This window comes from Azospirillum sp. TSH20 (genome assembly GCF_003115935.1).
In the GTDB taxonomy this organism is placed as follows: domain Bacteria; phylum Pseudomonadota; class Alphaproteobacteria; order Azospirillales; family Azospirillaceae; genus Azospirillum.
Genome location: NZ_LGQU01000096.1, coordinates 1 through 115343, shown reverse-complemented (window position 1 = coordinate 115343; position 115343 = coordinate 1). Strand labels below are relative to the sequence as shown.

Genomic DNA, 115343 nt, shown 5'->3' with positions numbered 1-115343 from the left:
CTCGCCGCGCTTGGCATCGGGCAGGGTGACGGCGGCATGCGTGGCGTCAGGATCGGCGAGGCACGCCAATTCTTCGACGAGGCCGAGCGGGATCATCTCGCCCGCCACCTTGGCGAAGCGCTTGACCCGGCCGACGATGCGGATGAAGCCGTCGGCGTCGATCTCGACGATGTCGCCGGTGTCGTGCCAGCCATCGGCCGGCGGCTGGATCACGCCCGGACGGTCGGCATGCAGGTAGCCCTTCATCACGTTCGGCCCGCGCACCCGCAACCGCCCGCCGGCGTCGACGCCGGGCACCGGCACCAGTTCGGTCTCGATGCCGGGCAGGGCTTGTCCGACGCTGCCGGAGCGGAAGCGGGCCGGGGTGTTGACGGCGATCACCGGCGCGGTCTCGGTGGTGCCGTAGCCTTCCAGCAGATGGACGCGCAGCCGTTCGGTGTAGACGCGCCGCGTCTCGTCCTGCAGCCGCTCGGCCCCGGCGAAGACGAGGCGCAGCGAGCGGTAGTCGTAGGGGTCGGCGGACCGCGCCCAGGCGTTCAGGAAAAAGTCGGTGCCGAACAGGACGGTGGCGTTGGTCTGGTAGACCAGTTCCGGGATCAGCCGAACATGGCGCGGGTTGGGGTAGAGCACCGTCTTCACGCCGTTCAGGATCGGCAGCAGCATGCCGCCGGTCAGGCCGAACGAGTGGAAGACCGGCAGGCAGTTGAACACCACATCCTGACGGTTGAAGTCCACCACCGACGCCACCTGCGCCATGTTGGCGAGCAGGTTGCCATGGCTGAGGGCCACGCCCTTCGGCGGTCCCTCCGACCCGGAGGTGAACAGGATGGCGGCGATGTCGTCGCCGCTGCCCTGCGGCGGCAGCAGCCGTTCCGGCGCGACCAGTGCCGCCAGGGCGCGCAGCTTGTCGTCCAGCCGCAGCCCGCGCTTGACCTCTTCCAGATGGATGATGGCGTGGTCGGCGGCCAGCGCCTCGACCAGCGCGCCGAGGCGGGCCTTCTCGATGAATTGGGCGGAGGTGACGATCCGGCGCACCCCGGCGGCGCGGCAGGCGGCCTTCACCGCATCTGGACCGGCGGTGAAGTTCAGCATGGCGGCCGGCCGGCCATGGGCGGCGAGGCCGAAGAACACCGCCGCCGTCGGCGAGGCAGTCGGTAGCAGCACGCCCACCGGCTCATCCGCCTGCGTACCGCGCGTCAGGATGCGGCCGAGCACCAGGGCGCGGGCTGCCAGCGCACGATAGGACAGGGTGGAGAAATCGCCGTCCTGGACGGCATCCTCCCGTGCCCCGGACTTGCGGCGGGCGTCGAGCAGGGCCAGCATCAGCGTTTCCTGCCGCGGGCGGGCGGCGAAGACGCTCTCCGTCATCACGCGGGACAGCCAGGACTTCAGGGCGGCACGCCGCTTCTTACCGACCAGACCGTCAACCTCGGGAGTCATGACCGGCGGCAGAACGGTGATGGTGATGCGCGGGAACAGGCCGAGCCGCAGCCGGCCCTTCATCCGCGACAGGACCGAGCGCTGGGCGCCCTCGATGCAGACCGGCACCACCGGGCAGCGGGCCTTGTCGGCCATCATGCCGGGGCCGCCGTTGATCTTCATCAGCGACCCGGTGACGGTGATCCGCCCTTCCGGAAAGACGCAGACCTTGTCGCCGTCGGCAAGCGCACGGGCCAGGATTCGGGTGCCGAGCGGGTTGGTCGGGTCGATCGTGACATGGTCGGCGATCGCCAGGAACGGCTTGACCAGCGGATGCTTGGCGATGTGGGTGTCGACCGCGAAGCGCATGCCCGGCAGGAAGGCGGCGAGCAGAGCGCCGTCCAAGAAGGACTGGTGGTTCGGCGTCACCACGGCGGCGCCGTCGAGACCGTCCAGATGCTCCGCCCCGCGGACCTCGACACGGAAGGCCAGCCGGAACAGGCCGCGGAAGACCACGCGCATCAGCGCCTGCGCATCGACGGCGAGCGTCATCACCACGGCGACCACCATGCTGGCGCCGCCCACCGACGCGACCGTCAGCGGCGAGACACCCAGCGCCAGCATCCCGGCGGCGACGGCCGAGCCGGCCACCATGTAGAGCGCGTTGACCACATTGGCGGTAGCGATGACGCGGGCGCGGGTTCCCGCCGCCGCCCGGTACTGGATCAGCGCATAGAGCGGAACGGCAAAGGCCCCGCCGGCGGCGGCGATGACGAACAGGTCGGCCAGCAGCGGCAACGCCCAGGGCTGGGCCAGCAGCGCCAGCGGCGTAAGCGGCTCCGCCGCCGGGGCGACCGGTGTCAACAGAGGTAGGACGGCGCCTGCCATGGCGGCGACCAGACCGGCCAGCGCGGCGTGGCCAGCGTCGGCGGTGGACGGCGTGCGGTGGCTAAGGCCGGCGAACACCGAGCCGGCGGCCACACCGATGGCGAACACCGCCAGCAGCAGGGTTGCGCCACCGCTGTCGGTTCCCAGCGTCTCGCGGGCGATGGACGGGAATTGCGCCATCACCACCGCGCCGACGCCCCAGAACACCGAGATGCCGTGGATCGCCCGCATTGACGCCCTGTCGCCGGCGACTGAGCGCAGCACCCGCACCGTCACCGACAGCGGGTTGAGGCCGACATGCACCGCCGGGTCGGCATTGCCGGCGCGCGGGATGAACAGCGACGCGGCCAGACCCAGCACCGCGGAAGCGCCCAGCATACCCGGCACCGCCCAGGGGTGGAGCAGGGCCAGCGAGCCGCCGGCGATGGTGCCCAGCAAGATGGCGACGAAGGTTCCGGCTTCGACCAGACCGTTGGCGGCGGTCAGTTCGGACGGCTCGAGCAGGTCGGGCAGCAGGCCGTATTTGACCGGCCCGAACAGCGTCGAATGGGCACCCATGCCGACCAGCGCGATGATCAGGACCGGCAGGTCGGCGGCGACGATGCCCCAGGAGGCCATCGCCATCAGCCCGATTTCCGCCAGCTTGACGATGCGGGCGATCAGCGTCCGGTCGTAGCGGTCGGCCAGCTGGCCGGCGGTGGCGGACAGCAGCAGGAAGGGCAGGGTGAAGGCGCCCGCCGCCAGGGTCGAAATCATCGCCCCGCTCAGCGCGCCCTCGCCGGACACGCCATACACCGCCAGCACCGCGATGGCGCCGCGCAGGACATTGTCGCCGAAGGCGCCGAGGAACTGTGCCAGGAACAGCGGCAGGAAGCGCCGCGACGCGAGAAGGGATGACGCGTTCATTGTCCGGCTCCGGTCCTGGCGGTGGGGGTTGCGATGCCGGTGAGGATCGCGTCGGCAATCGGGTCGGCGAGGCTGGAGAGCGGTGCCGTCTGCCGGCCGTAGACCTGCGACTGCACGTTCAGCACGATGGCGCCGATGACGATGTGGGACAGCGCATCACGGTCGGCCGGCACGATGCTGCCCTCCGCGATCCCATCGGCGACGATGCCGCAGATCACGTCGACCGGCGTCTCCTGGCCCCTGGGCACCAGGGGCAGCGATTCATGCTGCGACAGCAGGAGAAAACGGGTGCGGTCGGGAGCCGCCTCCGCCAGATGGAAAGCGTGGCGGATGACCCGCCGCAGCCGCTCCGGCGCCGGACCTTGGCCCGCCGCGTCCCGCAGGCTTTGCGACATGGCCGTGTATTCCGCCGCGAACAGGTCGGCCGCCAGCTCCTCCTTGCTCGGCCAATGGCGGTAGAGCGCTCCCTCCGACACCCCGGCGGAACGGGCGATGTCGCGGACCGTCGTCGCCTTCACCCCTTTCTGGGCGAACAGCGCGATGGCGGCATCGCGGACCTTGTGGCGAACATCGGTGGACATGACGCCTCCATGTGAATGAATGTTCACTCACAAGGTGACGACGCCATTTTACGGGCGCAATGACGAAAAAGTATAGGTCGCGGCGCGCCGGTCCTAGCCCATGGATATACCGCTTATGAGCCGCAGCGCTCTGCCCCCCGCCATCCCGATCCGTCCTTGTCGAACGCCCAGGAACGATGCAACGCTAGGGGGTGGCGATGCAACGTTGGATGAAGGTATGACGCCAATTCTCCAGTCTCTGACAACCCTTCCGTCATATTTGCTCTTCGCTGTCGTGATGCTGGGGTTCCTGCTGCTGTTCATCCTGGCTTACACCGCCGTCACCCCCTATCGCGATCTGGCCCTGGTCCGTCAGGGGAATACGACCGCGGCCCTGACCCTGGGCGGCGCCATGATCGGCTTCGCCCTGCCGTTGACGAGCGTCGCCTCCCACACCACCAGCATCGTCGATCTGGCGGTGTGGGGTGTGATCGCGCTGGTGTCGCAGCTTCTGGTCTACGTCACCGGTTCGCGCGTGCTGCTGCCGGATTTCCGGGCCGGTGTCGAAGCCGACCGCACCGCTTACGGTATCTTGCTTGCCAGCCTGTCCATAGCGGTCGGGCTGCTGAACTACGGCTCGCTGACCTATTGATCCGAGGAAAGGCTTTCCGATGAAGCGCTCGCGCACCGTGGCGGCCCTGCTGCTGGGCGGCATCAGCCCGGTCTTGTTCGCTTGCGGCGATGACGGCCCTGAAGAGGCGACCGTCTATCCCTCCGTCGAAGCCTGCACTGCCGAGAAGCCGGCAAGCGACTGTGCCGAGGCCTTTGCCGCTGCGCGCGAAGAGCATCTGGCGGGCGCACCCCGTTTCTCCAGCCGGGAGGCCTGCGAAGCGGAGATGGGCGATGGTGCCTGCACTCCGGCAAATGAAGGCGTGGGAAGCGGCACGGGGAACGTCTTCGTTCCGGCACTGGTCGGCTTCATGATCGGCCGCAGCCTGACCGGCGGTTACGCCCAGCCGGTCTATTTCGACCGTCAGGGTTACGCCCGCAGCGGCAACACCCGGATCGCCGAGACACCGCTCCCGCCGCAGCGCCGGGACGAGATTCGCCAGGGCAGCGGGGGCGTGGCTTCCAGTTCCGGTTCCTACTACCGGCCGGGTTCGGGCAACGCGGGCAAGTCCTTCTCGGTCACCACGAGCGGGCGCAGCGCCGGGTTCGGCTCAACCGGTTCGTCGCGCGGCTTTTCGGGGAGCTGAGGCTATGGAGCGCGTCCCGACAGCCCCCCGCCCGCAGTGGCAGACCAAGCTCGACGAGATCGGCTTTCCCTTCCACACCGATGCCGACGGCACGGCCTACTGGGACGAAAGCGCTTACTGGCGCTTCTCCCTCGCCGAAATCGAGACGCTGGAGGCCGCCGCCGAGGAGGTTTACCGGCTGTGCGAGGACGCGGTCGGCCATGTCGTGACGCGCGGTCTTTACGAGGCGGTCGGACTTCCCCCTTGGGCGGCTCCCGCCATCGAGGCAAGCTGGGCGGAGCGCGGGGGGCGGGACATGGCGCTCTACGCCCGTTTCGACTTCGCCTGGGACGGCAAGGGCGGGGCGCCGAAGGCGCTGGAGTTGAATGCGGAAACGCCGACTTCGCTTTATGAGACCGCCGTCGCCCAATGGTGCTGGCTTCAGGACGTCCATCCGGACGCCGACCAGTTCAACAGCCTGGAGGAGGCCCTGGTCGAGCGCTGGCAGGCGCGGATGCAGGTGTTTCCCGCCCTGGCATCTCCCACTATGGCATCGCAGGCCGAGGCGGTGCATTTCGCCTGCCTGATGCCGCATCCGGAGGACGAGGCGACCATCGCCTATCTCCAGACCCTGGCGCTGCGCGCCGGCATGACCACCAAGGCGATGCCGATCCAGGCGATCCGCTACGACGACGCCTCCGGCTGTTTTCTGGATGAGGCCGGTCTGCCGATCCGGCACCTGATGAAGCTGTATCCCTGGGACTGGATGATCCGGGAGACGACCGGCCGTGAACTGGTGACCGCCGCCGCTCAAGGGCGGATCCGGATGATCGAGCCGGCCTGGAAGATGTTGATGGCGTCGAAGGGGCTGTTCGCCCTGCTGTGGGAACTGAACCCTGGCCACCCTAACCTGTTGCCGACGGCCCTCGACCGCACCGGCTTTCCGGCTGGGAGCATGGTGGTGGCGAAGCCGCTGCTCGGCCGCGAGGGCAGCAACGTCAGCATCGCCACCCTCGACGCCGCCGGCTTCCCGGTCGGCCAGCCGATTGCGCAGACCGAAGGGCCCTATGTCGACGAGGGCTGGGTCTATCAGGCCTTCACGCCGCTGGCGGAGGCCGATGGCAACCATGCCGTCCTCGGCGTGTGGATGGCCGGCGACAAGGCCTGCGGTCTGGGAATCCGCGAGGACCGCGCCCTGATCACCGGCAACACCAGCCGCTTCGTCCCGCACATGATCGCGCCGACCTGACGGCGCTTGCGGTCACGCGCCGCGGAAGACAAGCTCGTCGGCGATGATGGCGCCGCTCGCCTGCATCAGATACAGCCCGATGTGGTGGGCGACCGCCTGCGGGTGGGCCGCGGTGTCGGGCAGGCCGAGGCTGCGGGTGGTGGCGAGCGGCAGATCGTAGGTGGCGCATCCCGGCTCATACACGACGATCTCGCGCAGCGGTCCGGTCATGCCGTGGTTGCGCGCCGACAGCAGAGCCTGCACCGCCTGAAGCACGCAGATGTCGGTGCAGATGCCGTCCACAACAAGCGTCTCGATGCCGTTGGCGGCGATCCAGTCGAACAGCCGGTTCCGCCCGCTCGAGAGGTCGGTCGTCCCGACCACGCCATTGATGCAGTCCTTGCGCATCAGCGTGACGCCGGGGGCGCCGTCCAGCCAGGACAACGCCTCGACCAGATTCTCCTCACCGGTGCCGGCCTCGCAGTGGGGCGGGTAGGGGTATTCGGGTTTGCCCGATTCATGGGTGTCGAGGAACACCGCGATGGGATAGCCTGCCGAGAGGAACAGCCGGTCGGTGCGGTCGATCTCGGCGATCATGCGGCTGACCTGGGCATTGGCGACCGGCGGCGCCAGATTGCCGCCGCCGATGGCGGCGAACCCGTTCACCGGATCGACGTCGAGCTTCCCAACCCGTTTGCCGGCCAGCGAAACGCTGGTGCTTCGCACCGGCAGGGCGGCGGCGACGGCCTCCAGAGCGGCGCCGGGGCCAATGGCGGGGCTGATAATGGACTCGGTCATGGCTTCTCTCCTCCGGTTCAGACCAGCACCGGGACGTTGGCGACGCCCTCGGTGCCGAAGATGGCACGATAGCGGGCGACTTCGGAGGCCGGCCCGGTGGCCTTCTCGTAATTGTCGCTGAGCTTCACGGCTCCCTTCCAGGCGCCATCGACCTCGACCGCGGTCACCTTGCAGACGAGGCTCAGCGGATCGAGCCCCTGGCCGTTGCGCGGGTGGCAGTTCCGGAAATCCGAGGTCAGCAGGGTGCCCCAGCCATAACCGTCGCGGATGCGGCCACCGAAGGTTTGGTGAAGCTTCACGATATCCTCGACATCCAGCCCGTCGCTGAACAGGACGCGCTTCTCGCGGGGATCGCGGCCGTGCCGTTCGAGCCAGGCGATGTATTCCTCGCCCGCCGTCACCGGCTCCTTGCTATCCACCCGCATTCCGGTCCAGTCCGCCACCCAGTCCGGCGCGTCCTTCAGGAACTGGGTCGATCCGAAGGTATCCGGCAGGAAAACCAGCATCGCGCCGCCATAGGTCTCCTGCCACAGCCGCAGCACATCGTACTGCGCCACCTGCAGGTCGTCGTCGTTCCGCGCCAGTGCCGCAACCGTCGTCGGCAACTCGTGGGCGTTGGTGCCGATGGCCTCCAGATCGTGCTTCATGGCGAGATGGGTGTTGGAGGTGCCGATGAAGCGCGGGCCGAGTTCGGCCGCCATCGTCTCCACGACATATTCCTGCCAGAGGAAGCTGTGCCGCCGCCGCGTGCCGAAATCGGAAAGGCTGAGGTCCTCGAGCGGGCGCAACCGCTCGATCTTGTCCCACAGGCGCACCTTGGCGCGGGCGTAGAGGATGTCGAGTTCGGTCTCGGTCATGCTGGCGAGCGCGGCGCGCGTCTTCAACTCGTTGATGACGCTGAGGGCGTAGATCTCCCACATCGTCGTCATTGCCCACGACCCTTCGAAATCCAGGCGCCACTGGCCGTCCTCCTCCGACAGCCGGTAGTCGGGCAGGGCGAAGTCGTCGGCGAGCCAAGCGACGAACTCGGGCCGGAAGATCCCGCGCTGCCCATAGAAGGTGTTGCCTTGCAGCCAGACCGCCTCGGACCGCTTCAGGCGCAGCGAGCGCACATTGTCGAGCTGGCGGCGCAGTTCGGCCTCGTCAATGATCCGGGCCAACTTCACCGAGCGGGTGCGGTTGATCAGGCTGAAGCGGACCTTCACGTCGCGGAAATGCCGCCAGATGAATTGCAGCATCGCCAGCTTGTACCAGTCGGTGTCGAGCAGAGACCGGACGATGAAGTCGGTGGCGAAATTGTGGTTGTGGGCGCGGCTGCTGAAATTGACGAGCATGGCTGAAACCTCCTGTTCTCGCTGACCGGGTCACAGCCCGTAATGGTTGGTGACCGGCAGACGCCAGCCCGGCCCATAGGTCCGTTCGGTGACGACGACGCCCGGAGGGCTCTGGTCGCGCTTGTACTGCGCACGCGCCGTCATGCGGGCGATGCGCTCGGCATAGGCGGTGGAAATCGGCTGGCCGACGGCAGCGCTCGCCAGTTCGGCGGCACGGTCCGCCCCATTCAGACCCTCGACCATGGTCGCGAGCACCGCGTCAAGATGCTCGTAGGCGCCCAGCGCCTGCTCGTCTGTCTGCCCCTCGCGCAGTTCGGCGCTCGGCGGCTTGGCGATGATGCGGTCCGGCATCACGGCCCCTTGCGGGCCGAGCAGGCCTTCGGCGCGGTGCGTGTTGCGCCAGCGTGCCAGACGGAAGACGACCGTCTTGTAGACGTCCTTCAGCACCGAATAGCCGCCGCACATGTCGCCGTAGAGGGTCGCATAGCCCACACTCATCTCGCTCTTGTTGCCGGTGCTCAGCACCATCAGCCCAAGCCGGTTGGACAGGGCCATCAGGGTCATGCCGCGCGCCCTCGCCTGGACATTCTCCAACGTGGTGTCCGCCACCGGCACCGGCAGGTCATTGAAGACCGGAGCGAGCATGCCGTCGAAGGCGGCCATCGCCGGCGCGATCGGCACGGTGAGCAGGCGGGTGCCGAGCAGGGTGGCGGCCCGTTCGGCATCCTCCATGCTCTCCGCCGAGGTATAGGGCGACGGCATGCGCACCGGCAGCACGCGCCCGGCGCCAAGCGCGTCCACCGCGACGGCGGCCGACAAAGCACTGTCGATGCCGCCCGACATGCCGAGCACCACACCGGGAAAACCGTTCTTGTTCACATAGTCGCGCAAGCCCAGCACCAACGCCTGGTACATGGCCTCGGTCTCCTCGGGGTAACCGTTCGGCAGCATGCCGAGCACGTCGCCGCGCCGCAGAGCGACGGCTCCGTCCTCGCCGCGCTCCAGCGTGATGTCGAACTCGCATTCCCGGAAGCCGGCCTGGGCGATCACCAGCCCGGCCCGGTCCATCACATAGCTTCCCCCATCGAACACCAGGCTGTCCTGTCCGCCGATCTGATTGACGTAGAGGACGGCCAAGCCGGTGGCCTTGACCGTGCGCCGGCCGATGGCGAGCCGCACCGCCTGCTTTCCGGTCCTGAAATGCGAGCCGTTCGGTACGATCAGCACCTCTGCCCCTTCGGCCGCCAGGGACTGGGCGACCTTGCCGTGCCAGAAATCCTCGCAGATGGCGATGCCCAAGCGGAAGCCGCGGAAATCGACGGGCGAGGGCAGCGGGCCGGGGGCGAAAACCCGCTTCTCGTCATAGACCTCGTCGTTTGGAAGCGTGTGCTTGAGCACGATCTTCATCGAACCGTCGGTCTCGATGAGAAAGGCTGCGTTGTGGGGCAGGGCGGCGCCGTCGAGCGGACCGCCGACCAGCACCGCCGGTCCGCCGTCGCCCCGCATCTCGCCGGCCAGCGCGTCGAGCGCCGTGCGGAAATCGCGCCGAAAGCCCGGACGCAGCACCAGATCCTGAAGCGGATAGCCGGTGCCGAAACATTCGCTGAACACCAGCAGGTCGGCCTTGCCGCGGTACTGCTCGCGGCGGCGGCGGATGATGGCGAAGTTATCCTGGAGGGCGCCGACCGTGGGGTTGGCCTGGACGCAGACGATGCGCAGAGTGGTGGACGGAGTGGTTGACATGGCAAAGCTCCTTTGCCGAATGCCGCCGGTCTGTCCGGCGGGCTTGGTCGTCATGCTGGATTGCAGCGCCGGATGGACACCGCACTCAGTTGTTGGACAACGCGATCAGTGTTTGGATGATATGGAAGTGATCCTCGAACATCTGTTCGGGATCGATTTCCGCGATCGGCATCCAGCGGGCCGATTTGGCGTCGTCACCGCCACGCACCTTGGGAAAGCCTTCGTCGGTGGGCTTGAGCTGGATGAGGAAGGCTTGAGTCACCGTGCGCCCGCGCGTCGAGCGGTAGGGGTGATCGAAGATCTGGCTGGCGCGGATGCCGCCCTCCAGAAAGCCCGCTGGAATTTTGAGCTTCGTCTCCTCTCGCAACTCGCGGATCATGGCGTCCTTGATCCGCTCATGCTGGCCGACGAAGCCTCCGGGCAGTGCCAGCAAACCGCGTCCCGGCAGGCCCCGGCGTTCGACCAGCAGAACGTGACCGGACAGGACCACCACGGCATCGGCGGTCAGAAAGGTCGGAGGGTAAGGTGCGTTGGCCCAGCCTGCCTTATATTTGGCGATATAGGCGCTTTCCTCGGCCAGCCGCTTGTACTCGTCGGTGCGTGCGAACTCCGCCATGAAGGCGGTGACATTCGCGGGCAATGCCTCTTTCCATGCCTCCAGCGCCGCCGCCGCGTCGGCGAAATAGGCGTCGCGGATGGGCGTGGCCGAAATCCCCCGGCAGTTCATGCATTCCACGGCGCCCCATTGCGGGAACATGCGCAGATAGTAGCTGCTGTGGTCCTTCGAATGACCGATCAGGCCAACCCTTGGGGTGGAGCCATCGGCAGGCCGGTGATGCTGCACGACGACACCATGCACCGCGGCCTGGACATCGCGGATCCATTCCAGGTCGTTGTAGCGGTCGATGAGGGGAAGCACCGTGATGCGCTCGCACTCTTCCGGTGTGAAGGCGTCTGCTATGCAGGAGCGCACCTCTTCGAAGCGGAAGGGATTCCGGTGGCTGCGCGCCTGACGCGACGATCCGACCAGCACGATCAGATGGCGCCCCAGCGACAAAGCCCGCTGCATGACGGTGAGATGGCCGATATGGAACGGGCGGAAGCGGCCGACGAAAATTAGAAAATCGTATGCCAAGGCGCTATCCGCTCTGGTGGCCAGGGCGCCTTGGGCATTGGGAACCGCGGTCTTCCTCGGCAACGACAGGGTGCCGGACTCGCGTCCGGTGCTGTTGGTAGAAACCATGCTCAGCAAGCTCCTTGCTGAAAGAACGCCGCAGTCTATCTGCGGCACAAGAACGATACGGTCATGGCGGAGGTTTCTCAAGATCCTCGTGCGTGCTCTTTTGGAGCAATGCCTTCGGCAGCGTTTGGCTGGAGATGGTGCACGGGGCCGGGATTCCCGAGGCTCCCGATTCTTGAGAGATGACGTCATCAGACGAAAAGCGGCACCGCCCAAATACGTTCTTCACCGGCGACGGCCAGCATCGGAACCTGAGCTTTGGCGGCCGGTTCTGCCGGACTTTCGCATTGCGGGCGAAAACGGCCACCTTGGCACCTTCGATCAAGCCGCCTTGCGCGATTCGTCACGGTGATCCGCATCGGCGGCCGGCCGGCCGGCCAGCGTATCGGCGAAGCCGTGGTTCACGTCGCGATGGTTGGCCTCGTCATTGCGGACGGCGAGCACGACATCGCGCAGGGTGGCGGTTTCCGGAAGCTGCCAGTAATCGATGGCAAGGCGCGGGGCCGGCGGGTTCGCATGTCGGCCGGCGTCGATTTCAGCGAGGTAGCCGGTGTAGCTGATGACCGCTTCCTCTTCGAAATAGCCGACCACCCGGTGGGCCGTCTGCGGCGAGATCAGGTACAGCAGGAAGAAAGCGTTGTAGAAAGCCCCCTGGGTCAGCAGGATCAGGACGCGTTCCAGCCAGTTCGGCTTCGCCACCTCGATGAAGGTCATCAGGTGCATGCGTTCATTCTCGGCCTCGTCGAGCAAGGTGTGAATCCAGCCCTGGTCATGCTGCATGCGGCGCAGGCAGCGCAGATGCTGCAGTGTGGCGCCGACCATGCCCGGAACCGCCGCCACCGTTTCCAGGACGATGGCGCGATGTCCATAGCGCTTGGCGAAGAAGGTGTCGGCCAGCAGGCGCAGCACCTTGGTGAAGCCCAGCGCAATGCGGTCACTGACGTTGCGAGGCGTATGATGCGTGGTGAGGATGAAGGTATTCATGATCTGAGCTCCTCGGCTCCAGTGCGCCGGTACGCTCTGTCGGCGGTTGTCGACGGCGTCCACAGCGTGACGTGTCAGGTGCATTGAGCGTGTCGCCGTTGGCGCCGGCCGCTTGATGCTGTGGATATAATATGCTCAAAAAATATATCTTTAAGAGCGGACAGATTGTCGCACTTGGCGTCGGGAGCTGGATGGATATCCAGAATGCGCGGTTGAATGGAGCGAAGTGCTGCAGCCGTCAATGAGGCTTGTGAGCAGGTCGCACGGCAACGTGATGGCCGGCGATATAAATCATTCATATCCTATGAATGTTATGGTCGTTATCTCAGTCCCGACGCCGCATCCAAGCTCAATGTCCGATGCTCTGCGTCCCGCCTGGGGATGACGGACGATTCATTTGGATCGCGACGTGCGTGTCGAGGTCCGGGCATTGAACCGGTCCTGCATCCAGTGTGCAATTTTGTCGGAGAATTCCGCCGGTGCCTTTAGGCTGAATGTATTGGCGACACTGGCAAGTGTCTCCTTGGCCAATTCCGCCCGCATCGCCTTTTCCGCGCGCAGCATCACCGCATGCACCGCACAGACACCGGATGTCGCCCAGGAGGGCGGTCGCTCCCCGAACACGGCGCAGCGACCGCGGATTTCCTGGCAATCGAAAAGCGGCTTGTCGCCTTCGATCGCATCGACGATGTCCAGAAAGGTGATGTCCTCCGGCGCTTTGGCCAGCCGATAGCCGCCGCGCACGCCTTCGCTGGCCATGACGAGTCCGGCCTTTTCGAGCTTCGGGAAAATCTTGGCCAGAAAGGACGACGAGATGCCCTGCAGTTCGGCCAGGTCACGGCTGCTCAGTGGCTGGTTGCCCGATGAGACCAGCCAGAGAAGGCAGTGAATGCCGTACTCGACGCTGACGGTGAGATGTGCCATGGCCGGTTCCGATAGAAAATGGGGAACAGGGACACTAATAATCCGCGTTTAAAAGCGCAAGCCATCCCTGTTCCGCAACTTCCCCGTCACTTATTGTCCAGCGTGGTCAGCTCCGTGTCGGCGGTGTCCACCACGAAGACCGCAAGGAGCTTCGCCGGCTTGGTGTCGCTGGCGTTGGCGCTGACCCCATGATGGTCGCCCGGCAGTTCGGTGAAGTTCTCGCCCACCCGATAGGTTTTGGTCGGGCCGTCATTGACCTTGCTGCGGATCGCCCCTTCCAGCACGGTGGCGTAGATGAGCGCCGACTTCGCATGGGTATGGGCAGGCGAATAGCCGCCCGGACCATATTCGACCAGCACGCCCTTGACGCTCTTGCCAGGCACGTCGGGCAGTGCGTGTTCGTAGACCAAGGTCACCTTGGCATTTTTCGACTGGGGGGTATCGGCGAGCGCCGTGGCGAACGGCAGGGTCACGAACAAGAGGGGGGCGATAAAGCGCTTCATGGGTCTGCTCCTTCAGCAATCGAGGGGTTTTGATTGGACGCCGGGTAGCGACGCCTTGGGCCGGAAAGTCGATCAGGCGCCGGCCTTGGACCGTTCGAACCAGTCGGTCAGGCTGATCCGGCCGAGGCGGGCCGGGCCGGTGGGGACCAGGGAAAATTCGGTGACGCTGCCGCCGAAATAGCGAGCTGCCGGATCGCCGACGGCGTTGCGGCGGTCGCCCACTGCCTTGAGATAACGGCCGATGATGTCGGCGAAGGGACCGCGGTCCGGACCGGCGATGTCGATGCGTCCGTTGAGCGGCTGCGCCAGGGCGGTCTCGGCCAGAATGGTGGCCACATCGTCCGCGGCAATCGGCTGGAACTGCACCGGCGCCAGCCGCACCGTGTCGCCATCGGCATGGCCATCGGCGATGCCGGCGAGGAATTCCAGGAACTGGGTGGCGCGGACGATGGTGTAGGGGATGCCGGACTGCGCGATCAGCCGTTCCTGTTCCACCTTGGCACGGAAATAGCCGAGGTCGGCGACGCTGTCGGTGCCGACGATCGACAGGGTGACATGGTGGCGGACACCGGCCTTCGCTTCGGCCGCGGCCAGATTGCCGCCGGAGGTCCGGAAGAAGTCAGTTACGACCTTTTCGTCGAAGGACGGGGCATTGGACACGTCGACGACGGCCGCAGCGCCGGCCAGCGCCTCGGCCAGTCCCTCGCCGGTGACGGTGTTCACGCCCTTGCTGGGCGAGGCGGCCACGACCTCATGGCCGCTGGCGCTCAGGATGGCGACAAGCTTGGAACCGATCAGCCCCGTTCCACCGATGACGACGATTTTCATGAGTCCCTCTCCTGTCCGACGGGCATCCGGTGCCCGATTGAAAAGCCGGAAATGGCGGCGGGCGTTCGAAGCTTGCGGATCACCGCGATCCGGCTGCCCATCCAATAACGCAGACAGTATCAGTCCGCGTTTCTCCGCACAAGCGGAAAACGAAGACTATCTTTGTCCGCGTTTAGGCGACCGAGTGGCGAAGCCGCCTGTGGGACCGTTCAGTCCTGGTGCGGGGGCAATCCGTCGGGTCCGGCTCCCGACCGCGCGGAGGAGGGGTCGAAGGGGTTCAGCCATTCGCGATGCCGGGCGAAATGCACGGCCAGCAGGTCGATGAAGGTTCTCACCTTGGTGGACAGGTGATCGCGGTGCGGATAGATGGCGTTGATGGCGAACTCCACCGGCCGGTGGTCCGGCAGCAGCCGGCATAGGGCTCCGCTGCGCAAAGCGTCCAGTACGATAAAGCTGGGCAGCAGCAGCAGACCCTCGCCGCTCAAGGCGACCAGCAGCAGGGTTTCCGCGCTGTTGGTCACCAGATTGCCCGACACCCGAGCCGACAGGTCCGACTGGTCCGGGCCGGTGAAACGCCACTCATTGCCGAATGGGTAATGGCTGTAGCGCAGGCAATTATGGTTCGCCAGATCCTCCAGGCTTTCGGGAGCGCCGTGCTTTTCGAGATAGGCCGGCGCCGCGCACAGCACATGCCGCCAGGGCGTCAGCCGCCGGCAGATCAGGCTGGTGTTCTGCGGCTGCAACGGGTGCACCGCCAGGTCAAATCCTTCGTCCACGATGTCCACCGAAGCCTCGCCGATGGTCAACTCCACCGAAATCGCCGGGTAGCGCGTGACGAAGTCGCCAATCACCGGCGCGATGAAGCGGGCGAGGTGCGTGCCGATGTGAAGGCGCAGGGTGCCCCGTGGCGTCGCGTTCAGCGCCACGGCCAGCTCGTCGGCGGCCTCCAGCTCGGCGAGGATGGTGATGCAGCGGTCGTAATAAGCCCGACCGGCATCGGTCAGGCTGACCCGCCGCGTGGTCCGGTTCAGCAGGCGGACCGCCAGCCGGTCCTCAAGCGCCTGGACATGGTTGCTCACCATGGTGACGGACAGGTTCAGCCGCCGCGCCGCCGCGGAAAAGCCGCCGCACTCCACCACCCGCACAAAGGCCGTCAAGCTCGTCAGCCGGTCCATGCGCACCCCCGCCGCCTTGGTTCGCCGCGATTATCAACTCACGCCGGATAATCTTTCCAGCCTTTCCCAAATTCTCAACCGGCATCCCCGCACCCATCCTGACATCGCGGTCCGGGACGGCCACGGCTCCCGGAAATACCTCGGAAAAGGATGGGTGCCATGGTTGAACTCACTCACGGCAAAGAGGCCGGAGCGGCGCCTGCCGCGCTCGGCACGGGCAAGGCGTTTAAGCGCATGGCGCTGGCGCTGGTTCTCCTCGGTGGCGTCGCCGCGGCCGGCAACATCGGCTATCGCTACTGGACCATTGGGCGGCATCTGGAAAGCACCGACGACGCCTATGTCAAAGCCGATCATACAGTGATCGCGCCCAAGGTGTCCGGCTATGTCGCCGAAGTGCTGGTGCAGGACAACCAGAGTGTTGTTGCCGGCCAGCCGCTCGCGCGGATCGACGACCGTGATTTCCGCGTCGCACTGGACCAGGCACGGGCGGACCTGGAGACGACGGAGGCGGCGATCCGCAACCTGGACGCCCAGATCGTGCTGCAGCGGTCGCTGATCGAGCAGGAGAAGGCCGACGTGGCGGCGAGCGAGGTCGCCCTTGCTTTCGCGCAGAAGGAAAACGCACGCTACAGCAACCTGATGCGGACCGGCTACGGCACGACCCAGCGGGCGCAGCAGGCGGAATCGACCCTGGGTCAAGCGCGGGCCAAGGTGAACGGCGACCGCGCCGCTCTGGCCGCCGCCGAAAACAAGATCGCGGTGCTGGTCACCGAGCGCGGCAAGGCCGTGGCACAGCGCGACCGCAGCCACAGCGCGCTGGAGCAGGCGCGGCTGAACCTGTCCTACACGGTCATCGCCGCCCCGATCTCCGGTACGGTCGGCGCCCGCTCGCTGCGGGTCGGGCAGTATGTGCAGAGCGGCACGCAGTTGATGGCCGTGGTGCCGCTGCAGGCGGTCTATGTCGTCGCGAACTTCAAGGAAACTCAGCTGACCCACGTCCATGCCGGGCAGCCGGTGGAGATCGCGGTGGACGGCTTTCCCGGTGTCGAGCTGAAGGGCCATGTCGACAGCCTGTCCCCGGCCAGCGGGCTGGAATTCGCCCTGCTGCCGCCGGACAACGCAACCGGGAACTTCACCAAGATCGTGCAGCGCATCCCCGTGAGGATCGTCCTGGATCCCGGCCCGCTGTCGGGTCTGCTGCGCCCCGGCATGTCGGTCGAGCCGACCATCGACACCCGCGAAGCGGCGACGCCTGCAGGCTGAGCCCCCCTCTGGGCAAAGGATCAAGACCATGTCCACTCTTGCCGCATCCGGCCCGGTCGGTGCCGCCACCACCCGGAACTGGCTTGCCGTGACCGGCTCGACACTGGGCGCGTTCATGGCGGTGCTTAACATCCAGATCGTCAACGCCTCGCTCGCCGACATCCAGGGCGCCATCGGCGCCGGCATCGACGACGGAGGCTGGATCTCCACCGCCTATCTGGTGGCCGAGATCATCGTGATCCCCTTGAGCGGCTGGCTGGCGCAGGTCTTCTCCGTCCGCCGCTACCTGCTGACCAACGCGGTGCTGTTTCTCGTCTTCTCCGTCCTCTGCGCCTTTGCCGCGAACCTGGAGCAGATGATCATCCTGCGCGCGATCCAGGGATTCAGCGGCGGCGTCCTGATCCCGATGGCCTTCACCATCATCATCACGCTTCTGCCCAAGGCGCAGCAGTCGATCGGGCTCGCCCTGTTCGCCCTGTCGGCGACCTTCGCCCCGGCGATCGGACCGACCATCGGCGGCTATCTGACGGAAAACTGGGGCTGGCAGTACATCTTCTATGTCAATCTGATCCCCGGAGCCGTGATGGTCGGCCTGCTGGCCTTGTCGCTTGACCCCGCGCCCATGAAGCTCGACCTGCTGAAGACGGGCGACTGGCCTGGAATAATCACGATGGCGGTGGGGCTTGGCACATTGCAGACTGTGCTGGAGGAGGGCAACAAGGAGGATTGGTTCGGCTCCCCCTTCATCCTGCGGCTGAGCATCGTGGCGGCGGTCTCGCTGGGGCTGTTCCTGTGGATCGAGCTGCGCAGCGCCCGGCCGCTGCTGAACCTTCGGCTGCTGGTGCGTCGCAATTTCGGCTTCGGCATCCTGGCGAATTTCATGCTGGGCGTGGCGCTCTACGGGTCGGTCTTCGTGCTGCCCGTCTACCTGTCGCGCATCCAGGGCTACAACGCCGAACAGATCGGCGGCGTGCTGGCCTGGACCGGGCTGCCGCAGCTTCTGCTGATCCCGCTGGTTCCGCGCCTGATGAAGCGGTTCGATGCGCGGCTGCTGATCGCCGTCGGCTTTGCGCTCTTCGCCGGCAGCGCCTTCATGAACATCGCCATGACCGTCTCTTACGCCGCAGACCAACTGCTGGTCCCCAACATCGTGCGCGCCGTCGGGCAGGCGCTGGTCTTCGCGCCGTTGTCCGCGGTGGCGACCGCCGGGATTGAGAAGGAGAACGCAGGCTCGGCCTCCGGCCTGTTCAACATGATGCGGAACCTGGGAGGCGCCGTCGGCATCGCCTTGCTGCAGACCTTCCTGACGAAACGCGAGCAGTTCCATTCCAACATCCTGTCGCACGCGGTTTCGCTGTTCGAGCCGGCGACCGTCGCCCGCATCGAGCAGTTGACCCGGTACTTCCAGTCGCATGGCATCACCGACCCGCTCGACGCCGGGCGCCGTGCCTATGTCGCCATCGGCGCCGTGGTGCGCAAACAGGCTTTCGTCATGGCGTTCAGTGATGCATTTTTCCTGCTGGGCGCCGCCCTGCTGGTCGCCTTGTTCGCGACCCTGCTCCTGAAGAAGCCCGACCATTTGGGCGGGGGCGGTGCCCATTGAACCGCGGCTTCTGCCGGCGTTCCGTCCCGACGGACTGGGACGGTCGATTGCAGGTTTTAAGAAGCACGACTATATTGATGTAGAATTTATACAGGTTTGGTCGGCGATGCGCTTGTCGAGCTATACGGATTATGCGCTGCGCCTGCTCATGTACCTCGCGGTCCGGCAGGAGGGGTTGCCGACCATCAGCGAGGTTGCGCAGGTGTATGGCATTTCAAAAAACCACCTGATGAAGGTGGCGAACGATCTCGGGCGTGGCGGCTATATCGAAACCGTGAGGGGACGGAACGGCGGGCTGCGCCTCGGTCGTCCGGCCGAGCAGATCCGGATCGGCGACGTTGTCCGTTACACCGAAGAGGACATGGCCATCGTCGACTGCATGGGCGCGCTTCAGGACCCGCCTCTTTGTCGACTGAGTCCGGCCTGCAACTTGCGCAGCGCTCTGCATGAGGCATTGCAGGCCTTCCTGGCTGTCCTGGACGACTATAGCTTGGCCGACATCGTCCGCCATCGCCGCAGCATGGCATCCATGCTCGGCCTGCCGCAGCCCCCTGTCCTCCATACCCTCGGGCAGGGGGCCGCGAAGCAAGAGTCGTGACCATCAGGCGGCTTCGGGCTCTTGGCCAGCGTCGGCTGCGAACTCATGGGCATCCGCATTATCGACATCCAGCCGGGAAGGCCCGTGCCACTTCTGCGGTCAAGCCCTGGTCAGGCTTTGCCGATGTCCACCACGGCCTGGGCGAAGGCCAGTGGCGCCTCCTGCGGCAGGTTGTGGCCGATGCCGCCGGTGATCAGCCGATGCTCGTACCGGCCGGTGAACTTCGCACGGTACATGTCCGGTGAGGGGTGCGGCGCGCCGTTGGCGCCGCCTTCCATGGTGATCGTCGGAACCTTGATGGTCGGGAAGGCCGCCAGCGCCCGTTCAAGTGCGTCATACTGCGCCTCCCCCTCCGCAAGGCCGAGCCGCCAGCGGTAGTTGTGGATACTGATGTCGACATGGTCCGGGTTGTCGAGGGAGGCCGCGGAGCGTTCGAACGTGGCGTCGTCGAACGCCCAGTTCGGGGAGGCCAGTTGCCAGATGAGCCGGGCGAAGTCATGCGTATACTTCGCATAACCGGCGCGGCCGCGGTCGGTGGCGAAGTAATACTGATACCACCATTGCAACTCCGCCTTGGGAGGCAGAGGCGCCCGGTTGAGGTCCTGGCTGCCGATCAGATAGCCGCTGACCGACACCATGGCATTGCAGCGCTCCGGCCAGAGTGCGGCCATGATGTTCGCCGTCCTGGCCCCCCAATCGTAGCCGGCGAGGATTGCGGTCTTTATCTTCAGTGCATCCATCAGGGCGATCATGTCGGCGGCGATGGCCGCCTGCTGGCCGTTGCGCGGCGTTGCGGCGGACAGGAAGCGCGTCGTGCCATAGCCGCGCAGGTGGGGGATGATGACGCGGTAGCCGGCCGCCGCCAGGATGGGTGCCACATCCACATAGCTGTGGATGTCGTAGGGCCAGCCGTGCAGGAGGAGGACCACCGGTCCATCGGCGGGACCATCCTCGGCATAGCCGATGTTGAGCGGTCCGGCATCGATCTGCTTCAAGGATTTAAAGCCTGTGGGCGAGGAAGAGCCCGCCGTCGGCCGGGCCGCGGGTGGTTCCGCTGCCTGCGCCCGCCCCATCCCCAGTCCGAGGCCGGCCGCCGCCGCTGCAAGGGTTGCCGTGCCGATGAAGCGCCGCCGCCCGTGGTCGACCAGGGCCGTGCCGGCGGTTTCCGTCTCCAGTTTCCGTGCCATCTATCTCTCCCGAGATGCGTTCATTCGTGGCCGCAACATGAGATGCCGATGTATCCCCCGCATGTCCGGCCATGGGGCATGGTGAAAGCGTCTGTACCGTTCGGCCCATCGGATACAGTGGGATACAAAGTCCCGATGGAGGTGAACGTCCCGACCCTGTCGCGGATCGGTCATGCCGGCAGAGGCTATGGGCCGTCGCCTTCCGCTGAGCCGAGTCTCAACCGCCGTTCGATGCCGATGTTGGCCATGAAGGTCTCGTCATGGCTGACCAGCAGGATGGCGCCGTCGTAGGATCTCAGTCCCGCCTCCATGGCTTCGACAGAGTCAACGTCCAAGTGGTTGGTCGGCTCGTCCAGGATCAGCAGCGCCGGTGGCCGCGGCCCGCCCAGCGCGCAGGCGAGGCCGGCGCGCAGCATCTGGCCGCCGCTCAGCGTTCTCACCTGTTGCAGGGCCGCGTCCGCCCGGAACAGGAAGCGTGCGAGTGCCGCCCGGCAGGCATTGTCGGTTGCGCCGGGATTGAGGCGCCGGAAGTTGTCAAGGATCGACGCATCGGGATCGAGGATGCCGACGCGCTGGTCCAGCATGGCGAAGTCGACGGCGACCGAAACCGTCCCCCGCATCGGCCCGATCCCGCCGGCGATCAGCGTCACCAGCGTCGTCTTGCCCGAACCGTTCGGTCCGACGATGGCGACCCGTTCCGGCCCCTCCATGGTGAAGGACAGATCGCGGATGATCGGATTCTCTGGGTCGTGGCCGGTGGTGACACCGTCCAGCCGCAGGACGGTCCTGTTGGCCGGAACGCCGGTGGGCGGCAGCGCAACCGAGAGGTCCTGCATGATCTCGATGCGGGACCGCGCCGAGGCGAGTGCGGCCTGGGCCTCCGCCCGCTGGCGGTCGGCCAGTTTGGCGCCGGCACCCCGGCTTGCCTCGGCATTGCTCTTGCGTCCGCCCAGCAGGATGCGGGGCATGTCGCCTTGCGCCGCCTTCCGTGACCCGGCCGCATCGCGCCGGTCCTGCCGTTCCGCCGCGCGTTGCGCTTTGCGCCGGACCTCGGCCGCCTGCTTTTCCGCGTGGGCCAGATCCTGTTGAGCGGCTTCCAGTTCCGTCGCCTTGCGCTCGCGATAGCGCGTCCAGTTGCCGCCATAACGGGCGGCACCCAGCGAGGTCAGTTCGACGATGGCGTCCATCCGGTCGAGTAGCTCGCGGTCATGGCTGACCACGATCGCTCCGGTCCGCCAGCCGGCGAGGAGGGCAATCACCGCCTCGCGGCCGGAGCGGTCGAGGTTGTTGGTTGGCTCGTCGAGCAGCAGGAAATCCGGTGCGGCGAAGATCGCCGCAGCGAGGCTGGCGCGGGTCCGCTGGCCGCCAGAGAGTTCCGTCAGCCGGGTCTCGGGACCGGCATCAAGCCCGACGCGGGCCAGGGCGGCGGCGATGCGCTCTGCCAGCGTCCAGTCGGCGTCCGCCAGTTCCTCCACGCTTGCGGCCCCAGCCTCGGCGCGGCGCAGGAGGGCGAGCGCCCCGGTCACGCCGAACAGAGCAGCCACCGTTTCCCGTTCGCCGGGTCGGACCGTCTGTTTCAGCAGGCCGAGCGTGCCGGTGACCCGGACGGTGCCGGCGAGCGGCTGAAGTTCTCCCGTGATGAGTTTCAGGAGGGTCGATTTGCCGACACCGTTCCGTCCGATGAGGCCGGTGCGCTCTTGCCCGAAATTCAGCTCGACACCGGTCAGGACGCTGTGCCCGTCGGGCGTGGCCCAACTGATCCGGGATAGGGAGATTGATGCCATGCGTCGCCCCTTGTTGGAGTCAGGATATCGGCACGCAGCCGTGCTGATACCAGATGGCGATGGAAAACGCAACGGACCTGTGCTGTTTTGCTGGCGGATGGAGAGCTGAAGGGATGTGAACGTGGACACCGGCGGACGCAAGCCAGGAGGAAGGCCGACCAGGGAGCAGGCTGCGGCCATCGATGCGCGCATCCTTGATGGCGCCAGGGCCGTCTTCTGTCGCAAAGGCGTCGCCAACAGCGGTTTGGAAGAGATTGCGGCCGAACTCGGTGTGTCCAAGCACACGCTTTATCGCCGTTACCCCAACAAAGCCGCCCTTCTTGAAGCCGTGGTCGGACGTGACGTCGGGCGGTTCCGCGATGCCCTGCTGTCTGCCGCCGCTGGCAAGGAGGGAGAGGGGGCGCTCGACGCGTTGCGCCGCGCCGCGTTCCGTTATGTCGAGATCGGGTCGTCGCGCGACTACGCCGCCTTCTATCTCTCCGTCAGCGCCGAGGCTGCGGTCTCGCCGGTTTTCCGGGAGCGGTTGGCATCCTGGTCACGCGATGCCCTGGAACCGCTGGTCGGGCTCGTTTCGACTGCGCAAGCGGCGGGTGAATTGCGACCCGGCGATCCGGGTTCGGTCTGCGGGATCCTGGTCGACCTGCTGGAGGGCGTCAACAACCGGCTGCGGCTCGGCGAAGACGCAGTGGTGGAGGTGCCGTCCCTCTTGCGGCTGTTCGAGGAGCGCTGGGCGGTCTTCACCACTGCCTTCGGAAACGGTTAGCCCCCCGTCAGCCGAGCGTCACCTCGGCACAAAGGCCGCCGGTGCGCCGGTTCCGCAGCGTCAGCGACCCGCCGATCGCCAGCGCCAGCTGGTGGGCGATGGCCAGCCCCAGTCCGGTTCCTCCGGAGTCACGGTTGCGGGACTGTTCGAGCCGGTAGAAGGGCTGGAGGACGGCGGTGAGCTGATGCTCGGGAATGCCGGGACCGGTGTCGCGGACGGCGATGCCGATCCGGCCGGTGCCGTCCCGGGTCACCGTGATCTCGGCCTCTCCGGCGAATTTCAGGGCATTGTCGATCAGGTTGGTCAGAATGCGGCGCAGCGCGTGCGGTCGGGTGGTCAGGACCGCGCCGGAGAGCCCGCGGACGGTCACTGGCTTGTCCATGTCCTGATAGTCGAAGGCGAGGCTTTCGACGAAGGATCCGACATCGATGCGGGCCGGCGTCTCGACATCGCCATGGGCGCTACGCGCATAGGCCACCCCTTCGCGCACCAGCCGTTCGATCTGCGACAAATCCCGGAGCAGCCGCTCCTTCTCCGGGCTGTCCTCCGCCATCTCGACCCGCAGCGTCATGCGGGTGATCGGCGTCTGCAGGTCGTGGGAGATGGCGGCGAGGATCCGCACGCGCTCCTCCAGGTAATGGGCGATCCTGTCCCGCATGGCGTTGAAGGCGGTCGCGGCATGGGCGACCTCGCTTGGGCCGTCCTCCTCCAGCCGCGCCGACTTCCCGCCGGGATCGAGCGTCTCGGCAGCCTTGGCGAAGCGCGCCAGCGGCCGGATCGCCTGCCGCACGGCAAGCCAGGTGCAGAGGACCAGCAACATGAGCTGGCCGGCCAGCAGGAGGGGGAGCCAGGCGGCGAGCGGTATGAGCGCCGGTGTCACATCGATTGTCACCGGCGAGCCGTCGCGAAGAGTGACATGGGCCTGGAGATGCGGGCGGTCGCCCGGAATGGTCTCGACCGCCACCGGGAAGCCGGGGCCGACACCGCCGTTGATGGCGCGGGCGATCTCCGCACCACGGCTGCCAAGGTCCGGCACACCCGGCAGGCCGGGGCCAAGTTCGTAACGATAGGTGCGCCGCTCCAGCACCGCCAGCCAGCGGCCGCGCTCCTCCGGCGGCAGGCGGTCGAGCAGGGCGACCGAGGTCGCCACATCCTGCTCCAGCGTGCCGAGCATCATCGCCTTGGCGGCACTGGTGCGCTCCAGGAGCAGCGCGCCGAAGGACAGTCCGTGCGCCAGAACAAGCCCGGTCAGGAGGATGAGGAACAGTCGCCAGCGCAAGGTGCGGGGCGGATGCAGGAAGCGGTGGAACCGGCGGATCGCGCCCTTCATGACCGTGCCCTCATGATCTCCACCGGCATCGCCAGGACGTAGCCTTCGTTGCGCACCGTCTTGATGTGGCTGGGCTCGCGCGCATCGTCGCGCAGCCGCTGCCGAAGCCGGCTGACCAGCAGGTCGATCGACCGCTCGAACAGTTCCGCTTCGCGCCCCTGCGTCAGGTTGAGGAGCTGGTCGCGCGACAGGACCCGTTGTGGGTGGTCGAGGAAGACGCGCAGCAGCCGGTATTCCGCGCCACTCAGTGCAACGGCCGTGCCGTCCTGGTCGAGCAGATGGCGGGCGACGGTGTCGAGTTGCCACGTGCCGAAGCTCAGCAACTGTCCGGCCTCGCTGATCTGGAGGTTGGGCGGCAGCATGCGCGCCCGGCGCAGGATCGCCTTGATGCGTGCCAGCAGCTCGCGTGCGGCGAACGGCTTCGCCAGATAATCATCGGCCCCCATCTCCAGGCCGAGGATCCGGTCCATCTCGTCGTTGCGCGCGGTCAGCATCAGAACTGGTGTCGTGGCATGCCGGCCGGCACGAAGCTCCCGGCACAGAACCAGCCCGTCATCCCCCGGCATCATGATGTCGAGCACGATGAGGTCCACCCGGTCGCGCTCCAGGAACGACCGCATCTGCCGTCCGTCCGCGGCGAGGGTCACGCGCAGGCCGTTCCTTTTCAAATATCCGGACACCAACTCCCGGATGTCGCGGTCGTCATCGACGATCAGGACGTGGTCGATGTGATCCATTCGGTCGAACCCCGCTGCTGTTCGGCGGTCCTAAGACGGGTGGGGTCCTGCCCGCGTCCGGCGGTTTGTGTCGGTCTGTATCCGCCCCGTCGGCTGATACCTACCGGTACAAAAATCCCCCCGCCGCATGCCGGCATCCGCATCGTTCCGTCTGGACAGACCGCCTTCCGTCAATGTATTTATCAAAATAATCATTATGACGCAAATTACATGAGGAGATACCTCCATGCTCCGGTGCAAGTTTCCGCCTGCCCTGTTCGGTCTGGCTTTGTCGCTGGCCGCTCCCTGGTCGCCGGCCGCCGCCGCCCCGGTGAAGTCCGTGGTCATCGTGCATGGCGCTTTCGCCGACGGCTCAGGCTGGCGCAAGGTGTCCGACATCCTGACCGCCAAGGGCTATGCCGTGTCGATCGTCCAGCAGCCGCTGACCTCGCTTGGCGACGATGTCGCGGCCACCCGCCGCGTCCTCTCCCTTCAGACGGGCCCGGCCGTCCTGGTCGGCCACAGCTATGGCGGTATGGTGATCAGCGAGGCCGGGAACGACAGCCATGTCGCGGCCCTGGTCTATGTCGCCGCTTTCGAACCCGACAAGGGCGAGAGCCTCGCCAAACTGGCCGAGAGCAAGCCGGTGTCGGGTGCTGAGCCGGGGGCCGTCAAGGCCACCGCCGACGGCTACCTCTATCTCGACCCGCCGGCTTTCGCCGGTGCCTTCGCCGCGGACCTTCCGGCGGCGGATGCGGCCTTCCTCGCCCATTCTCAGGTGTTCGCGGCGAAGGACGCCTTCACGGTGCCGGCCGGCGAACCGGCATGGAAATCCAAACCGAGTTGGGCGCTGGTGGCGACCGCCGACCGGTCGATCAACCCGGAGCTGGAACTGGAGATGGCCCGCCGGGCCGGCAGCCATGTCCGGTCGGTCGAGGCCAGCCACGCCGTCTACGCCGCCAAGCCCGAGGCCGTCGCCGCCCTGATCGTCGAGGCGGCCGAGGCGGTCTCGCAGTGATCTTCCAATGATCTTCGGGGCGGGCGCGAAGCCGCACCCGGCCCTCGAAAGGTTCAGTCATGATCCTCCTTCTCGTCTCCTTCCTGGCGGGCGCCCTGACCATCGTCAGCCCCTGCATCCTGCCGGTCGTGCCCTTCGTCTTTTCCCGGACGGGGCAGCCGCTGTTCCGCAGCGTCCTGCCGATGCTGTTCGGCATGGTGGTCAGCTTCGCCGGGGTCGCCACGCTGTCCGCCGTCGGTGGAGGTTGGGCGGTGGAGGCGAATGGCGCCGGGCGGGCCGCCGCCATCGCGCTGATGGCGGTGTTCGGATGGACGCTCCTGTCGCCCCGCGCCGCGGCGGTGCTCAGCCGACCGCTGGTCGCCGCCGGCAACCGGCTGTCCGGTCGGGCCGGTGTCGCCGGATCGCTTCTGCTGGGTGTCGCCACCGGTCTGCTGTGGACGCCATGCGCCGGGCCGATCCTCGGGCTGGTCCTGACCGGTGCTGCGCTTCATGGCGCCAGCCTGCAAACCACGCTGCTGCTGACGGCCTATGCGGCGGGTGCCGCGACATCCCTGACCTTCGCCCTTCTTGCCGGCGGCCGGCTGCTGGCGGCGATGAAGCGGTCGCTCGGTGTTGGGGAGCGTCTGCGCCAGGGACTCGGCATCGCCGTCCTTGCCGGTGTCGGCGTCATCGCCCTGGGGCTCGACACCGGGCTGCTGGCCCGCCTGTCCTATGCCGGCACAACGGGGGTCGAACAATTGCTGATCGACAGGTTTGCCCCTGCCGTTCCGTCTGCCACTGCCGCAACGTCGGGTGCGCCGGAGACGTCCGGGACGGGTCTGGTGCTCGCCGATGCCCGGCGGGTCTACCGCAGCAGCCTGCCGGTCGAGGGTGTTCTTCCCTCCCTGGACGGCGCGACGGACTGGCTGAACTCAAAGTCGCTCACCACGGAGGAGCTGCGCGGAAAGGTCGTGCTGATCGACTTCTGGACCTATTCCTGCATCAACTGCATCCGCACGCTGCCGTACCTGCGGGCATGGGCGGAGAAGTACCGGGACCAGGGGCTGGTGGTGGTCGGTGTCCATGCCCCGGAGTTCGCCTTCGAAAAGCGGATCGGGAACGTGCAGAAGGCGTTGCGGGATTTCGCCATCACCTACCCGGTGGCGATCGACAATGACTTCCGCATCTGGCGGGCGTTCGGCAACAGCTATTGGCCAGCCTTCTACATCGCCGACGCCACGGGACGGATCCGCCATCATCAGTTCGGCGAGGGCGGATACGAACAGACCGAACGGGTCATCCAGGATTTGTTGGCAGAGGCCGCCGGACGTCGGGACGAGGATGGGAGGCTCGTCAGCCCGGCGGGGCAGGGCGCGCAGGCACCCGCCGACCTCGACGACATTCGCTCTGGCGAAACCTATGTCGGCTATCGGCAGGCTGCGAACTTCGCATCGCCGGAACGGGACGGCATCGACCATCCGCAGGACTACACGGTCGGTGCGCTGCGGCTCAACCGCTGGGGGCTTTCCGGCAACTGGACGGTTGGGGCCGAGCAGGCCCGGCTGAACCGGGCGGGCGGGGCGATCGTCTACCGCTTCCGGGCGCGCGACCTGCACCTCATCCTCGGTCCGGCCCAGGACGGCAAGCCCGTGCGTTTCCAGGTCACCATCGACGGCATGGCGCCCGGGCCGGATCACGGAACGGATACGGATGCCGAGGGCTATGGCACCGTTTCGGAAACCAGGCTCTACCAACTGGTGCGGCAGGCGGGCGCGGTGCGGGAGCGGACGTTCGAGGTGCGTTTCCTCGATCCCGGCGTCGACGCCTACGCCTTCACCTTCGGTTGAGGAGAAGCCCGCATGGCCCCGGACCTCCGCATCCACTCTCTTTCACTTGCTGGCATCCCGGAGGTTGTCGCGCAATCGGGCGACCGCTCTCTGGAGGGCGCGGAACTCGTCGGGCGGAAGTCCGGAAGCCTTCACCGTCAACTCACCGAAGCCCAAGCCCTTCTCGCGAAGCTGGCGCCCCGCCTCGGTCAGAGAGACGCGTACGCTGCGTTCGTCCTCGTCGTCGCGCATCCGCGTGACATAGCCCATCGCCTCCAGCCGCTGGAGCATCGGCGTCATGGTGCTGGGCTCCAGGAACAGCTTTTCGCTGAGGCTCTTGACGGTCTGCCGATCCTCCTCCCACAGGGCGATGATGGTGATGTACTGGGGATAGGTGACGCCAAGCTGCTCCAGCACCGGCTTGTAGACCCGCGAATAGGCAAGGTTGGCCGAATAGATCGTGAAGCACATGAAATCCGCCAGCCTGGCGGTTTGCGACCTCCCGCCCGGTTCAGCGGCCGGCGTGTCGGAGGCGGGGGCGGCGGGAGTGCTGGAGGTCTTACGGCTCATGTCGTCACCGGGAGTTCGGTTGTCCTGATCACCATCGCCGCAACCGCCCGCCTTGGCGCCACGCCGATGTGATTACGATCATAATGATTATCATACATCCACTGTGGGAGACAGCACGATGCGTGTTCTTCTCGCGATGGCGGCGGCCATCGGGCTCGCTGCCGCCCCCTGCGCCTGGGACGATGACCCCCGCGAGGCTCCCTCCATCCTGGCGCTGCTCTCGCAGCCCCTCCCTTCCTCTGTCGCCCCCTTTTCGCACCAGCCTGTCGACGCATCGGCAGCGGTGAGCACGCCCCAACAGTGAGGACAAAGACATGAAGCTTTTCGAAGACCGGATTTCCTCCGCCGTCGCCCGTGTGCGGATCGCGCTGGCCCTGAAGGGGGTGGAGGTCGAAAGCGTCCCGATTTCCATCCTCGGTGCGCAGCCGCGCAGTCGGAGCGCCGATTACCTTGCGGTCAACCCGCAGGGTCTCGTGCCGGCGCTTCTGACCGACGACGGCGCGTTGATCACGCAATCGCTGGCGATTGTCGAGTATCTCGACGAGCGGTTTCCCGAACCGGCGCTGTTACCGGCTGATCCGGCCGAACGCGCCCTGGCGCGGTCGGTGGCCCTGTCCATCGCATCGGACATCCATCCCCTTTTGCCGCCCCGCGTGGCAAAGCGGTTGGGCACCATTCCGGGCGCCGATTCCCTGACCGTTGGGGACTGGAACCGCCACTGGATTCAGGAAGGATTGACTGCGATCGAAGCCCTGTTGTCCCGCCAGCCGGAGAGACGGTTCGCCGTTGGGGACGCTCCGTCGGTTGCGGACGTCGTCCTCTTCCCGCAAGCCGTCAATGCGGAGCGGGCGGGCCTTTCCCTTGCGCCATGGCCACGCATCGCCGCCGTCGTCGCGACCTTGCGCACCATGTCCGCATTTGCAGCCAACGCGCCGGTGCCTCGGTCGGCAGACGCTTCCACCAAGTGAAATTTCCGGACACAACCACCTAGCCTCGGCTGCGCACATGTGTGGCGGGATCGATGTCGGACCCGCTGATGCAACACAGCCATCATGTGTGTAACAAGTTGTCCGCCGGAACCGCCACCGTCGCTCAGAACTGGACAAGTTCATTGCACTGTGAGGTGTTGGACGGTTCCGGAGCCGTGGTCGGTGGAGGTAGCATGGACGGTCGTACGCGCGATCCGATTGCAGGGTTGAGCTGGGTCTTGCACCGCGGAGGACACCTGGTGCGCAGGCTGGCGGTCGTCTTGGTTCTGCTGGCCCCGGTCGCAGCAGCAGGTCGGGACCTGACGGGCACGGAATCGGGGACGATTATCGTCTTGACGTCGTTTCCTGCCGGCTTCTACGAGCCGGTACGGGAAGCCTTCGAGCGCGCTCATCCGGACCGGCATTTGCGCGTGATCAACACCAAAACCACCGCGGCGATCACCCGGCTGCAGGACCGCGAAGGCGAGGGCGTCGATGTTTTCTGGGCCTCTGCCCCGGATGCTTTTGAGGTTCTGAAGGCGGCGGGATTGCTGACCCCGATCGCATCCCGATGGACCGGCGCCCCGCCGACCATCGGCAACCAGCCGGTCGACGATCCTGACGGCACCTATCTCGGCTTCGCGCTGTCCGGTTACGGGCTGGTCTGGGATCAGTCCTACCTCGACCGGCACGGGATTGCCGCTCCTCGGGGATGGGAGGATCTGCGGCGTCCCGGATATGCCCGGCACCTGGGCATCACAGCGCCGTCGCGGTCGGGTACCATGCATCTGATGGTGGAGACGGTGCTGCAACTCCAGGGCTGGGAGCGCGGCTGGGCGACATGGCTTGAAATCGCAGGCAACCTCGCCACGGTGACGGCGCGCAGCTACGGCGTGGTGGAAGGGGTTGCAAAGGGCCGTTTCGGCATCGGGTTGGCCATCGATTTTCTGGGACAAGGGGTAGGCCAATCGGCGGAGCAGGGGCCGGAGGTGGAAGAAAAGCAGCCTGCTACAGGCGGCTTGCGGTTTGCCTATCCGGTCGACAGCGTTTTCCTCCCGGCCAGCGTCGCGATTCTGCGCGGTGCTCCCAATCCGGCGGGGGCGAATGTCTTCGTCGATTTCCTGCTGTCACAGGCCGGACAGGAACTGATGCTGCGTCCCGACATCGGACGGCTGCCGGTGCGTCCGGACAGCTATGCCAACGCACCCGCCGGCTACCCCAATCCCTATGCACGGGAAACCGGCGACGACCTCTTCCTCTTCGACCGGGGTCTGTCCAGCCGTCGCTACGAACTGGTCAACCTGCTGTTCGACGAGCTGATCACCTTCCGGGTGAAGACGCTCAACCGTGTCTGGCAATTGATCCATGAGGGCGAAACCCGCCTCGCCGCCACCCCCGATCCGGTGGCGCGCGACCTGCTTCGCGCCGCGCGAAAGGCCGCCACCGGGGTTCCGGTCAGCGCCGCCCAGGCTGCCGATCCGGCCTTTCCCGCCGCGCTGCGCCGTCCCGCCCGCGGCATGCCGGTTTCGGCACGGCAGGGAGAGCTGGAGGCGGAATGGCGAGCCTTTTCCAAGGACCAGCTGGAGGTGGCTCTGTCGGCGTCCGAACGGGCCCTGGTCATCCTGCGCGTGGCGGCCGGAGAGGGGGGATGGCCATGAGCGCCCAGGCGAGCGTCCAGACGGCCCCACCGCCCGCGATGGGTGGCAGGACGTGGCCGGTACGCTTCGGTATCCGGGTTCGCCTTTTTCTTGCCTTCGTCGCCGTCGCGGTCCTGTCGGTGGTGGCCTGCGCGCTCGGCTGGCTGTCCTATGACCGGCTGGGCGGCACGCTGGACGAGTTCGCGGAAAGCCACCTGCCTGCCCTGGGCCTGGCGGCCAAGCTGGCGGAGGAGGGCGGAGCCATCATCGCCACCGCGCCCGTCCTGGCCGGCAGCCGGACGGAGGGCGAGATGGACGCCATCCGCGAGGCGCTGGGCCGCCGTCTGGCCGCCCTGCATTCACTGACGGACGCCATCGAAGGTGGCGTTCCCGGCCTGCGTCCGGTGGTGGATGCGCTCAGCCGCAATCTGTCGGAGCTGGACGGCACGGTACGCCACCGCTTGGCGCTCGGCCGCCGCAACCAGGAGGCCATCGAGCGTCTGCGCTGGCTGCACGCTGATTTCCTCGACGAGATCGAACCCTTGGTGGCGGACGCGCGCTTCAACATCCAGAGCGCCTTGGCGTCGGTGGAAAGCGGGAAGCCTTCGGCGGATGCCGTCCGCGTCCTGCGGGAGGAGAACCGGCGGAGCGAGGCGGTGCTGCAGATCGGCGCCAACGGCAATCTTGCGGTCGGGCTGATCGCGCGGGCGGCGACGCTCGCCACGCCCGAGATGCTGGACGACAACGCCGGATTCCTCGAGGAGACCGCCGACCGGCTGCAACGCGATCTCACCGCGCTGGCCGACTGGCCCGACGGCGTGTCGCTGGGGCAGGTGGTGGGCCAACTCCTCGCCCTCGCCCGCGGGGCGGAGGGCAGCGTGCCGGCGTTGCGCCGCGAAGAGCTGGAGACCACCGCCCGTGGGCAGGAACTGCTCGCCCAGAACCGGGACATCGTGGCCCGGCTGAATGGCCTGATTGCCCGACAGGTCCAGGCGGTGGAGAGCGATTCCCGCGCCGCCGCCGGGCGCTCCGCCCAGGCCATCGCGTTCGGCCGCTCCGCCCTGCTGGCGAGCGCCGTGGTCAGCCTGCTGGTGGCTGTGCTGGTGGCGTGGCTCTACGTCAATCGCAATCTGATCTCCCGCCTGACCCGGCTGGGGGACGCCGCCCGCGCCATCGCCGCCGGGGACCTGAAGGCGGAGATCCCGTTGGGCGGCAACGACGAGTTGTCGGACATGGCGGCAGCGCTTCTGGTTTTCCGCGACACGGCCATCGCGGTGGAGGAGGCGAACGCCCAGGCGATGATCGACAACGCCCAGGCAGGTCTGGCGATCACCGACGGGGATGGCGTGATCGAGTTCGTCAACCCGCTCGCCGCCGCCCTGATCGCCCCGCCGTCCGACGGTCATGCGGAGCAGGGCGGAGGGACGCCCCGCCTTGCCGACCGGCTTGACGCCGAGGGCGCCGCCCGCGTCACGGCGTTCTTCGCCCAGGCATCCGCCGGTCCCGAGGAAGGCGCCGCGCCGGCCCTGTCGATTCTGTCCACCGGGCGTCGTCCGGACGGCGGGGCCGTGCCGGTGCAGGTCGGCGTCCGTCCCTTCTGGCGCCGCCAGCAGCAGCGTTTCATCGTCACGCTGACCGACATGACCGAGCGGGTGGAGGCCCAGCACATCCTGGAACGCACGGTCCAGGAGCGCACCGCGGACCTCCGGGCCACCAACGACCGGCTCGAACGGGCCATCGCCGAGCACCGGCGCACCGAGCGCGAGCTGCGCGAGGCGCAGGCGGAACTGGTCCAGGCCGGAAAGCTGGCGGCACTCGGCCAGCTTGCCGCCGGCGTCGGGCATGAGCTGAACCAGCCGCTCGCCGCCATCCGTTCCTACGCCCACAACGGCCGCAAGCTGATCGAGCTTGGCCGGACGGAGGAGGCCGGCGGCAATCTGGGCAAGATCGCCGACCTGACGTCCCGCATGGCGAACATCACCAACCACCTGAAGCGCTTCGCCCGGCGCCCCGATACCCGGCTGGGCGCGGTTGAACTGGGGCCGGTGATCCAGGGGGCGCTGTCGCTGTTCGGCGACCGTCTGCGCGAAGAGGCGGTTGGCGTCGCGGTGGAACTGCCGGATGCTGGCGCCCCCTTGCGGGTCCGTGCCGAGGAGGTGCGGCTGGAGCAGGTCCTGGTCAACCTGCTGAGCAACGCGCTGGACGCCGTGGCCGCTGCCCCGGTCCGCCGCATCCTGATCCGGGCGGGGGCTTCGGGCGGTGCGCAAACCGGGGAACCCGACACCGTCCGTATTGAGGTGCGCGACAGCGGTCCCGGGATCGCTGCCGAGCTGGCCGGGCAGATCTTCGATCCGTTCTTCACGACCAAGCCGATGGGAACGGGGCTGGGTCTGGGGCTGTCGATCTCGTACAACATCGTCCGCGACTTCGGCGGCGTGCTGTCGGTGGCCGAGAGCGGCCCCGGCGGAACCGCCTTCGTCCTCACCCTGATCCGTGCGTGAAAGCCCCGCCATGACCGTCCTGTTGATCGATGACGATCCGGAAGTGCTCGATTCCAGCCGCCAGACATTGGAGTTGGAGGGGCTGGCCGTCCTGGCGGTGACCGAGGCCGAGGCGGCTTTGGCACGGCTCGGAGCATCCTGGCCGGGAATCGTGGTGACCGACGTGCGGATGCCGGGCATGGACGGCTTCGCCCTGCTGGACCGGATCCGGACGGTGGATCCGGAGGTTCCGGTCGTGCTGATCACCGGGCACGGCGACATCGCCATGGCGATCCGTGCGGTCCGCGAGGGCGCTTACGATTTCATCGAGAAGCCCGCCGAGCCTGGGCATCTGGTCGAGGTGGTGAGGCGCGCCCTGGACCACCGCGCGCTGGTTCTGGAGAACCGGCGCCTGCGCGCCCAACTCGCCGACGGCGGCCTGGAGGGGCGCATCATCGGCCGCTCGCCGGCCATCGAGCGCCTGCGCGCCGCCGTGGCCAACCTCGCCGACGCGGAAGTCGATGTTCTGCTGTTCGGCGAGACCGGCACCGGCAAGGAGCTGGTCGCCCGCAGCCTGCACGAGGCCGGGCGGCGACGGACCGGCAATTTCGTGGCGCTGAACTGCGGCGCCATGCCCGATTCCATCATCGAGAGCGAGCTGTTCGGCCACGAGCCGGGCGCCTTCACCGGCGCGCAAGGACGGCGGATCGGCAAGCTGGAGTTCGCGGCCGGCGGCACCCTGTTCCTCGACGAGATCGAGAGCATGCCGATGCATCTCCAGGTCAAGCTGCTCCGCGTCCTGCAGGAACGGGCGATCGAGCGCATCGGCGCCAACCGGACGATCCCGCTCGACCTGCGGGTGATCGCCGCCACCAAGGTGGATCTGTTGAAGCTGTCGGCTGAAGGCAGGTTCCGCGAGGATCTCTATTACCGGCTGAACGTCGTCACCGTCCCGTTGCCCCCCTTGCGGGAAAGGCGGGAAGACGTGCCTCTGCTGTTCCGCCATTTCCTCGATGCCGCCGCGACCCGGTCGCGCCGGACGGCGCCGCCGCTCGACGCAGCCACGCTCGGTCGCCTCGCCGCCCACGCCTGGCCGGGCAACGTCCGTGAGCTGCGCAATGTCGCCGAACGGGTGGCGCTGGGATTGGGCGACGGCCTCACGCCAGCCTCTTCCGCCCTGCTGGCGGCCGGAACGGCGGAGATCGAGCCGCTGGCCGACCAGATCGACCGCATCGAGAAGCAGTTGATCGAGGACGCGCTTGCCCGCTGCGGCGGACGGGTCGGCGAAACGGCGGAGCGGCTGGCGATCACCCGCAAGACTCTGTATCTGAAGATGCGCCACCACGGCCTGAGCCGGGAAGATTTCACGGAGGAGTGAGCGGAGCGGCCCCCGCCATGTTCCCGGTGCATGTTCCCGGCATTACCCAGCCGCACCGGCGGATGTTCCCATCCTGACCCACCGGTGTCGGGCGAAGCCAGACCGCACAAGACCTGACCTTTTGGCACGCGGATTGCTGAACCTCCAAGCATAAAACTTCACGGGAGGAACAACACCGATGCTTCGCACCACGCTCGCCAGGCGCACCCTTGGCAATGCAGCCGCCGCCCTGGCCGTTCTGCTGCTGTCCGGCACCGCCGCCTTCGCCCAGGAAGCCAGCGGCAAGCTGGTCATCGTCACCTCGTTTCCCAAGGACCTGACGACCGCTTACCAGCAGGCCTTCCAGAAGGCCTATCCGAAGGTCACGGTCGAGATCCTGAACCGCAACACCAATGCCGGCGTGAAGTATCTCCAGGAAACCGCGTCGAACAACGGCGTCGACCTGTTCTGGGCGTCGGCTCCCGATGCGTTCGAGGTGCTGAAGTCCGCCCAGCTCCTGCAGCCCTACAAGCCCAAGGTGGAGGGCATTCCGGAGAAGGTCGGCGCCTATCCGGTCAACGATCCCGAGGGGATGTATGCCGGCTTCGCCGCGTCCGGCTACGGCATCATGTGGAACACCCGCTACATGAAGGCCAACGATCTGCCGGTTCCCAAGGAATGGGCCGATCTGACCAAGCCGGCCTATTACGACCATGTCGCGATCTCCGCCCCGTCGCGCTCCGGCACGACGCACCTGACCATCGAGACCATCCTTCAGGGCGAAGGCTGGGAGAAGGGCTGGCGTACCAACAAGGAGATGGCCGGCAACTACCGCACCATCACCGAACGCAGCTTCGGCGTGCCGGACGGCGTCAATTCCGGAGCCTTCGGAGTCGGCATCGTCATCGACTTCTTCGCGCTGTCCTCCCAGGCATCGGGCTTCCCGGTGGAGTTCGCCTATCCGACCGTCACCACCATCGTGCCGGCGAACATCGGCGTGGTGAAGAACGCCCCCAACAAGGCGGCGGCCGAAACCTTCGTCGATTTCCTGCTGTCGCCGAAGGGCCAGGAAGTTCTGCTGGAGCCGGCGATCCGCCGCCTGCCGGTCAATCCCGCGACCTACGAGAAGGCGCCCGCCGGCTACCCCAATCCGTTCAAGGACAAGTCTCTGGGCGCCCAGGTGAATTTCGACGTCAACGTCTCGCAGGCCCGCTACAATGTGGTGGATGCGCTGTTCGACCAGCTCATCACCTTCCAGCTCGACGACCTCAAGGCGGCGACCAAGGCAATCCAGCAGGGCGAGGCGGCGCTGGCCAAGAAGCCCAATGACAAGGCCAAGGCGCTGCTGGCCGAAGCGCGTGACCTCGTAGCCGCCATGCCGGTGACGGCGGAGCAGGCCGCCGATCCGCAGTTGGCCGGCGCCTTCACGGTGGAGCGCAAGTCGGCCAAGGACGCGGTGCCGGAACGCCAGGCGCAGATCGAGCAGAAGTGGGCCGCCTTCGCCAAGGAAAACTACGCTGCCGCCCGCAAGAAGGCCGACGAGGCGATGGCTTTGGTGCGCTGACGCGCCGTCGCGTTGCGCACGGGGGCGCGTCGGTTGCGCCCCTTTTCTTCTCCCCAGCTCAAGGGGCCTTTTTCCATGACGTCACTTGCGCTCACGCGCGACCGCATCGCGCGCGTGCGGCCGGGGCCGGCGCTGGCCGCGCTGCTGATCGCTGCCTTCCTGCTGCTGTTTCTGGTCGTTCCGGTGGTCCAGGTCATCTTCGTCGCTTTCCAGGACAAGACGACGGGGGCCTTCACCCTGGTCAATTTCGCCGACTTCTTCCGCAACGACCTGTTCATGCGGTCGTTCGGCAACTCCGTCTACGTCTCGGCAATGTCGGTGGTGGTGGCGAGCCTGCTGGCACTGCCGCTCGCCTATCTGACCACGCGGTTCGAATTCCGCGGCGCCGTGCTGATCCAGAGCCTGGGCATCATCCCGCTGATCATGCCGCCCTTCATCGGCGCCGTCGCCATGCAGCTGCTGTTCGGGCGCAACGGCACGGTCAACCTGCTGCTGCGCGACCATTTCGGCTTTTCGATCCCCTTCATGGAGGGGCTGAACGGCGTCATCTTCGTCCAGAGCATCCACTATTTCCCCTTCATCCTCATCAACCTGTCGGCCAGCCTGAAGATCATCGACCGGGCGATGGAGGAATCGGCGCAGAATCTCGGCTGCCACGGCTTCCGCCTGTTCCGCCGCATCGTCTTCCCGCTGGCGATGCCGGGCTATGTCGCCGGCGCCTCGCTGGTCTTCATCAAGGTGTTCGACGATCTCGGCACGCCTTTGCTGCTGAACGTCAACGACATGCTGGCGCCGCAGGCCTATCTGCGCATCTCCTCGATCGGCATCGCCGACCCGATGGGCTATGTCATCTCCGTCGTGCTGATCGCCTGCTCGCTGCTGGCGCTCTGGGTATCGGCGCTGGCGATGCGCGGCAAGGATTATGCCACGGTGCAGCGCGGCGGTGGCGGTCTGGCCAAGCGGCGCCTGAAGCCGCTGGAACTGGTGGCGGCCTATGGCATCGTGCTGCTGATCCTGGTGCTGGTTCTGGCGCCGCATATCGGGCTGGGGCTGCTGTCCTTCGCGACCATCTGGTCCTTCAGCCCGCTGCCCGACGCCTTCACGCTGAAGCACTATCACACCGTCTTCACCGAGAGCGGACAGTACATCACCAACACGCTGCTCTACGCCTCGCTGGCGGCGCTGCTCGACGTGGCGATCGGCACCGCCATCGCCTATCTGGTCCTGCGCACCAAGCTGCCGGGGCGGCAATGGCTGGATTACGTCGCGATGGCCGCGCTGGCGGTGCCGGGCGTGGTGCTGGGCATTGGCTATCTGCGCAGCTTCTACGGTGTGCCGATGCCCTTCTCCGGCCAGCCGCTGTCGAACTTCTGGCTGATCTTGGTCTTCGCGCTGGCGATCCGCCGGCTGCCCTATGCACTGCGCGCCTGCACCGCGGCCCTGCAGCAGGTCAGCTCGTCGCTGGAGGAAGCGGCGGAGAATCTCGGCGCCACCAAGCTGCGCACGGTCGGGCGAATCGTCGTGCCGCTGATGTCGGGCGGCATCCTCGCCGGCTTCGTCACCAGCTTCGCAACGGCGGCAGTCGAGCTGTCGGCGACCATCATGCTGGTCCATTCGCAAAGCGACGCGCCGCTGGCATACGGCCTCTACGTCTACATGCAGTCGGCGGCCGGGCGTGGTCCGGGTGCGGCGCTGGGCATCTTCGCCGTCATCATCGTCGGTCTGGGCACCTACCTGTCCCATGTCGTGATCGAGCGCGGTCGCCGTGAACGCGGCCAGGACCATTAACGATCAAGACCACTGACAGAGCCCCCGAAGGGAACCCCATCATGAACCACCAGTTTTCTCCGGCCGCGCTCGTCCCCCGGATCGAGAGCGTCGGCGTCGACATTGAGGGCGTCAACCTGTCCTACGGCAGCAACCATGTTCTGAAGGACGTGAATCTCGCCATCAGGCCGGGCGAGTTCTTCGCCTTCCTCGGCCCGTCCGGCTGCGGCAAGACCACGCTCCTGCGGCTGATCGCCGGCTTCAACACCGCACAGGATGGGGAGGTCCGCATCGGTGGCCGCGACATCTCCACCCTGCCGCCGCACCGCCGGGACGTCGGCATGGTGTTCCAGAGCTACGCCCTCTGGCCGCACATGACCGTGCGCCGCAATGTCGCCTTCGGGCTGGAGGAGCGCCGCGTGCCCCGCGCCGAGATCGAGCGGCGGGTGGATGCCGCTCTCGATCTGGTCGGGCTGAAGCATCTGGCCGACCGCCGGCCATCGCAGCTGTCGGGCGGCCAGCAGCAGCGCGTGGCGCTCGCTCGCACCGTGGTGATCGAGCCGAAGATCCTGCTGCTCGACGAGCCGCTGTCGAATCTCGATGCCAAGCTGCGCGTGCAGATGCGCCAGGAGCTGCTGAGCCTCCAGCGCAAGCTCGGCCTGACCACCATTTTCGTCACCCACGACCAGGAGGAGGCCAACACCATCTGCGACCGCATCGCGGTGATGGACGACGGCAAGGTGCAGCAGGTCGGCACCCCGCAGGACCTCTACGACCATCCGGCCAACCTGTTCGTCGCCGGATTCCTCGGCACTGCCAATGTGCTCGACGGCACGGTGCAGGGCCGCGACGGCGGCACCGTCTTCGTCGCCGACGGCGTCACGCCGGTGGCGCTGCCGCCGTCGGTGGCGCCGGGGGCAGCAGGCAAGCTGATGTTCCGTCCGCAGAACCTGATCATCCGTCAGAATGGCCGCCAGGACGGCGCCCCCCCGGCCTTCGGCCACGCCCGACTGACCGGCAACATTCGGCACCGGGAATTCCTGGGCGCCTCGATCCGTTACGCGGTTGACGTCGGTGGACAGCTGGTGCAGGTGGACGCGCCGCATCAGACGGGCGATGCTCTGCTCGCCCCGGATGCCCCGATCATTCTCGACCTTGCGGCCGACAAGGCCCGCTTCCTCAGCCGATAAGGTGCCGCCACCGTGACCGATCCCATCGCCGACAGCCTCATCCGTCGCCCCATCCGCGCCGTCGCCTTCGACCTGGACGGCACGCTGGTGGACAGCGCGGCCGACCTCATGCATGCCTCCAACGCCCTGCTCGGCGAACTGGGACGACCGCCGGTCGATCTGCCGGCGGTGCGTTCCTTCATCGGCGATGGAGCGCCCAAGCTGGTGGAGCGCGTGCTGGCCGCCACCGGCGGGGTCCCGACCCCGGAGGAAGCGGCCCGCTGCCTCCAGCGGTTTCTGTCCATCTACGAGGCCGACCCCAGCGCCCACAGTGCACTTTATCCAGGCGTCGCCGAAACGCTGGAGGCCCTGGCGACAGCAGGCTTGCGGCTCGGCGTCTGCACCAACAAGCCGATGGGGGCGACGGTGCGGCTTCTGGATGATCTGGGCATCGCCGGCGTCTTCGCGGCGGTGGTCGGCGGCGACAGCTACCCGACCCGCAAACCCTCGCCCGAGCCGGTCCTGGGTCTGCTGGATCGGCTGGAGGTGCGGCCGGACGAGGCGGCCTTCGTCGGCGACAATGAGCACGACGTGGCCGCCGCCCGCGCAGCGAAGGTCGCGCGGGTGCTTGTGGTGCCCTATGGCTACGCCCGGGTGCCGCTCGATGGCCTGCCGCACGACGGCATTCTCGACGGGTTCGCCGATCTGCCGCGACGGCTGTCATGTTGAGTGCCGTCATCTTCTGCCGCCATGGCGAGACCGAGAGCAATATCGGCGGCTGGCTCGCCGGGTCGCGGGACGTGTCGCTGACCGAACGGGGCCGGGCGCAGGCGCGGGATGCCGCCGCGGCCCTGCTCGCCGAAGGGTGTGCTGTGCCGGTCGTCTACAGCAGCCCGCAACGCCGGGCGCTGGAGACGGCGGCTATCCTGGCTGATGCCCTGAATGCTCCTGTCATGCCTGTACCCGGGTTGGAGGAACGGCGTTGGGGCGATCTCGAGGGTGGCGCCATTCCCGCCGATCTGTTGCGGGAGCAGGTGCCGAACGGAGAAAGCCTGACCGGCTTTCACGCCCGCGTCACCGCGGCACTCGACGGCCTGCCGGTGCCGGCGGACGGCCGTCCGCCGCTGATCGTCGCGCATGCCGGCACATGGCCGGTGCTCTGCCGATGGATGGGCCGGCACTCCAAGATGCTGTGGCCGCCGAATGCGTCCCCCGTCCATCTGACGCGGCAGACGGGAATGGTTGGAGTGGACATGCCCGGCGAAAGCGGTGGGGCTCCATCCATGGGCTGAGAATGAACGGGCCGGCCTGTCGGAGACGCTCGGCTTGCAGGACAGAGTGACGGGGTGCGTACGCAGAGCCCTTCCAAGATCAATTGGCTTGGTCGATAACCCCGCTCAGGTGGATGGCGAGTTCGACCGAGAAGCGTCGTTCCGGGCTTTCGACGTCGATGCCGAACAGCTCGGCGATGCGCGTCAAACGATAGCGCAGAGTGGTGACGTGCACGCCAAGCTGGTCCGAACAGGCCTTGGTCCGGCATCCGGTCTTCAGATAAGCGGAAAGCGTCTCCAGGTAGGGCGTTCCATGCCGGCGGTCGTACTCGACAAGAGCGCCGATGCTGTCGGCGACATAGCCGCGTACCTCGTGGGTGTTCGCCGCCGCCAGCAGCATCGGTAGCGGGCCGAACTGCCGGGCATCCAGCACGCCGGGGCGACCGAACTCCTCGGCGATCCGGATCATCCGCCACGAGCGCTCCCATGCCTCTGCATAATCCGGCGGAGCCGTGCAGCGGCTCGTCAGCACGATGAATGGCTCGGCGTGCAGGATGTTGGCGACGGATCGCGCAATCTGTGCCATCAGCCGCTTGACCGGTCCCTGGCTGCGCTCGTCGACGGCAGGAATGAGGCAGACCAGTCCGGCCGGAACGGTGACGAGCGTTCCGGTAACCCCGCTCGGCGCCAACAGCCGCTGGACCGGAAGGTGGAGGTCGGCCGCGGCGCTCACCGCCCGCGGACTGCGGCCGGGCAGTCCGACCACGATCATCTGGGTCGGCAGGTCGAGGTTGAGGCCGAGCCGGAGCGCGCGCTCCCCGATGTCGCGATGATCGCGCCAGCGCCGTTCCACCAGTTCCAGGAACAGATCGGTGAGCGTGCGGTTCTCGTAGCGAAAGCGGATGACGTTGCGCAGCATCTGGATGCTGAGAGCATGCTTGATGCCGTCGAGGAGGAGCTGATCGGACTGGCCGTAGGGCTGCGGCCCCGGAAAGATCATCAGCGCGCCGACCACCTCGCCGTCGGCGGTCAGCGGGTCGATGCGCGGGGCCGTGCGGATGCGCTTGCCGCCGACCTCCCAGAACAGGGTCGCTTCGCCGGCGGCGGGATGGTCGATCGCATCGCGCGCCGCCTTCATGATCGAGGGACCGAGGCTGGTCGCGACCGCCGCCTGCCAGTCGGCATCGCCGATGTCGCTGCCACAAGGCGCCCTATCGGCGGTGACGAGGTTGGCCGTGAAGTCGACGATGACGATCGAGTAGGGCAGCAGGTCGCGGAAGAGCGGCAGGAGAGTGGCCATCGCCCCATCTTCCAGCGCCTGCCGCAGAAGCGACGTATTCACTTCCAGCGCCCGTTGCAAACGTTCGGCGGCAAGGGACTCCGCCCGCAACCGGTGCTGGCGTTCCACCGCGATCTCGCCGAGCTGGACAATCATGCCGATGAAGGTCAGATCTTCCTCGCTCACCTCGACAATGCTGCGGGAGACGACGCTCAGCACCAGCGGCCGGCCGCTGTCGTCGGTGCAGTTCATCGGTACGACCAGCACACTGTGATAGTCGCGCTCGAACGCCTCCCGGCGGTAGCCGGGAAATTCCTCCGACACCCGGGCGTCGGGGATGAAGACCGGCTCGTTCCGCCGCAGGGCGACCAGCGATGGGCTGGTCGCAAGCTCCCAGCGGTCGGGCAGGGGGCGCTGGATCAGCGTCGGGTCGTGACGGACGACGACCAGGGCATAGCCATGCTCGACGTCCACCGCCATGATCGACCCCATCGACCAGTTGGCATGTCGGCAGGCGGCCAGGACCAGGCGCTGAAGCACCGTCGCCAGATCGCCGCCTGAATTGATCAGGCTTGCCACCACGCGCAACGACTGGATGCGCGATGTCTCGACCACGTTTCCTCCGCTGAAGGGACAGGCCCCGGATCAAATCCTTCTGACTCTAACCCGGCTATGGCGGTCGGAAAAAGCCGGAACCTCAGCGTCCCTCCGGCGGTTCGCCGTCCGCCGTCTCAACGCCTGTCGCGTCGACGACCATGCGCGGCTTGGAGATCGCGGCCCCGGTCAGGCTTTCGGCCGGCAGCGGGGAGAAAGCCGTTTGTCCGGACGCATGCTCCCGTTCCCGTATGACGCGACGGACGAGGACGAACACTGTCAGTCCGGCGCAGCCGGCGGCGGCATAGACGAACAGGCCCGATGGGCCGAACCTGTCCATCAGCAGGGCGCCGGGGACGGGGCCGATCATCGCTCCGGCGGCCCAGACCACCAGCAGTCCGCTGACCGTCGGAACGATGCGGCCCGGCGGCACCACGTCGCAGGCATGGGCGACGCACAGGGCGTAGATGCACAGGACCTGACTGCCCCACAGTGCGAAGCCCGTCCATACCAGCCACTCGGGGCTTCCGGCCGGCAGCAGCGCCATGACGGCGGACAGAATGGCGCCGATCGCCGCCACGGCCGCGATGACGATGCGCCGGTCGCGCCGGTCCGACAGCGCACCGAGCGGCCATTGGGCAAGCAGGCTGCCGCCCTGGAGCGCAACGAGCAGTGTGGCGGCGGCCGACGCGGACATGCCGATGCGCAGCCCGTACAGCGGAGCGAACGCGGTCATCGTGCCGGTCACCACGCCGACCGCGAAGCAGCCGACCAGGGCGGACGGCGCCAGCCGGAACAGCCCGCGCAGGTCGAGCGTCACGGCCGTCGGCAGGGCCGGGCGGGCAGGGCGGGCGGCGGCGACCGGCAGCACCGAGAGCAGGATCAGGAGGATCAGCAGCCGGAAGGGCTGGTCGCCGCCGGGGTCGAGCAGAAGGGGACCTGCCATCAGCGCCAGCTTGGTGGTGACCATGTAGATCGCCAGGATGCGCCCGCGCTGGCCATTCTGCGCTCCGGTGCCGATCCATCCTTCGACCACCGTGAACAGGCCTGCGAACCCGACGCCGGTCATCGCCCGCAACAGGAACCAACCGATGCCGCCACCGGCCAGCGGCAGGGCCAAAACCAGGATCGCCATGAGCGCGGCCAGTCCGGCATAGGCACGGACGAAACCAAGACGGCGAACCACCCTGGGGGCGGCAAGGCAGCCGGCGGCGAAGCCGATGCCGTAACCGGACGCGACCATGCCGATATCGGCCGCCGACAGGCCCTGTGCCTGCATGCGCAACGGCAGCAGGGCCTGGAGCAGTCCGTTGCCGGCCTGAAGCAGAATGGCGGCGGCCATGACCGGCAGCAGCGGCGGCATCAATCTCCGCGTCTCCGTCCGGCTCAGGTCCGGGCGAAGGTGAGGGCGCCGGCTTTTTCGGCCTCCATCTCCTCCATGTCGAGAAAGCGGTCGCCGATGCGCGGGTGGGCGCGACTGCCGTCCGACGCGCCGATGGCGACCAGCAATTCGTCGGGACCGGGTGCGTCGGGAACCTGGAAGTTCGCGGTCAGGAAATGGGCCCGCTTGCCGGTCTCGGTCTTGTGGATCATCGGCAGGGCGAGCAGCGCGCCCGGGGCGTTGCGGGTGTTGGTGAAGCTGAGGAAGGTGGTTCCCTGCGCCGCTTCGCGGAACATGTTGCCGAAGCGCAGGGTATGGATCAGGGCCGAGGCATGCTCGATCTCGCCGTTGACGCCGACCGAGGCGGCCTTGCCGTAGGCTTCGATACGTTCTGCCGGCATGAGGGCGACAAGCCGCCGCGTCATTTCCGCCCCCAGCACCGGCGCCACACGCAGAATTTCCGGACGCAGATTTTCGACGAATCCCTGGCCGGCCCAGGGATTGCGCAGCACGGCGGCAACCACGACCGACGTGATCGGCCGTTCGGCCGGCTTGCCGCCTTCGACGATGGTCTCCTCGATGAAGGTGGAGATCTTTCGCAGTCCAATGTCCATCATGTCCTGTCCGATTCTCTGATGTCCGTTCCCCGGCGCCGGCCGGACCGGGTGCGGCCGGCGGCTTCGGGGGTGGAGGCTGGTGGGCGTTCGCGAGTGTTCAGCTTGCCGCCTTGGCGCTGGCGACCCATTGCTCGAACGTGGGTTTGTTGGCGGAGAGCCATTCCTGGGCGAGTGCGCGGATGTGGCTTTCGCTGGCACCCTTCTCGCTGATGCTGCGTTCCCAGCCGGCCCAGGTCTGCAGCGGGAAGCCGATGGATTCGACCAGCGCCTTCACCGCTGGGTTGGCGGCGATGAAGTCGCGGTTGGCAACGGTGTTCCAGTTCCACGACGCCATGGCCATCCGGCAAGGGTCGGCATCGCCGGCGCAGCCCGATACGCCTTTGACGAGGGCGGTTCCCTTGTTGGGCACCGACGGCGGCAGGGCGTCGAACGGGGTGGGCAGCCAGACCACGTCCTTGCCCGGGATCAGCGTGTTGGTGACCCAGGACGGACTCCAGGCATAGAAGAAGGCCGGTTCGCCGCGGCGGACGCGGGCGACGGCCTCCACCATCAGCGGCTCGTACTTGCCGCGGACCGAATTCACCGTGTCCTTCAGGCCGAACTTGTCGAGCTGGTAGTCGACCACGTCGCCGCAGCTCCAGCCGGGATCGCAATTGACCAGATCGGCCTTGCCGCCCTTGCCGAACAGCGCGGCGATTTTTGGATCCTTCATCTGCTCCAGCGAGGTGATGTGATGGGCGTCGGCCGTCTTCTTGTCGATCAGATAGCCGTTGACGCCGCCTTCCTTGATCAGTCCGCCGCCAACGATCATCGCCTGCTGCTCCACCTTGCGGAAGGCGGGTTCGCGCTGGGGGAAGTTGATGTCGGTGGCGATATCCAGGTCGCCCTGCGCGGCCGCCTGGAAGAACAGGGTCGTGCTGAGTGTGCTGAGCTTGACCGAATATCCCAGTTCCTTGAAGGCGGCGGAGACGATCTGGGCGGTGACGTAGTTGGCGCCCAGACTGTCGGATTGGGCGTAGCGGATGATCTTGCCCTTGCCGGGCTGGTCGGCGGCCAGCGAGGGTTGGGCGCAGCCCAAGGTGAGGAATGCGGCGACGGGCAGAAATTTTATGGCCGATTTGGCGTTGAAGAAGGGCATGACGGTCTCCTCGAACGGGGCGGGACGGGATAGGGGGGAACCGGGTACCAGGATGTGGCGCGGGTCGGAGTCACTGGTCCGGACTGGAGATGACGGGATTGGAGACGGCCGGCCGGGCGACCCCCTTGTCCTCGATCGGTCTGCCGGAGCGGACCAGCGCCCGCAGGCTGCGAAACAGCGGGCGTCCGCCGGGGCCGCTGGGCTGGGCCATCTTCTGGGTGATGCGATCGAGCACCATGGCGAGCAGGACGATGGCGATGCCGCCCACCGCGGCGCGGCCGACGTCGAGCCGTCCGAGTCCCTGGAGCACCACCAGCCCCAGCCCCTCCGCCCCGATCATGGCGACGACCACCGACATCACCATTGCGGTCAGCACCGTCTGGTTCAGACCGCCGAGGATGGTCGGCACGGCAAGGGGAAGCTGAACCTCCCACAGCAGCTGCCGCTTGGTGGCGCCGAAGGCGAGGCCCGCCTCGACCATCTCGGTCTCGACCATGCGGATGCCGAGATTGGTGAAGCGGATCAGCGGCGGCGCCGCCGCCGTCACCACCGCCACCTCGCCCGGCACCGTGCCGACGCCGAACAGCATCACCACCGGAACCAGATACACGAAGGTCGGGGTGGTCTGCATGATATCGAGGATCGGACGGACCACGCCCCACAAGCGGTCGCTGCGGGCACAGCCGATGCCGATCGGGATGCCGATGGCCGCGCAGATGACGATGGCCGTGGTGATCAGCGACAGGGTCGTCATCGCTTCCGACCACACCCCCAGGGCGGCGATGGCGATCAGGGCGACGCCGGTGAAGCAGGCGACGCCCAGGCTTGCCAGCCGCCAAGCCAGCAGCACCGCCACCGCCACGACGGCGAGGAAGGGAATTTCCTGAAGCAGGAAGATATTGAGCGTCAGGACATATTCGACCGGCCATTTGATGGCGAGGAAGAGCGGACGCAGATTCAGCGCGATCCAGGCGACGCCGTCCTGAATCCAGGCGTCGACGGGGAAGACATTCAGGTCATTGGCGTCAAGCATGCAGACCTCCCACGGGGTGAGGAGGGGCCGACGCGATGCCGGCCAGAATGCGATCGCCGGCGAGCGTTCCGGTCAACCGGCCTTCCTCGTCGACGACCGCCATCGGTCGTCCGGCCCGGTGGGCGCGGGCGGCGTCGAGGAGGCTGTCGCCTTCGCGCACGGTGACGAAATCCTTGCGGAGGGTTCCGAAATTTGTGTCCCCATAGGGCTTGCCGTCGCGCAGGCTCCGGAGCGTCTCGGCGTCCAGCACGCCGACGACATGCCCGCCGTCGTCCAGCACCAGCCCGCCGCCGTCGCCGGTCTCGGCGAGGCACAGTCCGGCAGCCAGCGGAACGGGCTGCACCGGGCTCATCGCCGAACGGGCGTCGAACAGGCGCGAGCGGTCGACCTCGCGGGTGAAGGCGGCAACATAGTCGCTGCCGGGCTCCAGCACGATCGACTGGGGCGTGCCTTCGCGGACCAGTTCGCCGTCGGCCATGATGGCGATCCGGGTGCCGAGCTTCAGCGCTTCCTGGAAGTCGTGGGTGATGAACAGGATGGTCTTCTTCAGGGTGCGCTGCAGGCGCAGCAGTTCGTCCTGCATCTCCGTCCGGATCAGCGGATCGAGTGCGCTGAACGCCTCGTCCATGATCAGCACGTCGGCGTCGGTGGCGAGCGCGCGGGCCAATCCGACCCGCTGGCGCATGCCGCCGCTCAACTCATGGGGATAATGGTTTCCCCAGCGCGCCAGCCCGACGATCGACAGAACCTCTTCCGCCCGGCGCCGCCGGACCTGGGGGGACACCCCCTGGAGCTTCAGGCCGAATTCCGCGTTCTCGGCGACGGTGCGGTTGGGCAGCAGGGCGAAGTGCTGGAACACCATCGAGATCCGCGTGCGGCGGATGTCGCGGAGTTCCGCCTCGCCGGCGGCGACGATATCCTGGCCGTCCAGCAGGATGCGGCCGGCGCTCGGTTCGTTCAGCCGGTTGATGCAGCGCGCCAGGGTGGACTTGCCCGACCCCGACAGCCCCATCACCATGTAGATAGCGCCGCTCTGCACCGACAGTGAAACGTCGTTCAACCCTACGACCATTCCGGTCTTTGCCAGCACTTCGGACTTTTTCGCACCGGCTGCGAGCATTTTCAAAGCCGGCTCGGGAGATTTGGAGAAAACTTTACAAAGATTCTCTACCCTCAGTCGTTCGGTCACAACCGTCTCCCATCGTTGTGGTCGGTGGGCTTTCCCTGTCTTCAAAGTTTTTTACTTACGCCCATTTAGAAAAACTGGACCTCTTCCTGTCTTCCCGTCAAACGGAGGAAACGCAGCCCAATCATTCCTGCGAACCGGAGCATGCGGGCGACGCGTCTCCGTCATCTCAGGGGCGAAAAAGCAGTCGGCAGCAGGATGCGGTTTTCCGCCGTTTCGATCAGTGCCGTCAGCTTCGGGATGAAGGCCTGCCAGCGCGGATCCTCGGAGAGCCGTTGGCGGCGGGCGGTGCGGTCCTCGAAATCCGCGTATCCCCACATATGGACGACATGATTGAGTGGGCCGATCTCGCTGACGAAGTAGCCGATCAGGTTGCCGAGGATCGGTTGCTGGATTTCCAGCCCTTCGTTCTGCACGAGCGCCAGATAGTCGCGCAGCTTGCCCGAGCGGATGCGATAGATCCGTTCCTCGACGATCATGGCGTGCCTCCCGTGCCGTCTTCGGCGTTCTCCTGCCGGATTTTACGGGCGATGCGGAAGCACTCGACGCCGGCGGGAATGCCGCAATAGACCGCGATCTGGATCAGCGCCGCCTGCAGTTCGGCATCGGAAAGGCCGTTGCGGATGGCGCCGCGCAAATGAAGCTCGAACTCGTGCATGCGTCCCAGCGCCGCGATCATGCCGAGGTTCAGCAGGCTGCGCTGGCGGCGGTCGAGCGCGTCGTCCGCCCAGCATTGCCCCCAGCAATATTCATTGACCATCTGCTGAAAGGGGCGGGAGAAGTCGTCGGCCGCGGCCATCGCGCGGTCGACATAGGCGTCGCCGAGCACGTCGCGTCGGACGCGCTCACCCGCCCGTTGCAGGGGCTCATCCATGGCTTGCAGTCTCCTTTGGGTGGTCGGCGGGAGGAAGGTGGGCCGGCGTCAGGAAGCGTCCCATCAGCCCCGCCACCGCGTCCGGCGCCTCGATCAGGATCGAATGACGCAAGCCGGGCAGGATGTGCAGTTCGGAACCGGGAATGCTGTCGTGCATGGTGCGGGCCATGCGCGGGTTTGAGCCGATGTCCTCTTCGCCCGTCGCGACCAAGGTCGGACAGCGGATCTGATCGAGGAAACCGCCGAAGTCGGTTTCCGCCAGGACGCGGTAGGCGGCGGCGTAGCAATCGGGGTCGTTCTCGGCGTTGCGCCGGCGCAGGACCTGAATCAAGTCCGGGTTCCGCTCCTGGAAGCCCTCCGTCAGCCAGCGCGACAGGGAGGCGTCATAGTGCGAACCCGGCTGGCCGGCCTGCAAGGCGGCAAGGCGGTCCAGCACCCGCCGCCGTTCCTCCGGGTTGCGTCCGGCGACGGTGGACAGCAGCACGAGGCGCTTGACGCGCTCGGGGTGATCCAATGTCAGGCGCTGTGCGATCAGCCCGCCGAGCGAGAATCCCGCCAGGTTGAAGCGGCCGAACCCGACATGGTCGGCCAGAGCCAGCGTCTCGCCGACGAAATCATCGATCTCGTAGCGGCCCTTGATCCGGGTGGAGCCGCCATGGCCGCGCAGGTCGAAGGTCAGGATGGTGAAGCGGTCGGCCAGCCGCTCGACCACACCGCTCCAGGCCTCCAGGTAGGAGCCGACGCCGTGGACGCAGACCAGCGGCTCCGGACCCCGGCCGTCGAGCCGGTAGTTCAGCGTCACCGGCCCGACTGTGAAGTGACGGGATGCCGCCATGGTCAACGTCCCGCCGCAGCCATGCGCGGCGCCGCCGCGGCAATGCGCCGATCCTCCTCGCGCTGTCGGTCTCGCTCGCGGGCGGCGAAGACGGGCAGCACCTCTCGGGTGAACAAGTCGAGCGTCTTGCGCTGCAACTCGAACGGCAGGTTGAAGGACAGGCCGAGCGAGAACTGGTCCACGCCAGCCGCCTCGTAATCCAGCAGCTTTTCGATCACCTCGTCCGGCGTGCCGAACATGAGGTTCTTCAGGACATTCTCCGGCTTGTAATTGTCGCGGCCGGCGACGCTTTCGTAGGAGACGGCGGTCGGGAATCCGTTGGTCACCGTTCCGATGTTCTGGAACAGGTTCTCGAAGCTGCGGCCATAGTCGATGCTGTGCCGCACCGCCAGTTCGGCCTCCTCCGGCCGCTCGTAGCAGCAGGTGCGGCGCTGCATCATGAAGCGCGGGCGCGGCACCTCCGGATGGTCGGCCACCGCCTTGCGGAACTTTTCGCCCAGCACGGCGATCTCGGCGGCCGGGGCGGCCAGCGGCGTCGACAGGATGCTGGCGCCGATGCCGACCGCCCAGTCGAAGGTGCCCGGATCGCGGGCCGCCACCCAGATGCGCGGGTGCGGCGTCTGCAGCGGCTTGGGCACCGAGGTGGCCAGAGGGAATTTCCAGTAATGGCCGTCATGGGCGTAGTCGCCGGCCCACAGTTTCTGCACCGCGGGCACCAGTTCCTTCATGTAGGCGACGCCCTCCTGCTGGGGCATGCCGCCGGCCATGCGGTCGAACTCGTACTGGTAGGCGCCCCGGGCGATGCCGAACTCCAGCCGGCCGCCGGTCAGATGGTCGCACAGCGCTGCCTCCCCGGCCAGACGGATCGGGCTCCAGTAGGGGGCGACGACCGTGGCGGTGCCGAGGCGGATGCGTTCGGTGTGCTGGGCGAGCCAGGTCAGGATGGTGAAGGGGTTGGGGGAGATCGTGCACTCGATCGTGTGATGTTCGGCGGTCCACAGGGTCTCGAAACCGCCCTGGTCGGCCATTCTCACCAGTTCCAGCATGGTGCTGGTCACGTCGCTCATCGGCGTGTGCGGTGAAAAGCGCTCCATGGCGAGCGCGACGGCGAACTTCATGTCCTGGTCCTTTATGCGGGGGAGAAGAAGCCCGGTCGGGGCGGATCAGCGCAGCCGGATGACGAAGGGGTCCTGCATGGCGCCGGAATAATCGATGACGACGTTCTTCGACCGCGAGAATTCGCGCATCACGTCGAAGCCGCCACGCCGGCCGTAGCCGCTCTGCTTGAAGCCGCCGTTCGACGACATGTAGGCGGCGGCACGGTAGGTGTTGATCCAGACCGTGCCGGCGTCGATCCGGGTGGCGAAGCGCATGGCGCGGTCGATGTCGCTGGTCCAGATGCCGGATGCGAGGCCATAGCGCGTGTCGTTCGCCATGGCGATCATCTCGTCTTCCGAGGCAAAGGGCACCACGCCGACGACCGGGCCGAATATCTCGTCCTGCATGAAGCCCATGTCGTTGTGCGCGTCGGCCAGCACCGTCGGCTCGAAATACCAGCCCTTCTCCAGCCCCGCCGCCTGGGGCCTCCGCCCGCCGGCCGCCAGCCGGGCACCGTCGCGCAGACCCGAGGCGACATAGCCCTCGACCTTGGCGAGCTGCGCCGACAGGGCAAGTGGGCCGATGTCGGTGTTCTCCTCCATCGGGTGGCTGACGGTGATGCGTCCGGTGCGAGCGACCAGCGCCTCGACGAAGCGGTCGTAGATGGCGGCCTCGACGAAGCAGCGCGACCCGGCGACGCAGGTCTGTCCGGCGGCGGCGAAGACGCCGGCGACCACGCCGTTCACCGCCCGCTCGATGTCGACATCGCCGAACACCACATGAGGCGACTTGCCGCCCAACTCCATCTGGCAAGGCACGAGGTTGGCTGCGGCGTTGGCGGCGATGCGGCTGCCCGTTTGGGTGCTGCCGGTGAAGACGATCTTGGCGATGCCGGGATGGCGGGTCAGCGCCTCTCCGGTGGTGCCGCCACCGCCGGTCACCACGTTCACCACGCCGTCCGGGAAGCCGGCTTCCGTGACCAGTTCGGCGAGCGCCAGGGTAGAGGCGGTGGCATGTTCCGACGGCTTGATCACCACCGTGTTGCCGATGGCCAGACAGGGCGCCAGCGTGCCGGTCAGCAGCATCAGCGGCGAGTTCCACGGCGTGATCATGCCGACGACACCCAACGGTTCACGCAGGTTGAAGTTCAGCATGTCGAGCTTGTTCACCGGGATGGTGTCGCCCTGCAGTTTGTCGGCCATTCCGGCGAAGTAGAGGTAGCTGTCGGGGATGGCGCGCATCTGGGCACGCATCTCCTTGATCAGCTTGCCATTGTCCCGGGTTTCCATCAGCGCCAGTTCTTCAGCGTTGGCGAGGATCAGCTCGGCCAGACGGTGCACGAGCTTGCCGCGGTCGCTCTGGGTCATGCGCCGCCAGGCCGGATCGACGAATGCGGCCCGTGCAGCGGCGACGGCGGCGTCGACATCCTCCTCGCCAGCATCGGCCAGCTCGTACCAGGGCTCAGCGGTGGTGGGATCGTAGCTCGGAATGTAGCGGCCGCTTTTCGGTTCCACGAACCGTCCGCCGATATAGAGGGCGCGGCGGGTGCCTTCGAGCGATCTGCAGGTGGTGTGCATCGCGATCTCGTATTTTTGTGAGGGAGCGGCGGGAGTCAGCCGTTTTCGGCGAAAGCGCCGGGCCAGGAAGAGGTGCTGCCGTCGACCATCGCCAGCCGTCCGCCATCGCTTGAGTCGATGTAGATGCCGAAGCGGTCCGCTCGGCGTTCCCGGACATAGCGGCGCAGCATCGCCCGGGTCTCGCGCATCGGCATCGCCTCGAAGGGCAGGGCGTCGAGCGCGAAGAAGCGGAAGCCCGGCGGCAGGGTCGTGGCCGTCGCGTCGGCCGAGAGGCGGGCGCGATAGACCAGACAGCCGGCGTCCTGTCCGGCAATGTCGAAGACCGAATAGAGGAAGCTGTCATCCGGCCGCAGCGGCAGCGTACCCCCGTCTGCCAGAAGCAGTGACCGTTCGGCCTTGCGGCTGCGACCGCCCGGCAGGCGCCAACCGCCCGCTCCGTCGGACTGCAGCAGGATACCGTCGTCCGCTTCGACGAGGTAGCCGACCTGAATGCCGTGCGGTGCCTCTGCACCGGCGTCCAGAGAGTCGCGCACCGTCGTGTACCTGCCTCGGCAGAAGCCGAGCGGAGCTGTCCGGTTTGCCGTTTCGCTTGGACCGAAGTCCTGTACGCGACCGATGAGAATGAGATGGTCACCGGCGAAGACACGGTCATGCACCGTGCAATCGAACCAGGCGAGGCAATCGGTCAGGACCGGTGCGCCGGTGTGTTTCGGGCCAAACCCGGTTGAGTGGAATTTCTCGGGTGAACGAGAGGCGAAAAGGCTGGATACATCGGCCTGTCCCTCGTGCAGCAGGTTCACGGCGAAGGATGGCGCGCTGCAGAAGATCGGAAAACTGAACGACCGATTGCCGATACAGACGAGGACAAGCGGAGGATCGAGTGAAACGGACGTGAAGGAATTCGCCGTGATCCCACGCGGATTTCCCTCTTCGTCAAGCACGGTGACGACCGTGACTCCGGTCGGGAACATGCCGAAGGCGTTTCGGAGGTCCCTTTGATTTATGGGCGTTGGTTCATTCGAAGAGACTGTCACGTCAACCTCCCTTCCATGACAAGGACGAGGCTACGCCGGGCGGACGCGGCCATCTTCCTCCGGGGCAGCGGAAGCTGCGACATTTTGTCCCATCGATTCCGAGGAACGCCTCCTGTCGCGGCAGCTGCGACGTGGATGCGTCGGTTGCCGCCGCGCTAGTGGGCGCTGGGTTGACCATGACGATATGGCCGGGCACAAGCGCCTTCTTATGCGATGTCGCATAGTCCGCGTCCTATTTCCATAAGGCGCCTTATGTGTTTTTTGATTGTAGGCGCAATGTCAAAATGTCAGTCCCTCGCAACATAGAACTGTCAGTCTTCCGCCAGGTTTGCGACGGCTGGGAGGCTGGCGATGGGCTGGATCACGATGAGCGAACGGGAGTTGCAGCGCGTCGAGGTTCTCGGCGATGTGCTGAGCGGTCGCCGCGGAGTCGGATCGGCGGCGTCGGTTCTGGGTTTGAGCGAGCGTCAGGTGTGGCGGCTGTTGGCGCGCTACAAGGCCGGTGGCGGCGGCGCTCTGGTTCACCGTGGGCGCGGCCGTCCATCGAACCGGCGGCTTGGCGATGAGGTGCGGGAGCGGGCGCTGGAACTTGTCCGCAGCCGCTATGGCGATTTCGGCCCGACCTTGGCGGCGGAAATGCTGCGGGACAAGCATGGGCTGACGGTTTCGCGCGAGACGTTGCGCCAGTGGATGGCGGCGGCTGGCCTTTGGCTGTCGCGCCGGCAGCGCCGGCAGTTCCACCCTCCCCGACTGCGCCGCGAACGGTTCGGCGAGTTGATCCAGATCGACGGCAGCGAGCACCGCTGGTTCGAGGATCGCGCCGATCCCTGCACGCTTCTGGTGTTCATCGACGATGCGACGGGCCGGCTGATGCAGCTTCGCTTCGCCGTCTCGGAGAGCGCCTTTTCCTACTTCGAGGCGCTGGAGGGCTATCTGAACGCCCATGGCCGGCCGTTGGCCCTCTACTCGGACAAATACTCGGTGTTCCGGGTCTCGCAGCGCGAGGCGAAGGGCGGCCAGGGCATGACGCAGTTCGGCCGGGCGTTGGCGGAATTGAACATCGAGATCTTGTGCGCCAACTCCAGCCAGGCCAAAGGTCGGGTCGAGCGGGTGAACCGGACGCTGCAGGACCGGCTGGTGAAGGAGTTGCGGCTGGCCGGCGTCACCGGCATCGAGGCGGGCAACGCCTTCCTGCCCGGCTTCGTCGAGCGCTTCAACGCCCGCTTTGCCCTGCCCCCTGCCCGGCCGGACGATCTGCACCGGCCGCTGAACCTCGCGCCGGATCGGCTGCGCCAAGTGCTGTGCTGGCGTGAACAGCGCCATGTCGGGCAGCAGCTGACGCTGTCCTACGAGCGCAAGCTGATCATGCTGGAGGAAACCGAGCTGACGCGGGGGCTGGTCGGCCAGTATGTCGACACCTACGCCTTCGCCGACGGCCGTCTGGAGGTGTGGTGGAAGGGCGTGGCACTGCCTTATCGGGCCTTCGACAAGGACCAGCGGGTCAGTCAAGCCGACATCGTGGAGAACAAGCGGCTGAGCGCTGTGCTGGCCCAGGTGAAGGAGATGCAGGAGAGCCGGCCGCCGCCTCGGGTGAAGACCAACAGCGAAAAGAACGGCTACCGCAAGACAGGCCGGCGCAAGTCGAACAGCGGACCGGCTGAAGGTGCCTGTATGGCCGACTGACCGCAGCTGTTTGCCCTCTATCCGTGAGCCCCGGTGGGGCAGGCATCTCTGGCAGCAGGATGATGGCTCGGCGATCAGCGTCGCCGTCAAGCCCTGCGCCTGCGGCGCACCGCAGAGCGGCGATGGGGCTTGACCGCGCCGCCGAGCCGAACCCGAACGCAGCCATGCCAGATATGCCGAAGAAGGCCGGCCACAACCACACAAAGCCCAAAGCCCGCCCCACTGACATCCCTACTTTGCGCCAACCACTGACACTTCTATCCGGTCGCAACATTGATTGTAGGCGGGTAGGTTCTATTCTGAAGTGCAACTTTCTTGTAATCACAGGGCTTTACGGGTCGTGAGCGCTGATGGGTGAGCATTATTCGCAGATCGATTTCGCCGAGCGCCGCCGCATCCAGGATATGCGCGACGCCAAGATGCCGGTGACGGCGATCGCCGAGGCTTTGGGCCGTCACCGGTCGACCATCCACCGGGAAATCCGGCGCAACTTCTATCACGACCCGTTTCGAGATCGCTGGGGCAAAGAGTACAAGGGCTACTTCTGCACCAGCGCCCAGAAGTATGCCCGTGATCGACGCTCTCGGCGTAGATTGAAACTGACGCTCAAGCCGGTTCTGCGCGACCACCTGATCGCCAGGCTGCGGGAAGGCTGGTCGCCACAACAGATTGCTGGCCGCCTCAAGCTGGATGCTTCTGATGGCGCGACAGTGTCGCACGAGACGATTTACCGCTTCATCTACGGTCCAGAAGGCCGAACCCTTAGGGATCGTTTCCAGAACCTCGGCGGCACCTTCGGCGCAATCCTCGGGTTGATCTTTGGGAACGCAGAGATTGCGTTCCATAAGACTCAGCATGCGCATGAGGGGGCGGTCAGAGCCAATTGAGAATGAGAAATTCCCTTTGGTCCGGTTTTTTCGGCGCAACGCCGTCAGGAATCCGCCTCCCTCAAGCGTCGGCGCGTCTTTGTCATGGCATGAACGGAGTTTATGACGATGCCGCGCTCTTGACTGTGCCGGGGATTTCGCAGAAACATTGTTCATGGTCGAAACGGACACTCACATTGTTGCCCGGTTGGCCGGCATCCCCAAGGCGGGGTGCCGGGATGTCGACCACGCACGCTGAACATGCGGATCGCCAACCCTGACCTCGTCGCTCGCGGACGAGGTCTTTCGGCTTTGAAACGTGCCTCGTCCTCCCGTCCCTGCGGAGATGAACATGGCGCAGAATATCTACGATAATCCCGATTTCTTCTCTGGCTACAGCCAGTTGCCTCGGCAGGTACATGGGCTGGACGGCGCACCCGAGTGGCCGATAATCCGGGCCATGCTGCCTGCGTTGATCGGCAAGCGCGTGGCCGACCTGGGCTGCGGCTTCGGATGGGTCTCACGCTGGATGCGCGCGCAGGGCGCGGTCTCGGTGCTTGGCCTCGATCTGTCGGAGAACATGATCGCACGTGCCAAGGCCGATACCCAGGACCCCGCCATTGAGTATCGAATCGCCGATCTCGAGACGCTGGAACTTCCCGCGGCGGCTTTCGACATCGTCTTCAGTGCGCTGACCTTTCATTATATCAAGGACTTCCAGCGCCTCACGCGCATGATCCACAAGACATTGGTTTTCGGCGGAGATCTGGTCTTCACGATTGAGCATCCGATCTTCATGGCTGCGGCACATCCTCATTGGATCGCCGATGAAGACGGCCGTAAAACTTGGCCAGTCAACGGCTATTCGGTCGAGGGCGAGCGACACACGGACTGGTTCACGAAGGGCGTGCTGAAGTATCACCGGACACTCGGCACAACGCTCAACACGCTGATCGCTGCCGGCTTCAAACTGCACCGGGTCGAGGAATTCGCTCCGACGCGCGAACAGATTGAGCATTCGCCTGAACTGGCCGAAGAGCTGGAGCGGCCGATGATGCTCCTAGTCTCGGCTCGAAAGACAGAATCGCGTTGAGAGTCTAGCTGGTCGTGCTGCTAGAACGGACGGCTCGCGACTGCCTGCTCCCCCTGCTAAGCGGAAGGTCCGACATTGGTTTCCGAACACCTATCTGTGACGGCAAGGTTTTCATTCCGAGATCGGCAAGCGATCTCTGGCGGTTGAGCAGGCTTGGCAATCTTCCCCTTGCGGAATATGTGAACGTCGTATAAACCTATACGACGTTCACTTTTTTTGGGGGCTTGTCCATGTCGGGACTGCGCGAACGCAAGCGCATGCAGACCCTGGACCATATCGCGCGCATCGCCTTCGCGCTGTTCGAGCAGCATGGCTACGAGGCCGTGACGATGGAGCAGATTGCAGGCGAGGCTCAGGTCGCTAAGGGGACCCTGTATCGATATTTCCCAGTCAAAGAGGCGGTGCTGGCACACTGGTTCCACGCCGAGCTCGCTCATGACATGCAGTCTTTCTCGCCGCCCCTTTTGACCGAGGGTGGCTTTGCGCAGGGCGTGACCGTGCTGCTGCATGCGTCGGCGCAGTGGTGCGAGACGCATCGGACCTACTTGCCTCCATACCTGCGCCATCGCTTTCTTGCCATCGGCTCGCCCCAGCCGGAACCGGCCGGAGTGACACGCAGCGATATCGTGGACGCGTTCGAGGCGCTGGTGCAGAGGGGGCAAGGCAGCGGTGAGTTGCGCACGGACATGTCTTCCCGACAGTTGGCGGCGTCGTTTCACCATTTGTATCTCGCCGCCATGCTGCGTTGGCTGAACCAGCCCGAGCTGGTGCTGCAAACCGAATTCGAGGCGGTGGTGGCGCTGTTCCTGCAAGGCGCGACTGCCCGACATGGCGCGCCATGATCGAACCGGACGATGCCATGAAGCTTGTCGTGATCACGTATGGCACGGAGGGCGACACCCGCCCCCTGGTCGCGCTGTGCCGAGCTCTGATGGACGCCGGGCACCGGGTGCAACTGCTGGCGGACCGAAATACCTTGTCCACTGCGCATGCCCTTGGTGTGCCCGCTACTGCGCTGGCGGGTGACATCCGCGGCACGCTCGACGCCGACAACGCGATCGGCAAGGTGGTGGCCGACGGCCATTCGCCGGGGCGAGCCGCGCGGGCGCTGGCAGGCATCGCGAACGCGCATGCGCAGGCCTGGCTGAAGGCGCTGGTGGAGGCTGGGCAAGGTTGCGACGGGGTCGTGATTTCCGGATTGGCAGGGTTTGTCGGCCTATCGGCGGCGGAGGCGCTGCGGGTGCCGGCGATAGGGACGGGAATGATCCCGTTGACGGCGACGGCGGAGTTCGCTCATCCGTTCCTTCCCCCGCGCTTGGTGCCGCGATGGCTGCGCCGTGCCAGCCATGAATTCGTCAATGGCATGCTGTGGCGCGCCTTCCGCGCAGCCACCAACTGTGCAAGGGCGTCGGTTTGTGGGCTGCCGCCGCAGCGTACCTTATGGAAAGGGCATCCGATGCTGTACGGCGTGTCGCCGACGCTGATGCCGCAGCCGGCGGATTGGCCCGGGTATGCGATGGTGTGCGGGCAGTGGGTGCATGAGACTCAAGATGTGACGCCGCCGGCGGGGCTGGCTGATTTTCTCGCTCAAGGCGAAGCGCCGGTCTATGTCGGCTTCGGTAGCATGATGGGATTTAATCCTACTCAGGCTCGAGAAGCCATTGTTGGCGCGCTGGCGGGACGCCGTGCGGTGTTCCAACCCGGGTGGAGCGGGATCGAGACCAGCGGGCTTCCCGACCATATTTTTGTGGTGGGCGAAACGCCGCACCAGTGGTTGTTCCCCAGAATGTCGGCGGTAGTCCATCACGGTGGCTCCGGTACCAGCCACTCCGCGGCACGCGCTGGAGTGCCGGCAGTGGTCGTGCCGTTCGCCGGGGACCAGCCATTCTGGGCCGATCGTCTGTGGCGGCTTGGCGTGGCGCCCGAACCTGTCCCGGCACGACAGTTGAACGTACAACGGCTACGGCGGGCCATCGATGCGGCCCAGGACGCGAGGATGCGTGCGAAGGCCCGTGAAGTGGGTGAGCGAATGCGCGCGGAGCGCGGCTTGGCTGTGGCGGTGAACAAGATCGAGCGCTTGCTATCGCGCACGTAGCGCCGGCTGGGACGCGCGCTGTGAACAAGATCTAAGACGCATTTCATTAACACGGGATGTTGCGCTTGCACAACCATATCATCTCAATTCTCGCAGAACCGCTTTCCACAATGGAAACCTAACAGTTAACGAATGATCATCGGAGAAAAACCATGCAAATCCGTTCAGAACGTCCTGAAGATACGGATGCAATCCGAAGCCTGACAACCGCAGCATTCAGGGATATGCTCTATAGCAGTCAGACTGAGGCTATGATTGTCGATGCTCTGAGGGACGCTGGCGCATTGACTATTTCGTTAGTTGCCGTCCAAGACGGTGACTTAGTCGGTCATGTCGCCTTTTCCCCTGTTACAATCAGCGATGGGTCGAACGGATGGTATGGCCTGGGCCCAGTCTCCGTTCGACCGGATCAGTAACGGAAAGGCATTGGCCTAGCACTGATCCACGAAGGTTTGGATCGTCTCCAGCACATCGGGGCGCAAGGGTGCGTGGTGCTCGGAGACCCTGGTTATTACAGCCGGTTCGGGTTCAGGAACGACCCCCACCTTCGGTATGCCGATGCCCCACCGGAGTACTTCCAATGCTTGGGATTCACAGCAACTTTTCCAAGAGGCGAGGCTTCCTATCATCCCGGCTTCGGTGCGAGTTAGTACTCTGACACATTCAGAAGATTCACAGCAAAGCCAAGGTACGGCTGCACCTTCCGAATGCTTCTGAGTACTATGGAGGCAACGTCAATGAGGTCGTCGGCCGCTCCGTTCACCTGCTTACCGAGGCGGCCGTCCTCATCGTCACAAACCACTCAATGCGTTTTGGAAACATGGGGTAACCGCGGGTGGCTGTTCTCCTAGTAGCCTGCGCCGGACGGAGCTTTACGTATATAGAACGATACGAGCCGTCTGGTTCAGTCCTCCAGGCGTCGGTCACCACACCGGCCCGTCGAGTATTCACTAAGCGCGAGTGCTGGAGCCGCTCTTCATAGAAGAACCAGCGAATGATACAATAGGCGCCATGCCAAAACACCCAATCGAATACCTGCGCGCGATATGCCTTGCTCTCCCAGAAGCGGTGGAGAAGGAGGCATGGGGCGATCCGACCTTTCGGGTGCACGACAGGATCTTCGCGATGGAGAAGCGTGGTGACGGGCGCATCTCGCTCTGGTGCAAGGCCCCGCCGGGGAGCCAAATGATACTGGTCGGTGTCGATCCGGACCGCTTCTTCGTGCCGCCCTATGTTGGGCACAAAGGCTGGATCGGCGTTCAGCTCGACAGTCATCCAGACTGGGGCGAGATAGCTGCGCTGGTCAGACGGAGTTACCGGCTGGTTGCGCCGAAGCGCTTAACGGCGCTGATTGAATGACGGAACGGGGTCAGACGGCGGAAGCAGACTCCGTCTTCGACGCCCGGCCCTAGCGTCGCCCGGCGACCCCTCCATGTTTAAGGGATGGTTTTCAGAACGCGCTGAGGCGGTTGGCGACGATGAAGATATCCGCCGCGGTGAGAAGCGCGAGTATGATCCGCGCCAACCTGTCGTGTCGTCGATCCAAGCGTTTGTTCGCCAGCAGCCAAGCGCAGCCGTGCTCGACGACGCATCGGACCTTGCGGAGCACCGAGCCGTGGGGCTCGCCGACCTTTTGCGGATGTGCGGCTGGACTCCGTCGCGCAAGCAGAGCCAGCGGTTGTTGGCGCTGTCGTAACCCGCGGCCGCGTAGAGCCTGCCGATGGCGGCGCAGACGACCTGGGCCAAGCGCAGCAAGTCGGGGAAGAGCATGGTGTCATGCACACGTTGGCGGGTGAAGGGATGACCGCCAGCGGCAGACCGTCGGTCGAGACGACCACGTGGTACTTGGTCCCGGGCTTGCCGCGGTCGGTCGGGTTCGGGCCGGTCAGCTCGCCGCCCCGCTTGGCCCGCACCGAACAGCTGTCCACCACGACATCCCATGCGGCGGCGTCGGGGGCCGGAGCGCGCCATGCGGACGAGGACGGCATGGACCCGGCGCAGCACCGCCGTCGTGTGCCACTCGTCCAGGCGGCGGCGCAGGGTGGAACCCGAGGCGCGCCCATCTGTGGCCTTCAGTTCCCGCCATTGGACGCCCTCGCGCAGAAAGAAGCCGAGCGTCCGGATCACCTCCGACGTCGGCACCGGTGGGCGCCCTGGACCAGGGTGCCGGTTCTCGATCCGGTCGATGATGTCGGCCACCAGCTCTACCGCCTGCGATTGCATGTCCACTCCCATGACAAAGGCACGAGAACCAGCAGGCGGTTACCTGATCGCGCTCGCAGTCAAACCGCGGAGAGTTCTGGAAACCGGGCCTTAATCTCTATGCGCTTTTGGCCGTCGCCCGGCGTCGGCGTCGCAAGCGCATGGGGCGCAAACCACGCAACAGTCCGATCCCCGCTGAGCGCTCAATCGCCAATCGTCCGGCCGAGGTGGAGACCCGGCAGAGTTTCGGGCACTGGGAATGTGACTTGGTGATCTTCAGCCCTCAGTTCGGCAAATCCAACATCACGTCTCTTCAGGATCGTCAGAGCCGATACCACATCCTCATTGCCAATGAGGATCGCCGCTCAGCCGAGGTGATTAGCCGGATCGCAACGGTGCTTGGCAAATTTCCACATCATGCATGCCGGACCATTACTTTTGACCAGGGAACGGAGTTCCTATCATACAAAAGCCTATCGTTGGACAGTTATTTTTGCAATCCGCACAGCCCCTGGCAAAAGGGTGGTGTTGAGAATGCCAACGGACGTTTGCGGAGATATTTGCCTCTGGGCGTCCCCGTAGCGGAGCGCAATGGCTCAGCACTTGCCGCCCTCGCGAAGCGGCTCAACGATACGCCACGCTGCTGCCTTGACTACAGGACGCCAGCCGAAGTCTTTGCGGCCAATCTGGCGGCTTCGAAGATGGAGCGGTGAATACCAGCTACGCCTGAGCGCCATGAGAGGCCGTGAAACCAGCAGACCTCCCCTGCCCCGCCGCTCGCACCGGTGGGTCCACAGGCTTGATCCGCCATCGCGATGGCGGCGCGCGGATCAAGCCTATGGACTCCCGGTACGAGCTCTCCTCTCCCAACATGATGGCTAAAAAGCTGGACACCCGATCAACAAAAACGTGTTGTCGCACTTCAGCTTGATTCCGCGGGCGGCGCACCGCACAGCGGCTCCGGGGCTTGACCGCACTGCCGAGCCGAACCCGAACGCATCCATGCCAGATATGCCGAAGAAGGCTGGCAACCAGGAAGCTCGCCCAAGCCGAAGCCACTGCCACTGACAGTCCTACTTTGCGCAAACCACTGACACTTCCACCCGGTTGCAACATGACGTGTAAATCCAACACCAACTGTCACGAACGCCGGGGACTCATTCGAACGGGGGCGTTAATTCTCGGTGGTTGGGGGCGCAACCACCGAGAATTAACGTTGCCTGTAGCGAAGATTTGATCGGATCTTGCCCTCTACGATCTGATTTGCGCCACCAATCGCAGCAGGAGGCGGAGCGAGTATCGCGTAGCACTTCGGCAGATAGCCGCGCGCCCCGGTCATAGGGCCGCATCCCACTCTCTCCTCATGCCATGGTGATACCGGCATCATGAAGTCTACCGATCTCCGCGGAAGGCAAACCCAGCAGATCGGCCAGCACCGCTTCGGTGTCCTGTCCCAGCCGGGGCGCCGGACGATGATCGGTGCGCTCGCCCAGACCGGGAAAACCGAGCGGCGATCCCGGAACCAGCAGCGACCCGACGCCGGGTTGGTCGATTTCGCGGAACAACGGGTTAGCGATGGAGCAACGTGCGTCTTCCGCAACGAGCTGGCCGAAATCGCGGTATGGGCCCCACAGCACCCCCGTACCGGTGAACGCGCCTTCCACCTCCGCCAAGGTGCGCGCGGCGAACCAAGGGGCGAGCACGGCGGAGATTGCATCCCGGGCCAGAAAGCGCCCGCCCTCATCATCCATGTCCACGCCCATCAGTGGGCCGATCATCGCCAGCCTGTCTCCAAGCCCAGTCGCCTTGCCGAGCGCTTTCCACTGGCGGTTGGAAATGGCGACGACCATCGCCCGCCGTCCATCGGCGGTGGCGAAATCCCGGCCATAGGCGCCATACAGGTCATTGCCCATCGGCGGACGCACGGCGCCGTTCACCCGCACGTCGGCGAGGTAGCCGAGATTGCCGACGGTCGCCAGCATCACGTCGGCCAGCGCCACCGTCACCTCCTGCCCCCGGCCCGTGCGGCGGCGATGCCGTTCGGCCGCAAGCAGCCCGGTGGCGAGATAGAGGCCGGCCGCCACATCCCAGGCCGGCAGCACATGGTTTACCGGCTCCCCTCCCCGGCCGGTCGCCATCGGGAATCCGCCAGCGCAGTTGACGGTGTAATCGACCGCCGCCGATCCGTCGGGATTGCCGGTCAGCCGCAGCATGATCAGGTCCTCGCGCTTGGCGGAAAGCGCCTCATACCCCATCCAGCCGCTGGCCGGCAGGTTGGTCAGCAGAAAGCCGGCATCCTCGCCCGACGCGGTGATGATGGCCTGGGCGATTTCCCGCCCCTCCGGCTTGTCGAGCGCCAGGGCGACCGACCGCTTCGCCTTGTTGAGAGCCGTCCAATAGAGGCTGGTGCCGTTGGGCGCCAGCGGCCAGCGCCGGTAGTCGATGTTGCCGCCGATGGGATCAATGCGGATCACCTCCGCGCCCAATTGGGCCAGCGTCATGCCGCCCAGTGGAGCTGCGACGAAGGCCGACACCTCGACGATGCGCAGATCGGAAAGTAGCGAGGACATGGCAAGGGGATCCGCTTCGCAGGAATGAGATTGAAGGGATTAGCGCAGGGAAGGGGCGCAGATGCGCCCCGGCCTTACACGCACCGCCCGCCGTCGACCTCCAGCACCACGCCGGTGATGAAGGAGGCCTCGTCGGAGGCGAGATACAGCGCAGCATTGGCGACGTCGGACGGTCGGCCCAGGCGGCCGAGCGGGACGATGCCCATCATGGCCGCCCGCTTCTCCGGGGTATCGCCGCCCATGAAGGTGGCGAGCAGCGGCGTTTCGGTGGCGACCGGAGCCAGCGCGCAGACCCGAATGTTGTCGGGTGCCAGCTCCAGCGCCAGCGACTGGGTGATGTTGTGCACCGCGCCCTTTGTCGCGTTGTACCACACCAGCCCCGGACGCGGGCGCAGCCCGGCGGTGGAGCCGAGATTCAGGATGACGCCGGACTTCTGCGCCCGCATGGTCGCCACCACCGACTTGGAATAGAGGTAGATCGACTTGACGTTCAGGGCGAAGACGCGGTCGAACTCCTCCTCGGTCACATCCTCGAACGGACCCTTGGCGTGGGTGGAACCAGCATTGTTCACCAGGATGTCGAGGCGCCCGAACTTTTCAACCGTCGCGGCGATGGTCATTTCGACATCGGCGGCCTTGGTCACGTTGGCGGCGATGCCGATGGCGGACTGGCCCAGCCGCTCCGCCACTGCGCGTGCGGCGTCGCCGTTGATGTCCACGACCGCCACGCGGGCACCCTCGCGCATGAAGGTCTCGGCCATCGCAAGGCCCAGGCCCTGCGCCGCCCCGGTAATCAGGGCGACCTTGCCGTCCAGGCGCTTCGTCATTCTCGGTTCCTCCCAAAGGTTTATGTGATGATGGGGGAGGCTATCCGGGCCGGACGGGTCGTGCTATGGACCATCCGTCATAACTGCTATCAGCGCCCAAAGCATATCAGGGTGGAAGGTGCGGAGCCGGGCGCCGTCAGGGCGCACTGTTTTCCCCCGCGCTGCCGGGAGCGACGACCTTGCCCTTCAGCACGCCATTGGCGACGCATTTGACGACTTCGGCATGGATCAGCCGCAGCAGGGCGCGCGTCGCCTTCGACACCGGCTGATGCAGCGGTGTCGCGGTGACCAGCATGGCATGCATGTCCTTCGACGTGATCTCGCGCGCGACCAGCCGGCCCTGGTGCACCTCCCGGTGGACGGCGCCGAAGGGGAGAATGGTCGATCCCATTCCCTCCTCCACCAGCTGCTTGATGGCGGTGACGGAATCGATCTCCATATCGACCAGCAGATTGATATCGGCACGACGAACCGCCGCGTCCACCACGCGACGCAGCCCGTTTTCCAGACCGGGCAGCACGAAGTGCAGATCGCCCAACATCTCCACCCCGACTGGCCCGTCGTCGCCGGCCTCCGCCTCCTTCGCGGACTGGACCAGAAGCAGGTTTTCCACCAGCAGGGGCGACGACAGCATGCTGCGTCCGCGCCGCGCGTCGTAGAGAACGGCGAGATCGAGCCTCCCGCCCTCCACCCACTCCAGCAACGTGCCGCTGAACACCTCGTGGATGCGCAACGTGGCGTCCGGATAATTTTGGTGGAAGCGGCGGGCGAGCGGGGCGCCCAGCGTGGCGCAGATCGACGGCGGAAGCCCCAGCGTGACCGATCCGGTCAGCCGTTCCGACTGGTCCTGGATTTCCTCCTTGATCTCGCTGAGCGCTCCCAGCAGGTGGCGCACCACGTCGTAGAGCTTGCGCCCCTGCTGGGTCAACGAAACGCCGCGGCCATGGCGATAGAACAGGCTGGTGCGCAGCTCGTGTTCCAGCTTCTGGACCTGCCGGCTCAGCGCCGGCTGGGTGATACCCAGCTTGACCGATGCCTTGGAAAAGCTGCCAAGGTCGGCCACCTGAACGAAATAGCGCAGTTCCAGAAGTTCCATCGCGGGCAGCCTTGTCTTTTCGGTCCTCCCCGTCGGATAGCGAATACGCTGGTATGGCACAAGCGTAGTCGCCACAGGTCAGTTCCTCCCGGCCGGCCGGCGGTTCTCAGTTGCGGCGCGACAGCAGGCCGCGGGCGACGACCTGGGCCTGGATTTCCGCCGCACCCTCGAAGATGTTCAGGATGCGTGCATCGCACAGCACCCGGCTGACCGGATATTCGACGGCATAGCCATTGCCGCCATGGATCTGAACCGAATTGTCGGCGTTCGACCAGGCGACACGGGCGGCCAACAGCTTCGCCATGCCCGCCTCGATGTCGCAGCGGCGGTCGCCGTCCTTCTCGCGCGCGGCGAAATAGGTCAGCTGGCGGGCGATCATCGTTTCCACCGCCATCCAGGCCAGCTTGCCGGCGACGCGTGGGAAGGCGGCGAGCGGACGGCCGAACTGGACGCGCTCCTGTGCATAGCGCAGGCCGAGTTCCATTGCGTTCTGCGCCACGCCGACGGCACGGGCGGCTGTCTGCACACGGGCGGATTCAAAGGTCGCCATCAGCTGCTTGAACCCTTGGCCCTCGACGCCGCCCAGCAGGTTTTCGCGTGGAACGGCGAAACCGTCGAAGCCGATCTCGTATTCCTTCATGCCGCGATATCCCAGCACCGGGATCTCGCCGCCACTCATGCCCTCGGCCGGGAACGGGTCTGCCTCGGTGCCGCGCGGCTTTTCGGCCAGCAGCATTGACAGGCCGCGGTAGCCGGGAGCGTCTGGGTCGGTGCGCACCAGCAGCGTCATCAGATCCGACCGGCTGCCGTGGGTGATCCAGGTCTTCGCCCCGGTGACGCGATAGGTGTCGCCATCCAGCACCGCACGGGTGCGCAGGCTTCCCAGGTCGGAGCCGGTGTTGGGTTCGGTGAATACGGCGGTTGGCAGGATCTCGCCCGACGCGATGCGCGGCAGCCAGCGCTCGCGCTGCTCGGCCGTGCCGCCCATGCGGATCAGTTCGGCCGCGATCTCCGCACGGGTGCCGAGCGAGCCAACGCCGATATAACCACGCGACAGCTCCTCCGTCACCACACACATGGCGAGCTTGCCCATGCCCAGCCCGCCATCTTCCTCCGGCACGGTCAGGCCGAACACGCCCATTTCAGCCATCTGCTCGACGACCTCGAGCGGGATCAGCTCGTCCTTCAGATGCCAGTCGTGGGCATGAGGCTCCACCGCGTCGGCGACGAAGCGACGGAACTGGTCGCGCACCATGTCCAGCGCCTCATCCTCCAGCGCCGCCTCGCCGAAGCCGCCGCCATGCAGCGCATCGGCCAGCAGCTCGGCGATGCGCAGCCGCAGGCCAGACGCGTTGCCGGCGGCCATCAGCCGGCGCACCGCGTCTGTGCGGAAGGCGTCCCGCTCCTCCTCGCCCAGGGCGAAGTCGGCCGGCCGGACGATCTCGCCCTGGCTCATCGCCAAGCCGCCATCGAGTTGGGCCAGATACTCGCCGAACGCCGCCTGGAGCATGGTCGCTTCCAGTTCGCCCAGCCGGCCGGCGCGGTCCAGCCGCTCCGCCCAGCCCCGCATCTGGCGCAGCGCCTCGGCATAGGTGGCGACCCAGGCGAAACCATGCGCCGCCACCTGATGGCGATCAAGCAGGGCTGCATCCACGCGGCCCTCCGGCGCCACCAGCGCCGCGACGCCGCGCTCAGCCGCCTCGGCCAGCCGCGCCACCGCGTCGAGCGCCGAAGCCGTGGCCTGCAACAGGTCGGGAAGCAGAAGCGGACGGGCTTCGGACGGGCTGTCGGTGCTCAAGGTGGAAGACATCGGCGTGTTTCCCCGGTGTTCGTTGTACGATGTTTGCTATCCGGTCCGGCCATCTCTGGAGACGGCCGGGTCGTCACTCCGCCGCCGCTTTCCCGCGGGATGGCGGAGAGGCGGCATTTGCAGCAGCGACAATTCCAGCGAAAGCCTGTTCGACCAACCGGCGCTGATCGGCGTCATGGTCGCCGTGAAAGCTGCCGGCGGGAGAGGCCGCCTCGGCGCGGGCCACGCAGGCGACGCGCGGCTCGACGCAGCCGGCCGCTTCCCGCAAGGCCTCCAGCCGGCGGTCGAGGTAGGTCCAGGCGCCCAGATTGACCGGCTCCTCCTGCGCCCACAGGCAGGATGCGTCCGGCCAGCGGCGGAACAGCGCCGACAGTTCGGCTTCGGGCAGAGGATACAGCATCTCCAGCCGCACCACCGCGACATCCTCGGTTCCCAGGGCTGCCCGTTCACGCTCCAACTCGTATGCCAGCTTGCCGCTGCATAGCAGGATGCGGCGAACCTGTTCCCCGGCAGTGACGACGATCGGCTGGAACCCGGTCCCGGGCGCGAGTTCGGCCAGCGCCGACACCGCGGCCGGCAGGCGCAGCAGGGTCTTCGGGCTCAGCACCACCAGCGGCTTGCGGTCGCGCCGCAACACCTGCCGCCGCAGCAGGTGGAAGTAGTTCGCCGGAGTGGACGGATGGGCGATGCGGATGTTGTCACGTGCCGCCATCTGGAGGAAGCGTTCCGGCCGGGCGGAGGAGTGCTCCGGCCCCTGCCCTTCTAAGCCATGCGGCAGCAGGATGACGAGACCGGAGGGCTGGCGCCATTTGTCCTCGGCGCTGACGATGAACTGGTCGATCAGGACCTGGGCGCCGTTGGCGAAATCGCCGAACTGTGCCTCCCAGATCACCAGCGCGTCGGGCCGCTCCAGGCTGTAGCCGTATTCGAAGCCAAGCACGGCATATTCCGACAGCGGGCTGTTGACCACGTCGAAGCGTGCCTGCGGGACGCCCAAATGGTTGAGGCTGACCTGGCGGCGCCCAGTGACGGCATCGGTCAGCGCGAAATGCCGGTGAGAGAAGGCGCCCCGCACAACGTCCTGGCCGGTCAGCCGCACCGGCGTTCCATCCGTCAGCAGCGTGGCGAAGGCCAGCGCCTCGGCGGTCGCCCAGTCCAGCGGCTCCTCGGCGCGGCGACGGATGACGCGCTCGACCTTTCGGTCGACCGCCAATTCGTTCGGAATGGCGGCCAGTGCCGCAAGCAAGCTTCGCAGCCGGTCGGCGGCGATACCGGTGTCCGGTTCGATGGATGCCGAGCCGTTCGGAGCGAAAGGCGCCCAGCGGCCTCCGGGGAACCCGTCATGGTTCGGCCGGTGGTCGGCGGCGGCGGCAAGCGCCTCCTGGAAGTGGGCCTTGTGCCCGGCGGCCAGACCCTCCACCGCGCCGTCGCCGACGACGCCTTCCGCCACCAGTCGCTTTGCATAGAGCGCGCGCGCCGGCGGGTGTGTGTCGATCGCCGTGTAGTCCAGCGGCTGGGTGAAGCGCGGCTCGTCGATCTCGTTGTGACCGTTCCGGCGGTAGCCGACGAGGTCGATCACCGCGTCGCGCCCATGCGTCTGCCGGAAGGCGACGGCAAGATCGGCGGCCCGCAGCGCCGCGTCGGGATCGTCGGCATTGACGTGCAGGATGGGGCTGTCCACCGCCTTCCAAAGTCCGGTGCAGTGAAGTGAGGTCCGCGCCTCGTCACGTTCGGTGGTGAAGCCGATCTGGTTGTTGACGACGATATGGATGGTGCCGGCGACAGTGAAGCCGGCGACGCCGGACAGCTGCAGCGCCTCGGTCACGCTGCCCTGCCCGATTACGCTGCCGTCGGTGTGCAGCAGCACGCACAGAACCCGGCGCGCTTCGCCACCCTGCTCGCGGGCCAGATCCTGGCGCGCCCGCGCCCGGCCCAGGGTGACGGGATTGATCGCCTCCAGATGCGACGGGTTGGGCGACAGGGTCAGCGCAAGCGTCCGGTCGTCGAAGGACAGGCTGCTTTCCACCCCCATGTGATAGGGGACGTCGGCGGGAACCGGCGGATCGGCCAGGAACGGGTGCATGCCCTTGATGCCCGCGAACAGCTCGACCAGGGGCTTGCCCAGCACATTGGCCATCAGGCTGAGCCGGCCGCGGTGCATGGTCCCGACCTGAACCTCGGTGACGCCCGCCGCCGCCGCCGCCGCGAGGATGCGGTCCAGCAGCGGGATCAACGTCTCCATCCCCTCCGCGCCGAAGCGCTTCTTGGTCGGATAGCGGGTGCCGAGCAGCCTTTCGAATTCCTCCGCCGCGCTCAGCAGCGACAGCGCCCGGCGACGCACCTCGGCCGGCGGGAGGGTGTCGGCACCCTCATAGGCGTCGCGCAGCCAGGACCGCAGCACCGGATCGTCGATATGGGCGGTCTCAAGCGTCAGAGTGCCCTGATAGAGCCGGCGCAGCCTTGCGGTCTCCGCATCCTCGGACGCCATCCGAGCGGGCGGAGCGGTACGGCCCAGCGGATCGAGAGCGGCGGCGGCATGACCGCGCTGGCGGATTTCCTCATGCAGCAACACCAGCGGATCGGAGAGCGGAGCACCGGACGCCGGGGTGGCGGCGCCGAGTTCGTCCAGAATCTGGAAGACGGCTCGCCAGCTCACATCCACCGACGCTGGATCGTCGCGGAAGCGTTCCTGCAACGCTTCGAGATAGGCAGCCCCGGCGGCGTTGAGCGGAGAGGACGGCCTAGACATGGCGCACACCGTTCATGCGGTTGAACATCCGTCGTTTGAGGCGGTTGGGAACAGTCCGCCACAGACTATCGACCGGCCGGCCATCGCGGAGCGCACGGCGTGCCTGTAACAGATATTCATTGCGGGCATAGCAAACCGTTTGCTGGCGCAGCCGTTTCACCGTGCCTCACTGGGTTTGAGCAAAACAGTTGGCATTCCTGAAGGCTTGCCTGGCTTATGGCTGGTATGCCCACGAAACACATTCCGCTGTGCTAACGCTTGCTCCACTGTCAGGGTCACCACATCGTCCCTGGCCGTTCCCAGAAAATCCTCAGCGATATGCGGAACACAAGCCAACACCCATGAACCTCGCGCCAAGGAGAGGCCGCGCCTACCGCCAGATGTTCGAAAGCAGGATGCCTGTCCAACTGGATGCATATGGCCCTGTAACTTGACGACACCAACGGCTCCGCCGCGTCCAATCGGCATCGCGTCGCCACACAACAAGAACTTCGGGAGGAAAAACAGCATGAAGCGCCGTCAATTCTTCAAGGGTGCCGCCGTCGCCGCCGGTGCATCCACGCTTGCGGCCCCGGCCATCGCCCAGTCGGAGCCGACGATCCGCTGGCGCTGCGTGTCCAGTTTCCCGAAAAACATCGACGTGCTCTATGGCAGCGCCGAGGTGATGGCGAAGAACGTCGCCGAGGCCACCGACGGCAAGTTCCAGATCCAGGTCTTCGCCGCCGGCGAGGTGGTCCCGGCGCTGCAGGCGCTGGATGCCGCCAGCAACGACACGGTGGAGATGTGCCACACCGCGTCCTACTACTATGTCGGCAAGGACCCGGCCTTCGCCTTCGGCTGCTGCCTGCCCTTCGGCCTGAACACCCGCCAGCAGAACGCTTGGTTTTATCACGGCGAAGGCGGCAAACTGCTGGAGGAGTTCTATGCCGGCTACAACCTGAAGGCGCTGGCCGGCGGCAACACCGGCGCCCAGATGGGCGGCTGGTTCCGCAGCGAGATCAAGAGCGTCGAAGACCTGAAGGGGCTGAAGTTCCGTATCTCGGGCCTGGGCGGCCAGATCCTCTCCAAGCTCGGCGTGGTGGCGCAGCAGATCGGCGGCGGCGACATCTACCCGGCGCTGGAGCGCGGCACCATCGATGCCGCCGAGTTCAACGGCCCCTACGACGACGAGAAGCTCGGCCTCTACAAGATCGCGCCTTACTATTATTATCCGGGATGGTGGGACGGCACATCGCTCCAGCACTTCTTCATCAACACCAACCGCTGGAACAGCCTGCCGAAGCATTATCAGGCGGCGCTGACCGCTGGCGCGGCGCTCGCCAACGTCGACAGCGTGGCGCGCTACGATGTGCTGAACCCGGCGGCGCTGAAGCGCGTGGTCGCCAACGGCGCAAAGCTGCGTGCCTTCCCGCAGGATGTGCTGCAGGCCAGCCACAAGGCGGCGATGGACCTCTATGACGAACTGGCGGACAAGAACCCGGCCTTCAAGAAGCTCTATGAGAGCTACCGCCGCTTCCAGAACGACTCCAACCTGTGGCTCCAGGCATCCGATTACGCCTACGACAGCGCAACGCTCCGCCTGACCCGGCGCTGATCCGCCGCCGCTCCTTGCGATATCCCAACCGGGACCGGATGCCGGCATCGCCGCATCCGGTCCCGGCTCCGTCGCGGCCTTCGCGACCGGCCTTCCGGGAGAAGCTGCCCCCATGACGAGCCACACCCCCTCCCCTCTGATCACGGCCCTGGTCGGGGCCTGCCGGCTGGTCGATGCGGTCACCGCCCGGCTGGGCAAGGCCATATCCTGGCTGATCCTGCTGGCGATCCTGGTCTCGGCGGTCAATGCCGTCATCCGCAAGCTGTTCGACGTCAGCTCCAACTCGTGGCTGGAACTGCAATGGGTGCTGTTCGCCGCGGTGTTCCTGCTCTGTTCCCCCTGGACGCTGAAGGACGACGAACACATCCGCATCGACATCGTCAACGCGATGCTGACCAAGCGCGCGCGCGACGGCATCGACCTGTTCGGCCATATTGCCTTCCTGCTGCCCTTCAGCTTCGTGATGATGATCACCTCCTGGCCCTTCGCCATCACCTCCTTCGCCATCGAGGAACAGTCGATGAACGCGGGCGGGTTGCCGCAATGGCCGGCGAAGCTGCTGATTCCGCTCGGGTTCACCGTGCTGTTCGTCCAGGGCCTGTCGGAGCTGGTCAAGCGCGCCGCGGTCATGTCCGGACATCTGGAGAACGCGAGCCAGCGGGCCGGAGGTCATCAGGCGGCGGCCGAGGCGGAGGCCGAGCGGCTGCTCGCCGCTGAACGCGAACGGACCGCCCATCCCGACACCATTCCCAGCCGGTAGACGCGCGATGAGCACGACCTCCCCCTCCTTTTCGCCGCGCACCGTCCGGCTGTCCGTCATCTCCCTGCTGCTGCTGGCCGCCGTCGCCGTGGCGCTTTATGTGCTGCCGGTGCCGGGTGCCGGCGCGCTCGCCGAACAGGACGGCTGGCGCGGCTGGTTCGGCCACAACATGGCGCCGATCATGTTCGCCGTGCTGGTGGTCATGCTGCTGCTGGGCTATCCGGTCGCCTTCGCACTGGCCGCCAACGGCTTGCTGTTCGGCCTGATCGGCATCGAGCTGGGCCTGTTCCGACCCGATCTGTTCCAGGCGCTGCCGGAACGCGTCTACGGCACGATGAACAATGACGTGCTGCTGGCCGTGCCCTTCTTCACCTTCATGGGGCTGGTGCTGGAACGCTCCGGCATGGCAGAGGATCTGCTCGACACCATCGGACAGCTGTTCGGGTCGATCCGGGGCGGCCTCGCCTACGCCGTCATCTTCGTCGGCGCGCTGCTGGCAGCGACGACCGGGGTGGTCGCGGCTTCCGTCATCTCCATGGGCCTGATCTCGCTGCCGATCATGCTGCGCTACGGCTACGACCGCCGTCTGGCGTCGGGCATCATCGCCGCCTCGGGCACGCTGGCGCAGATCATCCCGCCGTCGCTGGTGCTGATCGTCATGGCCGACCAGCTCGGCCGCTCCGTCGGCGACATGTACGAGGCTGCCTTCATCCCCGGCTTGCTGCTGTCAGGCCTGTACGCCCTCTATGTCTTCATCGTCTCGATCATCTTCCCCAAGGCCGCCCCCGGCCTGCCGCCGGAGGCCATCGCCTACCGTGAGCCGAACGGCGCACGCGGCATCTGGCAGCTCGGCCTGCTCGCCCTGTTCTCCGGCGCGGTCGCTTATTGGGTGATGGGCCGCACCGGCGTGAAGTCCGGCGCCGACTATGTCGTGCTGCTGCTGTCCTTGACGGTGCTGGTGGCCTTCCTGGCCGCCACCTTCAACCGGACCTTCGGCGTGCAACGTCTGGTTCTGCAGGCAGCCGTCACGGCGGTGCTGACGGCGGGAGCCGCATGGCTGACGCTGAACGGCTGGACCACGCTGGCCCTGCTGGGCGATTCCGTCGCGGCGGGCGCGCTCTATGCCCTGGCGGTGGCGCTGGTGGAGCGGGCCAGCGGCCGGCGCCTGATTTCCCGGATGGCGGAGCAGGCCACCTTCGTGATGGTGCCGCCGCTGGCGCTGATCTTCCTGGTGCTCGGCACCATCTTCATCGGCCTCGCCACCCCGACCGAGGGCGGCGCCATGGGTGCCGTCGGCGCGCTGGCGCTGGCAGCGATGAAGAAGCGGCTGAGCTTCGACATGGTGCGTCAGGCCACCTATTCGACGGCGAAGCTGGCGGCCTTCGTGCTGTTCATCCTGATCGGCGCCCGGGTGTTCTCGCTGACCTTCTACGGCGTCAACGGCCATGTGTGGGTCGAGGAGCTGATGGTCTCCCTGCCCGGCGGGCAGCTGGGCTTCCTGATCGCAGTCAGCATCATGGTGTTCCTGCTGGCCTTCTTCCTCGATTTCTTCGAGCTGGCCTTCATCATCATCCCTCTGCTGGCACCGGCGGCGGACCGGCTGGGCATCGATCTGGTATGGTTCGGCATCATCCTGGCGGTGAACATGCAAACCAGCTTCATGCATCCGCCCTTCGGCTTCTCGCTGTTCTTCCTGCGGTCGGTGGCGCCGAAGCTGCCCTACATCGACCGCGTGACGAAGAAGGAGACGGCGCCGGTCCTGACCAGCCAGATCTATTGGGGCGCCGTGCCCTTCGTCGTCATCCAGCTCGTGATGGTCGGTCTGGTGATCGCCTTCCCGCAAATGGTCATGCATTACAAGTCGACTGCCGTCAAACTCGACGACAAGCAGATCGAAGAGCAGTTCCAGGGACTGGGCAACAACATGGACGACGCGCTGCCGCCTCTGGAATTCAAGTGAGACAGGAAGGAAAGACGACATGCGCATCGCCGTCGTAGGGGCCGGCGCCGTGGGCGGCGCGCTGGCGGGGTATCTCGCCGCGACCGGCCGGCACGAGCTGTCGCTGCTGGCGCGCGGCGCCCATCTGGCGGCCATCCGCGAGCGCGGACTGGCCGTCCAGACACCGAAAGGCACGCTGATCTCCCGGCCCCAGGCCAGCGACGATGCCGCCGATCTGGGTCCCCAGGACGTGGTGATCGTCACGGTCAAGGGGCACGGGCTGCCGGCGCTGGCCTCGTCCTTCCCGTCGCTCTGCGGACCGGACACGCTGGTGGTGGCGGCGCAGAACGGCATTCCCTGGTGGTATCTGCACGGCGCCGGCGACGGTGTCGCAGCGGAGCCGCTGGAGGTGGTCGATCCCGGCGGCGCCTTGTGGTCCGCCATCGGACCGGAGCGGGCCGCCGCCTGCGTGATCGAGGTGCTGCCCGCCCGCATCGTCGAACCGGGCGTCGTCGCCCACACCGCGCTGCCGGTGCTGGCCTTCGGGGCGCCACGCCCGGGCGAGCATGCCGGGAGGCTGGCGGCGCTGGCCGACAGCTTCAATGCAGCCGGCGCGACCGCCCGTCTGCCCGCCGACATCCGCGTCCCGCTGTGGAGCAAGCTGATGCTCAACATGGCGGTCGGCCCGACCAGCGTGCTGACCGGCGCCACGATGGGCGCCATGGAGCAGGCTCCCGGCATGGCTGCCGTCCAGGGCCGGCTGATGCGTGAATGCCTGGATGTGGCCCGCGCCTGGGGCGTCGACCTCCCCGACGACATCGATGAGCGGCTCAGCCGCGGCAGCGGCGTTCCCGGCCACAAGCCGTCGATGCTGCAGGATTTCGAGGCAGGGCGCAGCATGGAGATCGACCCCATCGTTACCGCCGTCCTTGAACTGGCCCGCCGCCGCAGCGTGCCGGTGCCGACAATCGAGACGCTGTGGGCGCTGACCGCCCTGAAAGAGCGGGTGGCGCGCGCCGGCTGATGCCGGCCGCCGCACCTCCCCTCGAACCAACAGATTTCCGGAGAAGACCCGACATGTCCCCCGACACCCGTCCGATCACCAACTTCATTGCCGGCAGCTGGCGGCCGGGCCGCGACCGGCTCGACATCTTCAATCCGTCGGACCTGGACGAACTGGCCGGTTCCTACACGCTGGCCGGTGCCGACGACGTGGCCGAGGCGGTGGCCGCCGCCCGCAAAGCCCAGCCACAATGGCGTGCCACCACGGTGGAGCAGCGCTCCCTGGTGCTCGACGCGATCTCCCGCGCGCTGTTCGACGGCAAGGACGAGCTGGCGCGGATCGCCGCCACCGAAGGCGGCAAGACCATCCCCGACGCGCTGGGCGAGATCGTCCGCGCCGCCCATCTCGCCCGCTTCTTCTCGGCCGAGGCGCTGCGTGCGCCGGGCGAGACGCTGGGCTCCGTGCGGCTGGGGGTCGAGGTCGACGTGACGCGAGAGCCGGTCGGCGTCATCGGTCTGGTGACGCCCTGGAACTTCCCCGTCGCCACGCCGATGTGGAAGATCGCCCCGGCGCTGGCTTTCGGCAATGCGGTGATCTGGAAACCGTCGGAAAAGACCCCCGGCATCTCCATCGCCGTCACCCGCATCATCGCGGCGGCCCTGGAAGCGCACGGCATGCCAGCGGGCCTGTTCAATCTGGTGATCGGCGCCGGTCCGAATGTCGGCGCCGCAGTGGTCGATACGGTGGACGCGGTGTCCTTCACCGGTTCGGTCAACACCGGACGGCGCATCGCCGTGCGCTGCGCCGAACGCATGATCCGCGTACAGCTCGAACTTGGCGGTCAGAACCCGCTGGTCGTGCTCGCCGACGCCGATCCCGAGCGTGCCGCCGAGATCGGGGTCAACAGCGCCTATTTCCACGCCGGGCAGCGCTGCACCGCCACCGGCCGATTCATCGTCGAGGACAGCATCCACGATGCGTTAGTCGCCGCGATGGTGGATCGGATGGCGGCGCTGCGCGTCGGCCACGCCCTGCAACCGGAAACGCAGATCGGTCCGGTGATCGACGAATTCCAGCTGAGCAAGAACTTGCACTATATCGACACCGGCCTTGACGAGGGCGCCCGTCTGGCGTCCGGCGGCACCCGGCTGGACCGACCGACGCGTGGGTATTTCCTGGCGCCGACCCTGTTCACCGAGACCAGCAACGCCATGACCATCAACCGGGAGGAGGTGTTCGGCCCGGTCGCCAGCGTCATCCGCGTCAGCGATTACGAGGAGGCGCTGGCTGTCGCCAACGACACCGACTATGGCCTGTCGTCGGGCATCATCACCAACTCGATGAAGCACGCCCGCCATTTCCAGGCGAACATCCAGGCCGGCATGACCATGCTGAACCTGCCGACGGCTGGCGTCGACTACCACGTCCCCTTCGGCGGCCGGAAGATGTCGAGCTACGGCCCGCGCGAGCAGGGGCGCTCGGCCATCGAATTCTACACCATCATCAAGACGGCCTACCGCGCGCTGTGACGCAGGCCCGAAGCCCAGGGAGAGCTCCCTTGCCGAACGATATCCAGACCAGCGGGCAGACCAGCGGACAGGCCACCCTCCGGCCGGACTTCGCGACGGCCGTCCTTGCCCCGATCCGCGCCATCGTCGGCGAGCGGGGCCTCATCACCGATCCCGACACCATGAAGCCCTTCATGGAGTCCTGGCGTGACGGCTGGGTCGGCCGGTCGCCCGCCGTGGTGCTGCCCGACAGCACCGAGGCTCTCGCCGCCGTCGTCCGCATCTGCGCCGAAACCCGCACGCCGATCGTGCCGCAGGGCGGCAACACCGGCCTGACCGGGGCCAGCCAGCCCCATGCCGACGGATTGGAGATCGTCATCTCCACCAACCGGCTGAACCGCATCCGCGAGATCGACATCGACAACGACACGATGACGGTGGAGGCCGGCTGCATCCTCGCCAACATCCAAAACGCGGCGCGCGATGTCGGCCGGCTGTTCCCGATGAGCCTCGCCGCCGAGGGATCGTGCCAGATCGGCGGCAACATCGCGACCAACGCTGGCGGCGTGCAGGTCGTGCGCTACGGCAACATGCGCAACCTCGTGGCCGGGCTGGAGGTGGTGCTGCCCGATGGGCAAATCTGGAACGGGCTGCGCGGCCTGCGCAAGGACAATGCCGGCTATGACCTGAAACAGATCTTCATCGGGTCCGAAGGCACGCTGGGCATCGTCACCGCCGCGGTGCTGAAACTCTCGCCGCTGCCGCGCGCCACTGCCACGGCGCTGGTCGCGGTGTCGGGCCCCAGCGACGCCGTCGATCTGCTGACCCGCGCCAAGGGCGTGGCGGGCGACCGCATCGTCACCTTCGAGCTGATCCAGCGCGCCTGCATCGACGTGGCTCGCAAACATGTGCCGGACGTGCCCGATCCCCTCCGCGACCGCTACCCCTGGTATGTGCTGGTGGAGCTGGCCGACCAGGAGTCCGGCAACCGTCTGGCCGAAATGCTGGAAGGCATCCTGGAGGCGGGGATGGAGGCCGGAGAGGTGCTCGACGGTGTGGTCGCCGCGTCGAAGGCCCAGGCCGATTCGCTGTGGCGCATCCGCGAGGGCATTCCGGAAGGCCAGAAGCGCGAAGGCGTATCCTTCAAGCACGACGTCTCGGTGCCGATCTCCCGCGTGGCGCGATTCCTTGATCGCACCGACGCGGCTCTGGAACGGGCCTGCCCAGGCATCCGCCCCTTCTCCTTCGGCCATCTCGGCGATGGCAATATCCATTACAACCCAATCCAGACGGAGGATGGCGACCCGGTCGAGTGGAAGGCCAAGCTGGCGACGGTCAACGCCATCGTCCACGACATCGTCGTCGAACTCGGCGGCTCGATCTCGGCCGAACACGGCATCGGCCGCCTGCGCATCGACGAGATGCCGCGCTACAAATCAGCGGTGGAACTGGAGATGATGGCAACGCTGAAGCGTGCCTTCGACCCGCACAACATCATGAATCCGGGAAAAATCCTGCACATATCCGGGGTGTCGCCGTGATGTTCGATCATCTGAAGGATTGGGTCGGCCGGGTGGAGATGCGGACTGATACCGCCGCCGCCGCACCGCTGGCGGGGCTGGCCGCGACGCTGGACCACGACACCCCGCCATGGCCGGCGGGAGAGTTGCCGCCGCTCGGCCATTGGCTGCATTTCCTCCCCAATGCGCTGCAGCGGGACATTGGCGAGGACGGCCACCCGCACAAGGGCGGCTTTCTGCCGCCGGTGCCGCTGCCCCGGCGGATGTGGGCCGGCAGCGACATGCGCTTCCTGGCGCCGATCCCCATCGGTGCGGAAATGCGGCGCGTCTCCACGATCCAGGCAGTGGAGCACAAGGCCGGTCGGTCCGGCGACATGGTGTTCGTCAGCGTGATGCACGAGATCGCGACCGACGCCGGAGTCGCCATCCGTGAAAAGCAGGATATCGTCTACCGCGAAGCCGCCAAGCCGGGCGAGACGGTTCCGCCGGCCGTGACAGCCGATCCGCTGCCCGCCCCCCGCTGGACCGGCAGCGTAACCCCCGACCCGGTGCTGCTGTTCCGCTATTCGGCGCTGACTTTCAATGGCCACCGCATCCATTACGACCGTCCCTACTGCCGCGAGACCGAAGGCTACCCGGGGCTGGTGGTGCATGGACCGCTGACGGCGACCCTGCTGATGGACCTGGTGTTGCGCAATCTCGGCGGCGATCTCGGAGACCGGCGGGTCGCCGGCTTCCGCTTCCGTGCCCGGCGGCCATTGTTCGACACAGCGCCCTTTACACTGAACGCGGCGGACAGGGAGGACGGTGAAATCGAAGGGTGGGTGGTCGGCCCGGACGGTCAGGTCGCCATGACCGCCGAATTCGTGGTTACCCCATGAGCGGGCCGTTCAACGACAGGCGGCCCCGCCGCAGCTGGCTGTTCACCCCGGCGACCCGCCCGGAGCGCTTCGACCGTGCTGCCCGATCCGGCGCCGATGTGCTGATCATCGACCTGGAGGATGCCGTTCCACCGGCCGACAAGGCGGCGGCGCGCGACACGGCACTGGCCGCCCTCGCGGCACTGCCGGCCGTTCCGATCCTGCGGGCGTTGCGCATCAACGCACCCGTGACGCCCGAAGGGTTGGAGGACCTGCTGGCGCTGACGCGCCGGCCGCCAAACGGCGGGCCGGACTGCGTCATCGTGCCAAAGGTCGACAGTGCCGAGACCATCCGCTGGATCGACGCGCTGCTGAGCGGCATGGGAAGGTCCGTGCCGCTGGTGGCGCTGATCGAATCGGCCCGTGGCGTCGCCGCCGCGGAGGAGATCGCCCACGCGTCGCCCCGGCTGGCTGCGCTGTTCTTTGGTGCCGCGGACCTGTCCGCCGACCTGGGCTGCGCCAGCGCGTGGGAGCCGCTGCTGTCCGCACGCTCGCGGCTGGTCAATGCCGCGGCTCTGGCCGGCATCGAAGCGGTGGACTCCCCATTTTTCGATCTGACCGATGCAGCAGGGATGCAACGGGAGGCCGCCGCCGCCCTGGCTCTGGGATTCGGCGCCAAGGCGGCGATCCATCCTGGCCAGATATCCGCTATCAACGCGACCCTGACGCCGACCGAGGCCGAAATCGCCCATGCCCGCCTTATCGTGGCGGAAAGTGTGAAGGGTGTTGCGGTGGTCGATGGCCGCATGATCGACGAAGCTATGGCACGAAAGGCCCGCCGCATTCTGTCTCGCGCCACATCTGCGGCCCAGCCGCAAGAGGACTGATATTCATGAAGCTCCTTGTCCCCTGAAGCGGGTTGTCGACTACAATGTGAAGATCCGCGTCAAGGCGGATGGCAGCGGCGTCGAGACCGCCAACGTGAAGATGAGCATGAACCTCTTCGACGAGATTGCAGTCGAAGAGGCGGTGCGGTGCAAGGAAGCCGGTAAGGCGACCGAGATCGTGGTCGTTTCCGTCGGCCCGACCCAGGCGCAGGAGACCCTGCGCACCGCTCTCGCCATGGGTGCCGACCGCGCCATCCTGGTGCCGACCGACGTGACGACCGAGCCGCTCGCCGTCTCCAAGGTGCTGAAGGCCCTGGTCCAGAAGGAGGCCCCCGGCCTCGTGGACGGCGCGGTGTTCGTCGATGAAGGCGATCATTTCCTGAACGGGCGGTCGAACTCCGCCTGGGCGAAATACGCCGACGCCTTGCGAAGAATTTCATTCGCTTGGCGCAGTTCTCGCACCTCACGCTCCAGCGCCTTGATCCGCTCCTGTTCGTCCGTTGTCGGACCAGAACGCTTGCCCTGATTACGCTCGGCCTGCCGACCCCAGTTCCCCAGCGTCTCGGCATTGCAGCCGTTCTTCGCCACGATCGAGCCGATCACTGCCCACTGCGAGGCGTGCTCGCCTTCGTGCTCGAACACCATCCGAAGCGCGCGCTCCCGGACTTCAGGGGCGTATTCGGGGGATGCCTGCTTCGTCATGATGACCCCACTCTCTCAGAAGATGGGGCCTCCAGTGAACCCGGTGCGGTTCAAACCTTTCTCGCCGGCCTGTTCGGGATCGCCGCATGACAGTGCTGATGTCGCAGTTCTCGGGACTTGCAGCGGGTGGAGAAGCCGGCATCACCCACACCATTCGCATCTTGGGTCGCGAACTCGACATTCCGATGGCGCTGTGCGGAGTGAGCAACCTGTCGGCCATCGGGTCCGACCATCTGCTGGCGCCGGTGTAGGCGCTGTTCCGCGCGGACCGCCTTGAAACGATAAAGCCGGCCCCGGGGCGAACCGGGGCCGGCTTCGGGCGGCTACGACGAACAGCGATCACAGAAAGCCGGTCGAAAGCCAGGGAATTGCGGCGACCAGCACCAGTCCGGCCAGCAGAGCCGCCAGATAGCCCAGGATCGGGCGCATGCCCTCATCCGGGTTGACCCGGCCAATGGCGGAGGCGACATAGAATCCGACGCCGAAGGGTGGGGCGAACAGGCCGAGGCCCATGGCGAGGATCACCACCATCGCATACTGCACCTCATGCACGCCCATCTCGCGGGCAATGGGGAACAGCAGCGGGCCGAACAGTACGATGGCCGGAATCCCCTCCAGCACGCTGCCGAGGATGATGAAGGCGACGATGGATACGGCAAGGAAGGTAAAGGCGCCTCCCGGCAGGCCGGCCATGAACTGCGCCAGATCGGTCGAGAATCCCGAGCGTGTCAGGCACCAGGCCATCGCCGTCGCGGTGCCGATGATGAACAGGATCGCCCCCGACAGCGCTGCGGTCTCGACCAGCATGGGAACCACCCGCCCCCAGTCGAAGCGGCGATAGACCAACAATCCAACGGCAACGGCATAGACGATGCCGATGGTCGAAACCTCGGTCGCCGTGGCGACGCCCTCGATCACCGCGGTGCGGATGACGAAAGGGAGGGCGAGCGCGGGCAGCGCCACCACCAGGCTGCGGCCCAACTCACGACCGGTCGGCCGACGTACTCCCGACAGGTTTTCATGGCGGTAGCGGTGGCGGACAACCAGACACAACATCACCGCCAGCAGCAAGCCGGGCAGCAGGCCGCCGGTGAAGAGCGCAGCGATGGAAACGCCGGTGACCGAGCCTATGGTGATCAGCACAATGCTGGGCGGAATGGTCTCCGTCTGCGCGCCGGTCGCCGCCAGCAGCGCCACCAGATCGCCCGGCTTGGCACCGCGGGCTTTCATCTCGGGGAACAGAACCGGGGCAACTGCCGCCATGTCGGCAGCCTTCGAACCGGAGATGCCGGACACCAGATACATCGCGCCGATGAGCACATAGGACAGGCCGCCGCGCACATGGCCGAGCAGGTTGGCCAGCACCGCCACCATGGCGCGGGCCATGCCGGTCATCTCGATCAGCAATCCTAAGAAGACGAACAGTGGCACCGAGAGCAGGATCAGGTGTGACATGCCCTCATCCATTCGGCCGACGACGACCAGCAGCGGCACCCTGGTGGTCAGGGCGAGGTAGCCGAAGCTCGACAGTCCGAAGGCGAAGGCGATGGGCACGCCGGCGAACACGGCCCCTGCAACCACGAGCACAAAGAAGACCAGCAGGTTAAGCTTGCCGAGATCGGCCAGCATAGGCTGGAGGACGAAGAACAATGCGGCGATCGTCGCAACCGCCGCTACAGCACCCACCACCAGCTTGAGATCGCCCACCCGTGCGAGGCGGATCAGAGCCGCCGCGATCATCAATCCGAGACCGGTCGGCAAGGCAGCCGCGCGCCACATGTTCGAGATCTGCAGAGCCGGGGTGGTGATCTCCAGCTCCTCCCAGGCGAATTCGCCGGCCGGCATGATGACCAGCAGCAGGAAACAGAGTGCCGCCGCCACCGCGAAGACATCAAGGAACGCCCGCGTGCGTGGCGATGCCCAACTGACGAAAGCGGTCATCCGCATATGCTCGCCACGGCGGAAGGCGACAACAGTTCCCAACATCGCCAGCCAGAGGAACAGGATCGACGCCAGTTCGTCCGACCAGGTGATCGGAGCGTGGAGCACGTAGCGGGCGACGATACCGGTGAAGAGAATCACCACTTCCGCGGCCACCAGTAGCGCCACCGGCAGTTCGGATAGCCAGCCCAGAAGCCGGTCGGCATGCGCCAGCCACCGGCTGGCGCTGTCGGGCGAGCCGGCGGTGGACTTGTGATCCACCACCGCCGTCATGTCAGCGCCCCTACCGAACTTTCCAGGGCGCTCCAGGCCTCTTCACCGTATTTGGCTTTCCATTCGCCGTAGAAGCCAGACTTGCGCAGGGTTTCCCGGAACGGCGCCGGGTCGACCTTGTTAAAGGTCAGCCCCTTCTGCGAGAGCGAACCTTGCAGCGCGTCGTTGAGGCTGGCGATGTCCTGGCGCTGCTGCAGCGCGCCGTCGTTCAGGTTCCGGCTGACGATCTGCCGCAAATCCTCGGGCAGCCCACGCCAGGAGCGGCCGTTGGTGACGATCCACGAACCGTCCCAGACATGGTTGGTGATGGAGCAGAATTTCTGCACCTCGTAGAACTTGGCGGTGTCGGCCACCACCAGCGGATTCTCCTGTCCGTCGACCACGCCGGTCTGCAGTGCGGCATAGACCTCGCCCAGGTTGATGCTGGTCGGCGACGCGCCCAGCCCCTTGAACAGCGACACATAGACCGGGCTGACCGGGACGCGGATCTTGAAGGCCGCCAGATCGGCCGGCCCGGTGATCGGCTTGGTGCTGGTGGTGATCTGGCGGAAGCCGTTGTCCCAGATGCGGTCGAAGGCGTGGAGGCCGGCCTTGTCGAAGCCTTTGCGGATCACCCCGCCGAGTTGGCCGTCCATCGCCTTCCAGACAGCGTCATAGTCCTTGAACGCGAACCCCATGCCGTTGATCGACGCAACCGGAACCAGGGTCGACAGGATCAGGCCGCCGGTGCTGAAGAATTCGATGCCGCCGGAGCGCACCTGCGCCAGCAGGTCGCTGTCGCCGCCGAGCTGGCTGTTGGGGAAGACGGCGATGTCGACCTTGCCGCCGGTCTCCTTGCGGATGCGTTCGGCCGCTTCGACAGCGCGGACATGCAGCGGGTGGCTCGCCGGGAAGCCGTGGCCGAACTTCCATGCGAATTCCGCGGCATGCGCCTTTGAGATGAAGGGTGCGGCCAGGGCGCCCACCGCGGTAGCGGCCAGAAACTGCCTACGCTTGATCAACATCTTGGTTCCCTCCCTTTTTGTGTTCTCTCGTCCGGTTTGCCCTCCGTGCCGGCCAGCCCTTACCGGCCCGACGGCGATCCTGGGCGACGCCCCTCCACTGCCGCCGCGAGGATGCCGCGCACGGCTTCTTCGGTCACCGGTCCGGGGTTGTAGCTGTTGTCCGTCTCGACGGTGATCCGGGCGGCCTCCTCGATCCGGTCGGCGGAAAAGCCGACCTCCGTCAGCCGCGTCGGTAGGCCGACCGTTTCCATCATGTCGAAAATGGCGGCGCCGATGTCTTCCACGCCGATGGCGGCGGCAAGCCGGTCCATCGCCTGGGGGGCGAAGGGTGCATTGTAGGCTGCGACATGGGGCAGCACCAGCGCATGGGACAAGCCGTGCGACACGCCGTAGGTGCCGCCCAGGACATGGGCGACGCCATGCTGAAGCGCGAAGCCGCCGGCCAGCGCCGCACCGGCGAGATGGGCGCCGTACAGCAGGTCGGCACGCGCTTGCCCATCGTCCGGACGGTCGGCCACCCGCGGCAGCGCGTCCATGATCGCCCGCGCGCCCTCCATCGCCGCCGGCACGATCACCGGGCTGATGGTGGGGGTGTAGATGGCATCGACACAATGGGCGAGCGCGTTCATGGCGCTGGCCATGCTGACGTCCACCGGCAGCCCGAGCGTCAGCGAGGGGTCATAAACAACGGTGCCGGCCAGCATGCGCAGGCTCTGGTGCATCCGCTTGACGCCGTCGATGGTGATCCCGCAAAAGCCGGTCATCTCGGAGCCGGAATAGGTGGTTGGCACGGCGATGATCGGCAGCCCGAGGTCCAGCGCGATGGCTTTGCCCAAGCCGATGGAGGCGCCGCCGCCGACGCTGACCAAACAGTCGGCGCCCATTTCGCGCGCCTTGGCCCGGCCCCGGATGGCCAGTTCGATGGGTACCTGGGAAATCGCTTCCGGCAGGATGCCGATACAACGGCTTCCAAGACGGTCGGCAACACGCCCACCCATTGCGCTGCGGCCGGGAGTGGAGACGACGAGCGCATGCTTTGCGCCCAGCCGCTCCACCTCCGCGTCGATCCGGTCAATGGCCCCGGCTCCGAAGACGACCCGCGATGGCAGCGCGTTGAACACGTCGCCGGGGGTGCTGAATTCTCTCATGATGGAAATCCGTCCGATAGGTCGGTGAGGGCGGCGCTTACCAATCGACGATGGTGCCGTCGTCGAGAATGGCCGAGGTCGTGTGCATCACCTCCGGCTTGAACGGGTGCTTCGCCGCTTCCGTCTCGTTCACCTCGATGCCGAAGCCGGGTGCGTCGGGCACCTCCCAATGGCTGCCGGTGCGGCGGATCGGGGTCTGCACCACGTCGTCGTACCAGGGCACCGCGCCGCTCATCTCCTCCTGGATGACGAAGTTCGGCGTGGAGATGTCGAAATGCAGGGCAGCGACGCCGGCCAGCGGACCGTTGGGATTGTGCGGGGCGATGCCGATCAGGTCGGCTTCCGCCAGCGCCGCGATCCGCTTGCCTTCAAGCAGGCCGCCGGTGTGGTTCAGGTCGGGCTGGGCGATATGGACCGCCTTCTGGGCGAAGACCGGCTGGAACTCCTTCAGTCCGACCAGCCGTTCGCCGGATGCGATCGGGCAGTCCGCCTGCTCGGCAATGCGGCGCAGCGCCTCGGTATCGCCGGGCTGGACCGGCTCCTCGCAGAACATCGGCCGGTAGGGCTCCAGTTCGCGGATGTAGCTCATGGCGGCGGCGATGGAGCCGGGGCGACCGTGGAAGTCGATCATGATGTCGACGCCGTCGCCCACCGTGTCGCGCAGCGCCTGCATCATCTTGCCGACATGGCGCTGGGCCGGAATCGGCGCGCTGTGGGCGCCATAGGGAATGAACACGACCTTGAGCGCGTCGTAGCCCCTCTCGGTCACCGCCGCGGCCCGTTCCTTCAGCGAGCCCACGTCGAAGGTCTCGTAGACCGACTTCATCTCGCCAAGGCCGAGATGGGTGTAGACGCGCACGCGGTCGCGAACTTTGCCGCCGAGCAGGCGCCAGACCGGCAGGCCGACGCTCTTGCCGAAGATGTCCCAGAGCGCGTGCTCGATGCCGCTGATCGCCGTCACGCCGACCATGCCCAGCTTGTAATAGCTGAACTTGTTCATCGCGCGGACGCACTGCTCGATGTCGCGCGGATCGCGTCCCAGCACGGTCGGTTCCAGATCCTCGACGGCGCCGGTGACCGCCCGCGTCTTCCAGTTCAGGCTGGCCTCGCCCCAGCCATACAGGCCGGGCTGGTTGGTCAGCACCTTCACGAAGATCCAGTTGCGCATCTCGGCGTTGACGACGAAGGTCTTCACGCCGGTGATCTTGATCGGCACGCCGGCGCTCCGGCGGGCGAGGTCCTCGGTGTCTCGGATCATGGAATGCTCGTGTTTTGGATGGCGGGAGGCGATACCGGAGCAGGTGCCCGCACCAGGTTCAGCAGCGGCTCGCCGGCCACCAGCCGGTCGATGTTTTGGGCAATGAACGCATAGCGGCGTTCGGGCAGCCGGCTCGTCCAGGCCGACGAATGCGGGGTGCAGACGGCGTTGGGCAAATCCTCGAAGCGGAAGCTGGCGGGCGCCACCTGGTCGTCGGCTCCTGCCGGATAGCCGTACCAGACATCGAGCACCGCACCGCCGATTGTCCGGCGCGATAGCACATCATAAAGCGCTTCCTCGTCGACGATGGGCGCGCGCGATATGTTGATCAACACGCCCGTCGGCTTCATGGCGGCGAGTTCGGCCATCCCGATCAGCCCGCGGGTCTGATCGGTTAGCGGGCAGGCGATCACCAGGAAATCGGATTGCGCCAGCAAATCCGGCAAGCGTTCCGGCGGCAAGATCGCCTCGGTCAAGCCATCGGTGTCGGTGGCGAACTGGTCGACCGCGAGGATGCGCATGCCGAAAGCCGCCGCCCGCCGGGCTATTGTCCGCCCGATCCGGCCGAAGCCGATGAGGCCCAGTGTCAGGCCGTGGATCTCCCCGTGGGGCACCCGCGCCCGGTAGACATCGGACCATGTGTCCGTGGCGAAGGAGCTGCGCAGAGCGTCGGGGCGGATTTCCCAGTTCAACATCGCCGCCATGACGAACTCGGCGATGGGAATTTCATGCTCGAAGACGTTGCAGATGCTGGCGCCGGATGGCAGTGAAGCCATGTCGATGCCGTCCAGTCCGGCCCCTGGTACATGCAAAAGGCGAAACTCAGGTGCCGCTCTGCCGCCTCGGGAGAACCGCAAAGACACGACCACGTCGTCTGCGGTGATCGCGGAATCGAACTGGGACGAGTGGGCGGCTTCACGGGGAAGAGGTATGATGTCGCAGGGAGTGGTCAGGAAAGCGGCCAGCTTGTCCTTGTGATTGGCAGCCTCCCCAATCATGAAGACTTTCATTGGCTTTATCCTCCGTTGCACGAACGATAGAGCCAACGGATTGAGTAGGTCCAACTTTTAAAAGTGATTGATTGATAAGTAATAGTTTTCACCGACTGGCGTTTGCGCCGTCGGTGATTGGGGTGAAAGGCTGACCGTTCAGGAGACCAGTTCGCCCACCGCGGTCGCGACGTCCAGAAATGTCTGAATGGCGGGAGAGGTGTCGTCGCTCTGGTAGGCCACCCCGAGCGTCAGGTGGGGTGCCGGCCCGTCGAGCGGACGATAGACCACCCCAGGCCGTGCGAATTGCTGAAGATCGGAGGCGATGAGGCCGATTCCGAAATCCGCTGCGGCCAGCGCGATGATGGATTGCGCCGGGGAGGCTTCGAGAATCAGCTCCGGGCTGAATCCCGCCTGCTGGCACAGGCTGATGATCTCATCGTAGAGGCGTGGGCCGATCACGCGCGGAAAGATGATGAAACGTTGCCTGGAGAGATCATCCAGCCGCAGGCGCGGCCGTTCGGCCAATGGGTTGCGGTCCGACAGCACGACATTGAAGCGCATGCGCGCGATCGGGTGTGACGACAGCGACTGATCGTCGAGCGGGGGATGGAAGATGCCGACATCGATCGCTCCGGCCCTCAAGGCTTCTTCCTGCTCTGACGTCGTCATGACATGGACGTTCACGCCGAAATTGGGCAATGCCATGCGGAACCGGTGCATGATCTCGGGGAAGACGATGTAGAGCGCCGGTGCGGTCATACCGACCGACAATTGCCCGATTTCGCCGCGATCCGTTTGACGCGCGAGCTGCGCGGCGCGTTCCATCTGATTCAAAATCTTCCGGGCTTCGCCCAGGAAAGTCTCGCCAGCCCTCGTCAGGGAAACGCGCCGCTTGTTGCGGTGGATCAGCTGAACCTGCAGCTCTTCCTCCAGTTGGCGCAATTGCTGGCTGAGGGCAGGCTGCGTGATGTGGCACCGCGCGGCGGCACGGTGAAAATGCAGCTCTTCGCAGAGCGCGACAAAAAACTGGAGCCTGCGACGATCCATGATGCGGAGATAAGATCATCCAGCCGAAGCTGTAAAGGCAGGATGATCGGCCCGGCCGTCCGGCGATGTTCGGCTTGCAGGTCAGTGCGATGTTTGCGCTTTGATGATCTCAACAAGGAAACATTTTGATAAGTGCGGGGATTGTAGAGTTCCAGTTGTGCGCTGCTCCAAACATGACCCTGATACGAGAGGAGAGTGCCGGCCGCCGATCCCTCTTTCAGATCTTCTTGCCCGGGTGGGATTTGGTATACCATATCGATGGCGCGGTGGATGATACCCTCGCATCCGGCCCTTCACCGCGAAAGACCAACATCGGGGAGCCGACGGAGACCATGCGCAACTTCGAAGAACCCGGCCGTTCGCTCGCCATGGGCCGCAACGGCATGGCCGCCACCTCGCACCCGGCGGCAACCCTGACGGCGGTCGAGATCCTCAAGGCTGGCGGCACCGCGATCGATGCCGCCGTGGCGGCCTGCGCGGTCCAGAGCGTGGTCGAAGCTGGATCGACCGGGATCGGCGGCGACTGCTTCGCCATGGTCGCTCCGCTGGGCGGGACCGACATCCGCGCCTACAACGGCTCCGGCCGCACCCCGGCGGCGTTGACGCTGGAGCGCTTGCGGGCGGCGGGCGTCACTGCGATCGACCGCCACTCTCCCCACGCGGTCACGGTGCCGGGCGCGGTGGATGCCTGGACGCGGCTGGTCGCCGACCATGGCCGCCTGCCTCTGAACGAGGTCTTCGCCCCGGCCATTGCCATGGCGCGCGAGGGCTACGTCATCACGCCACGGGTCTCACACGACCTCGCCCAGCAAACCGATCTGCTGCGCCGGGATCCGGCCGCCGCCGCCACCTTCCTGGTGGACGGAGAAGCCCCCACGGCCGGCACCGTCCAGACCCAGCCGCTGCTGGCCGACACGCTGGAGGCAATCGGGCGCGAGGGACCGGACGCCTTCTACCGCGGCGCCATAGCCAACGACATGGCGGAATCCCTGCGGGCGGCGGGCGGCTTTCACAGCCTGGAGGATTTCGCTGGGGCCAAGGGTGAGTACGTGACGCCGATCAGCACCGACTATCGCGGCCGCACCATCCATGAATGCCCGCCGAACGGACAGGGCATCATCGCCCTGATGATTCTGAACATCCTCAAGCGCTTCCGGCGGTCCGGCGATCCGCTCGACCCTGACAGCCTGCATGTGGAGATCGAGGCGACGCGGCTCGCCTATGCCGCGCGCGACGCCTTCCTGGCCGATCCGGCGCAAACCGGACTGTCGATGTTGGAGCATCTGCTGTCCGATGCGCTGGCCGACCAGCTGGCCGCTCGGATCGATCCCGCCCGCGCGCTGGAGATCGGTGGGGTGTTCGACAGCGTCGAGCACAAGGACACGGTCTACATCGCCGTGGTCGATAAGCACCGGACGGCAGTCAGCTTCATCAGCTCGAACTTCCATCCCTATGGCAGCGGACTGATGGCGCCCCGCACCGGGGTGCTGTTCCACAACCGGGGCCAGAGCTTCTCCCTTGTTGACGGGCATCCCAACATGGTGGCACCGGGCAAGCGGCCGATGCACACCATCATTCCGGGGATGGTCACCGAAAACGGGCGCGTCAGCCTGACCTTCGGCGTCATGGGCGGGCATTATCAGGCGATGGGCCATGCTCACTTCCTATCGAAGCTGTTTGACCACGGCCTGGACATCCAAAGCGCCATCGACCTGCCGCGCCTCTTCCCCCTGCCCGGCACCCGCACCGTGGAAGCGGAGACAGCAATCCGCACCAAGGCGGGGGCGGAGTTGGCCCGCCGCGGCTTCACCGTGACGGCACCCAACTCGGCCATCGGCGGTGCCCAGGCCATCGGCATCGATTGGGAGCATGGAACCCTATTGGGCGGCTCTGACCACCGGAAGGACGGGTGCGCGCTGGGGCATTAACAGGTCATCACCACGCGCGTCGCGTCGAAGGACCGTGGTCGCCGCACCACGGCCCTCCGAGGTGTTGTCGGTTTGGCATGGGCCGCTCCGGCATGGCAGGTTGCCGAACATGAGCACGGCCTCCAAGCCCTATCGCGGTTTCCGCTTTCCGGCCGGGATCATCAGCGAAGCGGTGTGGCAGATTAAATCATGTCGATAGCCGCAGGTAGAAGGTCGGCAGCACCTCCGGCAGCTTTTCGGCGCGGGCGAACACCATGACGATGCGCGCCCCGAACATTCGGGTCAAATAATCGCGGCCCTGCGGTTCCAGCCCGATCACGAAGCCGACCCAGCCTCTCCACGACCTCGGCTACGAAACAACCTGGGCGGCGAATGCCAGCGAGGCTCTCACGCTCCTTAATAAGGATGCTGCTCGCTTCGGCGTGGTGTTTTCGGATGTGGTTATGCCGGGGATGAGTGGGATCGAGTTGGGGAAGGAAATCCTGCAGTGCAATCCAGGTCTTCCGGTGGTGCTGACCTCCAACTGGAGCCATGCCCTGGCCGACGAGGGGCAGCACGGCTTCGAGCAGCTGCACAAGCCTTATGCCTTTGACGACATGTCGCGTGTGCTGCGCCAATTGACAGGACGGCGTATGTAGCACTAACGCTCACGGCGCTACGGCGGCGTCACCTCGATCTGGATGGAACTGAAATAGGATGCGAGATCGTCGATGTCCGCCTCACTCAGCGATGGGGCGACCACCGACATCATCTCGTTCTTGCGAGCCCCCGTCTTATAATCCGTGAGCGCTTTCCGGAGGTAGGTTTCCGGTTGCCCGGCCAGGTTGGGCGCTTCCGGAATCTTGGAGAGCCCGTCCAGCCCGTGGCAGGTCTGGCACTGGATGGCCTTTCTCCTTCCCGCCCTGGGATCTCCGGCGTGGGCGCCGGCCGCATAGCCGGCCAGTCCCAGCAGGATCAGCACGCTCCACCGGTATCGCATCCTCATCCTCCCGGCCGACCGCCCCGCCCGGGGCGATCGGCTTCCTGTCCGCATCACCCCTCATTGCCCATAGGAGATCCGGTAGACGGCTCCTGCGAAATCGTCCGACACCAGCAGCGAGCCGTCGGCCAGCACCGCCACATCGACCGGCCGCCCCAGATATTCGCCGTCCGAGGTGAGCCAGCCTTCGGCGAAGACCTCGGTCTTGTCCGCGGTGCCGTCCGGCTTGAGGGAGGTGAACATGATCCGCGCCCCTATGGGCTTCGTGCGGTTCCACGACCCGTGTTCGGCGACGAATATGCCGCCGCGGTACTTCGCCGGAAACTGGGTGCCGCTGTAGAAGGTCATGCCAAGATCGGCCGCATGCGCATCGTATTCGACCTGCGGCAACACCGCGTCTCCCGGTGCCTGCTGATCCTTGTATTCGACGGTGCGAATCTTGCCACCCCCGAAATACGGGAAGCCGAAGTTCAAGCCCGGCTTTTCCGCCCGGTTCAACTCGCCCGGCGGGACATCGTCGCCCATGCCGTCCACCTGGTTGTCCGTGAACCAGAGCGCCTTGTCCTTGGGATTGAAGTCCATGCCGACGGAATTGCGCACCCCCCAGGCATAGACCTCCCGGTTCTTCCCGTCGCGGTCCATGCGGATGATGCCGCCGATCCCCCACTTTTTGTAGAGGTCGAGCTTGTCCGATGCGGGCACGTTGAAGGGCTGCCCGAGCGCGATGTAGAGCTTGTCGTCCGGGCCCACCCGGCACACGCGGGCGGTGTGGTTGTAGCTTTCCTCCTCCTTGGGAATGAGTTCGCCGCCCTTGGCCACCTGGAAGGCGGCGACGTCGGCACCCTCATAGAAGAACTCGGCGGCGGGAAAGGTGAGCACCCGGTTTTGCTCCACGACGAACAGGAATCCGTCCTTCGAAAAGCAGACCCCATTCGGCACCGAGAAGCCGATCGTCGGCGCGAAGACCTTCACTTCGTCGGCGACCCGGTCCTTGTCCCGATCGGTGACCGCGTAGACCTTGGTCTTGCGCGTTCCGACAAAGACAGCCACGCCCTGCGGCCCGACGGCCATGTGCCGGGCATCGGGCACGATGGCATAAAGCGCGATCTTGAAGCCCTGCGGCAGCTTGATCCTCGAAAGGGTCTTGTTGATTGCCGCGGCCTTCGGGCCGGATTGCGGAACAACCGGAATCTCGGTCACGTCGCCGGTGGTCTTGAATTGCTGCAGCTTCTCGAGGTTGCCAGGCGGCTGCGGGTAGTCCTGGGCGCCGACGGGCATCGTCAGGCATGCAACCGCCAAGAAAATCGCGGTGTTCAGACCGGTCTTCATGTTTCCTCCCTTTGTATTGCTCGTTTGGTCATCCCACGGGTTCTGGGCCCGTGTTCTTCGGGCGTCGACCGAAGCACGGCGCCATCAGCCGGATGGACACGGGAACATGCGCGGATTCCGGGCTAATCGGTGGCGACCCGTTCCACCGGTCGGGCGGGGCATCCGAGGGTCGCCAATGCGGCAGAAGCCACTGTCCTCCTGCCGGCTGCGGCCCCAAGGAAAGCCGGCGCATCTTGCCCGGATCGGGAAATACACGGCGCCCCTCGGCGTTATCGCCCGCAGGCGGGCGCCGGTATCGGGGCTCGGCAATTCAGGATCGTCGCAACTGCTCCATGGCTCATCTCCGTTTCATTTCGGGTTCTGAACCGCGCATCGGTGCTTCTCCAGCGTAGTTGCGGGCGTGCCAGACAAACCACACCCACGTGGAGGTAGCGTCGAGAAATTCGGGGTATCACGAACCCTGCATAGCCCGTGGGGGCCTTGCCCCGGCGGTCGGTCTTCCTAACGCCAACGCTGCATTTGACTCCTTTCTCTCACCGATCATTGCCGGCCGCACTCTGTATGCAGTGCCCTTACCTCAATCGATCAAGGCAGGGACGAGCCCATGGCCACGCCGACCGCGTACGAGCAATACATGCTGGAGCTGATCAACCGGGCCCGCGCCAATCCGGCCGCGGAGGCGGCCAGGCAGGGGATCGACCTGAACCAGGGGCTGAGCGCGAACACCATCTTCCCCGCCGCCAAGGCACCGCTTGCCTGGGACATGTCGCTGATCGACGCGGCGCGGGCGCATTCCAAGTGGATGCTCGACACCGACAGCTTCAGCCACACCGGCGTCGGCGGCAGCTCGCCCGGCGACCGCATGACGGACGCCGGCTACGGCTTTTCCGGCAGCTGGTCATGGGGTGAAAACATCGCGATCCGCTGGGGCGCCGGCACCGCCATAACCTCCAGCACGGTGGAGGCGATGGAGAGCGGGCTGTTCAAATCCGCCGGACACCGGACCAACATCCTTGGCGAGAGTTTCCGCGAGGTCGGGATCGGCCTCCAGACCGGCGACTATCAGGGGTCGGCCGGCATGACCGGCACGCAGGATTTCGCCAGGACGGCCGGCATGCCCTTCCTGACCGGCGTCACCTTCGACGACAAGGACGGCGACAATTTCTACGATCCCGGCGAGAGTCTTGGAGTCGTGCTCGTCAAGGCGGTGTCGTCCACCGGGGCCACCTACCAAACCACCAGCTGGGATGCCGGCGGCTATCAGATCGACCTGCCGGCCGGGACCTACAGCGTGTCCTTCTCCGGCGGCGGGCTGGCCGGAACCACGACGAAGACAGCTACCATCGGCAGCGCCAACGTCAAGCTTGATCTGAACCAGGATGCCGGCGCCGCACCGTCGCCACCGCCGACCGCCCCCACCGCCGGTACGACCGAGATCCTGGTAAACGCCAGGGGAACCCCTGCCGGCGGCGTGAATGCGCATTTCACCCTGCTGGTGGACGGCCGGAAGATCGGCGAGGGCAACGCCGGGACGACGGCCAAGGATTTCTCCTTCACCACCACGCTGGCACAGGACCAGGCCCACAAGGTCCAGATTCAGTACGACAACGACGCCGTGATCAATGGCCAGGACCGCTCCCTGTACATCGACAAGGTGACGATCAACCGCGTCGCGGTTTCTCCGACCGATGGCAATGTCGTCTATGACAGGGGCCTTCTCGACGGGAAGGACATGGTTAAGGGTCAAGCCGGCCTGTGGTGGAACGGCACGTTGGTCATCACCGCCGACAAGGGTCTGTTCCCTGCCAGCGCCGTCAAAGGAGCTTATGCGGCCGCCGAGGACGGCACCGCGGACCTGTGGAGCCATATCGCCGCGCGTCACGGCGGCGAGCCGTTCCAGACGGAAACGCCATCAGCCGCGACCGGCTTCGGCGATCCGGAACCCGCGTCATTGCCGGGCCATCTGGCAGTGACGCCGTTCCACCATTTCGACCATCTCCATGACAGCGTGACCTGCTGACCTCCGCCCGGAGGGGGGTGTCGGAGAATGGCCATGTTTCTTGCAACTTGGCGCATGATCCGACCCCGCTCCCCGGCGGACAGCTCCGAGCAGTTCCGCCGCACCGGGAACAGGGTCGTCCAATTTGGCGCTGGCGCCCCCCGCGATCATGATTCGGTGCGAGGGTCGGTCGTCCGTCGGATGGAGCAGCCATGCCTTCTCCCGGACCGGCCGGCGGCGAACCGGCCTGCCGGAAGCGGATCCGCCCGGACCTCCGCCAACCGGACTCTGTCGGACGGGCTGGACCATGCCAGCGCATCGGCACCGGATCTTTGCACCATCACGGTCCGGCCGGCTCCGATCCGCAGACTCCATCCGACGGACACCGCCGCCGCGGCCCGCTGGGAAGACCGATTCCAGGAGCTTTGCGACTTGCTGGTTCCCTCGGCCGGCCACGCGGATACCGTGCAGGGTGAAGTCATCCTGCATTGCAGCGCAGAATAGACGATGAACTCGAACGCAACGGCGACGTCAACTGGGATGCGGATTACCGGAAGATGGCCGCCGCCTTTCTGCATCACATCCGCTCCACCACTCCCCTGCCCGCGTCAGCGCTGTCGGAGCCCGACTGCAGGATCGCCGAGGCAAAGGCCGGGATCGGCGACGACACCGCCCGACTTCGAGCGCTCGCCGTCGACTGGGTGGCATTGAACCCGGCTCCTCTGCACCTGCCGCAGCCGACTTACAGGCGCTGAGGCTGCAGCGTACCCAACGACGGGTCGGCTGCGCGGCTCAGCCTTCGAGGTTCCGGGTGCCCGCAAGGCGTCAAGAAGGCGGTTCCGGCCGGCGGGGACAGTGGGCCGGGAGCGACCTCGAGCGGGTCATCGGCGAACAAGACCGGAAAAGCCCCATGCTCGGCCGCCCCCAGCATGGCGACACACCACTCGGCATAGGCCCAGTTGCGGCCCGTGGATTGGGGCGAACCTATCGTGCCGTCACCTCCTGCTGTGCGACAATGAAGGGTGATAAGACGTCGGCGTTCAGATCGATGCCGAAGCCCGGACCGTCCGGCACCGTAACGGTCCCGTCGCTGTTGACGGCAGGACGGCCGCAGAGATCCAGCAGGGGATTGGGCCCGGCATCGAATTCGAGGAACGGATAGCCTCCGGCAGCACCGCCGCTGCGCAGCGCGGGCAGGGTCGCGGTCAGGTGAAGGGCCGCCTGGAAGTTCACGACGCCGCCCCAGACATGGGGAACGACCGGCCGGTCGTATAGCTCTGCCAGGGCCGCTACCCGTCCGACACCCGTCAACCCGCCGCAGACGGCGATGTCCGGCTGCAGCACGTCCATGCAGCCGGCCTCCAGGAAGGGACGGAAGGCACGGGCATCCGTGAAGGTCTCTCCGCCGGCCAGTGCGGGCGTCATGAGGCCGGAGAGCATGCGGTATCCTTGCAGGTCGCCCGGAACTGTGGGTTCCTCCACCCAGAGCAGACCGGCTTCCCGCATGTTCGATACGGCGGCCAGCGCTGCCCGCGGCGCGTAGGATTGGTTGAAATCCAGCATCAGCGTGCCGTCCGGTCCCATCAGTCGTCGTACGGCGTCGACGACGGCCGCGTCGTCCGCCGGGGCGAAGCCGCTGCGCAGCTTGATCGCCTTGAATCCCGCCCGGAGATAGCCCTCCACCTCGCGTTCGAAGTCACGGTAGGGATGGCCGCCGGGCTTAAAGAAGGGACCGCTGGCGTAGGCGGCCACCCGGTCCCGCACGGCACCGCCCAGCAGCGTGCTGACCGGAATGCCGCGCAGGCGCGCCGCAAGATCGTGCAGCGCCATGTCGACTGCGGCCACGGCGCCCATCGCTCCGCCAGCGCGCATCTCCTGCCAGAGCCGGCCGATCTGCTGGGGATCCTGCCCGAGAAGGCGGGGGGCCAGGCGTGTGGCGATGGTGGCATGATCGGCCGCAGGGGTATGCCATGCCTCGCCCCAGCCGGATCGGCCGTCGCGGTCCACGATCTCGACGAACAGGGTCTCGCGGCGGTCGAAGGACACCAGCGCGTTGCCGATGACCTCGGGCAACGGGGCGACCAGATGATAGAGGCGGACGGCGGCGATGCTCATGCCTTGCTTTCCTGTGCGTTTTCCTGAGCGGAACGTGATGCGGGGACGACACCGCCGCGCATCATGTCGCGCATAAGATGGCCGAGCAGCAGGATCGCGCAGGCCGTCAGCGCCATCGCGCCGGCGAGGACCAGCTGCGCGCCGCCGAAGCCACCGGTGGCATCCCGCACCCAGCCGATGATGGTGGGGCCGAAGAAGCCGCCGGTGCTACCGACCGAGTTGATCAGCGCGATGCCGGCCGCGGCCGCGGTGCCGGTCAGAAGGGTGGTGGGGAAGATCCAGATGTTTGGCGAGGCGCCGCCAATGCCGGCCGCCCCGATGGTCAGTCCGACCAGTCCGGTCAGTGGATCGCTGCTGAGTGCCGCGAGGACGAAGCCCGCGGCGCTGACCAGGAATGGCCCGGCCGCGTGCCAGACACGCTCGCCGGTGCGGTCGGCGTGGCGGCCCACCAGCAGCATGGCCAGCGCCATGAAGGCGGAGGGAATGGCGGCGACGAAGCCGGTCTGCACGGTGCTAAGGCCGAAGGCCTTGACGAACTGCGGCATCCATATGGCGATCCCCGTGGTGCCCATGACGAGGCCGACCGCGATCAGGCACATCAGCAGGACGCGGGGATCGCGGACGGCGCGACCGACGGTGAAGCGTTCCGTCTTCTCCTGGGCCGCGCGCTCGGCGTCCAGCCGGGCCGACAGCCAGCGGCGCTCGTCCTCGGCCAGGAAGCCGGCCTTCTCGGGCGAGGAAGGAAGGAAGAGGGCGACGACGACGCCCATGACGATGGCGGGCATGGCTTCCAGGATGAACATCCACTGCCAGCCGGCCAGACCGTTCCAACCGTTCAGATGCTCGATGATCAGGCCAGAGACGGGCGCACCGATGACCGACGACAGCGGCACGGCGATGTTGAAGGTTCCGAACATGCGGGCGCGGTATTCCCGCGGGAACCACAGCGTCATGTAGAAGATCATGCCGGGAAAGAAGCCGGCCTCGGCGGCGCCCAGCAGGATGCGCACCAGATAGAAGCTGCCGGGGCTCCAGACCAGCGCAGTCGCCGCCGAGAGCAGCCCCCAGGTGATCAGGATCCGGGCGATCCACAGCCGCGCGCCGTAACGCACGAGCAGCAGGTTGCTGGGAACCTCACACAGGACGTAGCCGAGGAAAAAAATGCCAGCACCGAAGCCGAACGCGGACGCAGAAAAGCCCAGGTCCTGGTTCATGGTCAACGCGGCAAAGCCGATGTTCACGCGGTCAAGAAAGGCCGCGAAATAGCAGACCATCAAAATCGGCAGGATGCGCCATCCCACCTTGGCGATGACGTCGGATCGCTCTTTCATCTTGGTTTCCTCCGAGTTACGCAGACTTCGCCACGCTTTGCCTGGATGTCCAAGAGTGTCCGTTCATTGGCATTGATAATCAAATAGGATGTACTTAACATCTGATATTGGAAAAACTGATGCCAGCAAAACGAACATGCGGATCACCATCGCGCAGTTGGAGGCCTTCTTCTGGACCGCGCAGCTGGGCTCCGCACAGCGGGCGGCCGAGCACCTCAACCTGGCGCAGCCCACGCTGTCACTGCGCCTGAAGGATCTGCGGGAAGCCCTGGGAAGCGACGTGCTCGAACGGACGGGGCGCGGTCTGCGGCTGACGCCGGAAGGGCGCCTGCTGCTGCCGCGGGTCTCCGCGATCATGACCGAGCTGCGGGCCATCGGCGGACAGGACGAATCCCGGACCGTCGCCGGGCGCGTCCGGGTCGGCCTGGCCGAGGGCTTCGCCGTCACGTGCCTCTCGCCCCTGCTGGCCGGGCTTCAAGTGGATCATCCGAAGCTGCAGCCGGAATGGGTGGTGTCCACCAGCACGACGTTGGAGGACGCCCTGCTGCGTGACGCGCTGGACGTGGCGGTTCTGCTCAACCCAATCGGCGACGAGCAGCTCCACCTCCAGCCGCTCGGCGCCCAGCCGACGAGCTGGGTTATTCCGAAATCCTGGGGGCAGACCGGTCCGCTGACGCCGCGGGATCTGTGGTCGCAGCCGATCTTCTCTAACCCTCCCCCTTCGGCCATGCACCGGCAGATCAGTGGCTGGTTCGCGACGGCAGGCCTCTTTCCCAGCCGTCTCAGCACCTGCACCAGCGTCGCGGTGATCGCGGAGTTGGTGGCCAGCGGGGTCGGCGCCGGGCTGCTTCCCATCCCGATGGCGCAGCGGTTCATCGCGCTGGGCCAAGTCCAGTTGGTGGCGTCTGATCCCCGGGTGGAGAATGGCCGGCTTTTCATCTGCTATCGAACCGGCGTCAACGATCCCAAAGTGGCTGCGGTCGCGCGATCCATCGCCCAGGTGATGCGGCGGATCGATTATGTCGACAACTGACCGGTTGTGTCAGGATTCGTACCACAGGGTGAATGAGGGCAAGACGACGCCGTGAGTTGCATCGCGTGGACTATGCGACAGCGAGCTTTGTCGCGATAACTGAGCCTGCGTGCAGCATGCTTCGATTTCCCGACAGGCTCACGCCGCGACAGTCGCTGCCTGCCAGTCGACCCTGGCCTGCGCCCGGAAGGTGCGCAGGGTGCGACGGGTGAGGTGGTCCCCGTTTCCCGGACAGTCGGATAAGCTTGGTTCGCCGAGGAAGAAGGACGGACCCGATGACGGGGAAACGGAAGCGGTATTCGGCAGAGTTCAAGCCGAAGGTGGCGCTGGAGGCGATCCAGGGGCGAGTTGACGGTGTCGCAGTTGGTCTCCAAGGACGGCGTATACCAGACGCTGATCAACGCCTGGAAGAAGCGGGGATGGCCGGTTATTTTCCGGCAAGGCTGAAGCCGCTGCGACCTGACCATCGACCGCCCCGATCAGGTGTGGTGCAGCGACATCACCGACATTCCCATGCGCCGCGGCTCTCTGTACTTGGTGGCGGTGATGGACTGGGCATCGGGCAAGGTCCTGAGTTGGCGTCTGTCGAACACCATGGAGGTCGAGTTCTGCATCGAAGACGTGGAGGAGGCGATGGCGCGGCACGGCCGGCCGGACATCTTCAACACCGATCAGAGAAGCCAGTTCACCAGCCCACGTTTCACCGGCCTCTTGACCGCTGCTGGCATTCGGGTGTCGATGGACGGGCCCGGCCGGTGGATGGACAACGTCTTCATCGAACGGCTGTGGCGATCGATGAAATACGAATGCGTCTACCTCCACGCCTTCGAAACGGGCAGCAAGGCCAGAGCCGGGATCAGTCGCTGGATCGATTGCTACAACGACGAACGCCCGCACTCGGCGCTCGGCGGCAGAACCCCGGCAGAGGCCTACCAGGGCACACAGGACCAGATCAGATTGGCGGCGTGACACGAACCTGAGCCAAGCTTATTCCAGCCGCCAAACTGTCCGGGAAACGGGGACCAACTCACACGTCAGCTTGACACCTCCCCCCGTTTTACCAGAAGGCCTCCGGCAGCAGCCACCACCCGACCTATTTTCCCATGCCGCTCATCAGCACGTATTTCACCTGCACATACTCTTCGATCCCAAAATGACTGCCTTCGCGGCCATAGCCTGACTGCTTCACCCCGCCAAACGGCACCGACGCAGTTCCAACGGCGCCGGAATTCAGGATGACCATACCCGCTTCCAGATCGCGCGATAGGCGGAGAAACCGGCCGGCATCGCGGGTGTAGGCGTAGGCCACCAGCCCATACTCGGTGTCGTTGGCCCGCTGGATCACCTCGTCCTCGCGGTGGAAGCGGTAAATGGGAAAGACCGGCCCGAAAATTTCCGTTTGGGCAATCCGGAACGCGTCATCCACCCCGGTGAGGATGGTCGGCTCGTAGAACAGGCCGCCGCGGGCATGCGGCTTCCCACCGCTGCGGACGGCCGCTCCCCGCTCGACGGCGTCGGCCACCAGGGCGCTCACCTTGTCGATAGCCGACTGGTTGATCAGCGGGCCGACCACGAAATCGCTCTGCAGTCCCTGGTCGACCCGGATCGACGCGACCCTGTCCGCCAGCAGATCGACGACGCGGTCGTGAACGCCATCCTGTACATAGATGCGGTTCGGCGAGATGCAGACCTGCCCGGAGTTGCGCAGTTTGGCGGCCACCAGTCCCTTCACCGCCTCCTCGATGTCAGCGTCGTCGAAGATGATGAAGGGAGCGTTGCCGCCAAGTTCCATCGTCATCGTCTTGAGCGTTTCCGCACTGTTCCTGGCGAGGAGCCGGCCGATGCCCGTCGATCCGGTGAACGAGATCTTCCGGATGCGCGGATCGCTGGTGAAGGCCTCGCCGATGGCCCTGGGGTCGCCGGTCACCATCTCGAACACGCCTTCGGGAATGCCGGCCAACCGTGCGTATTCGAGCAGCTTGTAGGCGGTGAGAGGCGTCAGTTCCGACGGCTTGATGATCATCGTGCAACCCGCCGCGAGTGCGGTCGCGACCTTTCGCGTGATCATCATGAAGGGGAAGTTCCAGGGCGTGATCGCCGCGGTCGGGCCGACCGGCTCCTTGACCACCATCACCGCGGCGTCGTTCGCGTGCGTCGGGATGGTGTCGCCATAGACGCGCTTGGCTTCCTCGGCATACCATTCGATGAAACCGAGCCCATAGTCGATCTCCCCCATCGCTTCGGTCAGGCATTTGCCGTTTTCCCGGACCATGGTTTCGGCGAACGCCTGCTTGTCCGCCCGGACGAGGTCGAACCAGCGGCGCAGGATGTCGCCGCGCTCTTTCGCCAGCCTGCGGGACCACGGCTTGAACGCCTCGCAGGTCCGGCCGATGGCAGCCCGCACCTCGTCGATGCCCATATCCGGCGCCTTGCCGACCAGCGAGCCGTCGGCAGGATTGTAGACCTTGATCATGACTGTTCTTCCCACATTCCGAAATGCTGCGCCGGAGAGCGCCGATAAACCGCGATCAAGCCGGCAATTGCCGGCGCGCCGCCCGTCGGGCAGCCTGTTCTTCCAGGTAGCGATCGACCGAGAGCGCATGCTCCGGCGACAAATGCGCCAGCGTCTGAAGCGCCGCCGTCGCGTCGAGGCAGCCCGCCAGATCGCTGCGCTCCGACATGCGAAGAAGTCGCTTGGTGTAGCGCAGGGCCGGCGCCGAGTTCCGCGCGATCTCGTCCGCCAGGGCGCGGGCGCGATCCATCAGCCCGTTGGCTGGAACGATCTCCGACACCAACCCGTAGTCGAGCGCTGTGCCGGCGTCGATGATCCGGCCGGTGAAGGCCAGTTCCGCCGCGCGGACCTGCCCGATCGCCCTGGGCAGGAACCACGCGCCACCGATCCCCGACACCAGTCCCAGCCTGACGAAGGTCTCCGCAAAGGTGGCGGACGGCGACGCGATGCGCAGATCGCACATGCAGGCGAGATCGAGGCCAGCCCCCATCGCCGGACCGTTCACTGCCGCGATGACCGGCACCTCCAGCCCGTAAAGGGCGAGCGCGAGGCGTTGCAGCGTGCGCCGATAGCGCTCCCCGATGTCAATTGGCCCACCGGCCATCAGTCCCTGATGCGACTGCATATCCTTGACGTTGCCGCCCGCGCAGAAGGCCGGTCCGGCGCCGGTCAGGATCGCCACGTGGACTCTGTTGTCGGCATTGATGGCCTCGATGGCCGCAATGAAGTCGTCACACTGCTCCGGCCGCGAAAGAGCGTTGCGGGTTGCAGGCTCGTCCATCGTCAGGAGGACGAGTCCGCCTTCCCGTTCGATCCTCAGAAATGGGCGTATCACGATGTTGCTCCGGTGAAGACCACGGAATCCGACATGAGCGCGTCCACCTCCGCTTCGGCGAAGCCGAAGCGTTGCAGGACCACGCGCGAATCCTGACCCGTGAGGGGTGGTGGTGCGGTCGGCCGCGCCGCGCCGGGGGTGCCCAGCGCGAAGCCCGGGGTGCGGAAGCGGCCTGCCCGCGGGTGATCCAGTTCGATCTCGATGCCACTGGCCGTATACTGTTCGGTGCCGGCGACTTCAGCGTAATCGGCGACCGTGGCGGCGACGATGTCGGCCTCCCACAACAGCGGCAACCACTCGGCGGATGTCCGCCGGCGGAAAAGCGGCTGAAGTACGGCAAGCAGCGCCGGCCGTTCGGCGACGCGCCCGGCGTTCGTCGCGAAGCGGGGATCCGCGACGAGATCAGGACGTCCGACGAGGTTGCAGAGCGCTTGCCACCGGCGATCCTGGTAGGCGGCGACCATGATCCAACCGTCGCGGGTCGGCAGCGCCTCGTTCACCGCGGCGTAGGGAGCGGCGCTGCCCGTCGGCTCCGGCACCGTGCCAGAGTTGAGATAGGCGGCAAGGTTCAGTTGCTGGAGCATCAGCATGGAATTGTACAGGCTGACGTCGAGATGTCCGCCTTCTCCCGTCGCATCGCGCCGCCGCAGGGCAGCCAGGATCGCGACCGTCGCAAACAGTGCGCCCGTCATGTCGGCCAGTGGCAGCGGCACCTTTCCGGGCCCGCCGTCTGGGGCCGAGATCCCCGCCATCAGCCCGGTGACCGCCTGGATGATCCCATCCACGCCGGGGCGGCCGGACCATGGCCCGGTCTGCCCGTAGGCGGAGAGCGAACAGGTGATGAGGTCCGGCTTGACCGCGGACAGCGACGCATGGTCGATGCCGAGGCGGGCGGTGACGCCAGGGCGGAAATTCTCCAGGACGACGTCGGTCCGCTCCACCAGTCGGCGGATCACCCCGGCCGCCTCCGGCCGTTTGAGGTCGATGCTGAGGGCCAGCTTGTTCCGGTTCGCCGTCAGAGCGGTCAGGCTTTCGCCGTTCTGCCAGGGCGGACCGAGCCGCCGCGCAAGTTCGCCGCCTGGAGGCTCGATCTTGACGACGGTCGCGCCCATGTCCGCAAGCCACATCCCGCAGACCGGTCCGGCGATCAACTGGCCGAAATCGAGAACGGTGAGTCCGGTAAGAGACTGTGCGAGCATAGGATTCAATGACTCCATGGACATGGGCGGTATCGCCCCGTGATGGTGTCCATGTGCCGCCGATTGCGCTTCCGCCACAATCGAGTAATCTTGCGCAACTGTTGAGGAAACCTGCACGGTCGATCATGAGAGACCTGCCTCCGCTGAATGCGCTCCTGGCGTTCGAGATCGTCGCGCGCACGGGCAGCGTCCGGGCGGCCGCGGATGAGTTGCTGGTGACGCCGAGTGCCATCAGCCGGCAGATCCGTCTGTTGGAGGAGCATTTCGGCGTCGCGCTGTTCGCCCGTCAGGGTCGTGGTCTGACCATGACCTCTGTCGGTGCCGCCTATTACGAGCGGGTCACCAGCCACTTCGACGGATTGCGTAAGGCCAGCGCGCTTCTTCACGCGTCGTCCGGGCGGGCTGTACTGAAGCTACGCTCCTACACGACTTTCGCGACACGCTGGTTGCTGCCCCGCCTGTCGCATTTCCAATTGGCCCATCCGGAAATCGATGTCCGTCTGACGACGGAATCCCTATGGAGCGACTTGGGCGACTTCGATGCGGCCATCCGGCTCGGCGACGGGCAATGGCCCGAGCATCGTGCCGTCCCGCTGGTGCCGAACATACTGCGCCCGGTCTGCAGCCCGGCTCTGCTGAAAGGATCGGAGGCGAAAGACGCCTCCTGGCTGGCCCGACAAACGCTGCTCTTTGTCCGCGCCCGCCCCGACGATTGGGCACTCTGGTGCGATGCCGCCGGCATCGACATGACCGGGCTCAAGCGCCGCAGGGAACTGGAAAGTTCCGCCCTGGCCTATCAGGCGGCGCTCGAAGGGCATGGGGTGGCTCTGGCGCAACTCGTGCTCGTCGAGGACGAGTTGGCGGCCGGCGATCTGGTGGCGCCGATCGCGTTCGCGCTCGATCGCCGAAACGTCACCTACTATCTGGTGTCCGATGTCCGGAGCCAGAAACGCACCGTCCTCGATCAACTCCAGCGCTGGTTGACGTCGGTCGACGCCGCCTAGCGGATCGGAAGCTCGACCGTCACATCCGCGGCCCCGCCCACCGCGTCTCCGGAGATTGTTTCCCTCAGGTCAACAGTTGCGCGATTTTACTTGCTGGTCGGTCTGCGCGATTTTCATTACCGTCCGCGAAGACAGAGCCGCCGTGGCTCCGTGGACAAATCCACTGCCGGTCCGGAGCGCGCCCGGAATCCAAGGCGCGGATGTCCAAGCCAGACTTTGATCGCCCAGGAAAATACAGCTCCGAAGACCCCTGGGGACCGGAACGAAAGCCATGCCGTTCGCAACGGAGGAGCCTTTCGGCCCGCCCCCGAACCATGAGCGGTCACCGTCACGAACAATCCGCATTCTGAAACACCGGATGCGCAGGGGAGGAACCGAAATGGTCCAATCGCGGCCACCGAATATGCTGTCGATCGTTTTCTCATCCAGCCTTGGAACCATGCTGGAATATTATGATTTCTTCGTCTACGTCGCCCTTACGGCAACCTTCACCAGGCTCTTCTTCCCAACAGAGGATCCAGCGGTGGGCGCTCTGGTCGGCGCCGCGGGCTTCGGCGCGGCGTTCCTCGCGCGACCGATCGGCACGCTCATCTTCAGTCCGATGGCGGATCGGGTCGGACGGAAGAAGACCTTTGTCGTGACCCTGACGCTGATGGGGGCGGCGACGTTCCTGATGGGGTGCCTGCCGAGCTATGCCACCGCCGGCGTCGCCGCCCCTGCCGCGCTGCTCGCTCTGCGCGTCGTGCAGGGTATCGCACTGGGCGGCGAATATGGCTCGGCGGCGGTGTACGTGATGGAACACGCCCCAGCCCGACGGGCCGGACTCTACACCAGCGTGCTGCAAGGCACCGCCGGGGTCGGGCTGCTCATCGCCCTTGTCATCGTCGCCGCCCTCAAGACCAGCCTTAGCGCCGAGATGTTCGATCTGTGGGGCTGGCGGATACCGTTCCTTTTGTCGGCACCGATCGTCATCGTGGCGACTTTCATCCGATTGAAGATGACGGAGACGCCGGTCTTCCTGGAACTCAAGCGATCCGGAACGCTCTCCGCGTCGCCCCTCGCGGAATCCTTGACGAGCCGGGCAGCCTGGAAGGGAATCCTGCTGGCGATCTTCGGCGCGCAGGGCGGGACATCGGTCGCATTGTACACGTCGGTGGTCTACATGCTGTATTTCCTGCAAGGCGTCCTGAAGGTCGACAGCATGCAGGCCAACATGTGCGTCGCGGTCGCGGTGCTGGTGACCGCGCCGCTGTTCCCGGTTTTCGGCGGACTTTCGGACCGGATCGGCCGTGCCAGGACCATGCTGATCGGCATCGTCTCCTGGATGATCACCGCCTATCCGGCCTTTTCCGGCATTGCGGCGGGTGCCGAGACGGGCTCGTGGACCCTCGTCACCGTTCTCATCACGGCGCTGGCCGCGCTGACGGCGATGATCATGGCCCCCCTCCCCGCTTTTATTTCGGAATGCTTCCCGCCGCAGAGCCGCACGACAGGCTTTGGTTTGGCGCAACAGGTCGGCAATGTCATGTTCGGCGGGTTTTTGCCGCTGATCTCGCTGACGCTCGTTAACTGGACGGGCAATCCGCTTGCCGGCGTTGGATACTCCATCGCGTCCCTGATCCCCTGTGCGGTGGTCACCTACTGCTGGGCGATGAAGGCAGAGAAGGGGAGAAATGCGACCAAGGCTGCACCTCCGATCAAGGCTCAGACCCACTCGATGGGATGAAGTCCTGTGCTGCTATCGGTCGGGGCGAAAGCGACCAGATAGCGCAGCGATTTCGGCAGAAAGACAATCAGGACGGGGATCTGGCCTGAAGTGGCGGCCAGGGCGGTCGGGGCGGAGGAATGCGGACCTCCGCCCTGCCCTTGAGGGTGCCTCGGGCCATCGGCGCGTCCAGCGTGGCGCCGATGGTCCCTGTAGGTGGACATGCTATGATGCCGGTGGCGTTCAGGCGGACGCGGTCCGCAACTGGTGTCCCAGGAAGAAGCGCAGCATCTCCGCCGTGGCGTCTGGACCCTGCGGGTCGGTGTAGGAGCCGCTGGGGCTCCCACCCGCCCAGGCATGTCCGGCGCCATGGATGGCCCACAGCTCGCACAGCGCCCGGCCGGAAGGGGCGGTGTGCAGGGTTCGGCTGTAGGAACGCCGGCCGGGGGCTTCGCCATGTTGCACTTCAGTGTCGAGGCCGGCCGCGGCGGCCGTCGCGCGGGCGGCCACATGATCGCCGTTTCGCGGGTGGACGACAGTATCGCGATCGCCGTGGAAGATGATGGTGGGTACAGGTTGGCGGGCACCCGCTCTTCCTGCTCGTGCCCTGCCTGTGGCTCCGCCGTCGCCCTGGCGCATGGCGGCGAGGGCGGAGGGAAGATCGTGTGCGGCGCCGGCAGGCAGGCCGGAATGCACGCCGACCGCCGCATAGAGGTCGGGATAGGCTTCCCCCATGATGGCCGCGGCGGCACCGCCGGCCGACAGCCCGGCGATGTAAACCCGGTTCGGGTCGATGGGGTGGTCGTGGATGATCCGGCGGGTGATCCCGGCCAGCAGGTCGGGCTCCCCATGTCCGCGGCGCTGATCTTCGGGTTTGAACCAGTTCCAGCAGCGCTGGGCGTTGGCCGAGGCCGGCTGTTCGGGGTAGGCGACGTAAACGCCGTGCCGCTCGGCGAAGGCGTTCATCCTGGTCCCTGCGGAGAAATCGTCGGGCGACTGGGTGCAGCCGTGCAGCATCACCACCAAAGGACGCAGCCCGTCGCCGCGGTTGGCCGGCACATAGAGCTTATAGGCCCGCGTCCCCGCTGCCCCGCTGTGGGACGCCGTCGCGAAGGACGCGCCATCCGGCAGCGGTTCGGCGGGCAGGCGCGGCGCACCGGTTCCGCCTAGCAATCCCGTCGGCTGCAGGCGCGCGGCAAGGCCGCGCAGGGTCTCGCCCAGGCCGGTCCTCGCGCCCTTTCCTGACCGGCCTCCCGGCATCTTGCCGGCCGGTCGCGCGCGGTCCGAGGTGTCGCTGCGAGCCTGCGGTCCGGGAGCAGCATCGAGGTTCACGAACTCTCCCTCCAGCAAAGTCGGGTCTGGCACGGTGGCCGGAGTTGCCGCAGGTTCGGTCGCGCCCTCTCCGCGCAGCAGGCGCTGGACCAGACCGGTCGCTTCGGCGAGCCGGCCGGCGCGGGTCAGGCGGGCGACCTCGTCCATGCCGGGCGGAAAGCCGGTGGGGCGTGTTTGGGACATGTGGGTGCTTTCTCGGTTCGGGGATGACGCCGGCATCGGCTCTGCGGGACGCATCAGCGGATGCGGTCGGCGAGCGCCGCCTTGACGGCGGCCGGCGCATGGAGCGCGCCAAGTACGGTCAGCGTGGCGATGGTGGCGCGGGCAAGCTCGGGCGTCACGTCCTGGGCGATGGCGGCAAGCCCGAGGACGCGGATATCCAGCATCCGCCCCTCGGCCTGTACGGCTTCCAGGTCGGCGCGGCTGAAATGACGAAGGCCCAGATCGACGCTCTTTCGCGTCACCGATTGGCGGACCACGTCAGCGTGTTTGTCGACTTGGTTGCGGATGGCAGTGCGGATGAAGTCGGTGCGGTTCGAATAAAACCCCTCCTCCACCAACAGGTCGATGTGACCCAGGTCGACGTAGCCGAGATTGATCGTGATCTTCTCGCTGTCTCCGGCTTTCGGCCGCAGGTCTCGCGCCACGTCGCTCATGGTCGTCCATCCTTCCACCATCTGTATGGATGGTAAATGGATGGCGCATGCCTGCCGTTCAAGCCCAGTCCCGATGTTTTCGGAAGGCCGTCGGCTTGCAACCCCCGCCGCCGAGGGTCGCCTGACGCAGAGCAATGAAAAAGGGGAGCCCGAACGCTCCCCTTTCTCCGTCATTTCACGAGTGGGCAGCCGCTGGCCTTCGGGTCGATGTAGGCCTGCGTACCGGGGATCTTCTTGATGATCTTGAAGTAATCCCAGGCGTATTTGGATTCGGCCGGTGTCTTGACCTGTGCCAGATACATGTCGTCGAAGACGCGGCCGTTATCGGCGATCTTCGCCTCCTTCATCATCATGTCGGTGACCGGCATGCTGCGCATCTTGGCAGCCACCTTGTCGGCATCGTCGGTGCCGATTTCCTGCACGGCCTTCAGGTAATGGCGGACCGCCGAATACACACCGGCCTGGTTCATCGACGGCTTGCGGCCGGTTCGTTCCTCGAACTTTTTCGACCAGGCGCGGGTCTCGTCGTTCATGTCCCAGTAAAAGGAGTTCGCCAGCATCAGCCCCTGCGAGGTCTCCAGCCCGAGCGCCTTGATGTCGTTGATGTTCAGCAGCAGGCCGGCCAAGGTCTGCCCACTCTGGGGAATGCCGAATTCGGCGGCCTGCTTGACGCCGTTGATGGTGTCGCCGCCGGCATTGGCGAAGGCGACGACGTCGGCGCCGGATGCCTGAGCCTGAAGCAGGTAGGAGGAGAAGTCGGATGCGCCCAGCGGATGACGCACACTGCCCTTGATCGTCCCGCCGAGCTGCTTGACCGTGTCGGCCGCTTCGGCCTCCAGCGAATGGCCGAAGGCGTAATCGGCGGTGATGAAGAACCAGCTCTTCCTGCCCTGCTCGACCAGCGCGCGGGCGGTGGCAGAGGCGACGGCATGGTTGTCCCAGGTCCACTGGAAGCCGTAGGGGCTGCAATCCTTGCCCGTCAGATCGGTCGAACCTGGACCGGACATCAGGAACAGGCGCTTCTTGTCCCGTGTGATCCCCTGCACGGCCAGCGCGGCGGCCGAATTCGGCACATCGGCGATCACGTCCACCTTTTCCGTATCGATCCACTGGCGGGCGAGGTTGGCGGCGATGTCCGCCTTGTTCTGGTGGTCGCCGACGATGATCTCGATCTTCGTGCCGTTGATGGCGTTGCCGAACTCCTCGGCGGCCATCCTTGCGGCCACCGCCGATCCTTCGCCGTTGATGTCGGCATAGATGCCGGAGCGGTCGGACAGCATGCCGATCTTGATGACAGAGTCGGACATCTGGGCCTGGGCCTGGATCGGGGCCGAACCCACGGCCAGCGTGGCGAAGGCGACGCCGGCGAGAAGGAACTTGCGCATCTTTCACTCCCAATTCTGACAGTTCTTGGTGATTGGGGCGGTCGCCGGCGACGGCGCCGCCCGGAGGGTAGCGGGATGTGGGCTCAATGAGTGGTGTAGCCGCCGTCGACGGGAAGGACCGCGCCGGTGATTGATGCCGCGGCGTCGGAACAGAGGAAGGCGATGGCGGCGGCGACCTCCTCCGGGCCAATCAACCGGCCGGTCGGCATCTTCTCCAGGAACACCGCCTTCAGGACCTGATCCTCGGGCAGGCCGGTGACCTGCGCCTGCTGGGCGATCTGCCGTTCGATGATCGGGGTCAGCACCGTGCCGGGACACACCGCATTGCAGGTGATGCCATGACCGGCGACCTCGATCGACACCGACTTGGTCAGGCCGATGATGCCGTGCTTGGCGGCGACATAGGCCGGCTTGTGCGGGGCGCCGACCATGCCCAACACGGAGGCCGTGTTGACGATGCGCCCCCAGCCCCGCCCCCGCATCGCCGGCACAGCCGCCTTGATCGTGTGGAACGCGGCGCTGAGATTGACCGCCAGCAGCAGGTCCCATTTGTCGTCAGGAAACTCGTGCAGGGCGGCGACATGCTGGATGCCGGCATTGTTCACCAGGATGTCGATCGGTCCCAGCAGGTTCGCGGCCTCCGCCATCATGGCGCGGGCCTCCTCTGGCCGGCTGAGATCGGCGCCTGAATAGACGATCCGGGTCCCGCTCCGCTCCGCGATCTCGGCACAGGTCCGGTCGATCTCCGCACGGTCGCCGAAGCCGTTGACCATCACATGGCAGCCCCGGCCGGCCAGTTCCCGCACGGTCGCCAGCCCGATTCCGCTGGTGGAACCGGTAACCACGGCGTTTCTGTTCTGCATCTATCGGTCCTTGATATGGGAAATGGGGCGGTTCAGAACGCCACCTGATCGGCGCCCTTGAGGTGGAGCATGGCGCGCGCCTCTTCCGGGGTGGCGACCTCCAGCGATAGCTCCTCCAGGATGCGGCGGATTTTCGCCACCTGCTCGGCGCTGTTCCGCGCCAGCCGGCCCTTTGCAAGATAGAGGCTGTCCTCAAGCCCGACCCGGACATTGCCGCCCATCACCGCGGCCATGGTCGTGAAGGGAATCTGATGGCGGCCGGCGGCCAGCACAGACCATTCGTAATCCTTGCCGAACAGGCGGTCAGCGGTTTCGCGCATGAAGACGAGGTTGCGCTCCTCCGCCCCGATGCCGCCCAGGATTCCGAAGATCGTCTGGATGAAGAGCGGCGTCTTCACCAGCCCGCGATCGAGGAAATGTGCGAGATTGTACAGATGGCCGACGTCATAGCATTCGAACTCGAAGCGCGTGCCACAGCCTTCACCGAGATGTTCCAGAATATAGGCGATGTCCCGGAAGGTGTTGCGGAAGATGAAGTCGTCGGTGCTGCGCAGATAGGGCTCTTCCCAGTCGTGCTTCCAGTTCTTGTAACGGTCGGCCAGAGGGAAGATGCCGAAGTTCATCGATCCCATGTTGAGCGAGCACATTTCCGGCTGGGCCTGCAGCGGGGCTGCAAGTCGTTCCTGAACCGTCATGTTGAGCGAGCCGCCGGTGGTGATGTTCAGCACCGCATCGGTCGATTGTTTCAGCCGCGGCAGGAACTGCATGAACACCGCCGGATCCGGTGTCGGCTGCCCGGTGCGGGGATCGCGGGCGTGCAGGTGCAGGATCGCCGCCCCGGCTTCGGCCGCACCGACCCCCTGCTCGACGATCTCGTCGGGCGTGACCGGCAGGGCGTCCGACATGGTGGGTGTGTGGATCGAGCCCGTCAGCGCGCAGCTGATGATGACTTTCTTGCCTGATGCGGCCATGCAAGGCCCTCCTGTGTGAGTCCGCCCGTCAGGGTTGCGGACGATTGAAGATTGAACGTCGCCGAGCGGCTGCGGCGGCGGCTACCGGCGTTCCAGGCCATCCAGCCGTTGAAGATGCGTGGCAAGGGTGGTGGCGACCTCCTCCCGCTGCGCTTCCGTCCAGGTCCGGAAGCCCACGCCTGCCTTCATGCCCAGCCGCCCTGACGCGACCAGATCGCGCAGAAGGGGCAATGGACCGGGACTGCGGTCGAGATCGGGCAGGACATGCTCATGAACCGCGAGCGTCAGGTCGGTGCCGACAAGATCGGCATTTTCCAGCGGTCCCAGCACGGCGAGCCGCCGGCCGAAACTCGCCTTGACCACGGCATCGACTGTTTCGGCATCGCACACGCCGTTCTGGACCAGGGCAATCGCCTCGCGCCAGAGCGCGTGCTGCAGGCGATTGCCGATGAAACCGGGAACATCCTTACGGACATGCACCGGCGTCTTTCCGATGGACGTCAGCAGGCCCATCATCGCTGTGATCGCGGCATCGCTGCTGTCCTTGGTCTGGATCACCTCGACTAGCGGGATCAGATAGGGCGGGTTCCACCAATGGGTGCCCATGGCGCGGGTCTTGTCGGAAAGCGGCTCCATGATCCGCGTGATTGGGATCACCGACGTGTTGCTGGCCAGAAGCGCGTGGGATGGCGCCTCCGCTTCGATCGCCGCGACGATGCGTTGTTTGAGGGCGAGGTCCTCCGGCACCGCCTCGATAACGATGTCGGCGCTGGCAACGGCCCCCGCCAGCGTTTCGTGCAGGTCGATCAGGTCGGCGGCCGCGACGTCTTCCCCCAAAACCTGCAGATTGCGGCGGATATGGTCGGGGATCGCGGACCGCCGTTCGGCATCGGGTTCCTGGATGGCGACGCGATGTCCGGCGGCGGCAAAGGCCTGTGCGATCCCGTGCCCCATCAGTCCGCCGCCGATGATCGCGATGCGCTGGTTTGTCATGGCGCGTGCATATCCCCCTTTGCCTGACCTGAAGCCTGTGCCCCACCACCCTATTCCTGCCAAGGCCCACAGGATCGCGTGGCGGATTGTTCAGATGGCGTGCATTTTGGAAGGGATGGCTAGCAACACGCGTGCCATACGGGTAACTATTTGAAAGAAAATAATATTTTCAAAGAGACGCTCAACATGCGGGGGCGCAGGATTCAGCGATCGCTGACAGTCGACTGGCGCAAAGTGCGGAACACGGCTGCAAATCAGCACTTTCCCCGTGTTCACTTTTCTGACAGACAATGTACGACATATTGACAATCAGTGACGCCAAGGAGCATGGCATGCAGAAGGATCCGGCCGGTCATTTCGCTGCGGCACGTGCGCTGATGGTGATGATCGATGAGATGATCGACGGCGCCATCCTGGTCGATCAGGATGCGCGCCTCGTCTGGTCAAACGACAAGCATGTCTGGTTCAGCGACAAACAGATTGCGATGCTTGGCTTCCGGTCGCCGGCGGACGCAATCGGCCAGCCGGTGGAACGTATCATTCCACACAGCCGGATGCGCGAGGTTGTGGAAACGGGCCGGTCGCTGCCGCTCGACATCATGCGCTATGGCGAGCACACGCTGCTGGTCAGCCGCCTGCCCCTGCGCGATGAGCGAGGACAGGTCATCGGCGCCATCGCCTTCGCCCTGAAGAACAGCCTGACCTATCTTCGGCCCATCGCCGACCGTTTCAACAAGCTGCAGTCGCGCCTGACCCGTGTGGAGCAGGAGTTGGCGGCGAGCCGGGCCTCCCAATACACGGTCGAGAACCTGATCGGCTTCAGCCAGCCGATGTTGCAGGTCAAGCGGCTGGTGCGCAGGGCCGGCCAGATCCGGTCGGCGGTCCTGCTGCTTGGTGAAACCGGGACCGGCAAGGAACTGGTGGCTCAGTCGATCCATGCCTCCTCGGATCGCGCCCACCGCCCTTTCGTCGCCGTCAATACCGCCGCAATTCCCGAAAATCTTCTGGAAGCGGAGTTCTTCGGCGTCGCACCGGGGGCATATACGGGCGCCGCCCGCCAGCCGCGCCCCGGCAAATTCCAGCTTGCCCATGGTGGAACGCTGTTCCTCGACGAGATCGGCGACATGCCGTTGCCACTGCAGGCAAAACTGCTGCGTGCCCTGCAGGAACGCGAGGTCGAGCCGCTCGGATCCAATCAAATCATCAAGGTCGATGTCCGCATCATCGCCGCAACCAGCCGTCCCCTGGCCGAGATGGTGCGCAGCGGCGCCTTCCGGTCGGATCTGTACTACCGGCTCAATGTCTTTCCGATACAGCTGCCGGCGCTCCGCGACCGCAAGGACGACCTGGAGATCCTCGCCCCCCTGTTTTCAGAGAAGATCGCCATCAGTCTTGATCAGCCGATGCGCGAGTTCACGCCTGCGGCACTGGATGCGCTGCGACAGCATGATTGGCCCGGCAATGTCCGTGAATTGGCCAACGTCATCGAACAGGTCTATGTGCGCACCGAAGGTGAGCGCATCAGGGCCGAGGATTTCGCGGACATCCTTCCGAGCGCCGCAATCCAGCCGCCTGCCCCACCCGACCGGAAGCGGTCCCTGACCGCCGCCATGGACGAGCTGGAACGGTCGCTCATTCTGGAAGCCCTGGAGGATTGCCGGGGCAACAAGCTCGAAGCCGCCCGGAGGCTCGGCCTATCGCGCACAAACCTTTACGCCAAACTGCGCAAACACGGCATTGCGTCGCATTCAGACGACTGATGCCAGCCTCCTGACCGCAGCCGGTGGATGGAATTTGCACCAATTTCCCTCAAGAAAGCTCTGTCCAAGGCAGCCGGCCCACCGGTCACGGTCGTGTCCCGCGCAGCGTCACGACGTGCATTCCCATCCACGGGCATTCCGCTGTCATTGTCCTACCGCCGACAGGAAGCGAGTCGCGTGCGATGTCGATGCGGTTGTAGCTGGCAAGACACTCCGACCGCGGGGTCTCACATTCCATCCGCACACGGTTTCCTGCAATACCCTGGGCCGCGAACTGCTCCCGCAGGGGCACCGTCAACCTGTTGCCCCTTGAATTCCAGAGCGAACCTGTCCAAATTTGCCCAATCATGACCCTGCCTTTCCGCCATATCCGTAACCTCCTGCGTGCAGGCCGCGTTCACGCAGGCTCGCTCGCCCCGGATCTGGTCGCCTGAGGCAAGGCCCCCGGACCGTCCGGGGCCAACGCAATCTCCGAATTCATGAGATCCGCCCGATCCGCGTCCATGCGGCCGCCAGGCTAGCCGTGTCCAACCGCTGCATGACCGATGAAGCGCCCACCGGGAGGCGCAGTCGGGTGGTTGGTGCATGTACTTGCCGAGAAAAACAAAGGAAGACCTTGATGCGTCCCGCAGACCAGTTGTCAATCGGCTTCCAAAAACCAGCCAGCATCGGCGTCCAATATCCAGCCACGCCTGAGGTTGCAGAACCCGTTGTCCAGGGTGTCCA

Annotated in this window: 93 protein-coding genes, 7 pseudogenes and 1 other annotated feature (1 of these 101 running past the window's edge); of the genes and pseudogenes, 45 read left to right on the top strand and 55 right to left on the bottom strand. The window is 66.1% G+C overall.

The window, feature by feature from the left end; genetic code table 11:
- Both TSH20_RS24295 and TSH20_RS24290 read right to left on the bottom strand, forming a co-directional pair.
- Positions 1-3213: the 5' portion of an acyl-[ACP]--phospholipid O-acyltransferase gene (locus TSH20_RS24295; protein WP_109155708.1), read on the bottom strand. It extends 201 nt beyond the left edge of the window; the window shows 3213 of its 3414 coding nt (coding positions 1-3213); the start codon lies at positions 3211-3213; its stop codon lies beyond the left edge, outside the window.
- Positions 3210-3794 (bottom strand): TetR/AcrR family transcriptional regulator, encoded by a 585-nt coding sequence (locus tag TSH20_RS24290; protein WP_169054899.1) that lies wholly within the window; start codon positions 3792-3794, stop codon positions 3210-3212. The genes TSH20_RS24295 and TSH20_RS24290 overlap by 4 nt, the downstream gene beginning before the upstream one ends.
- Positions 3795-4071: 277 nt before the next feature.
- Here TSH20_RS24290 and TSH20_RS24285 point away from each other — a divergent pair, with 277 nt between their 5' ends.
- The 3 genes from TSH20_RS24285 to TSH20_RS24275 are packed head-to-tail and all read left to right on the top strand — an operon-like array spanning position 4072 to position 6257.
- The gene (locus TSH20_RS24285) at positions 4072-4425 is read left to right on the top strand and encodes a DUF350 domain-containing protein (RefSeq protein WP_247871132.1); all 354 of its coding nucleotides are present in this window, start codon (positions 4072-4074) and stop codon (positions 4423-4425) included.
- A 19-nt stretch (positions 4426-4444) separates the two neighbouring features.
- Positions 4445-5029, top strand: coding sequence for a DUF1190 domain-containing protein (locus TSH20_RS24280; protein WP_109155711.1), 585 nt, complete (start codon positions 4445-4447; stop codon positions 5027-5029).
- A 4-nt stretch (positions 5030-5033) separates the two neighbouring features.
- Positions 5034-6257, top strand: coding sequence for a glutathionylspermidine synthase family protein (locus TSH20_RS24275; RefSeq protein WP_109155712.1), 1224 nt, complete (start codon positions 5034-5036; stop codon positions 6255-6257).
- A 12-nt stretch (positions 6258-6269) separates the two neighbouring features.
- Here the strand turns inward: TSH20_RS24275 and TSH20_RS24270 are convergent, their stop codons facing one another.
- The 9 genes from TSH20_RS24270 to TSH20_RS24230 form a co-directional block, all read right to left on the bottom strand.
- Positions 6270-7034 carry an isochorismatase family protein gene (locus TSH20_RS24270; RefSeq protein WP_109155713.1) on the bottom strand — a complete coding sequence of 255 codons (765 nt, stop codon included), beginning with the start codon at positions 7032-7034 and terminating at the stop codon, positions 6270-6272.
- A 17-nt stretch (positions 7035-7051) separates the two neighbouring features.
- Entirely contained in the window at positions 7052-8368 is a 1317-nt protein-coding gene (locus tag TSH20_RS24265) for a nicotinate phosphoribosyltransferase (protein ID WP_109155714.1), read from the bottom strand.
- A gap of 30 nt (positions 8369-8398) precedes the next feature.
- Complete coding sequence (locus TSH20_RS24260; RefSeq protein WP_109155715.1) at positions 8399-10111, bottom strand: NAD+ synthase; 1713 nt, start codon at positions 10109-10111, stop codon at positions 8399-8401.
- A gap of 85 nt (positions 10112-10196) precedes the next feature.
- Complete coding sequence (locus TSH20_RS24255; RefSeq protein WP_109155716.1) at positions 10197-11354, bottom strand: bifunctional nicotinamide-nucleotide adenylyltransferase/Nudix hydroxylase; 1158 nt, start codon at positions 11352-11354, stop codon at positions 10197-10199.
- Between the two features lie 318 nt (positions 11355-11672).
- Positions 11673-12335, bottom strand: coding sequence for an alternative oxidase (locus TSH20_RS24250; protein ID WP_109155717.1), 663 nt, complete (start codon positions 12333-12335; stop codon positions 11673-11675).
- A 393-nt stretch (positions 12336-12728) separates the two neighbouring features.
- Positions 12729-13259, bottom strand: a complete 531-nt coding sequence (locus TSH20_RS24245) for an Rrf2 family transcriptional regulator (protein ID WP_109155718.1) — start codon at positions 13257-13259, stop codon at positions 12729-12731.
- Positions 13260-13345: 86 nt separating this feature from the next.
- The gene (locus TSH20_RS24240; RefSeq protein WP_109155719.1) at positions 13346-13762 is read right to left on the bottom strand and encodes a cupin domain-containing protein; all 417 of its coding nucleotides are present in this window, start codon (positions 13760-13762) and stop codon (positions 13346-13348) included.
- A 72-nt stretch (positions 13763-13834) separates the two neighbouring features.
- The gene (locus tag TSH20_RS24235) at positions 13835-14590 is read right to left on the bottom strand and encodes an SDR family oxidoreductase (protein ID WP_109155720.1); all 756 of its coding nucleotides are present in this window, start codon (positions 14588-14590) and stop codon (positions 13835-13837) included.
- 209 nt (positions 14591-14799) lie between these two features.
- Positions 14800-15765 (bottom strand): LysR family transcriptional regulator, encoded by a 966-nt coding sequence (locus tag TSH20_RS24230; RefSeq protein WP_109155721.1) that lies wholly within the window; start codon positions 15763-15765, stop codon positions 14800-14802.
- 159 nt (positions 15766-15924) lie between these two features.
- Between TSH20_RS24230 and TSH20_RS24225 the strand changes: the two genes are divergently transcribed.
- From TSH20_RS24225 to TSH20_RS24215, 3 genes are read left to right on the top strand one after another with little or no spacing between them, the layout of a single operon-like run.
- Positions 15925-17028, top strand: coding sequence for an HlyD family secretion protein (locus tag TSH20_RS24225; protein WP_247871133.1), 1104 nt, complete (start codon positions 15925-15927; stop codon positions 17026-17028).
- A gap of 28 nt (positions 17029-17056) precedes the next feature.
- Positions 17057-18631, top strand: a complete 1575-nt coding sequence (locus tag TSH20_RS24220; protein ID WP_109155723.1) for an MDR family MFS transporter — start codon at positions 17057-17059, stop codon at positions 18629-18631.
- Complete coding sequence (locus TSH20_RS24215) at positions 18621-19229, top strand: Rrf2 family transcriptional regulator (RefSeq protein WP_348770450.1); 609 nt, start codon at positions 18621-18623, stop codon at positions 19227-19229. The genes TSH20_RS24220 and TSH20_RS24215 overlap by 11 nt, the downstream gene beginning before the upstream one ends.
- 110 nt (positions 19230-19339) lie before the next feature.
- Here TSH20_RS24215 and TSH20_RS24210 read toward each other — a convergent pair whose 3' ends face one another.
- Entirely contained in the window at positions 19340-20416 is a 1077-nt protein-coding gene (locus TSH20_RS24210; RefSeq protein WP_109155725.1) for an alpha/beta hydrolase, read from the bottom strand.
- 185 nt (positions 20417-20601) lie between these two features.
- On the bottom strand, positions 20602-22200 hold the full coding sequence (locus tag TSH20_RS24205; protein WP_109155726.1) for an ABC-F family ATP-binding cassette domain-containing protein: 1599 nt from the start codon (positions 22198-22200) through the stop codon (positions 20602-20604).
- A gap of 115 nt (positions 22201-22315) precedes the next feature.
- On the opposite strand from TSH20_RS24205, the gene TSH20_RS24200 reads away from it, so the two are divergent.
- Positions 22316-22963, top strand: coding sequence for a TetR/AcrR family transcriptional regulator (locus tag TSH20_RS24200; protein ID WP_199231871.1), 648 nt, complete (start codon positions 22316-22318; stop codon positions 22961-22963).
- Positions 22964-22970: 7 nt separating this feature from the next.
- Here TSH20_RS24200 and TSH20_RS24195 read toward each other — a convergent pair whose 3' ends face one another.
- Both TSH20_RS24195 and TSH20_RS24190 read right to left on the bottom strand, forming a co-directional pair.
- Positions 22971-24293 carry a HAMP domain-containing sensor histidine kinase gene (locus tag TSH20_RS24195; protein ID WP_109155727.1) on the bottom strand — a complete coding sequence of 441 codons (1323 nt, stop codon included), beginning with the start codon at positions 24291-24293 and terminating at the stop codon, positions 22971-22973.
- Positions 24290-25030 (bottom strand): response regulator, encoded by a 741-nt coding sequence (locus TSH20_RS24190; protein WP_109155728.1) that lies wholly within the window; start codon positions 25028-25030, stop codon positions 24290-24292. Before TSH20_RS24190 ends, TSH20_RS24195 begins: the two co-directional genes overlap by 4 nt.
- Positions 25031-25256: 226 nt before the next feature.
- Here TSH20_RS24190 and TSH20_RS24185 point away from each other — a divergent pair, with 226 nt between their 5' ends.
- Entirely contained in the window at positions 25257-26027 is a 771-nt protein-coding gene (locus tag TSH20_RS24185; RefSeq protein ID WP_109155729.1) for an alpha/beta hydrolase, read from the top strand.
- Between the two features lie 59 nt (positions 26028-26086).
- Positions 26087-27853: a cytochrome c biogenesis protein DipZ gene (locus TSH20_RS24180; protein WP_109155730.1), complete on the top strand. Its 1767-nt coding sequence runs from the start codon at positions 26087-26089 to the stop codon at positions 27851-27853.
- A 42-nt stretch (positions 27854-27895) separates the two neighbouring features.
- On the opposite strand, the gene TSH20_RS24175 is transcribed toward TSH20_RS24180, so the two are convergent.
- On the bottom strand, positions 27896-28402 hold the full coding sequence (locus TSH20_RS24175; RefSeq protein WP_109155731.1) for a MarR family transcriptional regulator: 507 nt from the start codon (positions 28400-28402) through the stop codon (positions 27896-27898).
- Positions 28403-28716: 314 nt separating this feature from the next.
- On the opposite strand from TSH20_RS24175, the gene maiA reads away from it, so the two are divergent.
- From maiA to TSH20_RS24125, 9 genes are all read left to right on the top strand, one after another.
- Positions 28717-29370, top strand: coding sequence for a maleylacetoacetate isomerase (gene maiA / locus TSH20_RS24165; RefSeq protein ID WP_109155733.1), 654 nt, complete (start codon positions 28717-28719; stop codon positions 29368-29370).
- A gap of 53 nt (positions 29371-29423) precedes the next feature.
- Positions 29424-31028 (top strand): extracellular solute-binding protein, encoded by a 1605-nt coding sequence (locus tag TSH20_RS24160; protein ID WP_247871134.1) that lies wholly within the window; start codon positions 29424-29426, stop codon positions 31026-31028.
- A complete protein-coding gene (locus TSH20_RS24155) occupies positions 31019-33508 on the top strand; it encodes an ATP-binding protein (RefSeq protein ID WP_247871135.1) in 2490 nt (829 codons plus the stop codon). Before TSH20_RS24160 ends, TSH20_RS24155 begins: the two co-directional genes overlap by 10 nt.
- A gap of 10 nt (positions 33509-33518) precedes the next feature.
- A complete protein-coding gene (locus TSH20_RS24150; protein ID WP_109155735.1) occupies positions 33519-34865 on the top strand; it encodes a sigma-54 dependent transcriptional regulator in 1347 nt (448 codons plus the stop codon).
- A gap of 178 nt (positions 34866-35043) precedes the next feature.
- Complete coding sequence (locus tag TSH20_RS24145) at positions 35044-36408, top strand: extracellular solute-binding protein (RefSeq protein WP_109155736.1); 1365 nt, start codon at positions 35044-35046, stop codon at positions 36406-36408.
- Between the two features lie 75 nt (positions 36409-36483).
- Positions 36484-38196: an iron ABC transporter permease gene (locus TSH20_RS24140; RefSeq protein ID WP_109155737.1), complete on the top strand. Its 1713-nt coding sequence runs from the start codon at positions 36484-36486 to the stop codon at positions 38194-38196.
- A 41-nt stretch (positions 38197-38237) separates the two neighbouring features.
- Positions 38238-39365, top strand: coding sequence for an ABC transporter ATP-binding protein (locus TSH20_RS24135; protein WP_109155738.1), 1128 nt, complete (start codon positions 38238-38240; stop codon positions 39363-39365).
- Between the two features lie 12 nt (positions 39366-39377).
- A complete protein-coding gene (gene gph, locus TSH20_RS24130; protein ID WP_247871136.1) occupies positions 39378-40073 on the top strand; it encodes a phosphoglycolate phosphatase in 696 nt (231 codons plus the stop codon).
- A complete protein-coding gene (locus tag TSH20_RS24125) occupies positions 40067-40636 on the top strand; it encodes a histidine phosphatase family protein (protein WP_109155739.1) in 570 nt (189 codons plus the stop codon). Before gph ends, TSH20_RS24125 begins: the two co-directional genes overlap by 7 nt.
- Positions 40637-40715: 79 nt before the next feature.
- Here the strand turns inward: TSH20_RS24125 and TSH20_RS24120 are convergent, their stop codons facing one another.
- The 12 genes from TSH20_RS24120 to TSH20_RS24065 form a co-directional block, all read right to left on the bottom strand.
- On the bottom strand, positions 40716-42509 hold the full coding sequence (locus TSH20_RS24120) for a helix-turn-helix domain-containing protein (protein WP_109155740.1): 1794 nt from the start codon (positions 42507-42509) through the stop codon (positions 40716-40718).
- 82 nt (positions 42510-42591) lie between these two features.
- On the bottom strand, positions 42592-43851 hold the full coding sequence (locus TSH20_RS24115) for an MFS transporter (protein ID WP_109155741.1): 1260 nt from the start codon (positions 43849-43851) through the stop codon (positions 42592-42594).
- Between the two features lie 23 nt (positions 43852-43874).
- Positions 43875-44483, bottom strand: coding sequence for an amino acid synthesis family protein (locus TSH20_RS24110; RefSeq protein WP_109155796.1), 609 nt, complete (start codon positions 44481-44483; stop codon positions 43875-43877).
- Positions 44484-44583: 100 nt separating this feature from the next.
- Positions 44584-45624, bottom strand: coding sequence for a glycine betaine/L-proline ABC transporter substrate-binding protein ProX (gene proX, locus TSH20_RS24105; RefSeq protein ID WP_109155742.1), 1041 nt, complete (start codon positions 45622-45624; stop codon positions 44584-44586).
- Positions 45625-45694: 70 nt separating this feature from the next.
- Positions 45695-46657 carry a proline/glycine betaine ABC transporter permease gene (locus TSH20_RS24100; protein ID WP_109155743.1) on the bottom strand — a complete coding sequence of 321 codons (963 nt, stop codon included), beginning with the start codon at positions 46655-46657 and terminating at the stop codon, positions 45695-45697.
- Positions 46650-47729 carry a betaine/proline/choline family ABC transporter ATP-binding protein gene (locus TSH20_RS24095; RefSeq protein WP_256379219.1) on the bottom strand — a complete coding sequence of 360 codons (1080 nt, stop codon included), beginning with the start codon at positions 47727-47729 and terminating at the stop codon, positions 46650-46652. Before TSH20_RS24095 ends, TSH20_RS24100 begins: the two co-directional genes overlap by 8 nt.
- A gap of 278 nt (positions 47730-48007) precedes the next feature.
- Positions 48008-48322 (bottom strand): NIPSNAP family protein, encoded by a 315-nt coding sequence (locus TSH20_RS24090; protein ID WP_109155745.1) that lies wholly within the window; start codon positions 48320-48322, stop codon positions 48008-48010.
- Complete coding sequence (locus TSH20_RS24085) at positions 48319-48717, bottom strand: carboxymuconolactone decarboxylase family protein (protein WP_109155746.1); 399 nt, start codon at positions 48715-48717, stop codon at positions 48319-48321. The genes TSH20_RS24090 and TSH20_RS24085 overlap by 4 nt, the downstream gene beginning before the upstream one ends.
- A complete protein-coding gene (locus tag TSH20_RS24080) occupies positions 48710-49552 on the bottom strand; it encodes an alpha/beta fold hydrolase (RefSeq protein WP_109155747.1) in 843 nt (280 codons plus the stop codon). The genes TSH20_RS24085 and TSH20_RS24080 overlap by 8 nt, the downstream gene beginning before the upstream one ends.
- Positions 49553-49554: 2 nt before the next feature.
- Complete coding sequence (locus tag TSH20_RS24075) at positions 49555-50670, bottom strand: LLM class flavin-dependent oxidoreductase (protein ID WP_109155748.1); 1116 nt, start codon at positions 50668-50670, stop codon at positions 49555-49557.
- A gap of 45 nt (positions 50671-50715) precedes the next feature.
- Positions 50716-52227: an aldehyde dehydrogenase gene (locus TSH20_RS24070; RefSeq protein ID WP_109155749.1), complete on the bottom strand. Its 1512-nt coding sequence runs from the start codon at positions 52225-52227 to the stop codon at positions 50716-50718.
- Positions 52228-52262: 35 nt separating this feature from the next.
- Positions 52263-53198: a flavin reductase gene (locus TSH20_RS24065; RefSeq protein ID WP_109155750.1), complete on the bottom strand. Its 936-nt coding sequence runs from the start codon at positions 53196-53198 to the stop codon at positions 52263-52265.
- Between the two features lie 414 nt (positions 53199-53612).
- On the opposite strand from TSH20_RS24065, the pseudogene TSH20_RS24060 reads away from it, so the two are divergent.
- From TSH20_RS24060 to TSH20_RS35070, 7 genes and pseudogenes are all read left to right on the top strand, one after another.
- A pseudogene (locus tag TSH20_RS24060) lies at positions 53613-54899 on the top strand (ISNCY family transposase); the annotation flags it as partial.
- A gap of 395 nt (positions 54900-55294) precedes the next feature.
- A pseudogene (locus TSH20_RS24055) lies at positions 55295-55708 on the top strand (helix-turn-helix domain-containing protein); the annotation flags it as partial.
- Positions 55709-56162: 454 nt separating this feature from the next.
- Complete coding sequence (locus TSH20_RS24050; RefSeq protein ID WP_109155797.1) at positions 56163-56903, top strand: class I SAM-dependent methyltransferase; 741 nt, start codon at positions 56163-56165, stop codon at positions 56901-56903.
- A gap of 230 nt (positions 56904-57133) precedes the next feature.
- The gene (locus tag TSH20_RS24045) at positions 57134-57745 is read left to right on the top strand and encodes a TetR/AcrR family transcriptional regulator (protein WP_109155752.1); all 612 of its coding nucleotides are present in this window, start codon (positions 57134-57136) and stop codon (positions 57743-57745) included.
- Positions 57742-58998, top strand: a complete 1257-nt coding sequence (locus TSH20_RS24040) for a glycosyltransferase (RefSeq protein ID WP_247871138.1) — start codon at positions 57742-57744, stop codon at positions 58996-58998. The genes TSH20_RS24045 and TSH20_RS24040 overlap by 4 nt, the downstream gene beginning before the upstream one ends.
- 960 nt (positions 58999-59958) lie before the next feature.
- Positions 59959-60357, top strand: a complete 399-nt coding sequence (locus TSH20_RS24030; protein WP_247871139.1) for an MmcQ/YjbR family DNA-binding protein — start codon at positions 59959-59961, stop codon at positions 60355-60357.
- Positions 60358-60430: 73 nt separating this feature from the next.
- Positions 60431-60694 (top strand): hypothetical protein, encoded by a 264-nt coding sequence (locus TSH20_RS35070; protein WP_158282052.1) that lies wholly within the window; start codon positions 60431-60433, stop codon positions 60692-60694.
- Positions 60695-60830: 136 nt separating this feature from the next.
- On the opposite strand, the pseudogene TSH20_RS35805 reads toward TSH20_RS35070, so the two are convergent.
- A pseudogene (locus TSH20_RS35805) lies at positions 60831-60926 on the bottom strand (IS5/IS1182 family transposase); the annotation flags it as partial.
- A gap of 384 nt (positions 60927-61310) precedes the next feature.
- On the opposite strand from TSH20_RS35805, the pseudogene TSH20_RS24020 reads away from it, so the two are divergent.
- A pseudogene (locus TSH20_RS24020) lies at positions 61311-62082 on the top strand (IS30 family transposase); the annotation flags it as partial.
- A 479-nt stretch (positions 62083-62561) separates the two neighbouring features.
- Here the strand turns inward: TSH20_RS24020 and TSH20_RS24015 are convergent.
- From TSH20_RS24015 to TSH20_RS23995, 5 genes are all read right to left on the bottom strand, one after another.
- A complete protein-coding gene (locus tag TSH20_RS24015; RefSeq protein ID WP_109154264.1) occupies positions 62562-63770 on the bottom strand; it encodes a CoA transferase in 1209 nt (402 codons plus the stop codon).
- 74 nt (positions 63771-63844) lie between these two features.
- The gene (locus tag TSH20_RS24010; RefSeq protein ID WP_109155755.1) at positions 63845-64597 is read right to left on the bottom strand and encodes a glucose 1-dehydrogenase; all 753 of its coding nucleotides are present in this window, start codon (positions 64595-64597) and stop codon (positions 63845-63847) included.
- Positions 64598-64733: 136 nt separating this feature from the next.
- Entirely contained in the window at positions 64734-65693 is a 960-nt protein-coding gene (locus TSH20_RS24005; RefSeq protein WP_109154266.1) for a LysR substrate-binding domain-containing protein, read from the bottom strand.
- Positions 65694-65799: 106 nt separating this feature from the next.
- Complete coding sequence (locus TSH20_RS24000; protein WP_109155756.1) at positions 65800-67503, bottom strand: acyl-CoA dehydrogenase family protein; 1704 nt, start codon at positions 67501-67503, stop codon at positions 65800-65802.
- A gap of 73 nt (positions 67504-67576) precedes the next feature.
- Positions 67577-70252 (bottom strand): 2-oxoglutarate dehydrogenase E1 component, encoded by a 2676-nt coding sequence (locus TSH20_RS23995; protein ID WP_109155757.1) that lies wholly within the window; start codon positions 70250-70252, stop codon positions 67577-67579.
- 508 nt (positions 70253-70760) lie between these two features.
- Between TSH20_RS23995 and TSH20_RS23990 the strand changes: the two genes are divergently transcribed.
- The 9 genes and pseudogenes from TSH20_RS23990 to TSH20_RS23950 all read left to right on the top strand — a co-directional run.
- Positions 70761-71846, top strand: coding sequence for a TRAP transporter substrate-binding protein (locus TSH20_RS23990; protein ID WP_109155758.1), 1086 nt, complete (start codon positions 70761-70763; stop codon positions 71844-71846).
- 112 nt (positions 71847-71958) lie between these two features.
- Complete coding sequence (locus TSH20_RS23985; RefSeq protein ID WP_247871140.1) at positions 71959-72606, top strand: TRAP transporter small permease subunit; 648 nt, start codon at positions 71959-71961, stop codon at positions 72604-72606.
- Between the two features lie 169 nt (positions 72607-72775).
- Complete coding sequence (locus TSH20_RS23980; RefSeq protein ID WP_348770451.1) at positions 72776-74566, top strand: TRAP transporter large permease subunit; 1791 nt, start codon at positions 72776-72778, stop codon at positions 74564-74566.
- Between the two features lie 19 nt (positions 74567-74585).
- Complete coding sequence (locus tag TSH20_RS23975; RefSeq protein ID WP_109155760.1) at positions 74586-75569, top strand: 2-dehydropantoate 2-reductase; 984 nt, start codon at positions 74586-74588, stop codon at positions 75567-75569.
- 53 nt (positions 75570-75622) lie between these two features.
- Positions 75623-77077, top strand: a complete 1455-nt coding sequence (locus TSH20_RS23970; protein ID WP_109155761.1) for an aldehyde dehydrogenase family protein — start codon at positions 75623-75625, stop codon at positions 77075-77077.
- Between the two features lie 29 nt (positions 77078-77106).
- Positions 77107-78597: an FAD-binding oxidoreductase gene (locus tag TSH20_RS23965; RefSeq protein ID WP_247871141.1), complete on the top strand. Its 1491-nt coding sequence runs from the start codon at positions 77107-77109 to the stop codon at positions 78595-78597.
- Positions 78597-79457, top strand: a complete 861-nt coding sequence (locus TSH20_RS23960) for a MaoC family dehydratase N-terminal domain-containing protein (RefSeq protein ID WP_109155762.1) — start codon at positions 78597-78599, stop codon at positions 79455-79457. Before TSH20_RS23965 ends, TSH20_RS23960 begins: the two co-directional genes overlap by 1 nt.
- Positions 79454-80323 (top strand): aldolase/citrate lyase family protein, encoded by an 870-nt coding sequence (locus tag TSH20_RS23955; RefSeq protein WP_109155763.1) that lies wholly within the window; start codon positions 79454-79456, stop codon positions 80321-80323. The genes TSH20_RS23960 and TSH20_RS23955 overlap by 4 nt, the downstream gene beginning before the upstream one ends.
- Before the next feature lies 1 nt (position 80324).
- Positions 80325-80666: pseudogene (locus tag TSH20_RS23950) on the top strand (electron transfer flavoprotein subunit beta/FixA family protein); the annotation flags it as partial.
- Positions 80648-80741 (bottom strand) — a sequence feature (AL1L pseudoknot). It overlaps the preceding pseudogene by 19 nt.
- On the opposite strand, the pseudogene TSH20_RS23945 reads toward TSH20_RS23950, so the two are convergent.
- Positions 80664-81025, bottom strand: a pseudogene (locus TSH20_RS23945) (transposase); the annotation flags it as partial. Its footprint overlaps the feature before it by 78 nt. The pseudogenes TSH20_RS23950 and TSH20_RS23945 sit on opposite strands and share 3 nt — an antisense overlap.
- An 86-nt stretch (positions 81026-81111) precedes the next feature.
- Here TSH20_RS23945 and TSH20_RS23940 point away from each other — a divergent pair.
- On the top strand, positions 81112-81276 hold the full coding sequence (locus TSH20_RS23940; protein WP_109155764.1) for an alpha-hydroxy-acid oxidizing protein: 165 nt from the start codon (positions 81112-81114) through the stop codon (positions 81274-81276).
- Positions 81277-81364: 88 nt separating this feature from the next.
- Here the strand turns inward: TSH20_RS23940 and TSH20_RS23935 are convergent, their stop codons facing one another.
- The 6 genes from TSH20_RS23935 to TSH20_RS23910 form a co-directional block, all read right to left on the bottom strand.
- A complete protein-coding gene (locus TSH20_RS23935; protein WP_109155765.1) occupies positions 81365-83239 on the bottom strand; it encodes a TRAP transporter large permease subunit in 1875 nt (624 codons plus the stop codon).
- Positions 83236-84243: a TRAP transporter substrate-binding protein gene (locus TSH20_RS23930; protein ID WP_109155766.1), complete on the bottom strand. Its 1008-nt coding sequence runs from the start codon at positions 84241-84243 to the stop codon at positions 83236-83238. Before TSH20_RS23930 ends, TSH20_RS23935 begins: the two co-directional genes overlap by 4 nt.
- Before the next feature lie 59 nt (positions 84244-84302).
- A complete protein-coding gene (locus tag TSH20_RS23925; RefSeq protein WP_109155767.1) occupies positions 84303-85391 on the bottom strand; it encodes a maleylacetate reductase in 1089 nt (362 codons plus the stop codon).
- 37 nt (positions 85392-85428) lie between these two features.
- Entirely contained in the window at positions 85429-86649 is a 1221-nt protein-coding gene (locus tag TSH20_RS23920; protein WP_199231873.1) for an enolase C-terminal domain-like protein, read from the bottom strand.
- Positions 86646-87659 carry a 2-hydroxyacid dehydrogenase gene (locus tag TSH20_RS23915; protein WP_109155768.1) on the bottom strand — a complete coding sequence of 338 codons (1014 nt, stop codon included), beginning with the start codon at positions 87657-87659 and terminating at the stop codon, positions 86646-86648. The genes TSH20_RS23920 and TSH20_RS23915 overlap by 4 nt, the downstream gene beginning before the upstream one ends.
- 138 nt (positions 87660-87797) lie before the next feature.
- A complete protein-coding gene (locus TSH20_RS23910; RefSeq protein ID WP_109154279.1) occupies positions 87798-88688 on the bottom strand; it encodes a LysR family transcriptional regulator in 891 nt (296 codons plus the stop codon).
- A gap of 332 nt (positions 88689-89020) precedes the next feature.
- On the opposite strand from TSH20_RS23910, the gene TSH20_RS23905 reads away from it, so the two are divergent.
- Positions 89021-90616, top strand: a complete 1596-nt coding sequence (locus tag TSH20_RS23905) for a gamma-glutamyltransferase family protein (RefSeq protein WP_109155769.1) — start codon at positions 89021-89023, stop codon at positions 90614-90616.
- A 187-nt stretch (positions 90617-90803) separates the two neighbouring features.
- Here the strand turns inward: TSH20_RS23905 and TSH20_RS36190 are convergent, their stop codons facing one another.
- Complete coding sequence (locus tag TSH20_RS36190; RefSeq protein ID WP_282183584.1) at positions 90804-90935, bottom strand: hypothetical protein; 132 nt, start codon at positions 90933-90935, stop codon at positions 90804-90806.
- Here TSH20_RS36190 and TSH20_RS23900 point away from each other — a divergent pair.
- A complete protein-coding gene (locus tag TSH20_RS23900; protein WP_109155770.1) occupies positions 90931-91254 on the top strand; it encodes a response regulator in 324 nt (107 codons plus the stop codon). The two genes, TSH20_RS36190 and TSH20_RS23900, sit on opposite strands and share 5 nt — an antisense overlap.
- A 17-nt stretch (positions 91255-91271) precedes the next feature.
- Here TSH20_RS23900 and TSH20_RS23895 read toward each other — a convergent pair whose 3' ends face one another.
- Complete coding sequence (locus TSH20_RS23895; RefSeq protein WP_199231874.1) at positions 91272-91577, bottom strand: cytochrome c; 306 nt, start codon at positions 91575-91577, stop codon at positions 91272-91274.
- A 78-nt stretch (positions 91578-91655) separates the two neighbouring features.
- The gene (locus tag TSH20_RS23890) at positions 91656-92924 is read right to left on the bottom strand and encodes a PQQ-dependent sugar dehydrogenase (protein ID WP_109155772.1); all 1269 of its coding nucleotides are present in this window, start codon (positions 92922-92924) and stop codon (positions 91656-91658) included.
- A 604-nt stretch (positions 92925-93528) separates the two neighbouring features.
- Here TSH20_RS23890 and TSH20_RS23885 point away from each other — a divergent pair.
- Both TSH20_RS23885 and TSH20_RS23875 read left to right on the top strand, forming a co-directional pair.
- On the top strand, positions 93529-94944 hold the full coding sequence (locus tag TSH20_RS23885; RefSeq protein WP_109155773.1) for a carbohydrate-binding domain-containing protein: 1416 nt from the start codon (positions 93529-93531) through the stop codon (positions 94942-94944).
- A gap of 467 nt (positions 94945-95411) precedes the next feature.
- Positions 95412-95678 carry a hypothetical protein gene (locus TSH20_RS23875; protein ID WP_109155775.1) on the top strand — a complete coding sequence of 89 codons (267 nt, stop codon included), beginning with the start codon at positions 95412-95414 and terminating at the stop codon, positions 95676-95678.
- A 229-nt stretch (positions 95679-95907) separates the two neighbouring features.
- Here TSH20_RS23875 and TSH20_RS23870 read toward each other — a convergent pair whose 3' ends face one another.
- Both TSH20_RS23870 and TSH20_RS23865 read right to left on the bottom strand, forming a co-directional pair.
- A complete protein-coding gene (locus TSH20_RS23870; RefSeq protein ID WP_109155776.1) occupies positions 95908-97038 on the bottom strand; it encodes a mandelate racemase/muconate lactonizing enzyme family protein in 1131 nt (376 codons plus the stop codon).
- Entirely contained in the window at positions 97035-98339 is a 1305-nt protein-coding gene (locus TSH20_RS23865) for an MFS transporter (protein WP_247871142.1), read from the bottom strand. The genes TSH20_RS23870 and TSH20_RS23865 overlap by 4 nt, the downstream gene beginning before the upstream one ends.
- A gap of 166 nt (positions 98340-98505) precedes the next feature.
- On the opposite strand from TSH20_RS23865, the gene TSH20_RS23860 reads away from it, so the two are divergent.
- Complete coding sequence (locus tag TSH20_RS23860) at positions 98506-99402, top strand: LysR family transcriptional regulator (protein ID WP_158282051.1); 897 nt, start codon at positions 98506-98508, stop codon at positions 99400-99402.
- Positions 99403-99861: 459 nt separating this feature from the next.
- Positions 99862-100371: pseudogene (locus TSH20_RS23855) on the top strand (IS3 family transposase); the annotation flags it as partial.
- Positions 100372-100495: 124 nt separating this feature from the next.
- On the opposite strand, the gene TSH20_RS23850 reads toward TSH20_RS23855, so the two are convergent.
- Genes TSH20_RS23850 through TSH20_RS23840 form a run of 3 tightly spaced genes read right to left on the bottom strand, consistent with a single transcriptional unit; the run spans position 100496 to position 103948 of the window.
- Positions 100496-102004 carry an NAD-dependent succinate-semialdehyde dehydrogenase gene (locus TSH20_RS23850; protein ID WP_199232444.1) on the bottom strand — a complete coding sequence of 503 codons (1509 nt, stop codon included), beginning with the start codon at positions 102002-102004 and terminating at the stop codon, positions 100496-100498.
- Positions 101931-102695 (bottom strand): enoyl-CoA hydratase-related protein, encoded by a 765-nt coding sequence (locus TSH20_RS23845; RefSeq protein WP_247874523.1) that lies wholly within the window; start codon positions 102693-102695, stop codon positions 101931-101933. The genes TSH20_RS23850 and TSH20_RS23845 overlap by 74 nt, the downstream gene beginning before the upstream one ends.
- A 50-nt stretch (positions 102696-102745) precedes the next feature.
- On the bottom strand, positions 102746-103948 hold the full coding sequence (locus tag TSH20_RS23840; RefSeq protein WP_109155780.1) for a CoA transferase: 1203 nt from the start codon (positions 103946-103948) through the stop codon (positions 102746-102748).
- A 125-nt stretch (positions 103949-104073) separates the two neighbouring features.
- On the opposite strand from TSH20_RS23840, the gene TSH20_RS23835 reads away from it, so the two are divergent.
- Positions 104074-104952: a LysR substrate-binding domain-containing protein gene (locus tag TSH20_RS23835; protein WP_109155781.1), complete on the top strand. Its 879-nt coding sequence runs from the start codon at positions 104074-104076 to the stop codon at positions 104950-104952.
- 403 nt (positions 104953-105355) lie between these two features.
- Positions 105356-106678 (top strand): MFS transporter, encoded by a 1323-nt coding sequence (locus tag TSH20_RS23830; protein ID WP_199231875.1) that lies wholly within the window; start codon positions 105356-105358, stop codon positions 106676-106678.
- Positions 106679-106900: 222 nt separating this feature from the next.
- Here TSH20_RS23830 and TSH20_RS23825 read toward each other — a convergent pair whose 3' ends face one another.
- The 6 genes from TSH20_RS23825 to TSH20_RS23800 form a co-directional block, all read right to left on the bottom strand.
- The gene (locus tag TSH20_RS23825) at positions 106901-108172 is read right to left on the bottom strand and encodes a PHB depolymerase family esterase (RefSeq protein WP_109155783.1); all 1272 of its coding nucleotides are present in this window, start codon (positions 108170-108172) and stop codon (positions 106901-106903) included.
- A gap of 53 nt (positions 108173-108225) precedes the next feature.
- Positions 108226-108645, bottom strand: a complete 420-nt coding sequence (locus TSH20_RS23820; RefSeq protein WP_109155784.1) for a CopG family transcriptional regulator — start codon at positions 108643-108645, stop codon at positions 108226-108228.
- Between the two features lie 170 nt (positions 108646-108815).
- The gene (locus tag TSH20_RS23815) at positions 108816-110030 is read right to left on the bottom strand and encodes an ABC transporter substrate-binding protein (RefSeq protein ID WP_109155785.1); all 1215 of its coding nucleotides are present in this window, start codon (positions 110028-110030) and stop codon (positions 108816-108818) included.
- An 83-nt stretch (positions 110031-110113) separates the two neighbouring features.
- Positions 110114-110893 carry a 3-hydroxybutyrate dehydrogenase gene (locus TSH20_RS23810; RefSeq protein ID WP_109155786.1) on the bottom strand — a complete coding sequence of 260 codons (780 nt, stop codon included), beginning with the start codon at positions 110891-110893 and terminating at the stop codon, positions 110114-110116.
- 32 nt (positions 110894-110925) lie between these two features.
- The gene (locus TSH20_RS23805; RefSeq protein WP_109154305.1) at positions 110926-111864 is read right to left on the bottom strand and encodes a 3-keto-5-aminohexanoate cleavage protein; all 939 of its coding nucleotides are present in this window, start codon (positions 111862-111864) and stop codon (positions 110926-110928) included.
- Positions 111865-111945: 81 nt separating this feature from the next.
- Positions 111946-112857 (bottom strand): 3-hydroxyacyl-CoA dehydrogenase family protein, encoded by a 912-nt coding sequence (locus TSH20_RS23800; RefSeq protein WP_109155787.1) that lies wholly within the window; start codon positions 112855-112857, stop codon positions 111946-111948.
- Between the two features lie 332 nt (positions 112858-113189).
- Here TSH20_RS23800 and TSH20_RS23795 point away from each other — a divergent pair, with 332 nt between their 5' ends.
- Positions 113190-114617 carry a sigma 54-interacting transcriptional regulator gene (locus tag TSH20_RS23795; RefSeq protein ID WP_199231876.1) on the top strand — a complete coding sequence of 476 codons (1428 nt, stop codon included), beginning with the start codon at positions 113190-113192 and terminating at the stop codon, positions 114615-114617.
- Positions 114618-115343: the final 726 nt, after the last annotated feature.

Coding starts and splice junctions, on each gene's coding strand:
- TSH20_RS24235 (WP_109155720.1), bottom strand. CDS start 14,590: ATGAAAATCGTCGTCATCGGTGGAACGGGGCTGATCGGTTCCAAGCTT.
- TSH20_RS24100 (WP_109155743.1), bottom strand. CDS start 46,657: ATGCTTGACGCCAATGACCTGAATGTCTTCCCCGTCGACGCCTGGATT.
- TSH20_RS24225 (WP_247871133.1), top strand. CDS start 15,925: ATGGTTGAACTCACTCACGGCAAAGAGGCCGGAGCGGCGCCTGCCGCG.
- TSH20_RS24145 (WP_109155736.1), top strand. CDS start 35,044: ATGCTTCGCACCACGCTCGCCAGGCGCACCCTTGGCAATGCAGCCGCC.
- TSH20_RS23840 (WP_109155780.1), bottom strand. CDS start 103,948: ATGCTCGCACAGTCTCTTACCGGACTCACCGTTCTCGATTTCGGCCAG.
- TSH20_RS23915 (WP_109155768.1), bottom strand. CDS start 87,659: ATGAAAGTCTTCATGATTGGGGAGGCTGCCAATCACAAGGACAAGCTG.
- TSH20_RS24270 (WP_109155713.1), bottom strand. CDS start 7,034: ATGACCGAGTCCATTATCAGCCCCGCCATTGGCCCCGGCGCCGCTCTG.
- TSH20_RS24150 (WP_109155735.1), top strand. CDS start 33,519: ATGACCGTCCTGTTGATCGATGACGATCCGGAAGTGCTCGATTCCAGC.
- TSH20_RS24005 (WP_109154266.1), bottom strand. CDS start 65,693: ATGGAACTTCTGGAACTGCGCTATTTCGTTCAGGTGGCCGACCTTGGC.
- TSH20_RS23970 (WP_109155761.1), top strand. CDS start 75,623: ATGTCCCCCGACACCCGTCCGATCACCAACTTCATTGCCGGCAGCTGG.
- TSH20_RS23975 (WP_109155760.1), top strand. CDS start 74,586: ATGCGCATCGCCGTCGTAGGGGCCGGCGCCGTGGGCGGCGCGCTGGCG.
- TSH20_RS24185 (WP_109155729.1), top strand. CDS start 25,257: ATGCTCCGGTGCAAGTTTCCGCCTGCCCTGTTCGGTCTGGCTTTGTCG.
- TSH20_RS24085 (WP_109155746.1), bottom strand. CDS start 48,717: ATGGATGAGCCCCTGCAACGGGCGGGTGAGCGCGTCCGACGCGACGTG.
- TSH20_RS24255 (WP_109155716.1), bottom strand. CDS start 11,354: ATGGTTTCTACCAACAGCACCGGACGCGAGTCCGGCACCCTGTCGTTG.
- TSH20_RS24175 (WP_109155731.1), bottom strand. CDS start 28,402: ATGAGCCGTAAGACCTCCAGCACTCCCGCCGCCCCCGCCTCCGACACG.
- TSH20_RS23850 (WP_199232444.1), bottom strand. CDS start 102,004: ATGCGCTCTCGGTCGATCGCTACCTGGAAGAACAGGCTGCCCGACGGG.
- proX (WP_109155742.1), bottom strand. CDS start 45,624: ATGCCCTTCTTCAACGCCAAATCGGCCATAAAATTTCTGCCCGTCGCC.
- TSH20_RS35070 (WP_158282052.1), top strand. CDS start 60,431: ATGTTTAAGGGATGGTTTTCAGAACGCGCTGAGGCGGTTGGCGACGAT.
- TSH20_RS24205 (WP_109155726.1), bottom strand. CDS start 22,200: ATGGCATCAATCTCCCTATCCCGGATCAGTTGGGCCACGCCCGACGGG.
- TSH20_RS24140 (WP_109155737.1), top strand. CDS start 36,484: ATGACGTCACTTGCGCTCACGCGCGACCGCATCGCGCGCGTGCGGCCG.
- TSH20_RS23820 (WP_109155784.1), bottom strand. CDS start 108,645: ATGAGCGACGTGGCGCGAGACCTGCGGCCGAAAGCCGGAGACAGCGAG.
- TSH20_RS24040 (WP_247871138.1), top strand. CDS start 57,742: ATGATCGAACCGGACGATGCCATGAAGCTTGTCGTGATCACGTATGGC.
- TSH20_RS23960 (WP_109155762.1), top strand. CDS start 78,597: ATGTTCGATCATCTGAAGGATTGGGTCGGCCGGGTGGAGATGCGGACT.
- TSH20_RS24115 (WP_109155741.1), bottom strand. CDS start 43,851: ATGCCGCCGCTGCTGCCGGTCATGGCCGCCGCCATTCTGCTTCAGGCC.
- TSH20_RS24045 (WP_109155752.1), top strand. CDS start 57,134: ATGTCGGGACTGCGCGAACGCAAGCGCATGCAGACCCTGGACCATATC.
- TSH20_RS23905 (WP_109155769.1), top strand. CDS start 89,021: ATGCGCAACTTCGAAGAACCCGGCCGTTCGCTCGCCATGGGCCGCAAC.
- TSH20_RS24245 (WP_109155718.1), bottom strand. CDS start 13,259: ATGGCACATCTCACCGTCAGCGTCGAGTACGGCATTCACTGCCTTCTC.
- TSH20_RS23795 (WP_199231876.1), top strand. CDS start 113,190: ATGCAGAAGGATCCGGCCGGTCATTTCGCTGCGGCACGTGCGCTGATG.
- TSH20_RS24080 (WP_109155747.1), bottom strand. CDS start 49,552: ATGGCGGCATCCCGTCACTTCACAGTCGGGCCGGTGACGCTGAACTAC.
- TSH20_RS24110 (WP_109155796.1), bottom strand. CDS start 44,483: ATGGACATTGGACTGCGAAAGATCTCCACCTTCATCGAGGAGACCATC.
- TSH20_RS23930 (WP_109155766.1), bottom strand. CDS start 84,243: ATGTTGATCAAGCGTAGGCAGTTTCTGGCCGCTACCGCGGTGGGCGCC.
- TSH20_RS24010 (WP_109155755.1), bottom strand. CDS start 64,597: ATGACGAAGCGCCTGGACGGCAAGGTCGCCCTGATTACCGGGGCGGCG.
- TSH20_RS24050 (WP_109155797.1), top strand. CDS start 56,163: ATGGCGCAGAATATCTACGATAATCCCGATTTCTTCTCTGGCTACAGC.
- TSH20_RS24095 (WP_256379219.1), bottom strand. CDS start 47,729: ATGGTCGTAGGGTTGAACGACGTTTCACTGTCGGTGCAGAGCGGCGCT.
- TSH20_RS23910 (WP_109154279.1), bottom strand. CDS start 88,688: ATGGATCGTCGCAGGCTCCAGTTTTTTGTCGCGCTCTGCGAAGAGCTG.
- TSH20_RS23920 (WP_199231873.1), bottom strand. CDS start 86,649: ATGATCCGAGACACCGAGGACCTCGCCCGCCGGAGCGCCGGCGTGCCG.
- TSH20_RS23940 (WP_109155764.1), top strand. CDS start 81,112: ATGACAGTGCTGATGTCGCAGTTCTCGGGACTTGCAGCGGGTGGAGAA.
- TSH20_RS24135 (WP_109155738.1), top strand. CDS start 38,238: ATGAACCACCAGTTTTCTCCGGCCGCGCTCGTCCCCCGGATCGAGAGC.
- TSH20_RS24250 (WP_109155717.1), bottom strand. CDS start 12,335: ATGAATACCTTCATCCTCACCACGCATCATACGCCTCGCAACGTCAGT.
- TSH20_RS24285 (WP_247871132.1), top strand. CDS start 4,072: ATGCTGGGGTTCCTGCTGCTGTTCATCCTGGCTTACACCGCCGTCACC.
- TSH20_RS24220 (WP_109155723.1), top strand. CDS start 17,057: ATGTCCACTCTTGCCGCATCCGGCCCGGTCGGTGCCGCCACCACCCGG.
- TSH20_RS23885 (WP_109155773.1), top strand. CDS start 93,529: ATGGCCACGCCGACCGCGTACGAGCAATACATGCTGGAGCTGATCAAC.
- TSH20_RS24015 (WP_109154264.1), bottom strand. CDS start 63,770: ATGTCCTCGCTACTTTCCGATCTGCGCATCGTCGAGGTGTCGGCCTTC.
- TSH20_RS23835 (WP_109155781.1), top strand. CDS start 104,074: ATGAGAGACCTGCCTCCGCTGAATGCGCTCCTGGCGTTCGAGATCGTC.
- TSH20_RS23870 (WP_109155776.1), bottom strand. CDS start 97,038: ATGAGCATCGCCGCCGTCCGCCTCTATCATCTGGTCGCCCCGTTGCCC.
- TSH20_RS24260 (WP_109155715.1), bottom strand. CDS start 10,111: ATGTCAACCACTCCGTCCACCACTCTGCGCATCGTCTGCGTCCAGGCC.
- TSH20_RS23825 (WP_109155783.1), bottom strand. CDS start 108,172: ATGTCCCAAACACGCCCCACCGGCTTTCCGCCCGGCATGGACGAGGTC.
- TSH20_RS23990 (WP_109155758.1), top strand. CDS start 70,761: ATGAAGCGCCGTCAATTCTTCAAGGGTGCCGCCGTCGCCGCCGGTGCA.
- TSH20_RS23830 (WP_199231875.1), top strand. CDS start 105,356: ATGCTGTCGATCGTTTTCTCATCCAGCCTTGGAACCATGCTGGAATAT.
- TSH20_RS24160 (WP_247871134.1), top strand. CDS start 29,424: ATGTCGGACCCGCTGATGCAACACAGCCATCATGTGTGTAACAAGTTG.
- TSH20_RS24190 (WP_109155728.1), bottom strand. CDS start 25,030: ATGGATCACATCGACCACGTCCTGATCGTCGATGACGACCGCGACATC.
- TSH20_RS24180 (WP_109155730.1), top strand. CDS start 26,087: ATGATCCTCCTTCTCGTCTCCTTCCTGGCGGGCGCCCTGACCATCGTC.
- TSH20_RS23935 (WP_109155765.1), bottom strand. CDS start 83,239: ATGACGGCGGTGGTGGATCACAAGTCCACCGCCGGCTCGCCCGACAGC.
- TSH20_RS24000 (WP_109155756.1), bottom strand. CDS start 67,503: ATGTCTTCCACCTTGAGCACCGACAGCCCGTCCGAAGCCCGTCCGCTT.
- TSH20_RS23805 (WP_109154305.1), bottom strand. CDS start 111,864: ATGGCCGCATCAGGCAAGAAAGTCATCATCAGCTGCGCGCTGACGGGC.
- TSH20_RS24075 (WP_109155748.1), bottom strand. CDS start 50,670: ATGAAGTTCGCCGTCGCGCTCGCCATGGAGCGCTTTTCACCGCACACG.
- maiA (WP_109155733.1), top strand. CDS start 28,717: ATGAAGCTTTTCGAAGACCGGATTTCCTCCGCCGTCGCCCGTGTGCGG.
- TSH20_RS24265 (WP_109155714.1), bottom strand. CDS start 8,368: ATGCTCGTCAATTTCAGCAGCCGCGCCCACAACCACAATTTCGCCACC.
- TSH20_RS24070 (WP_109155749.1), bottom strand. CDS start 52,227: ATGCACACCACCTGCAGATCGCTCGAAGGCACCCGCCGCGCCCTCTAT.
- TSH20_RS23815 (WP_109155785.1), bottom strand. CDS start 110,030: ATGCGCAAGTTCCTTCTCGCCGGCGTCGCCTTCGCCACGCTGGCCGTG.
- TSH20_RS24240 (WP_109155719.1), bottom strand. CDS start 13,762: ATGAAGCGCTTTATCGCCCCCCTCTTGTTCGTGACCCTGCCGTTCGCC.
- TSH20_RS23890 (WP_109155772.1), bottom strand. CDS start 92,924: ATGAAGACCGGTCTGAACACCGCGATTTTCTTGGCGGTTGCATGCCTG.
- TSH20_RS24290 (WP_169054899.1), bottom strand. CDS start 3,794: ATGTCCACCGATGTTCGCCACAAGGTCCGCGATGCCGCCATCGCGCTG.
- TSH20_RS24275 (WP_109155712.1), top strand. CDS start 5,034: ATGGAGCGCGTCCCGACAGCCCCCCGCCCGCAGTGGCAGACCAAGCTC.
- TSH20_RS23800 (WP_109155787.1), bottom strand. CDS start 112,857: ATGACAAACCAGCGCATCGCGATCATCGGCGGCGGACTGATGGGGCAC.
- TSH20_RS24090 (WP_109155745.1), bottom strand. CDS start 48,322: ATGATCGTCGAGGAACGGATCTATCGCATCCGCTCGGGCAAGCTGCGC.
- TSH20_RS23955 (WP_109155763.1), top strand. CDS start 79,454: ATGAGCGGGCCGTTCAACGACAGGCGGCCCCGCCGCAGCTGGCTGTTC.
- TSH20_RS24065 (WP_109155750.1), bottom strand. CDS start 53,198: ATGTTCCCGACCGGAGTCACGGTCGTCACCGTGCTTGACGAAGAGGGA.
- TSH20_RS24210 (WP_109155725.1), bottom strand. CDS start 20,416: ATGGCACGGAAACTGGAGACGGAAACCGCCGGCACGGCCCTGGTCGAC.
- TSH20_RS24280 (WP_109155711.1), top strand. CDS start 4,445: ATGAAGCGCTCGCGCACCGTGGCGGCCCTGCTGCTGGGCGGCATCAGC.
- TSH20_RS24155 (WP_247871135.1), top strand. CDS start 31,019: ATGGCCATGAGCGCCCAGGCGAGCGTCCAGACGGCCCCACCGCCCGCG.
- TSH20_RS23810 (WP_109155786.1), bottom strand. CDS start 110,893: ATGCAGAACAGAAACGCCGTGGTTACCGGTTCCACCAGCGGAATCGGG.
- TSH20_RS23995 (WP_109155757.1), bottom strand. CDS start 70,252: ATGTCTAGGCCGTCCTCTCCGCTCAACGCCGCCGGGGCTGCCTATCTC.
- TSH20_RS23860 (WP_158282051.1), top strand. CDS start 98,506: ATGCGGATCACCATCGCGCAGTTGGAGGCCTTCTTCTGGACCGCGCAG.
- TSH20_RS24195 (WP_109155727.1), bottom strand. CDS start 24,293: ATGAAGGGCGCGATCCGCCGGTTCCACCGCTTCCTGCATCCGCCCCGC.
- TSH20_RS23985 (WP_247871140.1), top strand. CDS start 71,959: ATGACGAGCCACACCCCCTCCCCTCTGATCACGGCCCTGGTCGGGGCC.
- TSH20_RS23980 (WP_348770451.1), top strand. CDS start 72,776: ATGGCGCCGATCATGTTCGCCGTGCTGGTGGTCATGCTGCTGCTGGGC.
- TSH20_RS24230 (WP_109155721.1), bottom strand. CDS start 15,765: ATGGACCGGCTGACGAGCTTGACGGCCTTTGTGCGGGTGGTGGAGTGC.
- TSH20_RS23925 (WP_109155767.1), bottom strand. CDS start 85,391: ATGAGAGAATTCAGCACCCCCGGCGACGTGTTCAACGCGCTGCCATCG.
- TSH20_RS23845 (WP_247874523.1), bottom strand. CDS start 102,695: ATGGACGAGCCTGCAACCCGCAACGCTCTTTCGCGGCCGGAGCAGTGT.
- TSH20_RS24125 (WP_109155739.1), top strand. CDS start 40,067: ATGTTGAGTGCCGTCATCTTCTGCCGCCATGGCGAGACCGAGAGCAAT.